The 115,343-nt window shown below is 32.7% G+C and carries 108 protein-coding genes, 1 tRNA gene and 1 pseudogene (2 of these 110 cut by a window edge); 35 read left to right on the forward strand and 75 right to left on the reverse strand.

What is annotated here, in order from left to right; translation table 11 throughout:
• A protein-coding gene (locus E5167_RS10230; RefSeq protein WP_136843730.1) for a hypothetical protein crosses the window boundary here: on the forward strand, positions 1–201 show its 3' end. The gene continues 207 nt to the left of window position 1, outside the view; 201 of the gene's 408 nt are visible here — the last part of the coding sequence; its start codon lies off the left edge, out of view; it ends in the stop codon at positions 199–201.
• A 94-nt stretch (positions 202–295) separates the two neighbouring features.
• Here the strand turns inward: E5167_RS10230 and E5167_RS10235 are convergent, their stop codons facing one another.
• Complete coding sequence (locus tag E5167_RS10235) at positions 296–856, reverse strand: YceI family protein (RefSeq protein WP_136843732.1); 561 nt, start codon at positions 854–856, stop codon at positions 296–298.
• Between the two features lie 376 nt (positions 857–1,232).
• Here E5167_RS10235 and E5167_RS10240 point away from each other — a divergent pair, with 376 nt between their 5' ends.
• Positions 1,233–1,913 carry a HEPN domain-containing protein gene (locus E5167_RS10240; protein ID WP_136843733.1) on the forward strand — a complete coding sequence of 227 codons (681 nt, stop codon included), beginning with the start codon at positions 1,233–1,235 and terminating at the stop codon, positions 1,911–1,913.
• 45 nt (positions 1,914–1,958) lie between these two features.
• Here the strand turns inward: E5167_RS10240 and E5167_RS10245 are convergent, their stop codons facing one another.
• From E5167_RS10245 to rseP, 3 genes are all read right to left on the reverse strand, one after another.
• Positions 1,959–3,149 (reverse strand): site-specific integrase, encoded by a 1,191-nt coding sequence (locus E5167_RS10245; RefSeq protein ID WP_136843735.1) that lies wholly within the window; start codon positions 3,147–3,149, stop codon positions 1,959–1,961.
• Positions 3,150–3,342: 193 nt separating this feature from the next.
• Positions 3,343–3,416, reverse strand: a tRNA-Asn gene (locus E5167_RS10250).
• 72 nt (positions 3,417–3,488) lie between these two features.
• Entirely contained in the window at positions 3,489–4,829 is a 1,341-nt protein-coding gene (gene rseP, locus E5167_RS10255; protein ID WP_136843737.1) for an RIP metalloprotease RseP, read from the reverse strand.
• Between the two features lie 179 nt (positions 4,830–5,008).
• Here rseP and E5167_RS10260 point away from each other — a divergent pair, with 179 nt between their 5' ends.
• From E5167_RS10260 to feoB (E5167_RS10270), 3 genes are read left to right on the forward strand one after another with little or no spacing between them, the layout of a single operon-like run.
• Entirely contained in the window at positions 5,009–5,683 is a 675-nt protein-coding gene (locus E5167_RS10260; RefSeq protein WP_136843739.1) for an SCO family protein, read from the forward strand.
• A 43-nt stretch (positions 5,684–5,726) separates the two neighbouring features.
• Complete coding sequence (locus E5167_RS10265) at positions 5,727–5,960, forward strand: FeoA family protein (protein ID WP_136843741.1); 234 nt, start codon at positions 5,727–5,729, stop codon at positions 5,958–5,960.
• Positions 5,953–8,052 (forward strand): ferrous iron transport protein B, encoded by a 2,100-nt coding sequence (feoB, locus tag E5167_RS10270; RefSeq protein ID WP_136843743.1) that lies wholly within the window; start codon positions 5,953–5,955, stop codon positions 8,050–8,052. The genes E5167_RS10265 and feoB (E5167_RS10270) overlap by 8 nt, the downstream gene beginning before the upstream one ends.
• A gap of 140 nt (positions 8,053–8,192) precedes the next feature.
• On the opposite strand, the pseudogene feoB (E5167_RS10280) reads toward feoB (E5167_RS10270), so the two are convergent.
• From feoB (E5167_RS10280) to E5167_RS10290, 3 genes and pseudogenes are all read right to left on the reverse strand, one after another.
• A pseudogene (gene feoB, locus E5167_RS10280) lies at positions 8,193–10,381 on the reverse strand (ferrous iron transport protein B).
• Positions 10,371–11,405: a metal-dependent transcriptional regulator gene (locus E5167_RS10285; RefSeq protein ID WP_136843747.1), complete on the reverse strand. Its 1,035-nt coding sequence runs from the start codon at positions 11,403–11,405 to the stop codon at positions 10,371–10,373. The pseudogene feoB (E5167_RS10280) and the gene E5167_RS10285 overlap by 11 nt, the downstream one beginning before the upstream one ends.
• Before the next feature lies 1 nt (position 11,406).
• Positions 11,407–12,060: a metal-dependent transcriptional regulator gene (locus E5167_RS10290; protein WP_136843749.1), complete on the reverse strand. Its 654-nt coding sequence runs from the start codon at positions 12,058–12,060 to the stop codon at positions 11,407–11,409.
• A gap of 99 nt (positions 12,061–12,159) precedes the next feature.
• On the opposite strand from E5167_RS10290, the gene E5167_RS10295 reads away from it, so the two are divergent.
• Positions 12,160–14,457 carry a TonB-dependent receptor gene (locus E5167_RS10295; RefSeq protein ID WP_136843752.1) on the forward strand — a complete coding sequence of 766 codons (2,298 nt, stop codon included), beginning with the start codon at positions 12,160–12,162 and terminating at the stop codon, positions 14,455–14,457.
• 135 nt (positions 14,458–14,592) lie between these two features.
• Positions 14,593–14,745 (forward strand): hypothetical protein, encoded by a 153-nt coding sequence (locus tag E5167_RS15415; protein WP_169301415.1) that lies wholly within the window; start codon positions 14,593–14,595, stop codon positions 14,743–14,745.
• 1 nt (position 14,746) lies between these two features.
• Here E5167_RS15415 and E5167_RS10300 read toward each other — a convergent pair whose 3' ends face one another.
• Positions 14,747–15,520 (reverse strand): DnaJ domain-containing protein, encoded by a 774-nt coding sequence (locus E5167_RS10300; protein WP_136843754.1) that lies wholly within the window; start codon positions 15,518–15,520, stop codon positions 14,747–14,749.
• A 117-nt stretch (positions 15,521–15,637) separates the two neighbouring features.
• Here E5167_RS10300 and E5167_RS10305 point away from each other — a divergent pair, with 117 nt between their 5' ends.
• The 4 genes from E5167_RS10305 (at position 15,638) to E5167_RS10320 (ending at position 18,066) form a co-directional block, all read left to right on the forward strand.
• Entirely contained in the window at positions 15,638–16,048 is a 411-nt protein-coding gene (locus E5167_RS10305; protein ID WP_136843756.1) for a BrxA/BrxB family bacilliredoxin, read from the forward strand.
• A gap of 180 nt (positions 16,049–16,228) precedes the next feature.
• Positions 16,229–16,627 carry a hypothetical protein gene (locus E5167_RS10310; protein ID WP_136843758.1) on the forward strand — a complete coding sequence of 133 codons (399 nt, stop codon included), beginning with the start codon at positions 16,229–16,231 and terminating at the stop codon, positions 16,625–16,627.
• Positions 16,628–16,679: 52 nt separating this feature from the next.
• A complete protein-coding gene (locus tag E5167_RS10315) occupies positions 16,680–17,420 on the forward strand; it encodes a lysophospholipid acyltransferase family protein (RefSeq protein ID WP_136843760.1) in 741 nt (246 codons plus the stop codon).
• The gene (locus E5167_RS10320; protein ID WP_136843762.1) at positions 17,410–18,066 is read left to right on the forward strand and encodes an HD domain-containing protein; all 657 of its coding nucleotides are present in this window, start codon (positions 17,410–17,412) and stop codon (positions 18,064–18,066) included. Before E5167_RS10315 ends, E5167_RS10320 begins: the two co-directional genes overlap by 11 nt.
• A 141-nt stretch (positions 18,067–18,207) precedes the next feature.
• Here E5167_RS10320 and E5167_RS10325 read toward each other — a convergent pair whose 3' ends face one another.
• From E5167_RS10325 to E5167_RS10360, 8 genes are all read right to left on the reverse strand, one after another.
• Positions 18,208–18,876, reverse strand: a complete 669-nt coding sequence (locus E5167_RS10325; protein WP_136843764.1) for a hypothetical protein — start codon at positions 18,874–18,876, stop codon at positions 18,208–18,210.
• A gap of 44 nt (positions 18,877–18,920) precedes the next feature.
• Positions 18,921–20,003 carry a PA0069 family radical SAM protein gene (locus E5167_RS10330; RefSeq protein ID WP_136843766.1) on the reverse strand — a complete coding sequence of 361 codons (1,083 nt, stop codon included), beginning with the start codon at positions 20,001–20,003 and terminating at the stop codon, positions 18,921–18,923.
• A gap of 122 nt (positions 20,004–20,125) precedes the next feature.
• Positions 20,126–20,908, reverse strand: a complete 783-nt coding sequence (locus E5167_RS10335; RefSeq protein WP_136843768.1) for an enoyl-CoA hydratase/isomerase family protein — start codon at positions 20,906–20,908, stop codon at positions 20,126–20,128.
• Positions 20,909–20,916: 8 nt separating this feature from the next.
• A complete protein-coding gene (locus E5167_RS10340) occupies positions 20,917–22,365 on the reverse strand; it encodes a sensor histidine kinase (protein ID WP_239021982.1) in 1,449 nt (482 codons plus the stop codon).
• A gap of 40 nt (positions 22,366–22,405) precedes the next feature.
• Positions 22,406–22,954, reverse strand: coding sequence for a CopD family protein (locus tag E5167_RS10345; RefSeq protein WP_136843769.1), 549 nt, complete (start codon positions 22,952–22,954; stop codon positions 22,406–22,408).
• Complete coding sequence (locus E5167_RS10350; protein WP_136843771.1) at positions 22,954–26,043, reverse strand: WD40/YVTN/BNR-like repeat-containing protein; 3,090 nt, start codon at positions 26,041–26,043, stop codon at positions 22,954–22,956. Before E5167_RS10350 ends, E5167_RS10345 begins: the two co-directional genes overlap by 1 nt.
• A gap of 77 nt (positions 26,044–26,120) precedes the next feature.
• Positions 26,121–27,134, reverse strand: a complete 1,014-nt coding sequence (gene hemH, locus E5167_RS10355; protein ID WP_136843773.1) for a ferrochelatase — start codon at positions 27,132–27,134, stop codon at positions 26,121–26,123.
• A gap of 4 nt (positions 27,135–27,138) precedes the next feature.
• Positions 27,139–28,038 carry a helix-turn-helix transcriptional regulator gene (locus E5167_RS10360; RefSeq protein WP_136843775.1) on the reverse strand — a complete coding sequence of 300 codons (900 nt, stop codon included), beginning with the start codon at positions 28,036–28,038 and terminating at the stop codon, positions 27,139–27,141.
• 194 nt (positions 28,039–28,232) lie between these two features.
• On the opposite strand from E5167_RS10360, the gene hemA reads away from it, so the two are divergent.
• From hemA to E5167_RS10420, 12 genes are all read left to right on the forward strand, one after another.
• On the forward strand, positions 28,233–29,495 hold the full coding sequence (gene hemA, locus E5167_RS10365) for a glutamyl-tRNA reductase (protein WP_136843777.1): 1,263 nt from the start codon (positions 28,233–28,235) through the stop codon (positions 29,493–29,495).
• Complete coding sequence (hemC, locus tag E5167_RS10370; protein WP_136843779.1) at positions 29,488–31,071, forward strand: hydroxymethylbilane synthase; 1,584 nt, start codon at positions 29,488–29,490, stop codon at positions 31,069–31,071. Before hemA ends, hemC begins: the two co-directional genes overlap by 8 nt.
• Before the next feature lie 65 nt (positions 31,072–31,136).
• Positions 31,137–32,162, forward strand: coding sequence for a uroporphyrinogen decarboxylase (gene hemE / locus E5167_RS10375; RefSeq protein ID WP_136843781.1), 1,026 nt, complete (start codon positions 31,137–31,139; stop codon positions 32,160–32,162).
• Positions 32,155–32,910, forward strand: coding sequence for an EI24 domain-containing protein (locus tag E5167_RS10380; protein WP_136843783.1), 756 nt, complete (start codon positions 32,155–32,157; stop codon positions 32,908–32,910). Before hemE ends, E5167_RS10380 begins: the two co-directional genes overlap by 8 nt.
• The gene (gene hemF, locus E5167_RS10385; protein WP_136843786.1) at positions 32,900–33,802 is read left to right on the forward strand and encodes an oxygen-dependent coproporphyrinogen oxidase; all 903 of its coding nucleotides are present in this window, start codon (positions 32,900–32,902) and stop codon (positions 33,800–33,802) included. Before E5167_RS10380 ends, hemF begins: the two co-directional genes overlap by 11 nt.
• An 87-nt stretch (positions 33,803–33,889) precedes the next feature.
• A complete protein-coding gene (gene hemB, locus E5167_RS10390; protein ID WP_136843788.1) occupies positions 33,890–34,879 on the forward strand; it encodes a porphobilinogen synthase in 990 nt (329 codons plus the stop codon).
• Between the two features lie 27 nt (positions 34,880–34,906).
• Positions 34,907–36,214: a serine hydrolase domain-containing protein gene (locus E5167_RS10395; protein WP_136843790.1), complete on the forward strand. Its 1,308-nt coding sequence runs from the start codon at positions 34,907–34,909 to the stop codon at positions 36,212–36,214.
• A gap of 26 nt (positions 36,215–36,240) precedes the next feature.
• Positions 36,241–37,359 carry a CNNM domain-containing protein gene (locus tag E5167_RS10400; RefSeq protein WP_136843792.1) on the forward strand — a complete coding sequence of 373 codons (1,119 nt, stop codon included), beginning with the start codon at positions 36,241–36,243 and terminating at the stop codon, positions 37,357–37,359.
• Between the two features lies 1 nt (position 37,360).
• Positions 37,361–37,834, forward strand: a complete 474-nt coding sequence (locus E5167_RS10405; protein ID WP_136844074.1) for a methylated-DNA--[protein]-cysteine S-methyltransferase — start codon at positions 37,361–37,363, stop codon at positions 37,832–37,834.
• 33 nt (positions 37,835–37,867) lie between these two features.
• Positions 37,868–38,581 (forward strand): 3'-5' exonuclease, encoded by a 714-nt coding sequence (locus tag E5167_RS10410; protein WP_136843794.1) that lies wholly within the window; start codon positions 37,868–37,870, stop codon positions 38,579–38,581.
• Positions 38,582–38,642: 61 nt separating this feature from the next.
• Positions 38,643–40,334: an ABC transporter ATP-binding protein gene (locus E5167_RS10415; protein WP_136843796.1), complete on the forward strand. Its 1,692-nt coding sequence runs from the start codon at positions 38,643–38,645 to the stop codon at positions 40,332–40,334.
• A gap of 337 nt (positions 40,335–40,671) precedes the next feature.
• Positions 40,672–42,636 carry an acetoacetate--CoA ligase gene (locus tag E5167_RS10420; protein WP_136843798.1) on the forward strand — a complete coding sequence of 655 codons (1,965 nt, stop codon included), beginning with the start codon at positions 40,672–40,674 and terminating at the stop codon, positions 42,634–42,636.
• Here E5167_RS10420 and E5167_RS10425 read toward each other — a convergent pair.
• The 6 genes from E5167_RS10425 to trhO form a co-directional block, all read right to left on the reverse strand.
• Positions 42,633–44,978 (reverse strand): penicillin-binding protein 1A, encoded by a 2,346-nt coding sequence (locus E5167_RS10425; RefSeq protein WP_136843800.1) that lies wholly within the window; start codon positions 44,976–44,978, stop codon positions 42,633–42,635. The two genes, E5167_RS10420 and E5167_RS10425, sit on opposite strands and share 4 nt — an antisense overlap.
• Positions 44,979–44,981: 3 nt before the next feature.
• Positions 44,982–45,476 (reverse strand): gliding motility lipoprotein GldH, encoded by a 495-nt coding sequence (locus E5167_RS10430; RefSeq protein ID WP_136843802.1) that lies wholly within the window; start codon positions 45,474–45,476, stop codon positions 44,982–44,984.
• Positions 45,466–46,626 (reverse strand): PSP1 domain-containing protein, encoded by a 1,161-nt coding sequence (locus tag E5167_RS10435; RefSeq protein ID WP_136843804.1) that lies wholly within the window; start codon positions 46,624–46,626, stop codon positions 45,466–45,468. The genes E5167_RS10430 and E5167_RS10435 overlap by 11 nt, the downstream gene beginning before the upstream one ends.
• A 115-nt stretch (positions 46,627–46,741) precedes the next feature.
• The gene (locus E5167_RS10440) at positions 46,742–46,972 is read right to left on the reverse strand and encodes a ferredoxin (RefSeq protein ID WP_136843806.1); all 231 of its coding nucleotides are present in this window, start codon (positions 46,970–46,972) and stop codon (positions 46,742–46,744) included.
• Positions 46,972–48,216, reverse strand: coding sequence for a peptidase U32 family protein (locus tag E5167_RS10445; protein WP_211242148.1), 1,245 nt, complete (start codon positions 48,214–48,216; stop codon positions 46,972–46,974). The genes E5167_RS10440 and E5167_RS10445 overlap by 1 nt, the downstream gene beginning before the upstream one ends.
• 9 nt (positions 48,217–48,225) lie before the next feature.
• The gene (gene trhO / locus E5167_RS10450; protein ID WP_136843810.1) at positions 48,226–49,299 is read right to left on the reverse strand and encodes an oxygen-dependent tRNA uridine(34) hydroxylase TrhO; all 1,074 of its coding nucleotides are present in this window, start codon (positions 49,297–49,299) and stop codon (positions 48,226–48,228) included.
• A gap of 312 nt (positions 49,300–49,611) precedes the next feature.
• Between trhO and recA the strand changes: the two genes are divergently transcribed.
• From recA to E5167_RS10470, 4 genes are all read left to right on the forward strand, one after another.
• Positions 49,612–50,616, forward strand: a complete 1,005-nt coding sequence (recA, locus tag E5167_RS10455; RefSeq protein WP_136843812.1) for a recombinase RecA — start codon at positions 49,612–49,614, stop codon at positions 50,614–50,616.
• 97 nt (positions 50,617–50,713) lie between these two features.
• Positions 50,714–51,133, forward strand: a complete 420-nt coding sequence (locus E5167_RS10460) for a hypothetical protein (protein ID WP_136843814.1) — start codon at positions 50,714–50,716, stop codon at positions 51,131–51,133.
• An 18-nt stretch (positions 51,134–51,151) separates the two neighbouring features.
• Complete coding sequence (locus E5167_RS10465) at positions 51,152–51,697, forward strand: RNA polymerase sigma factor (protein WP_136843816.1); 546 nt, start codon at positions 51,152–51,154, stop codon at positions 51,695–51,697.
• Positions 51,694–53,196: a hypothetical protein gene (locus tag E5167_RS10470; RefSeq protein WP_136843818.1), complete on the forward strand. Its 1,503-nt coding sequence runs from the start codon at positions 51,694–51,696 to the stop codon at positions 53,194–53,196. The genes E5167_RS10465 and E5167_RS10470 overlap by 4 nt, the downstream gene beginning before the upstream one ends.
• 72 nt (positions 53,197–53,268) lie before the next feature.
• Here the strand turns inward: E5167_RS10470 and E5167_RS10475 are convergent, their stop codons facing one another.
• On the reverse strand, positions 53,269–54,015 hold the full coding sequence (locus E5167_RS10475; protein ID WP_136843820.1) for a lysophospholipid acyltransferase family protein: 747 nt from the start codon (positions 54,013–54,015) through the stop codon (positions 53,269–53,271).
• A 112-nt stretch (positions 54,016–54,127) separates the two neighbouring features.
• On the opposite strand from E5167_RS10475, the gene trpS reads away from it, so the two are divergent.
• Positions 54,128–55,096, forward strand: a complete 969-nt coding sequence (gene trpS / locus E5167_RS10480) for a tryptophan--tRNA ligase (RefSeq protein WP_136843822.1) — start codon at positions 54,128–54,130, stop codon at positions 55,094–55,096.
• A gap of 372 nt (positions 55,097–55,468) precedes the next feature.
• Here the strand turns inward: trpS and dprA are convergent, their stop codons facing one another.
• Positions 55,469–56,584 carry a DNA-processing protein DprA gene (dprA, locus tag E5167_RS10485; protein WP_136843824.1) on the reverse strand — a complete coding sequence of 372 codons (1,116 nt, stop codon included), beginning with the start codon at positions 56,582–56,584 and terminating at the stop codon, positions 55,469–55,471.
• Positions 56,585–56,686: 102 nt separating this feature from the next.
• On the opposite strand from dprA, the gene E5167_RS10490 reads away from it, so the two are divergent.
• Together E5167_RS10490 and E5167_RS10495 are read left to right on the forward strand one after the other, a co-directional pair.
• A complete protein-coding gene (locus E5167_RS10490; protein ID WP_136843826.1) occupies positions 56,687–57,625 on the forward strand; it encodes an HU domain-containing protein in 939 nt (312 codons plus the stop codon).
• 57 nt (positions 57,626–57,682) lie between these two features.
• Positions 57,683–58,195: an acyl-CoA thioesterase gene (locus E5167_RS10495; protein WP_136843828.1), complete on the forward strand. Its 513-nt coding sequence runs from the start codon at positions 57,683–57,685 to the stop codon at positions 58,193–58,195.
• A gap of 52 nt (positions 58,196–58,247) precedes the next feature.
• Here E5167_RS10495 and E5167_RS10500 read toward each other — a convergent pair whose 3' ends face one another.
• The 18 genes from E5167_RS10500 to E5167_RS10585 form a co-directional block, all read right to left on the reverse strand.
• Positions 58,248–59,483 (reverse strand): murein hydrolase activator EnvC family protein, encoded by a 1,236-nt coding sequence (locus E5167_RS10500; protein ID WP_136843830.1) that lies wholly within the window; start codon positions 59,481–59,483, stop codon positions 58,248–58,250.
• Positions 59,480–60,253, reverse strand: a complete 774-nt coding sequence (locus tag E5167_RS10505) for a DUF4292 domain-containing protein (protein ID WP_136843832.1) — start codon at positions 60,251–60,253, stop codon at positions 59,480–59,482. The genes E5167_RS10500 and E5167_RS10505 overlap by 4 nt, the downstream gene beginning before the upstream one ends.
• Complete coding sequence (locus E5167_RS10510; protein WP_136843834.1) at positions 60,250–61,611, reverse strand: tetratricopeptide repeat protein; 1,362 nt, start codon at positions 61,609–61,611, stop codon at positions 60,250–60,252. Before E5167_RS10510 ends, E5167_RS10505 begins: the two co-directional genes overlap by 4 nt.
• 63 nt (positions 61,612–61,674) lie before the next feature.
• On the reverse strand, positions 61,675–62,109 hold the full coding sequence (gene dut / locus E5167_RS10515; protein WP_136843836.1) for a dUTP diphosphatase: 435 nt from the start codon (positions 62,107–62,109) through the stop codon (positions 61,675–61,677).
• Entirely contained in the window at positions 62,106–63,569 is a 1,464-nt protein-coding gene (locus tag E5167_RS10520; protein ID WP_136843838.1) for an oligosaccharide flippase family protein, read from the reverse strand. Before E5167_RS10520 ends, dut begins: the two co-directional genes overlap by 4 nt.
• Before the next feature lie 53 nt (positions 63,570–63,622).
• A complete protein-coding gene (locus tag E5167_RS10525) occupies positions 63,623–64,126 on the reverse strand; it encodes a hypothetical protein (RefSeq protein WP_169301416.1) in 504 nt (167 codons plus the stop codon).
• Between the two features lie 125 nt (positions 64,127–64,251).
• Complete coding sequence (atpG, locus tag E5167_RS10530) at positions 64,252–65,112, reverse strand: ATP synthase F1 subunit gamma (protein WP_136843842.1); 861 nt, start codon at positions 65,110–65,112, stop codon at positions 64,252–64,254.
• Positions 65,113–65,184: 72 nt separating this feature from the next.
• Complete coding sequence (gene atpA / locus E5167_RS10535) at positions 65,185–66,765, reverse strand: F0F1 ATP synthase subunit alpha (protein WP_136843844.1); 1,581 nt, start codon at positions 66,763–66,765, stop codon at positions 65,185–65,187.
• A gap of 27 nt (positions 66,766–66,792) precedes the next feature.
• Positions 66,793–67,329 (reverse strand): ATP synthase F1 subunit delta, encoded by a 537-nt coding sequence (atpH, locus tag E5167_RS10540; RefSeq protein ID WP_136843846.1) that lies wholly within the window; start codon positions 67,327–67,329, stop codon positions 66,793–66,795.
• Between the two features lie 6 nt (positions 67,330–67,335).
• Entirely contained in the window at positions 67,336–67,836 is a 501-nt protein-coding gene (locus E5167_RS10545) for a F0F1 ATP synthase subunit B (protein WP_136843848.1), read from the reverse strand.
• A gap of 85 nt (positions 67,837–67,921) precedes the next feature.
• Positions 67,922–68,113, reverse strand: coding sequence for an ATP synthase F0 subunit C (gene atpE, locus E5167_RS10550; protein ID WP_076698954.1), 192 nt, complete (start codon positions 68,111–68,113; stop codon positions 67,922–67,924).
• A gap of 34 nt (positions 68,114–68,147) precedes the next feature.
• Positions 68,148–69,239: a F0F1 ATP synthase subunit A gene (atpB, locus tag E5167_RS10555; protein WP_136843851.1), complete on the reverse strand. Its 1,092-nt coding sequence runs from the start codon at positions 69,237–69,239 to the stop codon at positions 68,148–68,150.
• A gap of 104 nt (positions 69,240–69,343) precedes the next feature.
• On the reverse strand, positions 69,344–69,742 hold the full coding sequence (locus tag E5167_RS10560) for a hypothetical protein (RefSeq protein ID WP_136843853.1): 399 nt from the start codon (positions 69,740–69,742) through the stop codon (positions 69,344–69,346).
• Positions 69,739–69,975 (reverse strand): AtpZ/AtpI family protein, encoded by a 237-nt coding sequence (locus E5167_RS10565; protein WP_262709583.1) that lies wholly within the window; start codon positions 69,973–69,975, stop codon positions 69,739–69,741. The genes E5167_RS10560 and E5167_RS10565 overlap by 4 nt, the downstream gene beginning before the upstream one ends.
• On the reverse strand, positions 69,932–70,357 hold the full coding sequence (locus E5167_RS10570) for a bactofilin family protein (protein WP_136843856.1): 426 nt from the start codon (positions 70,355–70,357) through the stop codon (positions 69,932–69,934). Before E5167_RS10570 ends, E5167_RS10565 begins: the two co-directional genes overlap by 44 nt.
• 21 nt (positions 70,358–70,378) lie before the next feature.
• The gene (gene porW / locus E5167_RS10575) at positions 70,379–72,910 is read right to left on the reverse strand and encodes a type IX secretion system periplasmic lipoprotein PorW/SprE (protein WP_136843858.1); all 2,532 of its coding nucleotides are present in this window, start codon (positions 72,908–72,910) and stop codon (positions 70,379–70,381) included.
• 117 nt (positions 72,911–73,027) lie between these two features.
• Positions 73,028–73,723: an ABC transporter ATP-binding protein gene (locus E5167_RS10580; RefSeq protein WP_136843860.1), complete on the reverse strand. Its 696-nt coding sequence runs from the start codon at positions 73,721–73,723 to the stop codon at positions 73,028–73,030.
• 23 nt (positions 73,724–73,746) lie between these two features.
• Complete coding sequence (locus E5167_RS10585) at positions 73,747–75,222, reverse strand: DUF5687 family protein (protein WP_136843862.1); 1,476 nt, start codon at positions 75,220–75,222, stop codon at positions 73,747–73,749.
• 107 nt (positions 75,223–75,329) lie between these two features.
• Between E5167_RS10585 and E5167_RS10590 the strand changes: the two genes are divergently transcribed.
• Positions 75,330–76,385: a ferredoxin--NADP reductase gene (locus tag E5167_RS10590; protein WP_136843864.1), complete on the forward strand. Its 1,056-nt coding sequence runs from the start codon at positions 75,330–75,332 to the stop codon at positions 76,383–76,385.
• Positions 76,386–76,581: 196 nt separating this feature from the next.
• Here the strand turns inward: E5167_RS10590 and E5167_RS10595 are convergent, their stop codons facing one another.
• Positions 76,582–77,616, reverse strand: coding sequence for a glycosyltransferase family 9 protein (locus E5167_RS10595; protein ID WP_239021983.1), 1,035 nt, complete (start codon positions 77,614–77,616; stop codon positions 76,582–76,584).
• A gap of 132 nt (positions 77,617–77,748) precedes the next feature.
• On the reverse strand, positions 77,749–78,357 hold the full coding sequence (locus E5167_RS10600; protein WP_136843866.1) for a DUF4254 domain-containing protein: 609 nt from the start codon (positions 78,355–78,357) through the stop codon (positions 77,749–77,751).
• Positions 78,358–78,427: 70 nt separating this feature from the next.
• On the opposite strand from E5167_RS10600, the gene upp reads away from it, so the two are divergent.
• Positions 78,428–79,084, forward strand: coding sequence for a uracil phosphoribosyltransferase (upp, locus tag E5167_RS10605; protein WP_136843868.1), 657 nt, complete (start codon positions 78,428–78,430; stop codon positions 79,082–79,084).
• Here the strand turns inward: upp and E5167_RS10610 are convergent.
• Positions 79,073–79,999 carry a DUF6427 family protein gene (locus tag E5167_RS10610; protein ID WP_136843870.1) on the reverse strand — a complete coding sequence of 309 codons (927 nt, stop codon included), beginning with the start codon at positions 79,997–79,999 and terminating at the stop codon, positions 79,073–79,075. The genes upp and E5167_RS10610 overlap by 12 nt on opposite strands.
• 44 nt (positions 80,000–80,043) lie before the next feature.
• Between E5167_RS10610 and E5167_RS10615 the strand changes: the two genes are divergently transcribed.
• Positions 80,044–80,271 carry a DUF6341 family protein gene (locus E5167_RS10615; RefSeq protein WP_136843872.1) on the forward strand — a complete coding sequence of 76 codons (228 nt, stop codon included), beginning with the start codon at positions 80,044–80,046 and terminating at the stop codon, positions 80,269–80,271.
• On the opposite strand, the gene purD is transcribed toward E5167_RS10615, so the two are convergent.
• Positions 80,266–81,537, reverse strand: coding sequence for a phosphoribosylamine--glycine ligase (gene purD / locus E5167_RS10620; protein ID WP_136843874.1), 1,272 nt, complete (start codon positions 81,535–81,537; stop codon positions 80,266–80,268). The two genes, E5167_RS10615 and purD, sit on opposite strands and share 6 nt — an antisense overlap.
• Before the next feature lie 111 nt (positions 81,538–81,648).
• Here purD and E5167_RS10625 point away from each other — a divergent pair, with 111 nt between their 5' ends.
• Entirely contained in the window at positions 81,649–82,923 is a 1,275-nt protein-coding gene (locus tag E5167_RS10625) for a phenylacetate--CoA ligase family protein (protein ID WP_239021984.1), read from the forward strand.
• A 115-nt stretch (positions 82,924–83,038) separates the two neighbouring features.
• Here E5167_RS10625 and E5167_RS10630 read toward each other — a convergent pair whose 3' ends face one another.
• The 27 genes from E5167_RS10630 to E5167_RS10760 all read right to left on the reverse strand — a co-directional run bounded on the left by E5167_RS10630 (position 83,039) and on the right by E5167_RS10760 (position 112,894).
• Entirely contained in the window at positions 83,039–83,806 is a 768-nt protein-coding gene (locus tag E5167_RS10630) for a glycosyltransferase family 2 protein (protein ID WP_136843878.1), read from the reverse strand.
• A complete protein-coding gene (locus tag E5167_RS10635; protein ID WP_136843880.1) occupies positions 83,807–85,159 on the reverse strand; it encodes an undecaprenyl-phosphate glucose phosphotransferase in 1,353 nt (450 codons plus the stop codon).
• A 1-nt stretch (position 85,160) separates the two neighbouring features.
• Positions 85,161–86,147 carry a UDP-glucuronic acid decarboxylase family protein gene (locus E5167_RS10640; protein WP_136843882.1) on the reverse strand — a complete coding sequence of 329 codons (987 nt, stop codon included), beginning with the start codon at positions 86,145–86,147 and terminating at the stop codon, positions 85,161–85,163.
• Between the two features lie 67 nt (positions 86,148–86,214).
• Positions 86,215–86,556 carry a four helix bundle protein gene (locus tag E5167_RS10645; protein WP_239021985.1) on the reverse strand — a complete coding sequence of 114 codons (342 nt, stop codon included), beginning with the start codon at positions 86,554–86,556 and terminating at the stop codon, positions 86,215–86,217.
• Positions 86,557–86,655: 99 nt separating this feature from the next.
• Complete coding sequence (locus tag E5167_RS10650) at positions 86,656–87,966, reverse strand: UDP-glucose dehydrogenase family protein (protein ID WP_136843883.1); 1,311 nt, start codon at positions 87,964–87,966, stop codon at positions 86,656–86,658.
• Positions 87,967–88,050: 84 nt separating this feature from the next.
• A complete protein-coding gene (locus tag E5167_RS10655; protein WP_136843886.1) occupies positions 88,051–88,803 on the reverse strand; it encodes a WecB/TagA/CpsF family glycosyltransferase in 753 nt (250 codons plus the stop codon).
• Positions 88,796–89,968 carry a glycoside hydrolase family protein gene (locus tag E5167_RS10660; protein WP_239021986.1) on the reverse strand — a complete coding sequence of 391 codons (1,173 nt, stop codon included), beginning with the start codon at positions 89,966–89,968 and terminating at the stop codon, positions 88,796–88,798. Before E5167_RS10660 ends, E5167_RS10655 begins: the two co-directional genes overlap by 8 nt.
• A complete protein-coding gene (locus E5167_RS10665) occupies positions 89,952–91,181 on the reverse strand; it encodes a hypothetical protein (protein WP_136843890.1) in 1,230 nt (409 codons plus the stop codon). The genes E5167_RS10660 and E5167_RS10665 overlap by 17 nt, the downstream gene beginning before the upstream one ends.
• 37 nt (positions 91,182–91,218) lie before the next feature.
• Positions 91,219–92,619 (reverse strand): hypothetical protein, encoded by a 1,401-nt coding sequence (locus tag E5167_RS10670; protein WP_136843892.1) that lies wholly within the window; start codon positions 92,617–92,619, stop codon positions 91,219–91,221.
• 23 nt (positions 92,620–92,642) lie between these two features.
• On the reverse strand, positions 92,643–94,709 hold the full coding sequence (locus tag E5167_RS10675) for a bi-domain-containing oxidoreductase (protein WP_239021987.1): 2,067 nt from the start codon (positions 94,707–94,709) through the stop codon (positions 92,643–92,645).
• Positions 94,710–95,020: 311 nt separating this feature from the next.
• Positions 95,021–95,497, reverse strand: coding sequence for a hypothetical protein (locus E5167_RS10680; protein ID WP_136843896.1), 477 nt, complete (start codon positions 95,495–95,497; stop codon positions 95,021–95,023).
• A gap of 3 nt (positions 95,498–95,500) precedes the next feature.
• Positions 95,501–96,751: a phenylacetate--CoA ligase family protein gene (locus tag E5167_RS10685; protein WP_136843898.1), complete on the reverse strand. Its 1,251-nt coding sequence runs from the start codon at positions 96,749–96,751 to the stop codon at positions 95,501–95,503.
• 99 nt (positions 96,752–96,850) lie between these two features.
• Positions 96,851–97,894 carry a CapA family protein gene (locus tag E5167_RS10690; protein ID WP_136843900.1) on the reverse strand — a complete coding sequence of 348 codons (1,044 nt, stop codon included), beginning with the start codon at positions 97,892–97,894 and terminating at the stop codon, positions 96,851–96,853.
• The gene (locus E5167_RS10695; protein ID WP_136843902.1) at positions 97,887–98,999 is read right to left on the reverse strand and encodes a glycosyltransferase family 4 protein; all 1,113 of its coding nucleotides are present in this window, start codon (positions 98,997–98,999) and stop codon (positions 97,887–97,889) included. Before E5167_RS10695 ends, E5167_RS10690 begins: the two co-directional genes overlap by 8 nt.
• Entirely contained in the window at positions 98,992–99,846 is an 855-nt protein-coding gene (locus E5167_RS10700; protein WP_136843904.1) for a hypothetical protein, read from the reverse strand. The genes E5167_RS10695 and E5167_RS10700 overlap by 8 nt, the downstream gene beginning before the upstream one ends.
• 431 nt (positions 99,847–100,277) lie before the next feature.
• Positions 100,278–101,594 (reverse strand): hypothetical protein, encoded by a 1,317-nt coding sequence (locus tag E5167_RS10705; RefSeq protein ID WP_136843905.1) that lies wholly within the window; start codon positions 101,592–101,594, stop codon positions 100,278–100,280.
• 5 nt (positions 101,595–101,599) lie between these two features.
• Entirely contained in the window at positions 101,600–102,811 is a 1,212-nt protein-coding gene (gene wecC / locus E5167_RS10710; RefSeq protein WP_136843907.1) for a UDP-N-acetyl-D-mannosamine dehydrogenase, read from the reverse strand.
• A gap of 35 nt (positions 102,812–102,846) precedes the next feature.
• Entirely contained in the window at positions 102,847–103,977 is a 1,131-nt protein-coding gene (gene wecB, locus E5167_RS10715; RefSeq protein WP_136843908.1) for a non-hydrolyzing UDP-N-acetylglucosamine 2-epimerase, read from the reverse strand.
• 40 nt (positions 103,978–104,017) lie between these two features.
• Positions 104,018–104,809, reverse strand: coding sequence for a dTDP-4-dehydrorhamnose reductase (gene rfbD / locus E5167_RS10720; RefSeq protein ID WP_136843910.1), 792 nt, complete (start codon positions 104,807–104,809; stop codon positions 104,018–104,020).
• Positions 104,809–105,351: a dTDP-4-dehydrorhamnose 3,5-epimerase gene (rfbC, locus tag E5167_RS10725; protein ID WP_136843912.1), complete on the reverse strand. Its 543-nt coding sequence runs from the start codon at positions 105,349–105,351 to the stop codon at positions 104,809–104,811. Before rfbC ends, rfbD begins: the two co-directional genes overlap by 1 nt.
• A gap of 1 nt (position 105,352) precedes the next feature.
• Positions 105,353–106,210, reverse strand: coding sequence for a glucose-1-phosphate thymidylyltransferase RfbA (rfbA, locus tag E5167_RS10730; RefSeq protein ID WP_136843913.1), 858 nt, complete (start codon positions 106,208–106,210; stop codon positions 105,353–105,355).
• Positions 106,211–106,290: 80 nt separating this feature from the next.
• On the reverse strand, positions 106,291–106,644 hold the full coding sequence (locus E5167_RS10735; protein WP_136843915.1) for a four helix bundle protein: 354 nt from the start codon (positions 106,642–106,644) through the stop codon (positions 106,291–106,293).
• Positions 106,645–106,695: 51 nt separating this feature from the next.
• Complete coding sequence (gene rfbB, locus E5167_RS10740; RefSeq protein ID WP_136843917.1) at positions 106,696–107,706, reverse strand: dTDP-glucose 4,6-dehydratase; 1,011 nt, start codon at positions 107,704–107,706, stop codon at positions 106,696–106,698.
• Between the two features lies 1 nt (position 107,707).
• On the reverse strand, positions 107,708–108,784 hold the full coding sequence (locus E5167_RS10745; protein WP_136843919.1) for a hypothetical protein: 1,077 nt from the start codon (positions 108,782–108,784) through the stop codon (positions 107,708–107,710).
• 3 nt (positions 108,785–108,787) lie between these two features.
• On the reverse strand, positions 108,788–110,476 hold the full coding sequence (locus E5167_RS10750; RefSeq protein ID WP_136843920.1) for a DUF6909 family protein: 1,689 nt from the start codon (positions 110,474–110,476) through the stop codon (positions 108,788–108,790).
• A gap of 27 nt (positions 110,477–110,503) precedes the next feature.
• Positions 110,504–112,024: a GH3 auxin-responsive promoter family protein gene (locus E5167_RS10755; RefSeq protein WP_239021988.1), complete on the reverse strand. Its 1,521-nt coding sequence runs from the start codon at positions 112,022–112,024 to the stop codon at positions 110,504–110,506.
• Positions 112,025–112,894 (reverse strand): M23 family metallopeptidase, encoded by an 870-nt coding sequence (locus E5167_RS10760; protein ID WP_136843922.1) that lies wholly within the window; start codon positions 112,892–112,894, stop codon positions 112,025–112,027.
• Positions 112,895–113,014: 120 nt separating this feature from the next.
• Here E5167_RS10760 and E5167_RS10765 point away from each other — a divergent pair, with 120 nt between their 5' ends.
• The gene (locus E5167_RS10765) at positions 113,015–113,200 is read left to right on the forward strand and encodes a twin-arginine translocase TatA/TatE family subunit (RefSeq protein WP_136843923.1); all 186 of its coding nucleotides are present in this window, start codon (positions 113,015–113,017) and stop codon (positions 113,198–113,200) included.
• A gap of 70 nt (positions 113,201–113,270) precedes the next feature.
• Here E5167_RS10765 and E5167_RS10770 read toward each other — a convergent pair whose 3' ends face one another.
• Entirely contained in the window at positions 113,271–114,245 is a 975-nt protein-coding gene (locus tag E5167_RS10770) for a DUF4837 family protein (protein WP_136843925.1), read from the reverse strand.
• A gap of 22 nt (positions 114,246–114,267) precedes the next feature.
• Positions 114,268–115,343, reverse strand: partial view of a LysM peptidoglycan-binding domain-containing protein gene (locus tag E5167_RS10775; protein WP_136843926.1) — the 3' portion only. 478 nt of this gene lie beyond the right edge of the window; 1,076 of the gene's 1,554 nt are visible here — the last part of the coding sequence; its start codon lies off the right edge, out of view — the gene reads right to left on this strand; its stop codon occupies positions 114,268–114,270.

Here is a 115,343-nt window from a genome sequence, read left to right on the forward strand (position 1 = left end):
AACTCTTACTCAATTAATCTGCCTGAATTAATTCCCATAGCAAGAAAATTTGGTAATCTAAGACTAAATGCTGTTGTCCTTTATTCTGGGATTGGATATGAGAATTTTGAAATTGAAAAACGTTTATTAAAATTTAAAGGAGAGGTCTTCTTTAATCTAGACCAAGCAATTGATTGGATTACAAAAGAGCTCCAAGTTTAACCCTACTAGGGATTCCAAAGGTGACATATAACAAAAAAGGCTGCAAATACAGCCCATTTTTTATATCCTAATATGAATAAAATAATTAACCTATTTATTGTTGGTTCATTTCCATGTTAATCACTATCTCTACTTCATCACCTAAAGTAGCTGTTTTACCTCCCACTTTAAACAATAATCTGTCTATGGTGCCTGTTATCTTCAACCCTGCTTTAAGCTTTTGATTTCTCCTATTGGTGATAATCCCATTAACCTTACCATCTAAAGTAACACTCCTGGTAACATCCTTAATAGTTAAATCCCCTGTTAGCTTAAAAGTCTTTTCTCCAGTCATTTCTACATTAGTTGTTTTAAACACCATAGTAGGGAACTTCTCAGCTCCAAAATAATCATCACTTCTTAAATGCTTGTCCCTGCCATCATTATCCGTATCAATACTGGCTATTTTAATTTCTACATTAAAATTTGGATTGGAAAATGTATCATCTGCTGTAGCTTCAATATTGAAATCACCAAAGTTTCCAGTAACTTCAGATATCATTAAATGAGTAATATTAAAGCTCACCTTTGAATGTGCCTTATCTGCTTTCCATGTAGATTGAGAAAAAACAATGGAGGAAACTGTAAAAAATAACACAGTAAATAACTTTTTCATAATGTTTGATTTTATTATTAATAGATACAAATTAACCATACTATAAGTTTATATTCTGTTAAGAATATATTAAAGATTACATTTAATGTGCTCAATTAAAAAAATATCAGCCCCTAGAAAGGACTTTGCTCATTTATTCTTTTTCCTTAGATTTTACTGTATATCCCTAAATTTATCCATCTCCTTAACAACCCTACTCTCAACTACTTTACCATAATGATCCTGTGTAGTCTGTAATTTAGAATGACCTAATAGCTTACTCACAATCTCCATTGGTAAATAAGTATACTAATACTGTAAGATTATTATGTAAATTTGAAAGAATCTGTATAATTAGGCTAATAATAGTTTTATTTCATTAAACACAATAATTATTATGGAAAAATCTATTACATGGACGGAAAAGCTTTATAAAGGACATTGGCTAATGGATCTAGGTTATCGTGATTATATTGCTGCTCGTTTTTTACTCAATAATCATTTAATAATTCAAGGACTAACACTTGCTAGTACTTCAGTTGAAAAATATCTGAAAGCAATAATTGTATTTAACCTCAAAGACAATGAAAGATATCATTACCATCTTGATAGATTTGAAGAATTGAAAAATCTTCTATCCAAAGTAGGCAGCGATATAACTGAAGAATTTGATGCAGTTTTCTTAGAAATATTGCAAAATTCATTTAAAATCAGATATTACGACAATATTAAAAAGCCAATCTTTATAGGCTTCTACATAAATCAGCTAATTGGTGAATTAGATTATACTATTGACTTTATGGAAAAACATATTGATAACTCAAAAAATGGAGGGGAATCCATGTCTAGATACTTTGATGCCATTAAAAATAATGATTCACATCTTTATGAAAACAACTTCATCCTGAGCAAAGAGAATAAAAAAGACTTTATGGAAAAACCTGATATTGGATTTTCAATTAATATTCGTATTGGATCAGTAATTCAAGATGAGGGTATAGTAAAAGGTGGAAGTACTAAAAATAAGTATGAAGGTCAAATATCAAAATTCACAGAGTTTACACAGAATTTATTTTGAATAAATAACGGGTAAAAGCGTGTGTAATTCTCTTTTGAAGTAAAACTAGCCACCTCCCTCCAATCTATTCATCGCATTACTAATCTTCTTCTGAACCACTTTACCATAACTATCCTGTGTGATTTTCATATTACTATGACCCAGTAACTCACTTACAATCTCCATTGGAACATCATTATATAATAACACCGTACTTGCAAATGTTCTCCTAGCCATGTGGGTTGTCAATCTTTTGTCTATCCCAACAATGGATGCTATCTCTTTTAAATAAGAATTATAACGTTGGTTGCTTATCCTTGGGAATATAAAATCATCATTGCTATAGTTATTTAGTATTATGAGTGCCTTAGGTAACAATGGTATTGATAAACTTTTAGAGGTTTTCTTCCTCTTCATTTTAATCCAAAGCTTATTATCAAACCCTTTTACAATATGATTGTGTTTCAAATCCATTAACTCATTATAAGGCAATCCTGTATAACAACAAAAAATGAATAGGTCTTTTACAAATTGCAATCTAGTTTGGTTGAACCCATATTCTTCAAGCTTTTTAAGCTCTTCTGGAGATAAAAACACTATTTCCTTCCTTACCGTTTTAGATTTAAAGAGTATAAATGGGTCTTTGTCTAAATAACCTTCAGCTACAGCAACTTTAATAGGTTTTCTAAAACGCTGTATGGACTTATTGATAGTGATTTGAGCTTGTTTCTTCTCTGTTTTAAGGTAATACTCAAAATCATTAAGAAACTGTAACTTCAAGTCTTTAAGTGGATAATCTGAGGTTTTATACTGCCATTTTATAAAGGATTGCACATGGTTTTTTACATAATAGAATTTATTCCATGTAGATTCCACAATATCAATCCCTACAAGCGTTTTAAGCCTCTTTAAGTAACGTTCAAAATATTCAATAGTATTGTGGTCCTTGGCTATTTTCTCGCCTTTATAGGTCTTGTAAATGTCTTCAACTGTAAAGTCATTTTCCTGTACCTGTAATACTAAAAAAGCCTGACTAAGTTTTGTCTTAATCAGGCTCAATTGTGTGTTTATCAACTCTGCATCAGGTTCTGGTGGTTTGACCTCCTGTTGTTTGTTGTTCCAGTTTTTAGGGTTTATGAATAATCCTGTGGAGAATTGTTTTCTATTCTTTGAATATGTAAGCCTACAAGTAACTCCACAGAGCCCTTTTTTATTTGTTTTTGACTTATTAATGGTATATAATATATTAAGTTTCATAATGTAATTTGTGTTAAATAACGATGGGAGTCTTTTTAAAAAAAAGGGAGACCCAATAGGAGTCTTTTTTAAGAAATAACCCAATAGATTTGATTCTTTGAAGTAAAATGCAACTAATGCAATGAATGTAATTAAAATGCTAGGTTAATGCATAAAAAAAGTCCAAACTACAATTGTAATTTGGACTTCACTGCTCCTCCTCTTGGGCTCGAACCAAGGACCCTCTGATTAACAGTCAGATGCTCTAACCAACTGAGCTAAGGAGGACTGTTTTTCCGCTTTTGCGAGCGCAAATATATATTATTTTTTATATACTACAAATATAATATTTAAAAAACTTTAATTAAAAATGGCCTTAAAAATATCGTTTCCATTAGCAAAAAGTACTAAAGCAATTAATATAAAGAACCCTACCATTTGTGCATACTCCATAAACTTATCCCCAGGTTTTCTTCCAGATACCATTTCGTATAATAAAAACATCACATGTCCTCCATCTAGTGCTGGAATTGGCAATAAGTTTAAAACGCCTAACATAATAGACAAAAAGGCTGTAATACTCCAAAAAGATTGCCAGCTCCATGTGTCTGGGAAAATATCAAAAATAGCTTTAAATCCACCAACACCTTTATAAGCGCCAGTACTAGGTGTAAAAATTAGTTTTAGTTGCATCCAATAGGAACTAATTTGATCCTTAAATCTTGTTAGGCCTACGCCTATACTTTCTCCAAAGGTATATTGTTTTTCAACGATATTATAGTATCCTAATTTTTCAATATCACTATAGGTTCCTCCAGAAATGATACCAAGTTTACCATTGCTATCAACTTTTAAACTTCTGGTTATTTTCTTACCATCTCTCAAAAGTTCTGCATTAACTGTTTCACCTTTAAAATCTTCTACTATATTTCCAAGCTGATCAAAATACTTCAGCTCTTTTCCGTTAATTGATACAAATGCATCTCCTTTCTTTAAATCTACATCTTTATTTATTAGCGTATCTACTACTTTTGCAATAATAAAAGGGGTTCTTAACTCAAAAAAACCTCTTTCTTTACTTGAGCTTAATCTCCCTAAAAAGTCTTCTGGTAGTGTAATTTTTTGCTCAACACCATCACGCTCGATAGTAATGACTTGTGCTTCTATAAAATATTTTTTAAGGTCAGAGTAATTAACTATTTTATTATTATTAATAGCTAAAACATTATCACCTGTTTGTAGTCCAAATTCTTTTAACAAAGAATTTTCAACTAAATACCCATCTTTAATGCTATTTGCAGCGATGTCTGACTCACCATAACCATAAGCCATAAAAATGTAAATAATCGCTGCCAAAATAAAGTTAACCGTTACACCACCAAGCATAATAATTAAACGCTGCCAGCTAGGTTTAGAACGAAACTCCCAAGGTTTTGGTTCTTCAGCCATTTGCTCCTTGTCCATACTCTCATCGATCATCCCTGAGATTTTTACATATCCTCCTAATGGCAACCACCCAATTCCGTAAACGGTTTCTCCTATTTTCTTTTTAAATAGCGAGTATTTTATATCAAAAAACAAGTAGAATTTTTCTACTCTAGTTTTAAATAATTTTGCTGGTATAAAATGTCCTAATTCGTGTAAAACAATTAGTAATGAAAGGCTCAATAAAAATTGAGATATCTTAATAACAAACTCCATCTAATCTTTGTCAAAATTTATAAACGCACAAAAGTAAAACTTTAAAGCTACATTATAAAACATAATAGGTTATCATTAACGTTTCTTTATCCTTTTTAGGTATGATTTAATAGCATTTTTTAGTGTTTGTCCGTATTTTTGCATTTTGTAATCACAATTAAACTATAAAGTGATAAAAAATGCTAGAGTTTTTTAAAAAATATAAATTCTTCGGAATAAGTCTTCTAATTTTATCTGTTATCTTTATTTCGATTTTCTATTCCATTTTAAAACCCAAAAAAGTACTTCCTGTATATCAACCAGCACAAGTAAGTACCGAGTTGGTTGACACAACTATTCAATACCAAAAAAAATATCATAAAATAGCTGATTTTAGTTTGGTAAATCAAAATGGTAAAACCATTACACAAGAAGACTATAAGGACAAAATTTATGTAGCCGACTTCTTTTTTACAACGTGCCAAACCATTTGCCCAATTATGACCAAAAACATGCACGAAGTACAAAAAGCATTTATCACAGATGATGAAGTGATGATACTTTCACATACGGTGACTCCTGAAATTGATACTATAGCTCAACTAAAACGTTATGCAAAAGAAAAAAATGTAAACGCATCTAAATGGAACTTGGTTACTGGTGATAAAAAACAAATTTACGAACTTGCTAGAAAATCGTATTTAGCAGTAAAAGACGATGGCGATGGTGGCCCTTTTGATATGATTCATACCGAAAACTTTATGCTTATAGATAAAGAGCGTCAAATACGAGGGTTTTATGATGGTACAGACATGGAAGAAGTGGATCGATTAATTGATGATATAAAAATTTTAAAAGCTTCCTATAAACAATAATCTTTTTATTATTTTTGCTTCTTTAAAATGAATCTAAATAAGGATGCCCTTAACAATTGCTGATTTAAAAAAAGGAGAACGTGCTACTATCATTGATAGTTCTTCAGAAGATATTCCGTTAAAACTTCTAGAAATGGGGTGTTTACCAGGAAATGAAGTGGAGTTATTACAAGTAGCGCCTTTTCATGATCCTATATATCTTAATATTAATGACAGTTATTTAGCGATTAGAAAAGAAACTGCAGCATTGATTTTAATTGATATTATTAATGAGTAAACAAATAAATGTTGCGCTAATTGGAAATCCAAACACAGGAAAAACATCTGTTTTTAATGCGCTTACAGGGTTGAACCAAAAAGTAGGAAACTATCCAGGAATTACAGTCGATAAAAAAGAAGGCATCTGTAAACTATCTCGAGGTGTAAAAGCACACATTTTAGATTTACCAGGAACATATAGCTTAAATGCATCGTCATTAGATGAAAATGTTGTTATTGAATTACTGTTAAACAAGAATGATAAGGACTACCCTGATGTAGCAGTTATTGTAAGTGACGTTGAAAACTTAAAACGAAACCTGCTTCTTTTTACACAAATAAAAGATTTAAAAATTCCTACCATATTAGTCATTAATATGGCTGATAGAATGTCTCGAAAAGGAATTTCTTTAGACATAAAACTACTTGAAAATAAACTTAACACCAAAATAGCTTTAGTCAGTACACGAAAAAACGAAGGTATTGGTGATTTAAAAAATCTAATTGAAAACCATAAACTACTATCAACACAACCTTGTTTAGATACTTCGACAATTGATACCGAATATTTTAACAGCCTAAAACAAGCATTTCCAAATCAAGATCTATATAAGCTATGGGTAGTTATTAGTCAAGACGCTAATTTTGGAAAAATTGACAGAAATGAACTTGATTTTTCGAAATTTAAGACCAAATCTAAAAGCGAACTAAAACGTTTACAGCAAAAAGAAACTATTAAGCGTTACCAATTTATTAATGGCGTTTTAAAAGAAGGGCAAACTATTGATGCTACTAAAGCCACAGGTTTAAGAGCACAATTTGATAGAATTTTAACCCATAAAGTTTGGGGTTATATCATTTTCTTTTTCATTTTACTTACTATTTTCCAAGCCATTTACGATTGGGCAAGTGTCCCAATGGATTTTATAGATAGCTCTTTTGCTTCCTTGGCAGACTGGATAAAAGCGAGCTTTCCAGGTGGAGGAAAACTAACTAATTTAATTGCCGAAGGCGTGGTTGCTGGTATTGGTGGTATTGTAATTTTTATTCCACAAATTGCTTTCTTATTCTTATTCATTTCAGTATTAGAAGAAAGTGGTTATATGAGTCGTGTCGTGTTTTTAATGGATCGTGTTATGCGTCGCTTTGGACTTAGTGGAAAAAGTGTTGTGCCTTTAATTTCTGGTACAGCTTGTGCAATTCCAGCTATTATGGCAACGCGAAATATTGAAAGTTGGAAAGAGCGATTAATCACAATTCTAGTAACACCTTTTACAACTTGTTCTGCAAGACTTCCTGTATATTTAATTATTATTGCTTTGGTAATTCCTGAAGGTCGTTTTTTAGGACTAAGCTATCAAGCTCTGGCTTTAATGTTATTGTATTTAATTGGTTTTGGAATGGCTGTTTTTTCGGCATACATTTTAGATAAGATTTTAAAAACCAATAGAAAAACATTCTTTGTTATCGAAATGCCAAGTTATAAAGTACCATTGTTTAAAAATGTGGCATTAACGGTTCTAGAAAAAACTAAAACCTTTGTGTTTGAGGCTGGTAGAATTATTTTGGCTATTTCTATTGTGCTTTGGATTATGGCATCATATGGTCCAGGAAAAGAGTTCAATAATGCCGAAACTATTGTAGAGCAAACCTATCCAGAATTGCAAGGTGAGCAACTAGAAAATAAAGTTGCTGCTTACAAATTAGAGCACTCTTTTATTGGTATTGTTGGTAAAGCCATTGAGCCTGCAATTCGTCCGCTTGGATACGATTGGAAAATAGGCATTGGTATTGTAACCTCTTTTGCTGCACGTGAAGTTTTTGTAGGCACATTAGCAACTATTTACAGCGTTGGTAGTGCTTTAGATGATGACGATAAAACCATAAAAAACAGAATGGCGAAAGAAGTTCATGACAATGGCGACAAAGTATTTACGTTAGCATCAGGAATTTCATTATTGCTATTCTATGCTTTTGCCATGCAATGTATGAGTACCCTTGCCATTGTAAAAAGAGAAACCAATACTTGGAAATGGCCAATGATTCAATTATTTGGTATGTCTCTTATAGCTTACGTAGTAGCATTAATTGCTTTTCAAATTTTAAACTAATGAATATACTTTTTCAAAATATTTTTATTGCAATTATCGGACTCTTTGCCGTAGTCTTTTTAGTTAAAAAGTTTATTTGGAACCCTAAAAAACAAAACTCTAAGTCTTGTGGAAGTGATAGTTGTGGTTGCTAACAAGTATTAAAAAAGCCTCCAGATTTGCGCCACTAAAAACGTCACGATAAACCCTAAAATTACTGGTAAAATTGAAGCCACAGCTGTCCATTTAGCACTTTTGGTTTCTTTATAAATGGTATAAATAGTGGTGCTGCAAGGATTATGAAGTAAGCTAAAAAGCATTAAATTAATAGCAGTAAGTAATGTCCAACCTCCAGCTCTTAAAACATCTCCAGTTGCACTGATTGAGTCTAATTCAAACATGACTCCTGCGCCTTCTCCTCCAGACATTCCAGTGGCTAAAACTGTAAGCATTAAAATCGTAGGAATTACAATTTCGTTAGCTGGAATAGCTACAATATAAGCTAATAAAATAACACCATTTAATCCCAGTAACCATCCAAAACCATCAAACGAATCAATTAACCATGCTGCTATACTTACATCTCCACTAACATGAATATTACAAATTAACCAAATTACGGCACCAGCTGGCGCTGCAAAAACAATGGCTCTCCATAACACAATTAAAGTTCTATCAATTAAAGAGGTGTAAAGTGTTCTCCAGAAACGAGGTGGTCTGTAAGGCGGCAATTCTAAATTAAACGTTGAAACTTCTCCTTTTAAAACTGTTTTAGATAAGCCCCAAGATGTTAAAAACATAAACGCCATTCCTAAAACTGCAATTCCAATAACCGAAAGTAACGCTGCTACACTTGAAAACGATGAAGGCACTACAGCTCCAATAAAAATAGTCGCAATTAGTATTTGCGTTGGCCAACGACCGTTACAAAGCGAAAAGTTGTTAGTAATGATGGCTATAAGTCGTTCTCTTGGACTATCGATAATTCTAGTGGCTACAATACCTGCGGCATTACAACCAAACCCCATACTCATAGTTAAGGCTTGTTTGCCATGAGCTCCAGATTTTTTAAATAAATTATCTAAATTGAAGGCTACTCGAGGTAAATATCCAAAGTCTTCCAACAATGTAAACATTGGAAAAAAAATAGCCATTGGTGGTAACATGACTGCAATAACCCAAGCGACTGCCAAATACACACCATCAATTAAAAATCCATCGAGCCACCAAGGCATTCCAATATTCGATGCGCCACTTTTTAGAGCTGGATGAATGGTATCTAACAGCAAATTAGCCAACATAGATGACGGATAATTAGCACCTATAATAGTTAACCATAAAACCACTCCTAATATGAGGAACATGATAGGAAATCCAAAGGTTTTACTTGTTACAATTTTATCGATTTTAGAATCTAATCGAAATCTCTTTTTACCTTTTTCAGTCTGTACACTATCCCTAACAATATTGGCAGCATCAGCATAAATACCTTCGGTTAAATTATCATGAAAATCGTCGCCAATTTGCCAACGTAATTCATTTGATAATTCTATAATATGTTCTATATTTTTTTTACTCATTACTATACTAATTCTCCTGTTTTTAAGGCTTCAATTATTTGCGAATCGCCTTCTAGTAATCTAAAAGCTATCCATCTGCTATTAGCTATTCCTGGAAATTCTTTTTCAATTTCTTTACTTAGTTTCTTGACAGCTTTTTCAATATTTGGAGATACATTTTTAATACGATGTGGTTTACATACAATAGTACCATTAGCCACTTCAGAAATAGTTTGAATTAGCTCAGGGATGCCTTCTTTATATCTTGCACTTGTAGCTACAACAGGAATCCCTAAGTCTTTAGCTAATACTCTTTGGTCAATAACAATGCTATTGCGTTTAGCTTCATCCATTAAATTAAGACACAACACAGCTTTGTCTGTTATCTCTAATATTTGAAGCACTAAATTTAAGTTACGCTCTAATCTATTAGCATCAGCAACAATTACGGTTACATCAGGTCTCCCAAAGAGTAAAAAATCTCTTGCCACTTCCTCATCAGTTGATGTGGATAATAACGAGTATGTTCCAGGTAAATCCACAAGTTTATACTTCTGTTCATTATACTGAAAGCCGCCTTCTGCTCTAGTGACTGTTTTTCCAGGCCAATTTCCAGTATGTTGACGCAATCCTGTTAAAGCATTAAACACCGTACTTTTTCCTGTATTTGGATTTCCAGCTAAAGCCACAACAAAGTCAAAATTTTCGGCATGGATTCCTAGTTTTTTTAAACCCTCAGCATTAAAATGTGCACAGGTTTCGCAAGCACTTTTTACAACTTTAGTCTGCATGTTCTGATTTTTTAATAAGAATTTTTGATGCTTGATCTTTACGTAATGCTATAGAAGTCCCTTTTACCAAATAAGCATGTGGTTCGCCTAAAGGATTCAATAAATCTATCTTTATTTTCGAGCCTTTTACAAATCCTAAATCCAATAAGCGTCGTCTGCTTTCACCTCTACTTTCTTTTGAAATTCCAATAATTTCGGCCATTTCATTCTCCTGTAATCCTGATAACCTTGCAATATTTTCTTCAATGACTACTTCCTTTTCTATTGGTAATACTGTAAGGTTTGATGCTACAATTGGTGCTAATACAAATTCTTCGCCTTCAGAATGAAATACAATACGTGTATTATTATTTTCAACCACTTTAAGCAAAGAGCCAATGTGAATGTTTTCGGCTAAAATTTGTTTGTAAATCACTTCTGGTTCGTCTTCGATATGTGTAATTCTAGCAATAGAATTCACAGGCAACCTTGGTAATTCCACACCTTCAATATCTGCGATTTTGCCTGTTTTTGTTGGAATAGGGTCGCCATGAGGATCAAACTTTGGGTTTCCAAGTTGGGAAGCTAATTTGTTAGTCTCATCGTGACTTAACTTGTGCTCCATTCGTTCAGCTCTGTCATGCCATTCATTTTTATGAAATCCTGTTTTATCAGCCAAATAGCGTTCCCACAGACGATGTACTCTTATAATTCGTAATGCGTATTCATGACCTTCTTCTGTAAGTTTTAAAGCATCTTTATCAAAATACACTAGGTCGTTGATCGACATTTTTTTAATCGCTTCAACAATTCTTTTGTTTTTAAAGTTTAAGACTTCAACCAATGTTCTGGTATCTACTTTATTTCCTGAGTTTTCAAAATGATAGAGTTGCTTTAAAATGTCTTCAATAATTACTTTTTCGTTGCTTTTAAAGTTTTTTTGAAGTAACCAAAACCATCCTTTTGTTGGTCTGAATAACAGAAACAGCAGAATGGCTATTCCAAAAAATATGATCAATGCTGATATTGGGTTATAATCGTTCATCCTAAATACTTAAGTATAAATTTTCGGCTACATTTTTTGAAATCGTCATTGTTTTAGATTTGGTTTCAATGGTAAACGATTCATCAAAAGGTTCAAAGTCTATCACTTTAATAGTGTCACCTAGAGCCAATTTATTCTTGTTTAAATATTTTAAAAATGCCTTAGAAGAATCTTTGACACTTGTTAAAATACCTTGATTTCCAGGTTTAATATCTAAAATACTTTTGCTTTTTATTTTGGTATAATTTCCGTACTTGTCAGGAATTGGGTCGCCATGAGGGTCGTGCGTTGGATTGCCAAGAAAATCATCTAATTTATCAATTAGTTTTTCCGATTTAATATGCTCTAATTGTTCGGCTATTTCGTGAACTTCATGCCAAGAAAAATTTAGTTTTTCTACTAAAAAGGTTTCCCACAAACGATGCTTTCTAATCACAGCCTTAGCAGTTAAGCGACCCTCTTCAGTTAAACTAACACCTTGATACTTTATGTAATTAGCCAACTCTTTGTCGGCTAATTTTTTTATCATATCTGTAACTGAAGATGCCTTGGCATCTATTTGCTCTGCAATAGCGTTTGTGCTCACAGCTTCACCGTCTTGTTTACCTAAATGATAAATGGCTTTTAAATAGTTTTCCTCAGATAACGTCGTCATACTAAAATAATTTCTACAAATATACAATATTTACTTTAATTTAAATATATTTTTAGTCTTGTCTAAATATTAATTTATATTTGCATAAAAAATATCAAGATGAAGAAATTTTCAATACTTATTTTATTCCTATGTTCATTTCATTTAAGCAGTCAAACATTTTCTGTTTCAGGTAGTGTTAAAGGAAACAACAACACCTTAGCCTTTGCTAATATTTCAATAAAAGAAATTAACAAAGGCGCTGTGGCTGACGAGAATGGTCGTTTTAAAATTAAAAATATTCCAAATGGGTCTTATGTTATTGAGGCGTCATATACTGGATACGAACCTTATAGTAAGCAAATTGCTATAAATGGCGAAAATATTACCGTAGATTTCAACTTGATAGAAGATGTTCTCTTAGATGAAGTTGTTATTACAGGTACCCGAACGTTTAAGCGCAAAACAAATTCGCCAGTAATTGTAAATATTTTAAACAGTGAAACATTAAACAATGTGCAAGCTTGTAACCTATCTGATGGCTTAAAATTTCAACCAGGATTAAGGGTTGAAACCGATTGCCAGACCTGTAACTATACACAACTACGAATGAATGGTCTTGCAGGCGGTTATTCTCAAATTCTTATTAATGGTCGCCCAATTTTCAGTCCTCTCACAGGATTATATGGTTTAGAACAAATCCCTGTTAATATGATTGACCGTATTGAAACCATTCGTGGTGGTGGCTCTACACTATATGGTTCTAGTGCCATTGGTGGTGTGGTGAATATTATTACTAAAACACCTAAAGACAATAGTTTTGATGTTAACTATACCTATCAATCTATAAAAGGTGATGCCAACGACCATATAATAAATGGAAATGCGACTATAGTTTCAAAATCTAAAAAAAGTGGTATTTCATTATTCGTTAACAAACGTGAACGTGATACTTATGATGCTAATGACGATAATTTTTCAGAATTACCAGAGTTAAAAAACACTTCATTTGGAACTAATTTTTTCTTTCTGCCTTCTGAAAATCAGAAATTAGAAGTTAGCTTAAGTAGTTTACATGAATATAGATATGGTGGCGAAATGGTAGATAAAGCACCTCATTTAGCTTTGCAGTCTGAAGAACGCACACACAACGTGCTCATGGGAAGCTTGGATTATCAAATAAATTTTAATAACGATAACAGCTCTATTATTACTTATTTAGCAGGGCAACAAACAGATAGAGATCACTACACAGGCATATTTCCAGATGAACAAATTGATATAGAAAATCATCTTAGCAACCCACCTTATGGCGCCTCAAAAACGTTGACTTTTCAAGGTGGTGCACAGCTAAATCATCGATTTAATAACTTTTTAAAAGGGAGCAACGTATTTACTTTTGGAAGTGAATATGTTATGGACGATGTATTTGATGAAATTAATACTTACAACTACAAAATAGATCAAACCACAAAAACGTTTGCTACTTTCCTCCAAAGTGACTGGGAGATTACACCTAAGTTAAACTTGCTTTCAGGTGTTCGAGCAGACAAACATAATTTAGTGGATAAGGTTATATTTAGCCCACGCTTTTCGTTGCTTTATAAACCAGAAAGCAATGTGCAGTTTAGAACCACTTGGAGTACAGGTTTTAGAGCACCTCAAGCATTTGACACCGATTTGCATATCGCTTTTGCGGGCGGTGGAATTTCTAGAATTTCCTTGGGTGATGATTTAAAAGAAGAACGTTCTAACAGTTTTAGTGCTTCTATTAATTACGACAAGCCAACCGAACATTATATTTTCGGATTTACTTTAGAAGGTTTTTATACACATTTAAAAGATGCTTTTTATTTAACACCTTTAGGCGAAGATGCATTTGGCGAACGCTTTGAAAAACAAAATGGTGATGGTGCTACAGTAAAAGGATTAACTTTTGAAGTTAGAGCCAATTATAATAAAAAAGTGCAATTAGAAGCTGGTTTTAACATTCAATCAAGCAAGTTTGATTCAGCAGTTGAAAACATAGAAGGCTTACCTGCGTTACGAGATTTTTTACGAACACCTAATGAATATGGTTTTGCGATGCTGAGTTTTACGCCTAACCAAAAGTTTAGTACAACTTTAAATTATGTATATACTGGAACCATGAAAATTGCGCACTTTGCTGGAGCCCCAGAACAAACTACTGATGCCTATACTACCTCTAAAGCTTTTTCAGAATTAGGAATTAAATCTAGTTATAGTTTCGATTTGAAAAATCTTGATACTGGATTAGAAGTTTTTGGTGGTATTAAAAACATATTTAATGCTTATCAAAGTGATTTTGATAGTGGCAAAAATCGAGATAGTAATTATGTTTATGGTTCTGGAAGCCCTAGAACTGTTTTTGTGGGGCTGAGGATTAAATCGCTTTAAAAACCTTCTTTTCTAACTGCTCGTTCTTAGTTTTAATTCTCAAAATAACGTTCAATAATGCAGTTGGTCTAAAATAAGTGACTTAATTGAAAGTTTTCATTTTATTGCAGACTATAATACCCTAAATTTATTTGTATGGAACTATTAGAATATTTAACCGGAAAAGGCGGTTTGATGTTACTTGGCTTAATAGTAATTGTTGCTTTTGTCTATAGAAAATATAAGGAAAAACGCTATTTCAAATATATTGATAAACGAATTCAAGAAAAAAAAGAGAATACGCTTTAAATTAAAACCCTCTTTCCTTTTGTAACTGCTCATAAGCTTCTTGAACTTGTCTGAACTTTGCTTCAGCACCAACTTGATGTTCTTTACCTAAATGAATCACGCGATCAGGATGGTATTTTTTAGCCATTTTTCGGTATGCTTTCTTGATATCATCAACAGAAGCAGACTTTTCAATTTCAAGGATTTTATATGCATTTTCGGTACTGTTAAAGAACATGGCTTTAATACTCTCAAAATCTTTTGAGCTAATGCCTAAATAACCAGAAATAGTATAAATCTGCCTAATTTCACTTTCAGTAACATGTTCATCAGCTTTAGCTATTCCAAATAAAAAATGAAGCAATTGTAAACGTGATGGGTGATCCATCATCTGCCTTATTTGATTACAAACCTGTCGTGTAGAAATGTTCTGCTTACCAATATTCTTAAAAAGCTTAAATGCATAGTTAGCACGCTCCCTACCATACATACTTGTAAATTGTTGACGTACAAAATCCAGTTCGCGTTGATCTTGATAATCATCAGATTTTATAACAATAGAAGCCAATACCAATAAACTTACTTCAAAGTCTCCTGGTTGTGTTTGTGGTCGTTGTCTTGGTCTGTTTTTATGCCTTCTATGACGTCGCCCTGCTTGTCGATCGCCTAATAATGGACTTCCTTTTCCGTTTGCCATAGAATCTACAATGCTTCCTAAAGCCAACCCAATTATAGCGCCTATTGGACCTCCAAACGACCAACCTATCGATGCTCCAATCCACTTTGAAAAACTCATGTAAGTAATAGATTTTAATTATAAGTAAATATACTATTTGTTAGTAGATTGCATGAAGAATTTGTTACACAATTGGTATCTTTGTGCTTTAAATTAATAATTCTTAAAATTAAAAATATGTATCCACCAGAATTAGTAAAACCAATGCGTGAAGACCTAACAAACGTAGGTTTTGAAGAATTACATACAGTTGAAGCAGTTGAAACTGCCATGGCAAAAGAAGGTACAACATTAGTAGTTGTGAATTCGGTTTGTGGTTGTGCTGCTGCTAACGCACGTCCAGGAGCTAGACAAAGTTTACAAAATGCAAAACGCCCTGATCATTTAGTAACGGTTTTTGCAGGTGTTGATAGAGAGGCAACTGATAAGGCTCGTGAATTTATGATTCCGTTTCCTCCAAGTTCACCTTGTATGGCACTGTTTAAAGATGGAGAATTAGTTCATATGTTAGAGCGTCATCATATTGAAGGCCGTCCAGCTGAAATGATTGCGGACAACTTAGTTGATGCGTACAACACACACTGTTAATTACTGTCATTACGAGGAACGAAGTGACGTGGTAATCTTTTTGATTAAAACTCCATTCATGAGATTGCTTCACTATGTTCGCATTGACAAATAAAAAATTAAACCACGAAATTCTCGTGGTTTTTTTGTGTTTCTACGCAACCTTTAAAAAATTAATGCGTCTTAAAATAAACGATTGATATGAAAAGTTTAAAACTAATTTTTATGTTTTTATCTTTTTCTTTCTTTTTTGTAGCTACGCAATGTGGTGAAGACAAGCTTGCTTTAACTTATGAAGAAGAAAGAGCTGAACTAGATAAATATAAAGAAAAAATAGAAGATTTAGCAGCAACGTCTGTTTGCAACGAAAATACCGAATGCTTATTCGTTGGTTTTGGAAGTAAGCCTTGTGGCGGACCTTGGACCTATTTAATATACACAAATTCAATAAATGACACCCAATTACTGCTTTGGGTAAACGATTATAATCAATTAGAACAAAAACTTAACGAAAAGTGGGGAATTATTTCAGATTGTTCTATTGCTTCTCCTCCAGTTGGGTTTGAATGTCTTGATAACACATGTAATCCAATTTTTTAAAGGTATTTTCTTTTGTTTTTCCTACTTTTGAATGCCTTTTTAGCATTAAAAAATGATTAAACTTCTAGCATATCCTTTAACGCTTATCTATGCGTTTTTCTTTTTTCTAACACTCATTGTTTTTCATCCTATACAATGGTTCGCTTATAATGTTCTGGGTTACCAAGCGCATAAACGAGTCGTGATTTGTTTACAGTTTTGGTTAATGCGTTGCTTAAATATTTTAGGAACTCGTTTCTCATTCAGCAATCCTTATAAAATAGATGCAAATCAACCTTTAATTATCGTGGCTAATCACCAAAGTATGTATGATATTTCACCTTTAATGTGGTACATGCGAAAACATCATCCAAAGTTTATAAGTAAAAAGGAATTAGGAAAAGGTATTCCAAGTGTATCCTATAATTTGCGTCATGGAGGTTCTGTGCTAATTGATAGAAAAAAGCCTATTGAGTCCATAAAAGCGATTGAAGACTTTGCAAAACGCGTAGAAAAAAACAATTGGGCTGCTGTTATTTTTCCTGAAGGCACGCGAAGCAGAACAGGTAAACCAAAACCTTTTAAAATAAAAGGGTTAATTACGTTAATGAATCATATGCCAAATGCTTTGGTTGTTCCTGTTTCAATTAATAATTCATGGAAAACATTACGTTATGGTAAATTTCCTATGGGATTAGGAGCACATATAAAATTTAAAGTACATCAACCTATTTCAGTAAATTCTGAAGAGTCTATTGTATTAGCAAAACAAGTTGAACAAACCATTATAAATGACATTGATTATGACGAATAACAACCTCATTGAAGCCACAAAAAATTATGTGAGAGCCACTTTAAAAGATGCTGAAGGTGGTCATGATTGGTTTCACACATTAAGAGTGTTTAATAATTCCTTACTTATCTCTAAAGGAGAAAATGTCAATTCATTAGTTGTAGCATTAGGCGCTTTATTGCATGATATTGCCGATAGTAAATTTCATGATGGTGATGATACTATTGGTCCAAAAATGGCTAGAGAGTTTTTGTTTAAATACAATGTTGATAGTTTGGTTATTGAGCATGTCATTAACATTATTGAAAACATTTCATTCAATAAATCTTTAGAGAAATGTGAAAAATTCACCTCACCAGAGTTAGACGTTGTTCAAGATGCTGACAGGTTAGATGCCATTGGAGCTATTGGTATTGCACGTTGTTTTAATTATGGAGGTTTTAAAAACCGAAAGCTATTTGACCCTTCAATTAAACCAAACATGAATATGACTAAGGAGGAATATAAAAAGTCAACTGCTCCAACCATTAATCATTTTTATGAAAAATTATTGTTGCTTTCCGATAAAATGAATACTAAAACTGGAAAGCGAATTGCCAAACAACGTCATCAATTTATGGAACTATACTTAGACCAATTTTATGCAGAATGGGATGGAAAAAAATAGTACTAGTTCAATCCCATTTTAAACGATTTAGGAGAAGATTATAGGTATAAATGTGATGATTTGATTTAATTGTTAAATTAATTTTAGAGTTACAACCATATAATAATAACAAGTTCTAAAAAAGGGAAAGTTATAGACAAATTATCTGAGAGTATTATAATACTCTACTACCTTGATGAGGTCCTTTTTGTTTTTAATATTTAGTTTGTTTGTTTTAACAAAAGATTTTACCTCTAATAAGTTATTTGAAAAAATACTTAATATGTCTTTTTTATTTTTGGGCATTTCTAAAGCAATATTATTTTCTTTACTGTAAAATAATTTATCTTTTATTCTTTTTAGTCTCGGCGCTTCGTATTCTTTATATCCAGTTTTTGGTTTTGTTTCTTCTACAAAAATTATTTTTTCTTGAAGAAGTAAAACTATCCTCAATCCGTCTTGTAATACTTTTAAAAAAACTAAATTATTATTATTTTTAACTTCAAAAGAAAACACTTTATAAGTAAAATTAGTTTCTTTAAAAGTTATTGATAATCCAATTTTTTTAGGAATAAAATATATTTTATCTCTTATAATTTCCATCTGATCTTGAAAGGCATTATATTTTAAAAACACAGGTTTGTCATAGTTTTCTATATTAGCTAGTAAAAATTCATTTTGAATATAGCTAGTCCCTTCCAATACTTCATCACGCAAATCAAAAGTATCAAAAGTAGTTATATCAGTAGCTCTTGTCTCATATTTAACAGGTTGAGCATAAATAGTTGTTTTAAACAAAATTGTAAACGATAGAAGTAATAAGTTTTTCATAATATGCTTATTTTCATTTTGTTAACAAATATATTAAATATTTATTAACAATTAAACAGCTTCATCTGTCCAAATTTATATTGTTCATGAAGTTCTGTGCTTAATCTTGGCATTCGCTTTCCTTTAAAATACTTATGTCTCGCTAAATTCACCAAATCATTTATTTGTTTTGCTATTTGTCCTTCACCACGCATTCTAACACCAAAGCGACTTTCGTTTAAAGTACCTCCATGGCAGCTTTCAATTTGGTGAAGCACCTTCTCTGCTTTATCAGGCAATGTTTTATGAATCCAATCGGTAAAAATTTCGCCGATAGCACCATTAAGTCTAACGATAGTATGTGCTATTGATAAAGCTCCAGCTTCAGACACAGCTTTGGCTAAAGGTAAAATTTCATGACTGTTTATAGATGGAATTATGGGTGCCAACATGACGTTTACAGGAATTCCATTTTCTGAAAGTATTTTTACAGTTTCCAATCGTTTTTTAGTGGTTGCTGTTCTAGGTTCTAAAATACGTCGTGTCTCTTCAGATAATGAAGTGATAGACATATTGACTCCAACCAGATTGTCTTTTGCTAGTGATTTCAAAATGTTTAAATCACGTAGAATCAAGGCGTTTTTTGTAATAATACCAACAGGATGTTTGTATTTTAAAAAGACTTCCAGACATTGCCTAGTAATTTCAAATTGCTTTTCTGCAGGTTGGTAACAATCGGTGTTTCCTGACAACACAATGGTTTGTGCTTTCCAACTTTTCTTCTTAAGTAATTCTTCTAATAATTTTGGTGCGTCTTTCTTAACCAAAATACGTCTTTCAAAATCTAACCCTGCACTAAAACCCCAAAACTCATGACTGTTTCGTGCATAACAATACACACATCCATGTTCGCAGCCTTGATAAGGGTTCATGGAATACATCATACCAACATCAGGACTTGTGACTTTATTCACGATGGTTTTTGGAAAAACAGGCAGATAAAGGGTTTTATTTTTATCTGGTTGCTCACCTTCTTTACGGCAAAATTCTAGAAAATCGTCACGTTGTTCATGGCTTAATTCGAAGAAACGATTAGGTACATTTAGTTGTGCACCACGTCCCTTTAAGGTGGTTGACTTGGAGTTCATAATAATTAAAATAAAGTGTGAATACTAAGTAAGTAGCACTCTAAATTAATCAATATAATAATTGAAAACTGTTAAAATAATTTTGGATTATTAACAACCTGAAAATTTCTGTTTTTCTACACCTATTTTCCAGGAAAATCAGCTTTTCTCTTCTCTAAAAAAGCCGTGGTCCCTTCTTTAAAATCTTCTGTTCCAAAGCATTTTCCAAATTCATCTATCTCGGCTTGATATCCATCTATGCCATCTGTAAAGCCTGCATTTATAGCTTTAATTCCTGCACTAATGGCTACAGATGAATTACGCATAATTTTTGAGGTCAAACTTTCGCAAAATGACAATAATTCGTCTTGAGTTTTTACATGATTTACTAATCCATAACTTAGCGCTTGGTTTGAATCAATCATACCAGCAGTCATAATCATTTCCATAGCGCGTCCTTTTCCAACTAATTGTGGTAAACGCTGTGTACCACCATAACCCGGAATAACACCTAATGACACTTCAGGCAATCCCATTTTAGCATTGGTACTTGCTACCCTAAAATGACAAGCCATAGCAAGTTCTAATCCTCCTCCAAGAGCAAACCCATTAACAGCAGCAATAATAGGTTTATTAAAATTTTCGATAAAATCGAATAATTGTTTTTGACCTTGAGCTGCTAAATTACTTCCTTCTTCAACACTATAATCGGCAAATTCGCTGATATCAGCTCCAGCAACAAATGCTTTTTCACCACTTCCAGTAATTATGATTACTTTAGATTTTGGATCGTCTTTAATACTCTTTAAAGCCTCATGGAGTTCATTAATTGTAACTCGATTAAGAGCGTTTAATTTGCTGGGTCTATTGATCGTTATGGTAGCTATGCTGTTGTTTGTATTAACTAATATATTTTTAAAAGTCATTTCGATTTTTATTTTGGAAAGCTCACTTTAAAAGTGGTGCCTTTGTTTTCTGTTGATGCAAAAGTAATGTTTCCGTTATAAGTTTCAATAATGTTTTTTATCATTGCTAAGCCTAGTCCCATTCCGCTACTTTTTGTAGTAAATTTAGGCTCGAAAATTTTAGATTTATTTTCATCACTAACACCATTTCCATTATCTTCAACAGTTAAAATGACGTTATTTTCTTCTGAAAATACTTTAACGATAATTTTTGGTGTTTTGGTATTTGGAATTGCTTGAATAGCATTTTTTACAAGATTTGTAACCACTCTAATAAGCTGTGTTCTATCAAAAGTTGCAATAATCTCACTACTTTCAGGAATAAAAGTAATATAGTTTTCAGCAAAAATATCTAATGCTAATTCTACAACCTTTACTACATTTAATTGCTCGCTTTTTTGAGCAGGCATTTTCGCAAAATTGGAAAATGCAGAAGCAATGGAACTCATAGTGTCTATTTGCTGAATAAGTGTTTTACTATACTCTTCTACTTTTTGACTAATATTAGGGTCTTTTGGATCAAATTTTCGCTGAAAACTTTGAACACTTAATCGCATAGGTGTTAATGGGTTTTTAATTTCATGAGCTACCTGTTTTGCCATTTCACGCCATGCTTGTTCACGTTCGCTAGTGGCCAATTTTACTGCACTTTCTTCGAGTTCATCAATCATGCTATTGTAAGATTTAACAAGAGCAGACACTTCAACACTTGCGCCTTTTATTTCAATTTTTTTGTTACGCTTTTCTAATCTTGTTTCATTCATTTTATCACTTATAGTTTTAAGTGAACGTGTTATGTATTGGGATACAAAATAAGCGAATGAAATAGCGACTAAAATCATAAAGAAATAGGCATAGCCTAAACGTACTAAAAACTCTTTAAGTTCATCTTCGTTAAACGAATCATCCTCAAAGTAAGGCACATGTAAAATCCCTAAAGGATTTGCGTTATAATCAGAAAAAAGGATGTAAGATGATTGATAATCGCCACCTATAACTTCGTTTTTTTCTAAATAACGTTTGTTAACACTCAAGCTTAATTCATTCAATATTTCAGGTGATAAGCATCTTGAAATAGAGTCGTTTTCAATACTTGGGACTGAACTTTTTACTAAGACACCTTCTAGGTCGTAAATATTAAAATCTACATTTAAGTTATTGGCAATTTCATAGATTTTATCTTTAAAAATTAAGCTCAATCTTTCGGGTGTGCGTTCATAAGTTGTTTCCCTTAACACATAGTCCATACTTGATAAAATCTGCCTTTCTTTTCGCTCTAATCGTTGTTTGTGGTAATCTTTTCCTTGTTCATTGTATTGAAAAAGTGTTACAGCTGCTATTAAAATAGAAGCCACTACAACCAGCAAAATCATATAGAGAAAAATACGCGAACGTAAGGAAAGTCTTTTAGCTGCCATTCAATAAATTTATGCAAATTATAACAATAATCAAGCCATATTAGGCCTTAGGTTTTTTTTCTCTTATGTGTTTATACCATTTAATTCCCAACATTAGCAATATTGCTAAAGCTACAATTCCAACAACCCCAAAAACCCAATTAAGACTATCTTTAAGTATTACTAAAAATACCACCGAAAAAAGAATGATGGTTGAGCCTTCGTTCCAAATTCTCATAAATTTAGAGGTGTAACGTACCTCATCTTTTTGCAGTTGCTTAAAAATTTGATGTGTTTTAAAGTGATATAAAAACAGTAGTGCCACAAATACTAGTTTTACCAGCATCCACGACTGGTTTAACCATGTTGGAATTAAAATTAATAGCCAAACAGCAAATACCGTAGCTAAAATAGCTGATGGCCACGTAATAATAAACCACAGTCGTTTAGCCATAAGCTTTAACTGTTCCCCTAAAATTTCTTTATTAGGTGATGGTTTGTAAAATGCCTCTATTTGGTAAACAAATAATCTTGGTATGTAAAAAAGCCCTGCAAACCATGTAATTACAAAAATGAGATGCAGAGCTTTTATATAGTTATATAGTTCCATTAATCTTCAACAAAAAGATAGTTCAGTTTTTTAGCATTAAACACATCGTTAAACGCTTTTATTTCCTTATCGACTAAATCGTTAAACTTTACTAATTGAGCATTAATTTTTTGAGTCAACTCATTTTTAACAGCAACAGCTTGATCTGTTGGAGCAAAATCGCCTCTACCAACTAAAGAGTTTAAATATGCTAACTTGTTGTTTAATCTAATTGGGAAGTTTAATGGGTCTTGCCCACTTCTATTTTTAGTTTGATACAATGCTTTTTCTATTTCAGAGAATTGCTCTTTTAACGTTTTAGCCTTTTCTACTAGGTCTTTAACGTTTTCATCTTCTTTGTACTGAGACATAAAAGCATCTAGTTTACCATTGATTTTTCTTATTTTTTTAATCGACTTATGTGTATTATCAAGGGTTTTATTTACATCCTTAATAAACGTAAATTGCTTTTTCATATCATCTAAAGTGCTTTCTGCTCTTGGGTCTGCCAAAATGGTAAATGGCTGATTTTGTACTTCACCATTAACATTTAAGCTCACCTTATAATTTCCTGGAATAGCTCTTGGACCCCTTAAACTCCCAGCCCATAAAATCATTCCTGGAAAACGGTCGGCTCCATCATAAACCATGTTCCAAATAAATTGATTGGTACCTTTTTCAACAGATAATTTGTTCTCTTTGGACTTATTACTAAAGGTTTTAATCGTATCGCCTTTGGTGTCAAAATACGTTAGAGACACCTCTTCTTTTTCGTCATACTTATTCAAATTAAAATATGTAATTACACCACTTGGAAGGTTAGTTCCTGCTGTTCTACTGCCTTTAAAACTGCTTCCTCCCATTCGGTAAGTGTCCTTTGGTTTGAATAAAATATTGGCAGATTTATCGGCATTGTATAATTGATGAATAATCGTTAAATCATCAATCATCCACAAACTTCTACCTTGCGTTGCCACTATTAAACTATTGTCTTTAATCGTTAGGTCTGTAATAGGAACTATTGGTAAGTTTAATTGGAATGGCTTCCAGTTTTTTCCATCGTTAAATGAAATATACATCCCTGTTTCTGTGCCTGCATACAACAACCCTTTTTGTTTTGGATCTTCACGAACTACTCTTGTAAAATGCTCTTCGGCTATACCACTAGTTATTTTTGTCCAAGTTTTTCCATAATTAGTAGTTTTATATAAATATGGTGCAAAATCTCCAGTTTTGTATTTAGTACCTGCAATGTAGCATGTTCCTGGGTCATAGGCACTTGGTTCAACGCTATTAATCATCATCCATTCTGGCATCCCTTTCGGTGTTACGTTGTCCCAGGTTTTTCCACCATCTTTGGTAACATGTACTAAGCCATCATCACTTCCAACCCATAGCAAACCTTCTTGTAACGGAGATTCTTGAGCAGCAAAAATGGTGCAATAGTATTCTACAGCAGTGTTATCTTGCGTAATTGGACCCCCTGAAGATTTTTGCTTTTCAGGATCATTACGCGTTAGGTCTGGACTAATAATCTCCCACGATTGCCCTTCGTTTTCAGAAACATGCACATTTTGAGAGAACGTATATAGTTTGTCTGGATTATGCTTTGAAAAAATTATTGGAAAATTCCATTGGAAACGGTATTTCATACCCTCTGCTCCATGACCCATTGGGTTATCTGGCCAAACATTTATAGCTCTTGATGTGCCTCGTTCGTGATTGACTCTTGTTAGATATCCACCGTAACTTCCTCCATATACGATATCGTCATTTTCTGGATCAACTGCTATATGAGCCGATTCTCCTCCAGCTGTGCTTTCCCAGTCGTCTTCTGTGATAGAACGACCATCGGTTCTATGCTGAATTCTAACTGTAGAATTATCTTGTTGCGCTGCATAAATTCTATAAGGAAAATGATTGTCCGTAGTCACTCTATAAAATTGTGCTGTTGGTTGGTTGTGATAGGTACTCCAAGTTTCACCTCCATCAAAAGTTACTTGAGCACCTCCATCATCTCCAATAATCATTCTATTTGGATCTTCTGGTGCAATCCATAAATCGTGATGATCACCATGTGGCGCACCATGTCTGCTAAATGTTTTTCCGCCATCAACACTTTTATGATAACTAACATTTAAAACATAGACTTTATCTACATCTTTAGTATCTGCATAAATACGTGTATAATACCATGCTCTTTGACGTAGGTTTCTGTCGCTATTAATATAATTCCAGGTTTCTCCTCCATCTTCACTTCTGTACAATCCTCCTTTGTCTTTATTTTCAACAATAGCCCAAACACGCTGATTATTTACAGGAGATACGGTTACTCCAATAATTCCTAGGGTGTCTGTTGGGAATCCTTTGTTTTTAGAAATTTCTGTCCAAGTTTCTCCACTATCAGTACTTTTCCAAAGTGCAGAACCGTCGCCACCAGAGTTTAAACTGTAAGGTGTTCTATTAATACGCCATGTGGATGCATAAATAATTCTAGGGTTTGATGGGTCTATTTGTAAATCGACTACACCAGCATGTTCATTTGAAAATAAAGTTTTACGCCATGTTTTTCCTCCGTCAGTACTTTTATAAACACCGCGTTCTTGAGTCGGCTTATATAGATTACCCATAACTCCTGCATAAACAATATCAGAATTTGTTGGATGTACTGCAATTCTAGGTATATGTCTTGATTTTTCTAACCCTAAAGATGTCCATGTTTTTCCAGCGTCAACGCTTTTCCACATACCATATCCTGATGACACATTTCCTCTTACTGTTTTTTCTCCACCACCTACATAAATTACATTAGGGTCGCTTTTAGATACTGTAATAGCTCCCATACTTCCTCCAAAGTAACCGTCAGATATGTTTTCCCATGTTCTACCTCCATCTAAAGTTTTCCATACACCTCCTCCAGTTGCTCCAAAATAATATAGATTTGGCTGATTAGGCACACCTGTAACAGCAGCACTTCTACCTCCTCTAAAAGGCCCTATAAGTCTGTATTCAAGGGCGTCATACTGATTTTCGTTAATGTTTTGTGCTTGTGTTGGGGAATAATTAAACAACAGCAATATTACTGCTAAAAAAAGCGTTGATGATCTCATTTTTTTATTGGTTTGGTTATTGGAAATAAATGTAAGAATAAAAATTATTCTTTTTAAGTAAGATTAGTTTTTAACAGTTAATTTATCCAATTATTAATCCAATTTGAAAGCAAATCAACAAATTCCTCATCATCATTTAAACAAGGTATTGTTGTAAAATCTTTACCACCAACTTCATGAAATATTTCTTGACCTTCCATAGCAATTTCTTCTAAGGTTTCTAAACAGTCGCTTACAAAAGCTGGTGTTACTATTGCCATATTCTTTATTCCTTCTTTTCCTAGTCGCTCAATAGTTCTGTCGGTATATGGCTGTAACCAAGGATCAAAACCCAGTCTTGATTGAAACGAAGAAGAATAAGAGTTGTCTTCAAGCTGGAGGTGTTTTGCTACTAATCGTGTGACCTCTAGACATTGATGTCTATAACAAAACTCATGTGCTTTTGATGGGGTTATACAACAGCTTCCGTCAATTTTACAATGCGATTTGGTGATATCGCGTTTCTTAATATGCCTTTCTGGGACGCCATGATAAGAGAACAGTAGATGGTCGTAATCTTTCCCTTCAAGGTGTTTTTTAATACTGTTTGAAAGCACTTTTATATAATCTGGTTTATTGTAGAATGCTTTAACAGAGTCTAATTTAACTTGAGGAAAATATTGTTTTTGAATTTCTTCGGCTAATACTAAAATAGTTTCGGTGGTTGCCATGGCAAACTGTGGATATAATGGAAAAAGTAAAATTTCACTCACACCTTTATCAACCAACTCCTGCATACTTTTTTTAATGGTCATACTACCATATCGCATAGCCAAAGCAACAGGGGTTTCAACCTGTTTTTGAATTTTTTCTTGTAACCTTTTAGAAATTACAATAAGCGGCGAGCCTTCTTCCCACCATATTTTTTTATAGGCTGCGGCTGACGCTTTTGGTCGTGTATTTAAAATTATGCCTTTTACTAACAAGTTTCTTGCCCAAAGCGGAACGTCTATAACACGCTCGTCCATTAAAAATTCCCCTAAATACTTCTTTACATCTTTAGGCTCAGGACTATCTGGCGACCCAAGATTTACTAATAATATTCCTTTCATATGTTTATGATGATAATGACATCAAATATTTTTTTGGTGTTGTTCCATACTTCTTTTTAAATGCGGCAATAAAATGACTAGCTGTACTATAGCCTACTTTTAAACCAACTTCATTTACATTATGATTGCCTGTTTCTAATAGTTTACGTGCTACTTCCATTTTATAGTCAAACAAAAAACTAAATACTGAATCACCATAAATTTGCTTAAAACCTTCTTTTAACTTTTTTAAGCTTAATTCAATTTCATCAGCTAACTCTTGTAAGGTTGGTGGCTCAGCCATTCTAGATACAATAATATCTTTGGCCTTTCTAATTTTTATAACATTAGATTCATCCACTAGAAAAGGGCATTGCTCAACGTTAGCGTCTTCACTTCTGTTAAAGTACAAGCTTAATAACTCATAAGCCTTACCTTTAAAATATATGCTCTTGATTGATTGATTTAAATTATAATTAACCAACTGATTTAACACAATTGCTAAAGAAGGTGATATTTTTCCGTCCTTATAGTATTTTTTGTCTTTATTCTCATTATTTAAAAAAGAAATGTAATTGGCTTCTTCTGAAAATAAGCCGTGAAATTTCTTGATTGAGATTAAAATAGAAACCAATGAAGAATTTGGTTCTATATCTAAATGAATGGGTAAACTACGTTGCGGATTATATAAAAGCAAAGAGGTTTGCTCATGAATATTTAAAGTATAATTTCCATTGTTAAATTGAAAATCAGCTTTACCCTTAACACAAAAATGAAACTGAATAAAGCTTGTATCTATTTCACGCTCAACAGTTTCAATTTTATTATTCTCATTTTGGTAAATTAAAACAAAAAAACCGTCTTCTATTTTTGTTTCAACAAAAGTACTTTTAGCGACATTTTTTTTAGTATGTTTTTCTTTCATTTATCTTTCTTATTTAGAATTATTCTAAACAAACCAACATAAAGTCGCTGGTATGACTGCAAAAATATGATAAAAATCATATTATAATAAAAATCGAGTATAAAAAACCATTAACGACACTTTATGTTCTTTTAGCGTTATTTTTTTAATCATAAGCGTTCTATTTTTGCTCTGTACTAATCCTAGTCAGGTTCATGGAGCAATACAATATTTCAAAAAGTAACACTTTTTACGCTATAGGTTTAAGCTATAAAAAGGCTGACGCCAAAATTCGTGGTCATTTTAGTCTTGATGAGAATGGAACGCAAAGACTAATTCAACAAGCTAAACTTGAGGGCATTGAAAGCTTAATAGTTACCTCAACTTGTAACAGAACAGAAATTTATGGATTTGCTCAGCATCCATATCAACTAATAAAATTACTATGTGATAACACTAAAGGCACAGTAGAAGAGTTTCAGGAAGTGGCTTATGTTTATAAAAATAGAGAAGCAATCTCGCATATGTTTCGTGTTGGCTCTGGTTTAGATAGTCAAATATTAGGGGATTTTGAAATTATTAGTCAACTTAAAAAAAGTGCTATACATTCTAAAAAAGAAGGCTTACTTAATGCCTTTTTAGAACGATTAGTTAATGCTGTTATTCAAGCAAGCAAGCGTATAAAAACCGAAACAAATATTTCATCAGGTGCAACCTCAGTATCTTTTGCTTCAGTTCAATATATTTTAAATGAAGTTGACAATGTTTCAGAAAAAAACATTTTACTTTTTGGGACTGGAAAAATAGGCCGAAATACGTGCGAAAATTTGGTAAAACACACCAAAAATGAGCACATAACTTTAATTAATAGAACCAAAACCAAAGCTGAAGCTATTGCTGGGAAATTTAACCTTATAGTAAAAGATTATTCTAATTTACAAGAAGAAATAAATAACTCAGACATTTTAATAGTTGCAACAGGAGCGCAACTACCAACCGTTAATAAAGCTATTCTAGAAAACAAAAAACCTTTGTTAATTTTAGATTTATCAATCCCTAAAAATGTTGATGGTAATGTTACTGACATAGATAATGTGACTTTAGTGCATCTTGATGATTTATCTAAAATAACTGACTCTACTTTAGAAAACAGAAAACTTGATATCCCAAAGGCTGAGCAAATCATTGAAGATGTAAAAACTGAATTTAACCAATGGTTAGAAACACGTAAATTTGCACCAACCATTAAAGCGCTTAAAAACAAGCTAAACGATTTTAAGTTTGCAGAAATTGACTCCCAACGTAAAAAAATTGCTAATTTTGATGAAGCTCAAGCAGAAATTATTAGTAATAATATTATTCAAAAAATAACTAATCACTTCGCTCATCATTTAAAAGATGAAAATTGTACTACTGATGAAAGCTTAGAGCTTATAAAAAAAGTATTTCAATTAGAAGAACCTCTAAAACATGTCTAAAATAATTAGAATTGGTACACGCGATAGTCAACTAGCACTATGGCAAGCCAACGCTGTACAGCAAATGCTGGAAAAATTAGGTCATAAAACCAAAATAGTTCCAGTAAAATCTACAGGCGATTTAGTACAAAACAAACCGCTTTACGAACTCGGCATTACTGGAATTTTTACCCGAACGCTAGATATCGCCATGCTAAATCACGATATAGACATTGCTGTTCATTCCTTAAAAGATGTTCCAACCTTATTACCAAAAGGTATTGTACAAGCAGCAGTTTTAAAACGCGGTAATATTAAAGATCTTTTGGTTTATAAAAATAATGAAGAGTTCTTATCGCAACGAGATGCTATTATAGCTACAGGAAGTTTGCGTCGTCGTGCACAATGGCTTAACAGATATCCAACACATACGCTTACAGATTTAAGAGGTAATGTGAATACGCGTTTACAAAAACTTGAAGATAACACCAATTGGAACGCGGCCATTTTTGCTGCAGCAGGATTAGGAAGACTTGGTATAAAACCTGAAAATACCGTTAATTTAGATTGGATGATTCCTGCGCCAGCACAAGGCACTATTATGGTTACTGCTTTGGACGAAGACGAAGAAATAAAAGAGATCTGTAAAGACCTTAACCACGAAGAAACTGAAATATGCACAAGCATAGAACGAAAGTTTTTAAACCTATTAGAAGGTGGTTGTACGGCTCCTATTGGTGCATTAGCTTTTATTAAAGATGAAGAAGTTCATTTTAAAGGCATTTTGTTAAGTACAGATGGTAGTAAAAAAATTGAGGTAAATCGTGTTGAACGCTTAGATAAACATGATACCATCGCCCAATACTGTGCAGATTACATTATAGAGCGAGGTGGCAAAAGTTTAATGGATACCATTAAGCGCAGTTCAATACCAACTAACATTTATTCTACTAAAAGCTTAACAAAAGACCAAAACTTGTTGTTTAACGAAAAAGTGGTTGCCGAAAGCTCCGATTTTATTAAAATCAGTTTAAATAGAATCAAACCACAGGTAGTTCGTAATCCTATTGAAAACGTTATTATAACTAGTAAAAATAGTGTTGAAGCCTTGTTGCACAATTTTTCGGCTGTAGAATTACAATTCAAAAATATTTACTGTGTTGGTCGTCGTACTAAACGCCTTGTTGAAAAACGCATCGGATTAGTTAAACATACTGAAAAAAATGCTAAAGCCTTAGCCGAATATTTAGTAGAATATATTGATGGTACTGAAGTTACTTACTTTTGTAGCGATTTAAGATTGGATGATTTGCCAACTATTTTATCAGAAAACAATATTACTGTAAATGAAGTTGAAGCATATCAAACAAAATATGATGCCGAAAAGATTAAAGACTCTGTTGAAGGTGTCATGTTTTACAGTCCATCAACGGTTCAAAGTTATTTAAAAGAAAATGAACCTAATACCATTGCTTTTTGCATTGGAACAACCACTGCATCTGAAGCTAAAAAACACTTTAATGATGTGAGGGTTGCCAAAGTACCAACTGTAGAGAGTGTTATTGAGTTGGTTAATGAACATTTTATTTCTGCTTAAGCAGAAATCTTATTAATTAATTAGAAGTTAAATTAAAAAGATTCCCATTTTCATGGGAAATAGTTATGATAAAAAACGATTTATTTTTAAGAGCTTTAAAAGGAGAAACTGTTAATCGTCCTCCTGTTTGGATGATGCGTCAAGCAGGACGCTATTTGCCTGAATTTATGGAAATTAAAGCTAAGTATGATTTCTTTACGCGTTGTCAAACACCAGAATTAGCCAGTGAAATAACCGTGCAACCTATTCGTCGTTATGGTATGGATGCTGCTATTTTATTCAGTGATATTTTAGTGATTCCTCAAGCTATGAATATTGAGGTTGAGATGAAACCAAATTTTGGACCTTACTTACCTCATCCTGTTCGCTCACAAAAAGATGTTGATAATGTTATTGTTCCTGATGTAAAAGAGGCTTTAAGCTATGTTTATGAGGCCATAAAAGCAACCAAAGAAAAATTAAATAATGAAATTCCGTTAATTGGTTTTGCAGGCTCACCTTGGACCATACTTTGTTATTGTGTGCAAGGTCAAGGCAGTAAAAATTTTGATAAAGCCAAAGAATTTTGTTTTACAAACCCTATTGCCGCGCATCAATTACTTCAAAAAATAACCGATACAACTATTGCGTATCTAAAAGAAAAAGTAAAAGCTGGCTGTAATGCTGTTCAGATTTTCGATTCTTGGGGAGGCATGCTATCTCCAACCGATTATCAAGAATTTTCGTGGCAATACATCAATCAAATTATTGAAGCTTTAAAAGATGATGCTCCTGTCATTGCTTTTGGAAAAGGTTGCTGGTTTGCATTAGGTGAGATGGCAAAATCTAATGCATCTGCTTTGGGTGTAGATTGGACGTGCTCACCAAAAAACGCTCGTTATTTAACTGGCGGAAACATTACCTTACAAGGTAATTTTGATCCAACACGCTTATTTTCTCCTCCTAATGAGATCAAAAAAATGGTACACCAAATGATTGATGAGTTTGGAAAAGATAAATACATTGTAAATTTAGGTCATGGTATTTTACCTAATATACCATTAGATAATGCCAAAGCTTTTATTGATGCGGTAAAAGAATATAATGCTTAAAAATATTTTCATAGGAATTAAAGCATATGCTGGAGCCTTTGAGTTAATCTCAAAACTTAAGCTATGGAACTATTTTATAATTCCTATTCTTATAAGTGTTGTAACTGCAATTGCTATTAGTGTATCGGCATATGGTTTTTCAGATAATATTGGTGAATTCATTTCTCAAATTTGGGTTTGGGAATGGGGAAAAGAAACCTTTAAAACCATAAGTGAAGTTTTTGGAGGACTTCTTGTTTTGGTGCTAGGTCTTGTACTCTACAAGCATATTGTTATGGCGTTATCTGCACCTTTTATGAGTCCTGTGTCCGAAAAAATTGAAGCGCATTTATTAGGTGAAAACTCTAATTTAATACATCAACACCGCAATACCTCTTTTCAATCCCAACTATGGCGAGGTATTAGAATTAACGTGCGTAACTTAGCCATGGAATTATGGCTAACTATTATTATTTTAATTATGAGTTTAATTCCAGTAATAGGTTGGTTTACTTCGCTATTGCTATTCTTCATTCAAGCCTATTATGCTGGATTTGGTAATATGGACTATACATTAGAACGCCATTTTAAATATCGAGACAGCATCTCTTTTGTTAGAAAAAATCGAGGCATTGCCATTGGTAATGGCATTGTGTTTATGCTGTTTTTATTAATTCCTGTCATTGGAGTTATTTTGGTGTTACCACTTTCAGTAACAGCTGCATCAACTGAAACCGTAAAATTGTTAAAGGCAAATCATGAAAGATAAATTTTACCAATACATACAAAACCTTCAAGACACCATCACTTCCAAATTAGAGGCTATTGATGGCAAAGCTAAATTTCAAGAAGATATATGGAAACGCCCAGAGGGAGGTGGCGGAAGAACACGCGTCATTGAAAACGGGAATGTTTTTGAAAAAGGAGGTGTTAATATATCTGCCGTTCATGGTGAATTACCAGAAACTATGCGCAACCATTTTGGTGTTACAGACGCTAACTTCTTTGCTTGTGGTTTAAGTTTGGTATTACACCCCAAAAATCCAATGGTACCAACTGTACATGCTAATTGGCGTTATTTTGAAATGTATGATGACCAAGGAAACATTGTAAATTCTTGGTTTGGTGGTGGACAAGATTTAACCCCTTATTATTTATTTCAAGAAGATGCAAAACATTTTCATCAAGTTTGTAAAACAGCGTGTGATAAACATAACCAAGAATTTTATCCAAACTATAAGAAACGTTGCGACGAATACTTCTACAATTCTCACCGAAATGAAGCGCGTGGTATAGGTGGTTTGTTTTTTGATTATTGTAAGGCTTCAGAAGATATGACCATGAAGAATTGGTATGATTTCGTTACCGAAGTTGGTAATAGTTTTCTCGAAGCTTATGTTCCAATCGTTAAAAAACGAAAAAATATATCTTACACTAAGGAGCAACGTAATTGGCAGGAAATACGTCGCGGACGTTATGTAGAATTCAACCTTGTTCATGATAAAGGCACACTGTTTGGACTTAAAACCAATGGCAGAATTGAAAGTATTTTAATGAGCTTACCACCTCATGTACAATGGCAATATAATCATCATCCAGATACTGGAAGTGATGAAGAAAAATTAATTGAAGTATTAAAAAACCCTATTGATTGGGTGTAATTTTGTCATTCTAAGTAGAACGAAGAATCTATTTCAATTAAAGGAGAGGTTCTTCACTACGTTCAGAATGACATTAATATAGAATATATGTATCCACTAAGAAGAAACCGTAGATTAAGAACCAATGAAGCCATTCGTTCTTTGGTTCGTGAAACCATCATCACACCAAACAATTTTTTAGTACCATTATTTGTAGTTGAAGGCAAAGGCATAAAAGAAGAAATTCCATCAATGCCAAATTACTATCGTTATAGTCTAGATTTACTAGAAAAAGAAGTTAAAGCGCTTTGGAATCTAGGATTAAAATCGGTGCTATTATTTGTAAAAGTACCTGATAGTTTAAAAGACAATAAAGGCACTGAAGCGTTAAACCCTAGCGGACTAATGCAACGCGCTATAAAAACTGTTAAGAATACCTGTCCAGACATGTTGGTAATGACGGATGTTGCACTAGATCCTTATTCATCTTACGGTCATGACGGTATTGTTGAAAATGGCGTGATTTTAAATGATGAAACCGCTGATATATTAGGAGAGATGAGTGTGTCTCATGCGCAAGCTGGTGCAAACTTTGTAGCACCTAGCGATATGATGGATGGACGTATTTTAACCATTCGTGAAGCTTTAGAAGATGAAGGTTTTATCGATACTGGTATTATGAGTTACTCTGCTAAATACGCTTCAGCTTTTTATGGGCCCTTTCGAGACGCCTTAGATTCTGCTCCTGTTGATATGGTTAATGTTCCTAAAAATAAAAAATCTTATCAAATGGATTATGCAAATCGTTTTGAAGCGATTCGAGAAACCGAAATGGACATTAACGAAGGTGCAGACATTGTTATGGTAAAACCAGGTATTGCTTATTTAGATATTGTCCGTGAGATTAAAAACGAAGTAGAAGTTCCTGTGGCTGTATATCAAGTGTCTGGTGAATATGCTATGATTAAAGCTGCTGCAGAAAAAGGTTGGCTGGATCATGACGCTGTTATGTTAGAACAAATTACTGCGATTAAAAGAGCTGGAGCTGATATTATAGCTAGTTACTTTGCCAAAGATGTGATAAAATTAATTTCTTAACTTTCAAGAGGATTTATATTCTTGAAAATGTATAAGAAAACACTATTTCTTTTTATTTCGCTGATAGCTGTAAATGTTATTTCAGCACAATTAGTGTACAACACTCCAGAATCTGTTGGGTTAAATGCGATTTATATTGAAACCAATGTAGATTCTATCATGAATGATGCCATCACCCAAAAAGCATTTCCTGGAGCTCAATTGTTGGTGGCAAAACAAGGTAAAATCATTTTTCATAAAACCTATGGCTTTCATACCTATGATAGTATTCAAAAAGTAGCCAAGGACGATGTGTATGACCTAGCTTCAGTTACTAAAATTACGGGGCCTTTACCAGCACTAATGAAACTCTTTGAAGAAGGTAAACTTAACCTAGATGTTCCCTTTAGCTCCTATTGGTCTTCTTGGAAAAAACGTAAGGACAAAAAAGACATAACGCTTCGTGAACTTTTGTCGCATCAGGCGGGAATGAATCCTTACATTGTGTTTTTAAGTGATGTTTTAAGGAATGGCAACCTTAAAAAGCGTTTTATTAAAGAGGAAAATCGGAAGCGTTTTTCAAATAAAGTCTATAATAACCTACATGTGAAAAACAGATTCAAAAGAAAGGTCTTCAGGAAAATAAAACGCTCTAAAGTACGCGACGATAAAACGTATGTATATTCTGGACTAGCTTCGTTAATTTACCCAACACTGATAGAAAATATTACAGGGGAAAATTATGAAAACTACCTCAACAACAACTTTTATAAGCCTTTAGGCTGTGAAGTTCTTGGTTATAATCCAATGACCAAACATTTTAATAATGCTATAGTTCCAACTGAACAGGATTCCCTTTTTAGAAATGATTTTGTAAAAGGTTATGTGCATGATGAGAATGCTGCGCTCTTGGGAGGGGTTTCTGGTAATGCAGGACTGTTTGCCACAGCCTTAGACATGGCTAAATATATGCAAATGCTAGTGCAAAAAGGCACATATAATGGGAAACAGTATTTTAAGCCTTCAACGGTTGAGGAGTTTACAAGTATTCAGTATCCTGAAAACGATAATCGAAGAGGGTTAGGTTTCGATAAGCCACTTATTAGGAACGATACCTTAAACATAAAAGAAGCCTATCCCGCTCCTCAAGTAAGCGCAACAAGTTTTGGGCATTCAGGGTTTACAGGCACCTTTGTTTGGGCAGATCCAGAAAATGAGTTAGTGTTCATCTTTTTGTCCAATCGTGTGTATCCAAGTAGAACTCACCGAAACATTTATAACTTAAATGTTCGTCCTAAATTACAGCAAGTATTTTATACAAGTCCAAATTCCGAAGAAAAAATCATAAATAATTAGTACTTTTAAACCCTTAAAGGCACACTATGAGTTTACTTATTTTTTACGCAATAATCTCAATTTTCTTTTCCTTTTTGTGCTCTATTTTAGAAGCGGTCCTGTTAAGTATCACCCCAACATTTATCAATATAAAAAAACAAGAAAACAAACCGTATGCCGAAAATCTAGAAGCCCTAAAAAAGGATGTTGACAAACCACTTATCGCAATTTTAACACTTAACACGATTGCGCATACCGTTGGTGCTATTTTAGTTGGTGTACAAGCCAAAGTGGCTTATGCAGAATTGTATGGCAATACTACTAGAAAACTATTTGGCATCTCTTTTACTGAAGATATAATGGTTGGTATTGTTTCAACCATCATGACTGTTTTAATTTTAGTAGCCTCTGAGATTATCCCAAAAACCATTGGAGCTACCTATTGGCAACAGTTAGCTCGTTTTACAACAAGTGCTTTAAATATTTTAATTTTTCCGTTAAAATGGACTGGCGTTTTATGGCTATTGCAGCTTACAACAAAACTCATAGGTGGAAAAGGGCATCATGGAAGCGTATTGAGTCGCGAAGATTTTCATGCTATGACAGATATGGCTCATGAAGAAGGTGTTTTTAAGGAATCGGAAAGTAAAGTCATTAAAAACCTATTGAATTTTAAAGACATACATGCAAAAGATGTAATGACACCAAGAACGGTTATGAAAACCGAAACCGAAACCATGACTATTGAGGAATTTTTTAACGAGAATCATAACATACGTTTTTCAAGAATTCCTATATATACTGATACTCCTGATAATATTACTGGATTGGTTTTAAAAGACGATGTGTTTAAAGAAATGGCTTTTGGGAATGGTAATAAAAAACTATCTGATGTTAAACGAAACATCATTATTGTTAACCGAAGTATGGCAATTCCAAAGCTATTTGAAGAATTGGTTGAGAGTAAAAACCATATGGCCTTAGTGGTTGACGAATATGGCTCAGTAAGTGGTTTAGTCACTATGGAAGATGTTATTGAAACACTTCTAGGGCTTGAAATTATGGACGAAAGCGATAATGTGGCCGATTTACAATTATTAGCCAGAAAAAGCTGGGAAGCTAGAGCAAAACGCTTAGGTTTAATTGATGAAAAGCCTAAAGAATAACATGGAGTTTTGCGTAATAAAAACAACCTTAGGCTTTGCTAAATTAGAAGGCGATGAAGAAGGTCTCTCATCACTCACTGTTTTAAACAATGAAACGACAATATCAGACATTGTTCCAGAAGTTTTAGACGATGCTGTTCGTCAATTAGAAGAATATTTTAAAGGTGAACGTACACAATTTAGCTTAATCTTAAACCCTCAAGGCACCGATTTTCAAAAACGTGTCTGGAAGGCATTGCTTGATATTCCTTACGGAAAAACCACCTCATATTTACAATTATCTAAAGATTTAGGCGATGTTAAAGCTATTAGAGCGGTTGCTAGTGCCAATGGTAAAAATCCGCTTTGGATTATTGTACCTTGTCATCGTGTAATAGGTAGCGATGGCAGCTTAACTGGTTATGCTGGAGGTTTACACCGAAAACAATGGTTGTTGGAACATGAAAGCCCTTACAAACAACAATCTTTATTTTAATTCTTATCTTTAGTCTAATCAAATACTTACAATATGATTAGCAAACTTAATTTAGAGAATATTTTGTTTCTGGATATAGAAACGGTTCCTGAAACTCAGCATTTTTCAGATTTAGACGATACCAAACAAGCCCTTTGGGAACTTAAATCGCAATACCAACGAAAAGATGATTATACAGCTGAAGAGTTTTACGAACGTGCAGGTATTTGGGCAGAATTTGGTAAAATTGTTTGCATTTCGGTTGGTTATTTTTCTAACCAAAGTGACATCAGGAACTTTAGGGTGACATCGTTTTATGGCGATGAAATTAAAATTCTGAAAGATTTTAAAAACCTATTAATATCACATTTTAGTCAGTCCAAACATTTATTATGCGCGCACAATGGTAAGGAATTCGACTTCCCTTATATTGCAAGACGTATGATTATTCATAATATAACCTTGCCTTATAAATTAAATCTCTTTGGTAAAAAACCTTGGGAAGTGCCACATTTAGACACTTTAGAATTATGGAAATTTGGCGATTATAAAAATTATACCTCATTAAAACTATTGACTAATGTACTAGGCATTCCATCACCTAAAGATGACATCGATGGCAGTGAAGTTTACAGGGTGTATTACGAAGAAAAGCAAATAGACAGAATCATAACCTACTGCGAAAAAGATACGATTGCGGTAGCACAAATACTTTTAAGATTACGTGGTGATGAATTACTAACCGACGATGAAATAATTCATATTTAAAATTTCTTCACCTATTTAGCTGTTTTCTCTTGCTTAACTAATAAATTTTATACTTTTAGACATGGTTAAAAAACAATTGCTATCTGTTAAAAATCTTGAAATTTCGTTTACCAATAATTCGGTAACCAACAAAGTCATTAAAGGCATTTCGTATAACTTATTTCCAAATGAAATATTAGGAATTGTTGGTGAGTCTGGAAGTGGAAAATCGGTTTCTACTTTAGCAGTTGCAGGATTACTTCCTAAACAAAATTGCACCATAGATAAAGGCGAAATACTATTTGAGGATATAGACCTAACTGCTCTTAACAACAAAAGTTTTGAAACACTTCGTGGCAACGATATTGCCATGATTTTTCAAGAGCCTATGAGTTCTTTAAACCCTTCCATGACCTGTGGGAAACAAGTTATCGAGGTATTATTAAAGCACACTAAACTCACAAAAGGAGAAGCAAAAAATGAAGTATTGGAGCTCTTTACAAATGTAAAACTTTCTAATCCTAATATTGTTTTTAATAAGTATCCTCACGAAATTTCTGGAGGCCAAAAACAACGTGTCATGATTGCATTAGCTATTGCATGCAAACCCAAATTATTGATTGCGGATGAGCCAACAACATCTTTAGATGTAACCGTTCAAAAAGAAATTATCTTATTGCTTAAAGATCTTCAAAAGACATTTGAAATGAGCATTATATTTATTTCTCACGATTTGTCTTTAGTCTCAGAAATAGCAAATCGAGTGTTGGTTATGTATCAAGGTGAGGTTGTTGAACAAGGGTCTTCTAAAGAAGTTTTCAAAAACCCTCAACACATTTACACAAAAGCTTTAATTAACTCCAAACCATCACTAAATGTTAGGTTAAAACAACTTCCTACTATTGATGATTATATGAATAACAATATCTTAGATGCTCTTGTTTCAGATAACGAACGAAAAGAAAAACATAAAGTGCTTTATTCACAACCACCTTTGTTAGAAGTTCAAAATGTGAGTAAGGAATATCTTAGTAAGCACGGTTTTTTTGGAAAGTCATCAGTATTCAAAGCTGTTGACAATGTAAGTTTTAAAGTCTATGAAGGTGAAACTCTAGGTCTTGTTGGCGAGTCTGGTTGCGGAAAATCAACCTTAGGAAATGCTATTTTACAATTGCATACCGTAAGTTCTGGAAATATCTTCTACAAAGGCATTGACATTACAAAGCTTTCAAAAAAAGAATTAAGAATACTAAGAAAAGATATTCAAATTATTTTTCAAGACCCTTATGCCTCTTTAAATCCAAGAATTTCAGTTGGCAATGCTATTATGGAGCCTATGAAAGTTCACGGATTATATAATTCTACAAAAGAACGAAAAGAAAAGACTATAGCGTTATTGGAGCGTGTTGGTTTATCTGCAGACTATTTTAATAGATATCCTCACGAATTTTCAGGTGGCCAACGACAACGCATTGGTATTGCAAGAACCATAGCGTTACAGCCAAAGCTAATTGTTTGTGACGAATCGGTTTCAGCATTAGATATTTCGGTACAGGCGCAAGTACTTAACTTACTAAACGAACTAAAAGATAATTTTGGATTTACTTACATATTTATATCACACGATTTAGCGGTCGTAAAATATATGAGTGACCAATTGCTTGTGATGAATCAAGGTAATATAGAAGAACTAGGAGAAGCAGATAGTATTTATGCCAATCCTAAAAAAGAATATACTAAAACACTTATAGACGCTATTCCAAAAGGATTATAGCATGAACAGCTTTTTTACTAAACGCAAAAGACTCCTAAGGAGTCTTTTTGTGTTTTGAATGTTAGCTAAAATATTTTTAAATCTATAAGTAGGTTCAGGTAGATTTGGCACAACATTCATAAGCTAAATTTATGATAGATTTGGTAATCTATTATATAATATTAGGTTGATTTGGGATTGCTAATATGAAACATTATTTTAAATAAATCAGTTTAAAAACATAATTAATCGATGAAATGCATACAATTTTAACATTTTAAAGATATTTTGCACTCAATGCGATTTTATTTATTAGTTCTATACTATTATCTTTGAGAGTATTCAAATCAGTACATTAATGATGAGCAAAAAACTTTGGGAAGGCAGTAAACAGTTTAAAGAACATAGTCATTTACACGATTATAAGCTATGGTTAGCAACAAGCAAAGGCTTAAAATTTAAAAATTACCAAGAATTATGGCAATGGTCTGTGACTGAAGTTGAAGATTTCTGGGAAAGTATGTGGAATTATTTTAATGTTATATCACACAAACCCTATTCAAAAGTATTGTCGTCTCACCAAATGCCAGATTGTAAATGGTTTGAAGGTGCCACAATTAATTATGCTGAACATTTGTTTAGAAAAGCCAAAGACAACGAAACGGCTATTATTTTTGGAAATGAAGCTGGTATTAATCAAGATATTTCTTGGTTAGAGCTTAAAACTAAAGTAGCTTCTCTTGCAACATATTTTAAATCTATTGGCGTTACAAAAGGCGATCGTGTAGTGGCATTTTTACCTAATATTCCTGAAGCTACCATTGCATTTTTAGCCGTTAACTCTATTGGAGCCATTTGGTCCAGTACCTCTCCAGATTTTGGCTCTGAAAGTGTGGTAGATAGATTTGCACAAATTGAACCCAAAGTACTTATTGCTGTGGATGGTTATCAATACAACGGTAAGCCTTATGATAAATCTAACATTGTAAACGCAATTGTAGATGCATTGCCTACTCTTAAAAAAGTGTTGGTATTGCCTTATCTCAATACAAATGCGCTTGATAATTTTCCTAAGCATTACGAAAATATCAACCATATTTTTAACACGGTTTCTGGTGAATTGACTTTCGAGCCAGTTGCCTTTAATCATCCTATTTGGGTTTTGTATTCCTCAGGAACAACAGGACTACCAAAGGCTATTGTACACTCACATGGAGGCATTCTTTTAGAGCACTTAAAATACATGGCGTTTCACAACGATGTTCATGAAGGCGAGCGCTTTTTTTGGTTTTCCACCACTGGATGGATGATGTGGAATTTTGTACAAGCGGCATTTTTAATGGGAGCCTCAATTGTATTGTACGATGGAAGTCCAACATATCCAAATTTTAATGCTCTTTGGAAATTCTCTGAAGATGTTAAAATAGCCCATTTTGGTACAAGTGCACCATATCTGGTGGCTTGTATGAAAAAAGGATTGATGCCAAAAGCTGAGTTTGATTTATATTCAATTAGATCCATCAGTTCTACAGGAGCACCTTTACCTCCTGAAGCCTTTGATTATGTGTATGCAAATATAAAAGACGATGTTTGGTTGTGTTCTATGGCTGGAGGTACAGATGTGTGCACTGCCTTTGTTGGTGGTGTGCCTGAATATGCTGTACATTCTGGTGAAATTCAATGCAGAGCTTTAGGTGTGTCGTTATATGCTTATGATGATCATGGAAACCCTGTAGAAGACCAATTAGGAGAAATGGTGATTGATAAACCAATGCCTTCAATGCCAATATATTTTTGGAATGACACAGACAATAAACGCTATAAAGCCAGTTATTTTGAGCACTATCCAGGGAAATGGCGACACGGCGACTTTATTAGAATAAACTCAAAAACCAATGGCTTAGTTATTTATGGTCGAAGCGATGCAACATTAAACAGACATGGTATTAGAATTGGTACAAGCGAAATTTACAGAGCAGTCAATAAAATTAAAGCTGTAGAAGATTCACTCATCGTGAATCTTGAATTAGAAGAAGGGAAGCATTACATGCCTCTTTTTGTGAAAATGAAAAATAGTGCCAAACTAACAGATGAAGTAAAATCTCAAATTAATAATCAACTAAAAAAAGAATATTCGCCGAGACACGTTCCTGATGAGATTATTCAAGTTGACGATATCCCTTATACCATTAGTGGTAAAAAAATGGAAGCACCCATTAAAAAAATCCTTTTAGGAATGTCTCTTGAAAAATCTATAAATTTTGACTCAATGAGAAATCCTGAATCGGTTCAGTTTTTTATTGAGTTTGCTACACAGATTTAAAAATCAATCTCCGGGTCGTCATCCAGTTGTCCTTTTTTGGACAACTTTGCGTTTTCTTTATACTCCTCACAATCTAGAATAATAGATAAATCTATTGGTTTTTCAAATTCTTCTTTTGAAACATTTAAAGTTTCATCAGCATAACATTTTTTCATGTATAATCCCCAAATAGGCAATGCCATGGCTGCACCTTGCCCATAGGTAATACTTTCAAAATGCGCTGCACGATCTTCTGCGCCAACCCAAACGCCTGTGACTAAATTAGGAACCATTCCCATAAACCAACCATCACTTTGGTTTTGCGTGGTTCCGGTTTTTCCAGCTATTGGATTATCAAATTCATAAGGGTAGCCTGTAACAATTTTCTTATAGGCACGATCTGTTCCATAGGTGTGTCTTAGCCTAGTTCCAGAACCTCCTTGAGTAACGCCCTCCAATAAATTAACAGTTACATAAGCCACTTCTTCACTTAAAACATCTTTAGTTTCAGGTGTAAATTGAAACAATACCGTTCCGTTTTTATCTTCAATTCTAGTGAGTACTACAGGAGTGGTATAAACACCTTTATTAGCAAATGTAGAATACGCTGCCACCATTTCATACACACTTAAATCTGGTGTCCCAAGTGCTATAGATGGTACAGGTAAAATATCTTGTTCAATACCTAAGCTTTTTGCTAAATCTACTACTGGTTGTGGACCAATTTCGTTCATTAATCTTGCCGTAACTGTATTTACAGAATTCGCTAAGGATTGCTTAAGGTTTAAATACCCTGAATAATCACCATTATCATTCCTTGGTGTCCAAGACTCTGGATTTCCATACTTATTGGCTGGAATGGTGATTTGTGATTTTGGAAAGGTATCACACGGTGACAAACGTAATTGGTCTATGGCAGCAGCATATACAAAAGGCTTAAAAGTAGAACCTATTTGACGCTTTCCTTGTTTTACCATATCGTATTTAAAGTGACGATAGTTCATTCCACCAACCCATGCTCTTACATGTCCTGTTTGCGGTTCCATAGACATCATTCCTGGTCGTAAAAAGTGCTTGTAATAACGCATGGAATCCATTGGTGTCATCACGGTATCAATCTCGGCATATTTTCCATCTTGCCAAGAAAAAATGCTCATTTGGGTAGGTTCATCAAACGACTTATAAATTTCCTCATCAGGTTTTTTAAGGTCATATTTCATATGTCTCCAACGCTCTGATCGTTTAATTGATACTTGCATTAACGTATCTATGGCACCATGAGTAAGATCTAAAAATGGTGCTGTTGGGTTTCGTCTCTTGGTATTTTGATGGAAAAACTCTGCTTGTAACCTTGGCATGTGTTCTTCAACCGCTTCTTCGGCATATTTTTGCATTCTAGAATCGATGGTTGTATAAAACTTTAATCCATCTTTGTAAATGCTGTACTTTGAGCCATCTGGCTTTCTATTGTTAGGGTTATTTACCCACTTTTTAAGTTCCTCCTGTAAATACGCTCTAAAATAGGTGGCTGTACCGTCGTTGTGAGACTGTGGTGTATATTTTAAATCCAACGCTGTTTGCTGTAAAGAGTCTTTTACTTCTTGAGTGATAAAGCCATACTTTTCCATTTGAGCCAACACCACATTACGTCTGTTTCTGGTTCCTTCAGGGTTTCTGTGTGATCTCGGGTTATACAATGATGAATTTTTAAACATCCCAACCAACATAGCCGCTTCTTTTAAATCGAGGTCTTGTGGTTTTTTATCAAAATAAATACTTGCTGCCGAACGAATGCCATCAGCATTATTCCCAAAATCATAGATGTTGAAATATTGGGCTATAATTTCTTCTTTGGTGTATTGGCGCTCTAAACGTGTTGCAATGACCCATTCTTTAATTTTTTGTGTAATTCTTCCTGTAGTGCTTCTAGAGCCCTCACCGTGGAACAATTGTTTTGCTAATTGTTGTGAAATGGTACTCGCTCCTCCACCTCTACCTAGCTTTACTATGGCTCTTAAGGTTCCTCTAGCGTCTATACCTGAGTGCTCTCTAAAACGCGCATCTTCTGTGGCAATTAAAGCATCTACTAAGTGCTTTGGCAACTCATCATAACCAACTGGTGTTCTGTTATCATTTAAATAAAACTTTCCGAGAGTTTCACCATCGGATGAAATGATTTCTCCTGCTAGATTAGTGTTAGGATTTTCTAACTGTGTATGGTCTGGCATTTCACCAAAAACGCCCCAAGCTGCCAATTGAAATATTAAGAAAAAACAAAGTATTCCAGCTCCAAATAATATCCAAAACCAACGAATATATTTTGAAAAATCTCCTGTGTTTTTTGTTTTCTTTTTTGTAGCCATGTATTAATTACTGTTTTGGGGTGTTTCTATTCTAAATCCAATGTCTGTGATGCCTTCAAGGTTTTCAACACCATTAACTTGTCCGTTTTCACGCATAGCGTGTTGAATTTTCACTAAATAATCTCCAAATTCTGAAAACACAACCCCTTCTTTATACCACAGTTTATTCTCTTTAACATCCGAAAATCCTGTGCCTAAAAACTCGCCATTGGGTTTTGCCATTTCATACTCTAGAGTATCTGTTACTTTTTTTCCGTTAGGGAAATTCATTTCAACTATTAAAAACAGATTACTGTATTTATAATTACTTGTGTTTCTAAGGTTTACAAATAAGTTATAAGGTTTTAACGAATCTGGTGGTGTTACATAAAACTCCACTATTGAGTCTTTATGCCATTGATTAGGTACCGATTGATATTCGTCAAACACACGATTAGAATCACAAGCAGTAACTCCAATACACAAGATAATCAACAATCCAAAAACTTTATTTCGCATTATTTTTTGATCTTCTTTTGTTCTTGTTTCTATTATTTCTACGTTTTCTAGAGCGTTTTGGACTATCAAATCGTGTTAAACTATCTTGTCCTACAACGTTTTCAAAATCTGTTTTAGTGTCTTCTACCAAGTCTTGCGCATATTCTTCTAGGCTCGCTACTTTTTTCTTTTTAGAATTAATTTCTATAATTTCTTTAGCCTGAGCAGTTGTAAGTTTATGCCAATTCATCCATTCGCCTTCATAGGCATACCACATATAGCCTTTAAAAATATCTGTTTTTTGACACACACCAACACCTTTTTCTGTTTGCAATTTAATATCGCTTTTAGGGAAACTTTTTAAGGCATCTAAATAGGTGTCTAGTTCATAATTTAAACAGCACTTTAACTTACCGCACTGTCCTGCTAATTTTTGTGGATTTAAGGATAATTGCTGGTAGCGTGCAGAGGAAGTACTTACTGAACGAAAATCGGTTAACCAAGTAGAGCAACACAATTCTCTTCCACAGGAGCCAATACCTCCAAGTCTGGCAGCTTCTTGACGAAAACCAACTTGTTTCATCTCGATTCGAGTTCGGAACTCTTTTGCAAAAACCTTGATAAGTTCTCTAAAATCAACTCGTTCTTCGGCTGTATAATAAAATGTCGCTTTACTTGCATCGCCTTGATATTCGATGTCCGAAATTTTCATCTGTAACTTAAGGTCAATAGCAAATTGGCGCGCCTTAACTTTCATGGCTTCTTCCTTATCTCTAGCGCCTTGCCAAATATCAATATCTCTTTGGGACGCTTTTCTATATATCTTGAAAAATTCTTCAGGAGTTTCACTAATATTTTTACGTTTCATTTGCACGCGAACCAATTCGCCTACAAGCGTTACCATACCAATATCGTGTCCCGCTTGTGCTTGAGTAGCAACAACATCTCCAATGCTTAGCGATAAATTTTCTGTGTTTTTATAATAGTGTTTTCTTCCGTTTTTAAAACGTACTTCAACCCAGTCAAAGGGTTTTTCTCCGTTAGGAAGCGACATGTTAGACAACCAGTCAAAAACAGTTAATTTGTTACAGCTATCAGTTCCGCAAGTTCCATTGTTCTTACATCCTTTAGGCTGACCGTCTTTACCAGTTGAGCAACTGTTACAAGCCATATATTTTTATATATTGAATTCGTTAATAATTAAATTATTACGAATGAATGTTCATAAATCCTTTAATGAGGTAAAGATAAGATTATTATATAGACTTTTAAAAGGCTAAATAAAATTAGATGTCCTTAACAGAAATAATATTTACGGGACATGCTTTTGCTGCCTTTTCGCAATCGTCAAATATAATATGGTCATAAGACTTTAAAGTAAAGAACCCTTTTTTGTCTTTTGCGTGTAAGAGCACTGACTTACCATCTTTTTTAGACATTCTAAATTGATTTGGAGCTAATTCTACACAGTAATTACAACCAATACATTTATTTCGTTGAAGTGTTACTACTACCATTAGGCCTCAACTTTGTTTTCAACAATTTTATATAATTTATCTGAAGGTCTAATTCTAAAATCTAACGGAATTGTAACTGAATCTCCTTTTAATCCTTTATCTAATTTCTCATCATTAACCAACATTTCTTTAACTTCTATTTCTTTTGCACCTGTCGTTGGTCCAGTAATTAAAATAGTATCGCCAATAGTTAAATCGTATGCTTCAATTTTGAATTCTCCAATTTTTGCTTTTGGAAAAAAGTGCATGCCTTTGCCTAAATACAATTTTTTTTGTGTTGCATGAGACCCTGAGCCTTTGCTCCACTCCCCAAGTTTTTGACCTAAATAATAGCCATTCCAAAAACCGCGATTATATACTTTTTCGAGTTCTTGCATCCATAAAATAACCTCATCTTTATTATAAGTGCCTTTCTCTAAACTATCAATAGCCTCTCGATAACACTTAATTACTTTTGCAACATATTCTGGCGCTCTGCCTCTTCCCTCTATTTTTAATACTTTAATGCCTGCATCAGCCACTTGGTCTAAAAAATCGATAGTACATAAATCTTTTGGTGACATGATGTACTCATTATCCAGCTCCATTTCGAATCCAGTTTCTTGGTCAATAACCGTATATTTTTTTCGGCAATTTTGCTTACAAGCACCTCTATTTGCAGAAGAATTATGCGAATGCAAACTCATATAACACTTTCCAGAAACAGCCATACATAATGCACCATGACCAAAAATTTCAATCTCGACTAACTTTCCTGAAGGCCCTTTTATTTGATCTTTTTCTATTTGCTCAGTAATCCTTTTTACTTGTCTCAAACTTAATTCTCTACTTAACACCATAGTATCAGCAAACATCGCATAAAACTTAACTGTTTCTATGTTTGTGATATTTATTTGGGTAGAAATGTGTACTTCCATTCCAGCTTCTCTAGCTGATGCAATAACCGCTTGATCCATAGCTATTACAGCTGTAATATTAGCTTCTTTAGCTTTTTTTATGAGTGTTTTTACGATAGATAAGTCATGATCGTAAATAATGGTGTTTAACGTAAGGTACGTGCGAACATTTTTTTCTTTACAACGTCTAGAAATTTCTTGTAAATCATCCAACGTAAAATTAATAGAAGCTCGAGCTCTCATATTTAGTTGTTCCACTCCAAAATATACCGAGTCTGCACCATTATCTAAAGCCGCTTGTAGCGATTCAAAATTTCCTGCAGGTGCCATTAATTCTATCTTTTGCATCATCACTTCTTACTTTTTATCAACTTTTAAGGTCTCGAAAATATTTCTCAAATCTTTTTTATAAGGTAAGTGGTCTGCTCTTCCTTTTTTAAAAATATCGTTACTGTTTCCTTGTCCTTTACGTAATGCTTTTTGCTCTTCGTAAGGCAAAGCATGTATGTCTTTACAATTATTAGAACAGCAGTTATTCATTTCTTCTTTACATTTATCGCATTGAATGAATAGTAAGTGACATGCATCGTTAGCACAATTGGTGTGCACATCTGCTGGTTCGCCACATTGATGGCAGCACGCAATAATATCGTCACTAATTTTTTCGGCTCTGCGCTCATCAAACACAAAGTTTTTTCCAATAAATTTATTTTCTAATCCTTTATCATTTACTTGACGAGTGTATTCAATAATGCCTCCTTCTAATTGATACACATTCTTAAAGCCTTTATGTTTAAAATAAGCACTTGCTTTTTCGCAACGAATTCCTCCAGTACAATACATTACTAGATTTTTGTCTTCCTTGTGCTCTTTTAAATCATCCTCGATAATATCTAAAGATTCTCTAAAAGTATCTACATCTGGCGTTATCGCATTTTTAAAATGACCTATTTCACTTTCATAGTGATTACGCATATCTACAAGTACTGTATTATCGTCTTCAATTAATTCGTTAAAAGTATCGGCTCCAACATGTATTCCTTTATTAGTTACATCAAACGTATCGTCATTTAAACCATCAGCAACAATTTTATGGCGCACTTTTACTTTAAGTTTTAAAAAAGATAAGTTGTCTTGCTCTATGGCTATATTTAGTCGTATGTCTTTTAAAAAATCTATGTTATCAAGATGTGTTTTAAACTCATTGAATCTATCAGCTGGAAGAGAAAGTTGTGCGTTTATACCCTCGGTAGCCACATAGATTCGTCCTAAAACATCTAATTGGTTCCAAACAATAAATAATTGGTCTCTAAATTCTTGAGGATTTGTAATTTTTGCGTATTGATAGAACGAGAGTGTTAATCGATCTTTTCCTGCTTTTTCGATTAATTCTGCTCTTTCTTTAGCGCTTAAGGTATTGTACAGTTGCATGCTATACTAATTTTAAGGTTAAGAAATATTTTGGCAAATGTACTATTTTTAAAACAAGGCATAAAAAAACACTTTAAAATTTAATTTAAAGTGTCTTCAAAATTTAATAATGGTATATTTATTTTTTATCTTATTTAGATAAAAACTCACTTTACTTCTTAACAAAAAAGAGCTTTAAAGTGTTTTTCATAGCATAAATTTTCCCAGTACTATTTAGTAGATGCAAAAACTTTTAAAAGGTTGCGTTATAAAATTGTTTGATGCTAAAAGATGTATTATTTTAGCATATCATAGAAACGAAAATTAGAAGTAATGAGTAAGGAAAAAGAAGCAAAGTTAAAAGCATTAAAGCTTACATTAGATAAATTAGACAAGGCATACGGAAAAGGAACCGTCATGAAAATGAGTGATCAAGCTGTGGTGGATGTAGATGCTATTTCATCGGGTTCGTTAGGGCTAGATATTGCTTTAGGTGTTGGTGGTTACCCTCGCGGAAGAGTTATTGAAATATATGGTCCTGAATCTTCAGGTAAAACTACACTAACATTACATGCTATTGCTGAAGCACAAAAAGCAGGAGGTATAGCTGCCTTTATTGATGCAGAACATGCTTTTGATAGATTTTATGCCGAAAAATTGGGTGTAGATATTGACAACCTAATTATATCGCAACCAGATCATGGTGAACAAGCCTTAGAGATTGCTGATAATTTAGTGCGCTCAGGAGCTATTGATATTGTAGTTATCGACTCGGTAGCTGCATTGACTCCAAAAAGCGAAATTGAAGGAGAAATGGGTGACTCTAAAATGGGTCTTCATGCAAGATTAATGTCTCAAGCATTACGAAAACTAACTGCTTCAATTAGTAAAACAAATTGCACCATGATATTCATCAACCAATTACGTGAAAAAATTGGTGTTATGTTTGGAAACCCAGAAACAACAACAGGTGGTAATGCATTAAAATTTTATGCTTCTGTACGATTAGATATTCGTCGCTCCACCCAAATAAAAGATAGTGGTGGTAATGTGCTTGGTAACAAAACTCGTGTTAAGGTGGTTAAAAACAAAGTAGCACCTCCTTTTAGAATGGCAGAATTTGATATTATGTATGGCGAAGGTATTTCAAAAATTGGTGAAATTTTAGATATTGCCGTTGAAAACGAAATTGTAAAGAAAAGTGGCTCTTGGTTTAGTTATCAAGACTCAAAACTTGGGCAAGGAAGAGACGCTGTAAAAAATATGCTAAAAGACAATCCGGATTTAATGGATGAACTAGAAGAACAAATTAAAGTCATAATTTCTGAAAATAAGTAATAAAAAAATCCCGCAAAAAGCGGGATTTTTTATGATTTAAGCGCAACCTTTTTAAGCTTCAAACATCTAATAAGTAAATAACTCCAAAACAAATACTATGAAAAAAATAATTTCAGCCATTTTTATTTTTACATTGATATTTTCTTGTAGCCTAGATAATGATATTGATAGAGATGCTGCTTATACAGATATTATCCCTATACAAAGTGCCGAATTCCCAGACTACTTTGAATCTGGACAAACACATACAATTACCTATAATTATTTAAGACCAAGTACATGTCATAGTTTTTACGATTTGTATTATGTTGCAGAAGAAAATACAAGAACCATTGCTGTTGTTGCCTATGTAGAAGTAAGTGACGATTGCGAAGTTCTAACAGATGAAAATGTAGAAAGCTCATTTAATTTTAGAGCCGAAGAACCTATAGGAACTGTATATACTTTTAAGTTTTGGCAAGGAAGAGATAACAGCGGAGAAGATATTTTTGTAACTTATGAGGTAGAAGTGCAATAAGCCTTTAAATTGATATAATTGGGTTTAGAACAGCTCATACAAAAGTGTAAAGACAATGATATTAATGCACAAAGTGATTTATACAAGCTCTATTCGAGCAAATTATTTTCACTTTGTCTAAAATATTCAAAAAACCATGCGGAAGCTGAAGATACTCTGCAAGACGCCTTTTTGACAATTTTTAAAAAAATATCTCAATATAGCGGAAAAGGTTCTTTTGAAGGTTGGCTAAAACGAATTGCTATAAATACTGCGTTACAGCGTTATAGAACACAAGGTGTTTTTGATATTGTTAATGAAAATCAAATAGAAGATGTATATGTGGAGGATGTGGATATAGAAACCGTAGATATAGATTTTTTACTAAATTCAATACAAGAACTTCCAGACAGATACAGGCTGGTATTTAACCTTTATGTATTAGATGGATATTCTCATAAAGAAATTAGTAACATGTTAAAAATTACTACTGGAACTACAAAATCCAATCTTGCAAGAGCAAGAAAAATTTTAAAAGAGAAAGTAGAAAATTATATGGCGACGTTAAATTCGCAATCATTATGAAAAATAATAAAAAGCATATTGATAGGCTTTTCCAAGAAGGACTAAAAAACTTTGAGGCAACACCTAATCACTCTGTTTGGGAAAACGTTTCCGAGCAGTTGCTTAGCAAGAAAAAACAACGTAAAGTAATTCCTTTGTGGATAAAACTTTCAGCTATCGCTGCAGGTTTTCTGTTATTACTTACTTTAGGTAATAATCTTTTTTTTAAAGAGAACGACACAACTCCAAAAACTAATGAAATTATTGTTGATACAGAATCTCAAAGCAAAGAGAATATTAACGATTTAAACAATACTCCAAATTCAAACATTATTCAGCCCCAAAACAATATAAATAGTGAAGATTTAGCCAATGAAGAGGCTAATTATAATAAAGAAGAAGCTAATAACTCATCAAAAGGTATTAATACTAATTCTAAAAATGCACTTATTAACAAAAACGAATCTATTGTTGCTGAAAACAATTCAAAATCAACTTTAAATAACAATAAGCAACTTGATTCATCAGTCAAAAAAGAATTAACAGATGCGTTAACAAAACAAGAAAACAATAATACAATTGCGTCTAATTCTAAAAGCAACAAAGTTGTTGAATCTCAAAAAAACAGTATTGATAAAGAATTATCAAAAACAACAGATATAAATACAACCATTGCGAATACCGAAATTAATAAAGAAGCATTAAATACAATTAAAGAAACCTCTATTGAAGATGCTATAGCTGAAAACAACATAGCTAAAGAAGCAGAAGAAAGTTTAGAGGTAAACGATGAGACTGCTAAACGCTGGAGCGTGGCGCCAAATATTGCACCTGTTTACTTTAACTCATTGGGTTCTGGTTCCTCAATACATTCTGAATTTAACAATAACTCGAAAACAGGAAATATAAATGTAAGTTATGGCGTGTTGGCTAGTTACATTATAAACGATAAAGTTAACTTAAGAGTTGGTCTTAACAATGTAAAACTTGGCTACGATACGCATGATGTAGTTGGCTTAAACAGCACAGGGAGTAATCCTCTTAGATCAATTGCCGTTAAAAATATTGCTGTATCTAAAAGTGTTTCCAATTCTTCTCAATATATAAATGTGGTAGGAATGAGTTTTGCGCAAGTTCCAGAAACACTTTCAAAAGAGTTTAACTCCTCTATTAATCAAGAATTAGGATTTTTAGAAATACCTTTAGAAATTCAATATAAAATAACCAATACAAAATTTGGTGTTAATGCTATTGGAGGCTTTAGCGCCTTATTTTTAAATAGCAATGAAATCTATTCCACATTAGATGGTCAAACTTCTTTAATTGGTAAGGCAACAAATATTAATAATTTGAGTTATAGTGCTAACCTAGGCTTAGGTTTTAACTATAAAGTATCAAATAACATTAATATTAATTTAGAACCAATGTTTAAATATCAATTAAACACTTTTAGAAATACTTCTGGCAACTTTAAGCCATATTTTATAGGTGTTTATTCTGGTTTAAGCTTTAGGTTTTAAGGATTTTTAGTTGGTTAGGTTGGTTATTGTACTTCGTTCTAAGAAGTTTCAATAATTTAAAAGTCACTCTTTTTAGAGTGACTTTTTTTCTGCTTCCAATTCGTTTAAAATAATAGTTCTTGATGTATTATTGAGTTTTTTAGTATCCTCAATCATTAAATGCGCAGTGTCTAAAAATTCATGAATCTTTACACGCAACATTCCAGGACCTCCACTAAAAAGGGTATAAGAAAACCGTTTTTTATTATCGTAAAACGTTATTGGAACAATAGGAATTTTGTGATTAATTGCCAGCCTAAATGCACCATCTTTAAAATCGGCAAGAGTAACATCTTCATCAGGCACCAGTCCTTCAGGAAAAATACAAATACTCAAACCAGATTTTAAACGTTTTTGTGCTCTTAAAAATACAGCTTGCCTGCTTTTGGCACTGCTTCTATCTACTAAAATACAGGTGCGTTTGTAGAAAAACCCAAATAAAGGAAGCTTTGCTAATTCTTTCTTACCAACAAACACAAAAGGATTTTTCTTAATTGTTACCAACATAAGCATGATATCGATCATGGAAGTGTGATTGGCTACAAGCATATAGCTTTTTCCTTTTTGAAGCTTTTGGAGTCTTTTTACTTTCCATCCAAAACCCATTCCTATTAATATAAACTTGGCCCAAATTCGTGCTAACCTAAAAAAGAAAGGATACCATTGCTCTTTAGCTATCGAAATAATAAGTATTGGAAACAAAATGATGATTGGTAAAGTAACCAATATGTAGAACCAAATTCGATATAAAATCCAGAAAGGATATTTTAAAATCTTCATTATAGCCAAAACTAGTTAATTTAATTGAGCTATTCTACCAAAAAAATTACCTTTGCCTTATATTAGTTTTTAAGTTTAATTTAAAAAGATTCCCGTTTTCACGGGAAATACTATGGCTAGAATATTAACAGGTGTACAAAGTACAGGAACGCCTCATTTAGGAAATCTTTTAGGAGCTATTATGCCTGCAATACAAATGAGTAACGATCCAAACAACGAATCATTTCTTTTTATTGCAAACATGCATACCTTAACTCAAATAAAAGATGCAGAAACATTAAGGCACAATACGTATTCTACCGCAGCTACTTGGTTGGCTTTTGGTTTAGATATTGAAAAAACCGTTTTTTATCGTCAAAGCGATGTGCCTCAAGTCACAGAACTGTCTTGGTATTTAAGTTGTTTCTTTCCATATCAGCGTCTCACTTTAGCACATAGTTTTAAAGATAAAGCCGACAGACTAGAAGATGTAAACGCTGGTTTGTTTACGTATCCAATGTTAATGGCTGCTGATATTTTGCTTTATGATGCTGATATAGTCCCTGTGGGAAAAGATCAGTTACAACACTTGGAAATTACGCGTGATGTGGCTTCAAGATTTCATGCCAAAATGGGAGAAACCTTTGTGTTGCCTCAAGCAAAAACGCAAGAGCATACCAAATTAATTCCAGGAACTGATGGTGAAAAAATGAGTAAAAGCCGAAACAACACCATTAACTTATTTTTATCTGATAAAAAGTTACGTAAGCAAATTATGAGCATTGCTACCGATAGTACACCACTTGAAGACCCTAAAGACTGGAGTACTTGCAATTGCTTTGCCATTTACGCATTGATTGCTAACGACCAACAAATAGCTGAGATGAAAACCAACTACGAACAAGGTGGTTATGGTTATGGACATGCTAAACAAGCTTTGTTTGAATTATTAATTGATAAATTCTCGACCGAAAGAGAACGCTACAACTATTATATGAATAACCTCAACGAAATTGATAAGGCCTTGGCTATTGGTGCTGAAAAAGCTAAGGTGATTGCAGATGACGTTTTAAAGAGAGTTAGGACTAAAGTTGGGTACTAATTTAGATATAAATAAATGTCTGTCTTTCATAATATTTTTATTTTAGTTAGTAGGTTCTATATTAAATATTATCCAAAATATAAATATTGGGCAACACATGCCGAAATGTTTCTTACTCTTTTAATAAGTATTAATTTAGTTAGTTTACTATTTTTATTTTCTGTTAGATTAAATTCTGCCTTTCTAATTATAGGTGTCTTAATATTACATTTTTTGATCGGTTTTCTTTTTGACAAATTCGACGATAAAGATTACGTAATAAACTATAAATTAAGAAGGCAAGAAAAAATAATTTCTTATTTTATTATGGTTGCAAGTTTTACTTTCTTTATTTCAACACTTCTTTTTCTTAGCAAGAAAATTGCTTAGTCTTTAAATAACCTCAAACTGTTTCCCAGGCAATGGTCTTACCACGCCCTTAAGTTCCATGTTTAATAATAACGTCGCAACCCTAAAGGTTGGCATATTGCATTTTAAGGCAATCAAATCCAGCAATTCTTTGCCATTGTCTTTTAAAAAATTGTAAATCACTTTTTCATCTGTATCCAACTCCACAAACAATTGTTTTTGCACTGGTTTTTCATCTGCTGAGCCTGTCGAAGCATCAAGTTTCCAATTAAGTATATAAGGTATATCCTCAGGTTTTGAGAGTAAATGAGCACGTTGTAATTTTATTAAATTATTGCAGCCAACACTTTGCGTATCTGTAATACGACCAGGAACTGCAAATACTTCACGATTGTATGAGTTTGCAATATCTGCCGTAACCAAGCTCCCTCCTTTTTCGGCAGACTCCACTACAATGGTTGCTTCACTTAGTCCAGCAATAATCCGGTTTCGCTTTAAAAAGTTATTTCTATCAAATTCATCTGTACTCCAAAAATCTGTAAAAAACCCTCCATGATTTTCAACATCAGCAACATACTTTTTATGAACCTTTGGATAGATTTGATTAAAACCATGAGCCAAACAACCAATGGTTTGTAAGTTATGTTTCATTGCAGCTTTTTGAGCAGTAATATCGGTTCCGTAAGCAAATCCAGATACAATTATAGGATTATAAGGTGCTAAACGCTCAACAATAGCTTCGCAATTAGCAATCCCTTGAGTAGTAATTTTTCGAGCACCTACAATACTGATAATAGGTTGGTTTTTTATGTTTACATGTCCTTTTTGGAATAGAACAATGGGACCGTCCACACAATGTTTTAATCGTTCTGGGTAATTAGTATCCATAAAATAATGGCACACAACCTTATGCTTCTTAATAAACTCTAATTCACTTTCGGCATTTTGTAGCAATACATCTTTATGTAAATCGCTAATTATAAATTTTCCGATACCATCTATTTTTAATAGGTTTTGCTTCTTTTCATTTAAAACTGCTTCAGGAGATCCACAATGTGCAATGAGTTTTTTGGCGGTTATATCGCCTATATTTGGAGCCTTCTGTAAGGCTAAAGCATATAATAGGTTGGTATTAGACATGTATATCATTGAATTACAACCTACAAGAAACTAAAAATTATATTGTTAATAAATACTTGATGGAACTTTTTTACGGATTGAAAAATTTTTAACTTTGTTTCTATGCAATTAGAGACTTATATAAGCGACTTACTATATAGATATGAGTGTGTTATTATCCCAGATTTTGGAGCTTTTTTAACACAACCTGTATCTGCTAAGGTTGATGCTTCCAATAACACATTTTTCCCTCCAAAAAAAGAGCTGTCTTTTAACGAACAACTTAAAAATAATGATGGTTTACTTGCTAAATACATTGCTGATGTTGAAAAGACACCATATGAAGTTGCTGTAAAGAAGATTGCAAAAAAAACAAAATCTCTTAAATCGTATTTAGCACAAGGAGAAACCTTAACGTTTAAAAATATTGGTGATATTACTTTAAACAATGAAGGCAAAATTACCTTTGAGCCTTCTTACCATTTAAATTATTTAACAGATGCTTTTGGGTTAGCTAAATTTGTGTCTCCAGACGTTACCAGAGAAGTTTACAAAGAGCAAGTAGAAGCCATTGAAAAAGCAACTCCTATAGCTATTACTCAAGAAAAGCGTAAGTCTAGAAATTTTTTAAAATATGCAGCTATTGCAGTTGTAGCTTTAACTTTAGGAGGATTTGCTGCATCAAATTACTATCTTAACCAAATTGAGACGCATAACCAATTAGCTCAAGAAGAAGCTACACAACAGTTAGAAAACAAAATTCAAGAAGCTACTTTTATTATTGACAACCCTTTACCAAGCGTTACCTTAAATGTTGACAAACAAAGTGGTAACTTTCATATTGTGGCAGGTGCTTTCCGTATAGAAGAAAACTGTGACAAAAAACTAAAACAACTACATGAACAAGGGTTTAAAGCTAGAAAAATTGGTGCTAATAAATACGGTTTACATCAAGTAGTCTATTCTAGTTACAACACTAGAGCCGAAGCACAACGTGAACTTTATAAAATTAAAAAAACTCACAATCCTGATGCTTGGTTATTAGCTCAAAAACTTAATTAAATTTTACTTCTTTAGTTTTTAAAAGCAGCTTACCTTTGCATTTCAAATAAAATGTACATGGAAGCTAAACATCCTAATGACTCTAAAACAATAATGACCGACTTGGTTTTACCTAGTGAAACCAACCCTTTAAATAATTTATTTGGAGGTGAATTATTAGCAAGAATGGATCGTGCTGCAAGTATTGCTGCAAGACGTCATTCCAGAAGAATTGTAGTGACTGCTTCTGTTAATCATGTTGCATTTAAGCATCCTGTTCCATTGGGAAGTGTTGTAACAGTTGAAGCAAAAGTTTCAAGAGCATTTAAATCGTCCATGGAAGTGTATTTAGATGTTTGGATAGACGATAGAGAATCTGGCGAATGCACCAAAGCTAATGAAGCTATTTATACCTTTGTGGCTGTGGATGAAACTGGTCGTCCTGTAAAAATTCCTAAAATTATTCCTGAAACAGACGAAGAGCAAATTCGTTATGATGGTGCTCTAAGACGTAAACAATTAAGTTTAGTTATTGCAGGAAAAATGAAGCCAGACGAAGCTACTGAGCTTAAGGCTTTGTTTTTTGATTAAAACTATATTCTAATAGAAAATTCTGAATCAAGTTAAGAATAGCAAAAAGCGACTACATCTTATAAATCCAATGTGCTGGATCTTGAGTCTTAGTGTCTTTATATATTACAAAACTTAAAACAGCTTCTCCAGAGGCTTTGTTGGTTCTAACCTCACCAATGTCTTGTTTTGTAATAACTCTATCTCCTTTTTTAACATAGATTTTTGAGAGGTTCTTATAAATAGTGAAATAATTTCCATGCTTTATCATTACCACATTATTTCCGTTCTTCTGAGTCATTATTTCACTAACTATTCCATTAAAAACAGCTCTAACCTTTTCCCCTTTATTAGTAAGAATTCTAACACCATTACTTCTAATTGGCAGTGTCCTCCTGTCAATTGGAGAACGTTGTATGCCATATCGTAACTTAACTAATCCTTCGTTAACAGGCCAAGGTAACTTGCCTTTATTTGACGTGAAATTTGCAGCAAGTGTTTTCTCCTCAGGTGTAAGAGCAAAAGTGTTAGAAGCAGATGATTTTCCTGCTTTTTTATTAGATGCTGCCATTGCTGCTCTAATTATTTTTTCTATTTCTCTATCTATTTTCTCAACTTCTTGTTGTTTTGCTCTAATTTGAGATCTATGTAAGCTAATATTTTTGCTTACTGATGCCATTAACTCTTTATATTGCTTAAGCTCTTTGTCAAGTTCTCTTTTTGCAATTCTGTTGGCTTCAATTAACTTTTGCTTTTCTTGCTTTTGTGCTTGTAAACTTTTATTTAATTCTTGAAGCTTTATCGTTTGCTGCTTTATTTCTTCTCCTTGCTTTTTTTGATAATTAGCATATTGTTTAATATACTGCAATCGTTTATAAGCTTGCTGAAAGTTATTAGAACTTAATAAAAACATGATTTTACTCTCTTCAGATCTGCCTTTATAGGACTTTACAATCATGGCTGCATACTCATCTTTTAAAACCTGTAAACGGTTTCTAAGGTTTGTAATTTCTTTTTGATTGTTATTAATTTCTCTCGTTAAATTATTGGCTTGCTGGTTGGTAATTCTAATTAAATTTTGACGTACAGAAATTTTATAGTTGATATTGTCGAGATTAGAAAGAATAGATTTTTGCTCTTTTTTACCTTGAGACATGAGTCGTTCAAACTGATTTATTTGACTCAATAATTCACGACGTTGTGCTTCTAATTGTTGTTGCTTTTTGCTTTGAGCTTGAATAAAAGCACTACAAGAAAATAGAATAAAAAAGGCAATTACTTTATATGAAGCAGGTTTAAGCTTTATCATCTAACAACAATTTCATCAAACCCTGAAGGGATTCTAAAAGGGAATCTTAAATCGGTATTTAATGATACGTATTTAAACTCCATATTGATTTTGGTTTCAAAGTTACCTTCCACAGCTATAATGTTTACATTTTTTGGTAATACTTGTTTGTTTACTTCTTGATAATCTTTATAATCTATCTGCAACATTCGTTTATTTGAACTTTGTGCTATTTGTTGCGAATCCATTTTAAAATGCGATGGGTTTAGCAGCAAAAATATCTCAAGTAATTCACTTTGTTTTTTTGGTTGAAGCAAGTACGATTTGTCAAAAACATCTGCTTCATAGCTATGAATACTTAAATCAAAGAGTGTTTCTCCAAGTAATAAGCTTTGCACTTTATAAAAATCTAGCTCTGTTCCTAATAAATCACTCAAAATAGAAAAATCACCATCAAAATAAGTATTGTCCAGTTTATTATAAAAGCTCACTTTTGTTGGTGTTATTTTAGCTCGAACAATTCCTAAAGTTGCACTTAACCAAATGGTCTTGTCTTTCTCCATTCTAAGGTTAATGGTGTGTGTCTGTTCTGCATCACCTTGTTGATACTCTACTTTAACACGCGACTGTAGCGTTTTAAAATTAGCAAAAGACTTGGTATGCTCTTTTATTAATTGCCTTGAGGATAGTTTTTTGTCTAACTCTCCACTGGAAGTCACATGTCTTGTTGACTTACATCCAAAACTTACTAAAAGTAAGGCCGTTAATACTATGTAGGTTAATTTTTTCATTGTTGTTTTGTAATACTTTCTGCTTTCTTAGAAAACGCGTTAGCTTTGGTTATATTATTAATCATTCTATAAGCTGTACTTAGCTGTTTATAGAAATCTATTTCCATTTGGTCGTTATCAATAACATAATCAACACCTATTTCAAGCGTCTCTATTGCATCTTTAGGACGATTTAAATGATTAAATGCTACACCATTTGCTAAATAAATTATTGGTTGAGATGGAAAGACGTCTAGGGCTTTGGCTGCCAAATTAACTACTTTTTGGTGTTGTTTACTGTCTATATACAGTAAAATCACATTTTTTACGACCTCAAAATTTTCTGAATTTTTATTCAAAGCCATTTCGTAATGCTTTAAAGCCAATTCTTTATTTCCTTGTTGCAAATAATACTGTGCCAATTCTATATTAGATTTTCCATTGCTATCTCCTGAAACCATTGTTGTGACTTCTAATAAGTCGTTCTCATACTGGGGATTACTCTTTACAAAAGCAACAAAATCATTTAAAACTTTAGTTTTAGCATCAGGTTTAATTTTTGCACTTGTAAGCACTATCTTCATTGAATTTATAGCCTCTTTAGGATTGTTGTCATCTAAATAAAACTTATATAACGCTAAATGTACTGTATGAGAATTGGGTTTTTTATTTAAAAGCTCCTTTGCGGTATCAAATGCTTTTTCTTTATCGCCTAACTCACTGTACCTATAAATTAGTCTTAAGTAAAGCGCCTCGTTATTTGGGTTATTTGCCACACGCTCCTCTAAGTTTTCTATGCGTTCTTTATCACCTCCTGTGGCATTATAAATTTGATTACGCATAAAATCTCGCCTTTGTGAAACACCGTATTCTTTATCAAGTTCATCCAGGGTTTTTAAAGCTGCTTTATATTTTTTGTTTTTTATGTAAAGAGATACTAAGTCTTCTTTATAATCAGGATGAAACTTAACTAATTGCTTTACTGTTTTAAGAGCTTTATCGTAATCGTCCATTTGATAATAGACATCGTATAGTGCGTCTAAAAACCATTCGTTTTCAGGTGCTTTTTTAATGGCATTTTTTAAAGCACCTTCAGCAGCTCCAAAGTTTTTAAGTTGTGTGTAATTTTTTCCTAATTCAAAATAGATTACTGCCTTGGAATCGTCAAGCTCCAAGCATTTTTTCAATGACTCAATGGCTCTATTATAGTTTTCAATACCCTTTTGTTTTAAGGCTTCATAGAAGTGTTCCTGAAAGGTATCTTCAAAATTTCCTAAGTCATCTTCAACTGTTTTATTGAAATCGACTTGGGCAAATAAAGTTTGAGGAATAAAAATAATTCCGAGAATCAATAATAGTATTTGGGTTTTCAACGTCATTGTATCTGCCTCTAAATTACGTATTTTACAAGCTATTAGGGCTTATTTAAGCTGTTTTTAACATTATTTGGTTCCTGTGCTACCAAAGCCTCCTTCGCCTCTTTTGGTCTCGGAAAGCGCTTGTACTTCTTCCCAATCTGCACGTTCGTGTTTTGCAATAACTAATTGCGCAATGCGTTCACCATTTTGTATTACAAAGTCTTCATTAGATAAGTTTACAAGAATCACGCCAATTTCGCCTCTATAATCTGCATCAATAGTTCCAGGAGCATTTAATACCGTTATTCCTTTTTTTGCTGCGAGGCCACTTCGTGGACGTACTTGTGCTTCAATACCAATTGGTAGTTCAATAAAAAGTCCTGTCCCTACTATGCTTCGTTCTAAAGGTTTTAGAATCCTAGATTCTGATAGGTTTGCACGCAAATCCATACCTGCTGAGGCAATGGTTTCGTAATGTGGTAAAGCGTGATTGGATTTGTTAATTATTTTTATAATCATACTCTTCGTAATAATTGTTTAATTTCTTTTTCTTCTAAAGCGTAAGTGACTCCCAAAAATACTAATAACAAAGGTATTCCTACTAAATAGTTTTCTCTAAAATAATAGAAAGAAATCACTGAAAACAAGATAGATACAAATAAATATAACCCTATTTTTTTTAGATTATAAGGTATTGGGTAATATTTTCTACCAAAGTAATAAGATAATAGCATCATAACACTATAAGCAACTAAAGTAGCAATTGCAGAGGCTTTATAACTATACTCTTTTATAAAAAATATGTTGATAGCTAGGGTAATTATAGCTCCAAAAACTGAAATGTATGCGCCAAATTTTGTTCTGTCTGTTATTTTATACCAAACAGATAAATTATGGTAAATACCTAAACAAAAATTAGCCAGCAAGATTATTGGCACAATCCACATAGCTTCCCAATAGGCCTCGCCTCTTACTATATATACTTTTAGTACATCTGCAAATACCACCACACTCAATAAAATTACAGAACCAAATGCCACAAAAAGTTCCAAGATTTTGGCATAATTTTTTTGTGGGTTCTTGCTATTTGAATGACTAAAAAAGTATGGCTCAATACCTAATCTATAAGCTGTTGCGAATAAGGTCATAAACACAGCTATTTTATAACATGCTGAGTACATACCAATATCTGTTTCGGCAACATCTGCTGGAAGTATTTCTTTTAATAGTATTCTATCAAATGTTTCGTTTATTGAGAAAGCTACACCTGCAATAAGCACAGGAAACGCATAACGAAACATGGTTTTCCATAATTGCGAATTAAACACATATTTAATCTTACTGTAAAAAGGCAACATTAACGCCAAGGTTACGGCACTTGCAATAAGATTGGCTATGAAAATATAACTGATCTCAAAATCTGGCTTATAAATACTATCAAAAATTGAAGCTTGAGAGGCCAAATCTTTTAAGGTTAGTAAAAAGAACAAATTCAATCCTAAGTTAATTGCAACATTTAGAATTTTAATAATTGCATAGCGTTTAGGTTTTTCATTGGCTCTTAACCATGCAAATGGAATAATTACCAAGGCGTCTAGTAATAAAATCCAAATAACAAGGTTGATGTATTTTACATCAATATTAATGAATGAAGCTATCTGGTTTTGAAAAACTAATGCAAAGGCGAAAAAGCCTAAAGAAGAAATAATTATAGAAATTGCCGAAGTCCCAACTACTTGATTTTTATCTTCTTCTTTATTGAAAAATCTAAAAAACGCGGTTTCCATACCATAGGCTAAAACCACATTAAATATTACAAAATAAGAAAAAATGACTGATACTTCTCCGTATTCGGCTACTGAGGTTAATACACCTTCAGTTGTGTACAATGGAACCAACAAAAAGCTAAGCATCCTTGGTAAAACGGTTGCTAATCCATAAATAAATGTTTGCTTAAAGAGTTTTTGAAATGCGCTCAAAAGTTGGGTTTTAACGTAGCTAAATGTACGTTATTAGTAAACGTTTTGCAACATTAGTTATTATTTGATGCTGGAGACATTGGAACGTCTATTGAGTGTATTTCTCTTACATTAGTCAATTTATAATACTTTGTTTTTCCATTAACTTTATAGCTGATTACACACTCATTATGCTTTAATTCAAACGGAATTTTTATGGGTTTTTGTGGGATTTTATTTCCATACTCCGCTTTAGAGTCACTACTCATAACAATATCTCGAGAGTAGTTAGGAGGAGATTGAAAGCTTCCTATATATTGCGTTTCATTATTAGGATTTATTTTAAGCTTTGTCACTTTTCCTCTAAAGAAAACACTATCTGGTTGGAATTCTAAATCTTTTATTTCAATAAAAATATCTAATCCTGAAGGACCTTCAGCAACACCAGAAACCCATTGTTTACAGTAAACATCCCCAAAAGTTGTTGGTGCTTCCTTTTGAAATTTTTGTGCACTAGAGCATTGAGAAAAACTAGACATAATAACCGTAAGTGATACTAGTTTAAAGATGTGCTTCATCATTTTCATTATCAAAATATTTATTATAAAGATACTAAAACAATAACTGCGCCATAAAAAAGCCTCACTTTAAGTGAGGCTTTATATTATTATATAGATTCTTCGCTTACGCTTAGAATAACATTTTAGTTATTTAAAGCTTCAGCACCACCAACAATCTCTAGAATTTCATTGGTAATAGCCGCTTGACGCGCTTTATTATAAGTTAACTTTAATTGGTCTCTTAATTCCGTTGCATTATCTGTTGCTTTATGCATAGCAGTCATACGAGCACCATGTTCGCTAGCAAAACTATCTCTAATAGATTTGTACAACTGCGTTTTTAATGACTTAGGTATTAAAGTTTCTACAATCTCTACTTTTGAAGGCTCAAAAATGTAGTCTTGATTGTTGTTTGAGCTTCCTTCTATTGGTACAATTGGTAAAAACTGCTCTGTCATTACAATTTGTGTTGCAGCATTTTTAAACTTGTTATAAACGATTTCTATTTTATCGTACTCGCCTTCAACAAACTTATCCATTAACATTTGTGCAATGTTCGCTACATTATCGAAGGTTAAATCGTCAAATACATCACTGTTATTAGCAATTACTTTATTTGTCTTCTTAAACGCATCGTTAGCTTTCTTTCCAATTGCAACAAAAGATACTTCTTGATTAGTGTACTTCTCAGTAGCTAACTTACTTACTTCTTTTATAATGTTTGAATTGAATGCACCACACAATCCTCTGTTAGACGTTATAGCTACGATAAGAACTTTATTTACCTCTCGTTGTGTAGCGTATTTACTCCCAGAATCTGCATCTAAAGTTCCACTAAGGTTTTGTAAAAGCTCAGTTAACTTATTAGCATAAGGACGCATTGCAGTAATTGCATCTTGTGCTTTCTTTAACTTTGCAGCCGATACCATTTTCATGGCACTAGTAATCTGCATCGTTGAAGACACCGATGAAATTCTGTTACGTATTTCTTTTAAGTTTGCCATATATGTTAGTGTTTAGTAATGAGTAATTAGTAGTGAGACAATCTTATCTCACTACTCAATACTAAATTCTATTTATGCTTTATACTTTGCTGATAAGTCTTTAGCTACATTTGATAATGTATCTGTTACCTCATCAGTTAATTTTCCTGATTTTAAAGTATTTAGAACATCTGCGTGTTTTGCTCTTAAGAACTCTAAATAATCTCTTTCAAATTCTTTTACTTTCTCTACAGGAACGTCTCTTAATAAGTTTTTAGATCCTGCATAAATAATAGCAATTTGATCTTCAACTGTAAACGGATCGTTTTGAGCTTGCTTTAAGATCTCCACGTTACGTTTTCCTTTTTCAATAACGTTTAATGTTGCCGCATCAAGGTCTGAACCAAATTTAGCGAATGCTTCCAATTCACGGAATTGCGCTTGATCCAGCTTTAAAGTACCTGCTACCTTTTTCATCGACTTAATCTGAGCATTACCACCAACACGAGATACAGAAATACCTACGTTAATAGCTGGACGCACACCAGAGTTAAATAAATCTGACTCTAAGAAAATCTGCCCATCAGTAATCGAAATTACGTTAGTTGGAATATATGCTGATACATCACCTGCTTGCGTTTCAATAATTGGTAATGCCGTTAAAGAACCTCCACCTTTTACCATTGGTTTTAAAGAATCTGGAAGGTCGTTCATTTCTTTAGCAATCGCATCATCATTAATTACTTTTGCAGAACGCTCTAATAAACGCGAGTGTAAGTAGAACACGTCTCCAGGATACGCCTCACGTCCTGGTGGACGACGTAATAATAATGAGATCTCACGATAAGCAACCGCTTGCTTAGATAAATCATCATAGATAATTAAAGCTGGACGACCAGTATCTCTGAAATACTCTCCAATAGAAGCTCCAGCGAAAGGTGCATAAACCTGCATTGCTGCAGGATCTGATGCGTTTGCAGCTACAATAGTTGTATAAGCAAGTGCTCCTTTTTCTTCTAATACTTTAGCAATGTTTGCTACAGTAGATGCTTTTTGCCCTACTGCAACATATATACAATATACAGGCTCACCTGCATCGTAAAATTCTTTTTGATTTAAGATGGTGTCAATACAAACGGTTGTTTTTCCAGTTTGTCTGTCTCCAATAACAAGTTCACGTTGTCCACGACCTACAGGAATCATTGCATCGATAGACTTAATACCTGTTTGTAATGGCTCAGTTACTGGCTCACGGTAAATAACACCAGGTGCTTTTCGCTCTAGTGGCATTTGGTATGTATCTCCAGAGATAGGTCCTTTACCATCGATAGGTGCTCCTAAGGTATCAACAACACGACCAACAATACCTTCACCTACATTAATAGATGCGATACGACCAGTACGTTTAACTGTAGAACCTTCAGCAACTGCTTTAGAGTGTCCTAATAATACAATACCTACGTTATCTTCTTCAAGGTTAAGTACAATTCCTTCTAAACCTCCATCAAATTCTACTAGCTCACCATACTGAGCGTTTGAAAGTCCATATGCACGTACAATACCATCACCAACAGTTAATACTGTTCCTACTTCATCTAAAGATGCTGTAGCCTCAAATCCTGCTAGTTGTTGTTTTAAGATTGCTGATACTTCAGCTGGTTTTACTTCTGCCATCTTATTATTTGTTTAGATAAAAATATCTTAGTTTAATGTAAATTCTCTTTTTAACTTATTTAATTTGTTAGAAACGCTAGCGTCATATTGCTTGTCTCCAACACGCAAAATGAAACCACCTAAAATGCTTTCATCTACTGTATTTTCTAACTCTACTGCTTTACTAGTAAGCTCTTTTACTTTTGCAAGAACTTTTAGTTCTAAATCGTCGGTCATAGGAATTGCAGTTGTTACTTCTGCTATTTGTTTTCCGTTTAACTCATCAAACAATTGATTATATTTTGATGCAACATCACCTAAAATGTCTATTCTTTTGTTAGACATTAATAAAGTGAATACTTCTGAGCTAATACTATTTATATTTGGGAAAATTTGAGTCAATGCTATTTTCTTTGCTTCCGATTTAACGATCGCGTTTTTTAGCATCTGACTTAATTCTAAATTATCTTCAATAGTAGCTGCAATTAACTTCATGTCGTTATTTACAGCGTCTGCTGCTTGTTGGTCACTAGCTAAACTAAGTATTGCTTTTGCGTAACGTATTGCTGCTCTTGTTCCTGCCATCTAACTCTAGTTTAAAGTTGCTTCACCTAACATAGACTCTACTAGCTTTACTTGCTTGTCTTTATTAGATAATTCGTCACGAACTACCTTTTCTGCAATCTCAATTGATAAATTAGCTACTTGCGACTTTAATTCGGTAATAGCAGCTTTCTTTTCTGTTTCAATAGATGCTTGCGCTTGTGCTATTAGCTTTCCTGCTTCTTCTCTAGCCTCTTCTTTAGCATCGTCAATCATTTTATTTTTGATGTCACGAGCTTCTTTAAGCATCGCTTCACGTTCTGCTCTTGCTTCCTTTATAAGCTTTTCGTTATCAGCCTGAAGATTTTGCATTTCTAATTTTGCTTTTTCAGCAGAATCTAATGCTCTTTTAATACCTTCTTCTCTATCGTTTACTGAATCTAAAATTGGTTTCCAAGCAAATTTCTTTAATAAGAAAACTAATGCTATAAATAAAACAGCTTGCCAAAAAAACAATCCTAACGAAAACTCTTCAAGTAACTTTTCCATAATTATAAGTTATAATAAAATAATTTCTGTTTAATTTAAAAGAACAGCTATAACCAACCGCTATAGCTGTTTCTTCTTTGTGTTGTTAAACTGCAAATAATGCAGCAAATCCAATACCTTCAATTAAAGCGGCTGCAATAAGCATCGCTGTTTGAATTTTTCCTGTAGCTTCTGGTTGACGCGCAATTGCTTCCATAGCTGAACCACCAATCTTACCGATTCCGATTCCTGCTCCAATTACTACTAAACCTGCTCCTACGATAGCTGGAATTTCCATATTTATATATATTAAAAATTAAACATTCAATTTATTAATGTGCTTCATGGTCATGCTCTTCTACTGCCGAACCAAAATATAAGGCCGATAGCATTGTAAAGATATATGCTTGAAGTGCTGCTACCAATAACTCAAGGATTCCGATAACGAAAGCAAGAGCAAATGATAGTGGTGTCCCAATCCAGTTTTTGAATATAAACATCATTCCTATTAAACTCATCATTACGATATGACCCGCTGTAATGTTTGCATACAAACGAATCATTAATGAGAAAGGTTTAATAAACGTACCTAACAACTCAATTGGTGCTAATATAATTTTCATTGGAACTGGAACTCCTGGCATCCAGAAGATATGTTTCCAATAATCTTTTTTTGCTGTAAATGTTGTGATTAAATAGGTGATGATTGCTAAACAAAAGGTAACGGCAATGTTATTCGTTACGTTCATACCTATTGGTGTTAATCCAAATAAGTTTACAATCCACACAAAAAAGAATACAGTTAATAAATAACTCATATATCTTTTGTAATTTTTTTCTCCAATGTTTGGTCGTGCTATATCATCACGAATATATAGTACTATTGGCTCTAATAAGCGCCCCATACCTTTTGGCAAGTTTCTATTTTTTTGATACGCAGATGCCATTTTTTTAAACATAAAGAACATAATTAAAAACACCATCATAATCATGGTTACATTCTTTGTGATTGAAAAATCTAAAGGCTTTTCGTTAGTAGCGTGGTGATCTGCATCTTCAATAATTTCACCATTTAACCCATCTACTTTGTATATTTTAGAGTGGTGTACTTTGTAATAATTACCACCTACTTCAGCTACCGCTTCACCGTGATGAAACTTAGATGATGAAAACACTTTTAAGCCATTATCCCAAATTATTACAGGTAATGGAAACCCAAAGTATTTATGTTCTCCAGAATCTGTTGTCCACGAGAATAACGTAAAATCGTAAGAGTCCTGTAAGTGGTGTTGAATATATTCCTTTATTTCGGTTTCTTTATCAGTTCCTGATTCACTGCTTGAACCTCCTTCAGCTCCATATGAGACAAAAGTTATTAAAAGTAATAATAGTGTAATTGGTTTTAAAGATATTTTTCTTCGCATATCACTCTATATAATAGTGGCTTAAAAATCGCTGCAAAGGTATGTTTTTATCTCAAAAACAAAAACAATTTTTCACTTTATTTTTATGATTGAATTTAATGATTTTAGGATGCTGGTGAATCTAATTTATTTAGAAATTTAGAAAGTGTGATGGTTTCTAAAATTAAAGATAAACCATAAGGTAAAAAAAAGGCAAAAAACTCTAATGTTTCGACATCTCCATCAAGATTATAGTAAGGATAAAAAACAAAAAAAAAAACAAAAAACTTTAAGGCACTTCCTGCCATAAATAAAAACCCTAATTGGCTTTTATATTTTTCTTTTAATAAATATAGTACTGTTACTATAACAATTGCTAAAGTTGCATTTATAGCATAAGATAAGATAATTTTATTGTCTAATAATGGAAGGCTCAAGTAGTTAAGTAAAAAGAGGTGTAACGCAAAAACACTTCCTAAAACTAAAACTGTAAGAATAACAAAACGAACTATGGTATTATTCATTTAGAATTAAATCGGTTAAGTTGCTGAACGACTGCATACAAAGATACTGCTACGCCTAACAAGGTGCCAATTATGACAAATAATTTATTGCCATCATTGTATTCAGAATCCAGCCATTTCCCTAAAAAAACAAACAAGTAAATTGTAACTCCCATCTGGATAGCAATTCCTGTAAGTACTATTGCGTTTTTAAGCTGATTTTTCGGTTTCTGATCCTGGTTTTCGTTGTTCACCCTTATTAAGTTCTTTTACAGCGCCTTTCATATTACAAACTGCATTAAATGTTGCTCCAGGTTCTACGGCAAGTTTGCCAATTTCTACCTCGCCTTCAATAAATGCTGAAGATTTTAAAGACAACACGCCTGATAATTTCATTTTTCCAGAAAATCGTCCTTCAAAGTCGGCATTTGTACCTTCTAAAGTTCCATTAATAATTCCTGATTTACCTACCACCACTTTCCCTGGTGTTTTTAAAGTGCCTTGTATAGCACCATCTATTCTAAAGCCTCCTTCGCTAACAATATCGCCAACAATTGTAGTGCCTTGTGCTATTCTGTTTTGTTGTGTGGAAGATTCAACAACATCTCCTCTTCCTCTTTTACCATCTGAAAACATAATTTTAGCTATTAATCGTTTCTATAAAGATTTTAAATATTCGTCTAGGTTTTTATGAATTTGAACTATTTGATAGTTTTGAGATGAAATACCAAAATACTCTCTGTTGATATTTTGCTTTTTCTCCTTTAATAATTCTCCAAATCCATTAGCAGCTTGAATGCTTCTTAAACCATGTACCACTACTAAGATAGTGTTTTCATTATACATGTCTTTTGAAGTGCTTAATTCGAAGTATTCAATTTTACTGACAGCTTCGTTTAATTTTTTAATAAACTCATCAATTTCTTCATTTTCAGCATCTGTAAATTGATAGATTGCTTTAAAGTGTTTAGAGCCTTCGTTGCTTTGAAATTCGCTTTTAGACAAAAGTGGCATGACATTTTCTAGCATGTCTTGAGCTTTTGCTCCCTCTGGACTGTTTGGATAGTTTAAAGCAATATAGTTTATAGATTCATTGTAGCTTTCAAACCCATAAAGTCGTGCTTTAGACACTGCTTTTAAAAATTCGAATTTAGGTACTATTTTTTCGCCTTCGAACCTTGAAATATAAGTGTCGCATTGTTCAATTACATTCGCATAGTCTTGATCTTTAAATTTTTTGTAAAGTGTTTCATAAATATACTCCGGACTGTTTTCGTCCTCACCCAAATCTGCATTAGGGTTCATTAAAATGGCTGCATATCTAGAATCTGGGTAGTTTGTAATGATGTCGTTTTTTGCTATTTCTGCCTCTCCATTCTCTCCTAATAACTCATAAATTTTGTATAAATTATACTTTGAAGGGAGTATTAAACGCTCCTCTGGATTGCTTTTTAGAAGTCCTAGAAGTTTATCTTTAGCTAAATGGTATTCTTTGAATTTTTCTTTATAAATCAACCCTAATTGGTAATAAGCAAAATTCCTGTCCTTCATCAAGCTGTCAATGGCTTTTTGTTCAACTGGTATTTTTGAAATATAAAATTCCGGTGAAAACAGTTCACTATCTTTTGTAGAAGTTAACTCACTTGCATTTACATTTTGGTTTGTGCTTACGCCTCCTTTATTAGACCATCGCCAATTATCTTGAAGCTGACGTTCTCCCCAGTTTTGTAAAAATTCGTTTTTACCATAAGCAACCGTTACTGGATTGTAAAAATAGAAAGTTGATGTCTTTTCAAGACCTCTTGAGTTTATATTTGTATTTTTATTTTTTGATGTTTGCTCTGCAATGAGTTTAGCTGTTTCAGCTTCTTCCTTTAAAGCTTCGGCTTTTTCTTTTAGTTTGTTGGTATAGTCAGTAAAATATGTTACTCTTTCCTCATTAGACATATTTACTAAACTCAAAATACTATCATTTCTTACAGCAACATCCTCATAAAAAATAACATCATCCAAATTGTCCCGTTTACGCTTAATTTCCCTGAATAATTTAGTGTTTTGCTTTAAATTAAGCATGGTGCTATCGTAATACGCTCCAGCATTTTTGTATTCCGTCTTATCAAAACTCATATTTCCTAAGTTTTGATAGCTCATAGCATTTAACATGTTATCTCTAGAACCTGTTCGAAGTGATTTATTGTAATATGATGCCGCTATGGTATCCGATTCATTGGTTTTGTGATATTCGGCAATTTGATAGTAAATCTTATCCAAGAATGGTCTATTCTCCCTATTTTCTTCTAGGTCTGTCAATAGCTCAAGAAACTCCATCTTATTACCACTGTTATAATCGAAATTCTTTGCTTTTTCGATTTGTGCACTAATCATGTAAATTCTAGGCGTTTTTCTGTTCAGTTCAATCACCTTCTCAAATGCCATATTAGCACTGTCTGGTTTTTGTAGTGCATTGTACAATTGTCCTTGAATAAACTTATAACGACCACGTTCGTCGTTACTTTTTGTGGCATTGGAAGCTATTTCTAATTGTGTGATAGCACTATCTAGCGATTTTGTGTTGATGTACGCTTGAGCCAACATAGAGCTTGCATCGGCTAGATCTTGACCTTTTAATTCTTCTTGAAACAATAAGCGTTTTAAATTGGTTATTGCTAATTCATCATTTTCAAGGCGTAAGTTAGTTTTTTCCCTCCAAATTTTGGCTTGATTGATCTTATCGCTTGCTGGATATTTATAAAGAATATAATTGAAGGCTTCCATTGATGGTACAAAACGCTGATCGAAATAACGTGCCTTTCCTAAAAGTAAATAAGCCTCATCAATTTGAGGGTTTTTCTCCTTCCCTTTAATATTCATTCCATGCTTTTGAATAGCCTTTATGGCTTTTTCTTCAGCTTTAGCAAAGTTATTGTTTGTAGATTGACCGGGAAGTGTCACCTCATCAGTAACCGTCATGCGCTCTATTGGTAAAATCTCCCAATAGTTATCTTGGTAATTGTTGTTTAAGTCTTCTCGACCTTGCTCTAGAACATTGTAACCGTTGTATAGCGTATTGTATTCTGTTGCAACAGCGTGAAAGTTTCTACTAACGAAATTGTCTTTTTTGCGCGAACATCCTGCAATGACAATAGCAGAAAGTAGAAGTATAGATTTGGATTTAAAAGATGTCTTCAACGTTGGTATGTTTAGTAAATGAATAACTAAATGCCGTGCATAATATTATGCAAAAACGTAAAAATAATCATCTTTTTTCTTTTAAACTGCAAAAATAGTCGTCTTTTAGCCTAAATACTAGTTTGTAAAGTGTGCTTCTAGCTCTTTTAGGGTCGCTTCACTAGTGGCTAAATCTTTTACTATTTCGCCTTTTTCTAATACAACAATGCGTTCGCAAACATCGGTTACGTGCATTAAATCGTGGCTAGACACCAAAACAGTAACACCTTGCTTTTTTGCTAAATCTTTTATGATTTGTTTTAGCCTTATTTGAGTAGTAGGGTCTAAGTTAGCAAATGGCTCATCAAGTATAATAACCTCAGGGTTTCCAATAAGTGCGGCTACAATACCTGCTTTTTTTTGGTTTCCTTTACTTAAATCTCTAAGATATTTTTTCTTCCCTAAAATTTCATCATGAAAAAAATCTTCAAACTGTGCTAACAAAGCATCTACGTCAGATTTGTTTTGACCACGTAATTCCCCAATAAAATAGAAGTATTCTTCGGCTGTTAAATACCCAATTAAGAAACTTTCATCTATAAAAGATGATGTAAAGGGTTTCCACGCTTCACTTTCATTAACTAGAATGTCCTTACTTTTAATATAGCCTGTTGTTGGCTGAATTAAATCTAGGAGCAAGCTAAAAAATGTTGTTTTTCCTGCACCATTATTACCTACAAGTCCAAAACTTTGTCCTTTAGGTATGTCTAAGTTTTCAAGGTGAAGTACTTGTACGCCATTATATGACTTTGATAAATTGTTAACTGTTATCATTATTGTTTTTGTTTTTTATTGGCTTATTTTTTCTCTGAAAACGCAGCTACGGTTTTATACTTTCCTTTTTGATAAATATTTTCAATTTTATTTAAAAAGAAATTTTTAAATACTATTCCTAATGCACCAGTTAAGGCCAAGGCTATTAGTCCTGCATTAAAACTTATAAAATGATAAGGAATAAAAAATATTAAAATTGGTAATAGCATTTTAGGTAATGCAATTAATAATTGGGTGGGATTAAATCCGTTAGTATTACTAAATGCTTTTGCTTTAGTATTTAATTCAATTGGCACTCTATTTAAAGCACCTCCAAAAAGGGTGATAAACGTATTTAACCCTATGTTAAATAATGCTCCTGCTGCAATCATTAAATAAATATCCCATCCAAAATAGATGTAAGGTGTGCTTAAGATAAATGAAACAGCTACCGCAACCACCATTAAATACCATTTAGACTCTAAATATTGTCTGTATGGAATATTTTGACTCATTAACATCTTATAATACTCACTATCCCAAGATGGCACTAACTGACCAAAACTCAATAAAAATCCACCAGTAATGAACATTGCTGCAAAAGCTAAAATGTAGGGCATTTTTTCTATATATACGCTTTGTGTGAAAAAAAACAATCCATAAAACAGGAAAAAGAACGACATCATTACCACCTGTTTAGGTCTTGCGTTTCGTGTTATCATTTTTATATCGTTTTTTAAGAATGGTGCAAGATTACCAAAGCGATTCATCCAGCTTAAATCAGTTGCGTGTACTTCTTTTGTCTTTTTAGAAATGGCGCCATCTAGGTAGAACCCTTTTCTAATAAAATCGAAATTAACTTTATACAATCCTATCATTATCAAGAAAGGAATAATTGCTAAATATGGCTGATTGTATAACCCATTAAATAGCACTCCAACTGGTTCAGTAATGTCAAAAATGTTAAAATATCTCAACACAACAATTATGATTACTAAGGATGCAATTCCATAAAATACTGTATTGCTTTTGTTGATTAAAAAATTTAAGAAATTAATAGACATGTTAATGCACATTATTGCAAAAAACCATAAAACAACATTCACCACAGGGTATCCCTGAAATAATAATACAATTGAAAAAGGAAGGAATATAAGCAGTGAAATAAAATTAAAAAACGAAAGTATTGTTTTTCCCAACAAATAATGAATAACAGAGTTTCGTGTTATAGGAATTATCATTAAGGGTTTAATATTCATGACAGGAAGTTGCTGCATAAAATACCGTATCATTAGTTCAAACAATATCCAATAGATTAAAAAATTGTTTACCATAACTATTGGGTCTATATCTGGAAATGTTTTTTCAAGCGCAAAAAACATAACGCCTCCCATAAAAATTGCTATTCCTCCAAAATATAACACTGCAAGGAAAAGTAAAATTTTAATAGCAAGTCCTTTTTGAAAATATGAAGCGCGTTTAAACTGTTTCCACTCTAAACTTAAAAAATGTTTAATCATGTTTGGGTTGTGTTTAATCTATTTGTTGTAATTGTAGTCAATTTGTTACAGTCTAAATTAAAAATTAACTAATTACTTCACTATTTTTGCCAAAAAATATTTTTCAAATGTCACAATTCTATACGCTTACTATAAAAGAAATCATAAAGGAAACCGATAAAGCGGTTACTATAAATTTTGAAGTCCCTAATAACTTAAAAGATACTTTTGCCTTTAAAGCTGGGCAATACATTACGTTAAAAACATCTATAAACGGCAACGAGATAAGGAGAGATTATTCACTATGTGTGTCACCAAAAAGCAACGATTTAAAAGTGGCTGTAAAAGAGGTTGACAACGGAACTTTCTCAGTTTATGCAAATAATCAAGTAAAGGTTGGCGACTCATTAGAAGTTGCACCACCCAAAGGTCGTTTTGTTTTTGAGCCTAATGACAAAAAAACTAAAAACATAGCTCTTTTTGCAGCTGGTAGTGGTATTACGCCAATATTAAGCATTATAAAGTGTGCTTTGGAAGAAGAAGTACATAGTAAAGTTATTTTGGTTTATGGCAACAAAACCACCAAGGACACCATGTTCTTAAATGAATTATTGGAACTTCAACATCAGTACAAAGACCGTTTTTCCATTCAGTTCGTATTTAGTCAAGCTGATGAAGATGATGCAATTTTTGGACGTATAGAAAAAAGTACTGTCAACTATGTTATGAAGAATAAGCATAAGCACATTTCTGTAGATGCTTATTATCTTTGTGGTCCTGAAGGTATGATTCACGCCGTAAAAGATGTACTAAATGAGCATGATATTCCAGAAGATATTATTCATTATGAATTATTTAAAGCAGCTAAAGCCAGTGAAGCTATTTCTGAGACACTTTCTGAAGGCAATACACATATTACGGTAATTGTTGATGATGAAGAGACAGCTTTTGAAATGTCTCAAAAAAGAAACATACTAGAAGCTGCTTTAGATGAAGATCTAGATGTGCCATACTCTTGTCAAGGTGGTATTTGCAGTAGCTGTATTGCGAGAGTTAAAGAAGGTGAAGCCACTATGCGCCAAAACAATATTTTAACTGATAGTGAATTAGCTGAGGGACTTGTCTTAACATGTCAAGCACACCCAACTACTTCTAAAATTGTAGTTGATTATGATGATGTTTAAACGCATTGTTTTGGTTGTTCAACCAACTAATTTACGTTTAAGCATATAAAATATGTATTTCATCGAATTGAGTGCAAATTTTCTCACACAAAGTTTTTAGGTGAATTAAAAACAAATACCTTAGCTATAGATTTAAGCGTTAATCTTTTTTTAGGATTATCTATGTCTATTTAAAAACGTTTAATCTAGCCTCACTTTATGTGAGGCTTTTTTGTAGCATAGATGTTGCTTTAGAAATTATTTGTTGAGGTGATATCGAATTTATAGCATCTTCGTACCCTTCAGGAAAGGTTTTGCCATAAATAGACGTTGGTATTAAAGGAAATTTATCTCTGTTTGCCAATAATGCATTTTCAGGGTTTTGATTAAAAGGGTAAAAACCAGCATAAGGGTGTGTCACACCCCAAAGTGTTATAACCTCAACCCCAAACATTGCTGCAATATGTGCATTTCCAGAATCCATGGAAATCATCAGGTCTAAATTTGAAATAACATCCAACTCTTCATCTAACGATAGTTTTCCTGCAAGATTAATTATATTTATGTTCGAATTGGCAATTGTTTCTAAAGCCTTAATTTCATTTTTGCCTCCTCCAAACAATAAAATAGAGTTTGTTTTACTAAGTGATGTGATTACCTCTTGCATAAGTGACAAGGAATATGTTTTGCTTTTAAAGGCAGCAAAAGGCGCAATACCAATCCAGGGTTTGTTTTTATTTCCTGTAACTTCTTTAAGTTTATCCGTTATGTCTGCTGCTTCTGAAAACACAGGTGTGCTTAAATCTAAAGGATATCCCAACTTGTCAAAAACTTCAGCATATCGTTGGTGTGTAGTTGTAAGTTGTTTAAATAGTTTTCCTTTTATAAGTGCTTTTTTTTCTGCTCTTCCTTTGTCTATTTGAATACACTTTTTATTAATTAGAAAAAGTTTAAGCATTTTACTTCTAAGTACATTATGCAAGTCTGCAATGGCGTCAAACTTTAGTTTTTTTAGTTCTTTTGATAATTTATAAAGACCTAAAATTCCTTTATGCTTTCCTTTTACATCTACTGCATGCACAGACACATTCTCTATATCTCTAAAAAAGGGTGCGAAAAAGCTCTTGGTAAGTACTGTAAGCCTAACACTTGGATATTGCTTAGTGAATTGACGTAATATGGGAACTGTCATAGCGACATCTCCCATTGCTGATAAGCGAATAACAAGTATGTGTTTTGGTAAATCTTGCATTAAAATAATCTAAAATAGACTTCGTCATTGAGAGCTGTTAGACTGAGCTTGTCGAAGTTAAAGTGAAGCAATCTGTCTATATATTTATGAGATTACTTTGTGGTTCGTGCCTCTCTCCTTGTAATGACACATTTATTTATTTCCACGAAGTACAGGGTTAAGCTCATCATCGTTATACATTTTCATTTGCTTATACACCTTCATGTATTTATCGCCATTGGAAATATCTTTTAGCAAATCATCAATAGCTGTCGATAAATCCACACGTTGTTCAAGTAAAACATCCAGCTTTTTTTGACATGCACTTTTATGTTCATCAGATGCATCATCTCTAACAGTTTCAAGGTGCATATGGTAAATCTTTAAAGCTAATATAGATAGTCTGTCAATAGCCCAAGCTGGACTTTCTGAGTTAATCTTAGCATTTGGTTTTACTGTTACATCTTTATACTTATCTAAAAAATAGCTGTCAATATATTCAACCGTATCTGTTCTATCTTGATTAGAAGCATCAATCATTCGCTTTAGCTTTAAAGCTGCTTCTGGTTCAATATTTGGATCCCTAATAATGTCTTCGTAAGCCCATTGCACAGTATCAATCCAACATTTTCTGTATAATAAATGTGCTATTACATCATCATTTTTATCATACTTATTAGTAAATGGTTGGTCAACAGTATTTTTAACTTTATACGTTTTTATAACCTCTTTAAAAATTGCATTTGCTTTATCTGAAAACATAACTTTGTAATTATAATGAGTGCAAATATACTTCTATTTAATTAACTTTACTCAACCATAATTCTTCAAAATGTATATCCATAATCTTTCTTTAGACAACTCCGTTTTAAACAATTTTATATTTGAAATTAGAGATATTTCTGTTCAAAATGACAAAATGCGTTTTAGGCGAAATATTGAGCGCATTGGTGAAATTTTAAGCTATGAAATGAGTAAGACGTTGCTTTTTAATTCAGTAAATGCAAAAACACCTTTAGGAAGCTCGACCCTAAATAAAATTTCTGACGACATTGTAATTTGCTCTGTGTTGCGAGCAGGCTTACCACTACATAATGGTGTTTTAAATTATTTTGACAGTGCTGAAAATGCCTTTATATCAGCTTACAGGCATCACTTAAACGATAAAGATTTTGAAATAGTTGTAGAGTATATTGCAAGCCCTAAATTAGATGGCAAAACACTTTTGTTAGTTGACCCAATGTTAGCAACAGGAAAGTCGTTAGCGTTAACTTACGAAGCACTGCTTTCGCACGGAACTCCAAAAAACGTGCATATTTTGAGTGTTATTGGTGCTGATGCTGGTGTAAACTATATTAAAAATTGTTTTCCTGAAAACACCCATTTATGGATTGCAACCGTTGATAAAAAACTAAACGATAAAGGGTATATTGTTCCTGGTTTAGGAGATGCTGGCGACTTAGCTTATGGTACTAAATTAAGAAATTAATACAGCAGCTAAAGGCGCTAAAAGTAACATCCATAAATAAGCCTCAGATAACCACGGTTTTTTTACAGACTCAATATAATTTGTCATTATAATAGCTAAGGGTGCAAATAGAAAAATAAACTCGCTTCCGTTTTTATTTGGAGATATTACAATAATCACAACGCCTGTAAGTAATGCTATTAATATTAACACAAAAGCTGGTCTAAAAGCTCTTGACTTATCAGGCAGTTTTTTGATGTAAAAGAATAAAGCCCAAAGCCCTAGTGACAGTATAATTGACAGTACAACAATTAAACTACTTCTGTCATAGTTTGAAAAATTAAAGCTAACCGAATCTAGATATTTGTTTAAATCATAATAAATATCGTTTGTAATGATATTATAACTTACAATTATTAATGCAAGAGCTATAATTGCAATAAAAGGAACCATCCAATTATTTAATTTTGTTATTGAAAACAAAATAAGTGCAGAAAATACAAGGATTAGAAACAAAATGGACCAGAAGTAAAATAGTGAAGCTAAAGCAATCCAAAAAGCAGCATCAAATAGTTTTTTCTTAATATTTAAGTTTGATTTTAAGCTTATAATTCGTCTTATAGCAAATAAGACAAACACATTAGAAACAATAATATTTCCGTGCTGTAATGTTTCGGGAATACAAGCTAAAAACAAGCTGAACAACAGTATTTTAAAACTGTTCTTTTTTGTTAGGTTATTCTTATTTACAACAAAAGATAATACAAAAATAGACAAAAGCGTTACGCCATATAATATTACTTCTTTAAGTATTTGAGTAATACTAACACCTTCATTATAATACCCTAATCTCACCATTAAAAATAGTCCAAAAACAAAAACAGACACAAGGACTAAATGAATTGGTTTAGAAGTGCTAAAAAATCTTGTAATCATTTAAAGAGTTCGTATATTTGCCATGTAAATATAATACTATTACAATGAAAGACTTTTTTTACGCTATACAAGATTTATTTGTAGATGTTTTATTTGCACCACTAGATGCTTTAAGAATTCTAGAGCTTGACAATTGGTGGGCTGCTAATATTATATCTTGGATTTTTATCATTATTGGTATGGCTGCATTTACATATTGGATGCTACAACTTAAAGGGTTTAATGATAGAAATGAAGAAGATAAAAGCATCACTTCGCACTCTTATCTATAAATCGAACCCAATATCTTTACGATAATACATCTTATCAAAATGTAGTTTTTCTATGCTTTGGTAAGATTTTTTTATGGCCTCTTTATAGGTTGTTCCATAACTAGTAATAGCCATAACGCGACCTCCTGAAGTTACTATGCTACCATTATCTATTTTTGCGCCAGCGTGAAAAGGTATGGAATCTTCAATATTTTCTACACCTGTAATTACTTTTCCTTTTTCATAGGCTTCTGGATAACCTCCAGATACTAACATGACTGTAGTGGCTGCACGTTCATCTATGTCTATATCTACTTTGTTTAATGTTTGATTTGAGATAGCTTGAAAAATTTCAACTAAATCGGTTTTAAGCCTCGGCAATACCACTTCTGTCTCAGGATCTCCCATTCGTACATTGTATTCAATCACTTTGGGATCATCACCAACTTTTATCAACCCAATAAACACAAAGCCTTTATATGGTAAATTGTCTTTTTGTAATCCTAGAATGGTCGGTTTAACAATGTGTTCTTCTATTTTGTTTAAAAATTCTGGTGTAGCAAAAGGTACTGGAGACACTGCTCCCATACCACCAGTATTTAAGCCCGTATCACCTTCCCCTATGCGTTTGTAATCTTTTGCTGTAGGTAATATTTTATAGTTTTTCCCATCTGTTAACACAAAACAACTTAACTCAATACCATCCAAAAACTCTTCAATGACCACTTTAGAACTTGCTGCGCCAAACTTAGCATCTACCAACATGTGTTTTAATTCTGTTTTAGCGTCTTCCAGATCTTCTAAAATCAACACCCCTTTTCCTGCCGCTAATCCATCTGCTTTTAAAACATAAGGAGGGTTTAAGGTTTCTAAAAACGCATAACCTTCTTCCACATTTGAAGCATTAAAACTTTGGTAAGCAGCTGTTGGGATATTGTGACGCTGCATAAACTCTTTGGCAAATTCTTTACTGCCTTCTAATTCAGCGGCTGCTTTTTCTGGTCCAATAACTGCAACATGTTTTAGCTCGTTATCATTTTTAAAGAAGTCTTGAATCCCTTGCACTAAAGGGTCTTCTGGTCCAACAACAACCATATCAATGCTTTTTTCCATTACTAGCGATTTTATAGCCTCAAAATCGGTTACACCTATATTGACATTGGTAGCTATTTGAGCTGTTCCTGAATTTCCAGGAGCAACATAAAGTGATTTACATAAAGGACTTTGGGCAATTTTCCAAGCAAACGTATGCTCTCTTCCGCCTGAACCAAGAATTAAAATAGTCATGTTTTTTTGTTGTTTGCGCAAAAATAAAACTAATGCCTCGAATACACGAATATTTTTTATTTACTTTACAAAAATATCTCAATCATTTTGAATGTATTCAATCTTTCCTTAATGCTTCAAGGCTTTCCAATAAAGAAGGCTAATGCCGAGTTGAGAATGATTCAGCATAAGAATGATGATGACTTTAAAGCGTATGTTCTACAAAAAAAACAAGAGATTCTGTTATACCATTTAGAGCATAATTCGTTTTACAAATCCTTTGCAAAAAATATACATATTAATAATTGGAATACCGTTCCTGTTATGACAAAGCGTGATTTACAGCAACCATTACATAAAAGACTTTCAAAGGGTTATACTGTAAACAATGTCTATATTAACAAAACATCTGGTTCTTCTGGTGATCCTTTTATGTTTGCTAAAGACAAATTTTGCCACGCAATGACTTGGGCTATATTTAAAGAATGGTATGGATGGTACGCTATATTTAATGCAAAACAAGCGCGTTTTTACGGAATACCTTTAAACAAAAAAGGGTATTACAAAGAGCGATTAAAAGATTATATATCTAATCGTTATCGATTTAATGTGTTTGATTTGTCTGAAAAGGCCTTTGATCTATGGATTAGAAAATTTTCTAAAACTAGGTTTGAATTTATTACTGGTTATACTTCGGTTATTGTTGCCTTTGCTAAGTATTTAATAAAAAATGAAATTATTCTTTTAGAGGTCTGTTCCACATTAAAAGCATGTTTACCAACCTCTGAAATGCTTTCGGATGATGATAAACTATTACTGGAAAAAGCATTTAACATTCCCATAGTTAACGAATATGGTTCTGCTGAATTTGGACTAATTGCACTTGAAAAAAACCAACAATGGGTATTAAACAACTTGAATCTTTATGTTGAAATTTTAGATGATGATGGACATGTTTTACCTTATGGAGAAGAGGGACGCATTGTCATTACGGATTTATTCAATAAAGCGCATCCTTTTATTAGATATGATATTGGAGACATAGGCAGCATAGAGCACATTGACTCTAAGCTAACGGTATTGAAAACACTTGTTGGAAGAAAAGAGGATTATGTAACACTACCTAGCGGAAAAACAGCACCTGGACTATCATTTTACTACGTTACAAAATCTGTAATGCAAGATGATGGATTAATTCAGGAAATTAAAGTGATACAGCACACACTAAATACGTTTGAAATTCAGTATGTTGCTGATTACGAATTAAATGAAAATCAGAAAACAACAATTAAAAATGCCTCTGAAACATACTTAGAACCTGGAATTGAAATTCTCTTTACTAAAAAAAACAGTTTACAACGTACTAAAAAAGGTAAACTGAAGCAGTTTACGTCGCATATTAATTAGGTTATATAATGCAAAAACAATTTGTCAACATGAATGTTGTTTCTTTTTTTATGAAACACTTCTCGATACAAAATTCATTCTGAATTTCACTCGAAGTGACAAATAAATAGTTAAACTAAGTGGGTTTTATTCTTTTTGTTTGCTTTGATTTTACAAAGAAGTATTCATAGAAAAACAACACTAAATACTTTACTGATTTAAAAAAACCAAATCCTAATTCTTTATTATACATATTAAAATTATGTGTTACCAATGCAAATTTATTAGAGGACACAGACCCTTTTCTAACTCTATAATAGGCCAAAGATTCCTTAATGCCTATGGCTTTACCTCCTTTTTTTATGGCATTGAGCCACATCACCCAATCCTGTCGCTTTTTTATCCCTGGCATATATATCTTTCCCAGCCTTTCAGCATTATAAAGGCCTGTTAAATTACCTATGTAGTTGCATTTCAACTGTTTTCTGTAAGACAGTTTAGGTAAAGCCTCTACAATTTTATTTAAAGGCTTACCTTCTTCATTAATAAGTTCATAGGATGAAAAACAGATAGCTTTGGCTTTAGACCTCATGTACTCTAGTTGTTTTTCTAACTTATGGGGTTTCCAAATATCATCAGAGTCTAAAAAAGCTATGTAATTACCCTTGGCTGCTTTAATGGCTGTGTTTCTTGCTGCCCCAGCACCAAGGTTTTGAGTTTGCTTTATGAGTTTTATCCGATTGTCTTTTTTGGAAAACTCTGAAATGATGTTATAGGAATTGTCAGTAGAAGCATCATCAACGATAATGAGTTCCCAGTCTTGATATGTTTGATTGATTACAGATGTTATAGAAGCTGCAATATATGGTTCTGAATTGTATGATGGCATTATAATTGAAACCATCTAGTAAGCTTTTTCTTCTCCTTTTAAAGCATTTATAAAGGTTTGTAGTATTATTTTCAAGTCAAGGAATATAGACCAGTTTTCGATATAAAAAATATCAAACTTTACTCTTCCAATAATATCTTTATCGGTTTCAACTTCACCTCTATAACCACTAACTTGCGCCAAACCAGTAATACCAGGTTTTACAAAATGACGCACCATAAATTTATCGATGCGTTGTGCGTACATATCTGTATGGCTTACCATGTGTGGTCTTGGACCTACTACAGACATATCTCCAAATAATACATTATAAAATTGAGGTAGCTCATCAATGCTTGTTTTTCGTATGAACTTTCCAACTTTTGTTACTCGATGGTCTCCTTTGGTCGCTTGATGTAAATGTGCATTTTTATTAGGAGTCATTGATCTAAATTTATAACACGCAAACTCTTTATAGTTAAACCCATTTCTTGTTTGCTTAAAAAACACTGGTCCTTTAGATTCTAGTTTTATAATAATTGCTAGAATAGGTGTTAACCAAGATAAAATAAAAACTATAATTGCAGAGGCAAAAATGATATCGAATAACCTTTTAATAAATGTATTTATTGGTTCTTGAAGAGGGATGGTTCTTATAGATAAGATTGGGATATAATCGTAATATTCATACTTCAATTTCTTGGTAAAGATATCTTTGTTATCAGGAATAAACTTCACCTCTCTCAAATTATTGTCTGCAAAATCTACTAGATCATTTATTTGCTTATTCGACAATTGTGATGCTGAAAAATATATCTCATCTATATTATTATCAATTATATAATTAAAACACTTGGTTAAATCATTGTCATTTTTTTCAACCTCAAATTGCTTTATAAAACTATAACCAAATTCTGGTCTGTATTTAAAAATATCTATTAGCTGTCTTACCTTTTCATTGTCACCAATCACAATCACATTTCTTCTATTACCTCCTAATTTTGATCGATATTTTTTCAGTAAAAAGAATGATGAAATCTTAAATAATAATAGTAATAAAAAAACAGCCATTAAATACTGTCCTAGAGCTAAACGACTAATATTGGGTTGCTTAAAAAAGCCTATAAATGCATAGGCCATTAATGCATATAAAATAATTTGCCTAAAGAGGATTATAAATAATTGCACAACCTTAGTATGTCTGCGCACATTATAATAGTGATTCTTAAAAGAAATGACAGCCCAGGATAAAGAAATATAGGCTAGAAAAACATAAATATCTGTAATATTAATTGCAAAAAAAGGAAGGATGCTAATAATAATTAACAAGTCTGCCAAGAAAAATAATGGTGTGATTAAATTTGAATATCGTCGTTGTTTATAGGCCACATTATTTTTTTATATGGTTGGTAAAATCTTTATGCTCTCTTTTATAAAGTTTTTCTTTAGATAAACTTTTAAAATATTCGAACGTTCTTTTCATGCCTTCACTTCTTCCAATTTGAGGCTCCCAGTCTAAGACCTTTTTTGCCAAGCTAATATCTGGTTGTCGCTGTAACGGGTCGTCTATAGGCAATTCCTTAAAAACGATCTTCTGATTTGTTCCTGTAAGTTTAATAATTTCTTTAGTAAACTCCAAGATAGTAATTTCATCAGGATTTCCAATATTAACGGGGTACACATAATCACTAAACAGTAACCTATAAATCCCTTCAACTTGGTCGTCAACATAACAAAACGATCGCGTTTGCAAGCCATCCCCAAAAACGGTTAAATCCTCACCACGTAATGCTTGTCCCATAAAAGCAGGAATCACGCGTCCGTCGTTTAATCGCATCCTTGGACCATAGGTGTTAAAAATTCGTACAATTCTGGTTTCCAATCCATGAAATCTATGGTAAGCCATGGTAATGGATTCTTGAAAACGTTTGGCTTCATCATACACGCCTCTTGGACCTATGGTGCTAACATTTCCGTAATACTCTTCAGATTGCGGATGTACTAATGGGTCACCATATACCTCAGATGTTGAAGCAATTAAAATCCGCGCTTGTTTGGCTTTAGCCAACCCTAATAAATTATGAGTTCCTAAAGATCCTACTTTAAGTGTTTGAATGGGTATTTTTAAGTAATCAATAGGGCTTGCTGGAGAGGCAAAATGCAAGATGTAATCCAAGTCGCCTTCTATAGCAATAAACTCGGTAACATCATGTTCAATAAACTTAAAATTTGGGTGCTTAGAAAGATGGGAAATATTAGAAACGTCACCCGTAATAAAGTTATCCATGCCAATGACGAAAAACCCTTCATTGACAAATCGGTCGCACAAATGCGATCCTAAAAATCCTGCAGCTCCTGTTATTAAAACTCTTTTCAATGGTTAAATGGTTGAATGACGGAATGACATAATGATGGAATGATGGAATGCCGAAAGCATTAAGGGTCTATTTGTTACCATACGCTGAGCTTTTTGCTTTAGATACTATTTTTATTATCTCATTTGCTTCTGCTAAAAGTCTTTCAAATTCATTTGTTTGACTGGACAAAGCCGTGTCTTTTATGACCTCTAACCAAAATTCTGATTCATCAGCCTCTTCTACGACAATGCATATTTTACTAAAAAATTCTCTTTTAGATCTTGCTCTACATGCCGCACGATAATTTGCGCCAGTTGATGTAGCCGATTTAACCAATTGATACGTGATAACTGATGATGCCTTGTTAGGTTTTAATGAATCACAAAAACATATAATATCCACAGAAAACTTCTTGGTTCTTTGTTTCATGCTCTCAACAAACATTTCTCTTTCTGTCATTTGATTATTTACATCACTCATTAACTCACTATATCATTGGTCATTATATCATTCAATCATTATCTAGCATTATTTGGTCGTCTTTCGCCCTATCGAGTAATACGTAAATCCTTCGTTTTGCATATCTTCTACTTCAAATAAATTTCTTCCATCGAAGATTACAGGTGCCTTTAAAAGCGTTTTTAACTTGTTGAAATCCGGGGTTCTAAAAATGCTCCATTCGGTACATATGATCAAGGCATCTGCGTTATTAGCTGCGTCGTATTTGTTTAATGCATAGGTTAGCTGCTCACCAAACTTACGCTTTACATTTGGCATGGCTTCAGGGTCGAACACCTGTATGTTAGCCCCTTTTTGTAATAGGTCTTCAATAATGTATAATGCTGGTGCCTCTCTAATATCGTCGGTTTCTGGCTTAAATGCCAATCCCCAAACAGCAAACGTTTCACCCTTAATATCGCCATTAAAATGTGATTCGATTCTTGGAATGAGTATCTTTTTTTGAACATCGTTTACCTTTATCACTGCATTTAAAATATCAAAGTGATGCCCAACGTCTATACCAGATTTATGTAATGCCTTTACGTCTTTAGGGAAACAAGAACCTCCATAACCAATACCTGGAAATAAGAAACGTTTGCCAATACGCGAATCGGTTCCCATACCCATACGTACTTTATCGACATTGGCACCAACTTTTTCGCAAAAATTGGCAATCTCGTTCATAAACGTAATCTTGGTCGCTAAAAATGAATTGGCTGCATACTTCGTGAGTTCAGCACTGCGCTCATCCATCACGATGATTGGATTCCCCGAACGTACAAAGGGTTTGTACAGCTTTTTCATCAAGTTAATTGCCTTCTCCGATTCTGACCCAATTACGATACGTTCTGGCTTTAAAAAATCATCCACAGCAAAGCCTTCTCTTAAAAATTCTGGATTTGACACTACATCAAAATCAACATTGGTTTCACTAGAAATGACCTCAGTAACTTTATCGGCTGTTCCTACAGGCACTGTGCTCTTGTCAACAATCACTTTATACGATTGTATTTTTTGTCCAATCTCTTTAGCGACACCTAATACGTATGATAGATCGGCCGAACCGTCTTCATCTTCAGGTGTTGGTAATGCTAAAAAGATAATATCACCATGCTCCAACCCTTCCTCTAAACTCGTAGAAAACGTTAAGCGGCCTGCTTTAATATTTCTTTCAAACAGCACATCCAAATGAGGCTCGTAAATAGGCACCTCTCCCTGTTGCATTTGCTGTACTTTGTCTTCATTGATGTCTATACAAAGTACTTCGTTGCCTGTTTCTGCCAAACAGGTTCCTGTCACTAAGCCTACATATCCTGTGCCAATAACTGCTATTTTCATTCTCAATTTTTTACATGACAAAAATAGAAAAGTACGACAAGAAATAAGACTTTAATAGTAAAAATATGACTAACTGTACTACTTTTAAACCTTTTTACTATTCTTGAAAAGCTTTTCTTTTAGAACTAAAACAATAAACTTAGAGTTCCCTATTAAATAACGCTTCCACATACGCTTGGGTTCTTGAATAAATCGATAAAACCATTCCAGTCCAGATTTTTGCATCCATAATGGTGCACGCTTCACTTTACCCGCAACAACATCAAAACTACCTCCTACACCCATAATAAAATTAACATTTCCCAAAATACTCTTGTTCTCGTATAGGAAGTTTTCTTTGGTAGGAGAACTAATGGCAACAAATAATATATTCGCGCCACTATTGGCTATTTGTTTTGCAATGTCTTTTTCTTCTTCTCTTTTAAAATACCCATTTCTATATCCAGCAATGATCTTAGAAGAATATTGTTCGGAATAAATTTCTACTACTTTTTTAACCACCTCTTCTTTAGCTCCGAAAAAAAATATTTTATGCCTTTGTTTATGCGCAAACCTTACCAAATTAACCATCAAATCAATCCCTGCTACACGTTCTTTTAATGGTTTGCCTAAAAATTTTGATGCCCAAACTACAGCCTGCCCATCTGCATTTATTACATCGCTTTCATTAACACTTTGCCTAAGTTGCGTATCGTTTTGAAGCGCTACAATTTTCCCTGCGTTAACAACTACGTGATGTATTTGTTCGTTTTTAGCAATAGCCTCCTGAATAACTTCTAAAGTGTCATTCATTGCAAGATTATCAATGGTAGTATTTAAAATAGAAATTCTATTCATTTTCTTGTTTAAACTCTAAAAAATAATAACTAAACGCATAAAACATCCAGGATTGGGCCCACCTAATATACGGTATTTTTGAGGTGATACTCTTCTTTTTTTGATAGTAAAAATATCCTTTTGAATCCTGCATATTACTGATGGTCCAATTAAGTACTCTATCTACTAGATTTTTATGCTCTTTTAACTTGTTCAACTTAGCTAAGGTGACAACCAATTGAGCAGGTGCATGAATATCAATAGGAAAGGTTTTATTGTTATAGTATTTTGACACACCCTCTTCTGTAAAAAAATTATTTAAATAATAATTTAAGCCTTTATTTATATTAGGCTGAAAGGTGTTGTCTCCAGATATTTTCTGATAGGTATAGATACATTCAAGATTATATCCTGTGTGAAAATTATCTATCCATTGATGAAATGACAGAGTTCCATATGCCCAAGAACCATCTTCTGATTGCTTTTTACAAACATAGGATACAATTTTTCTGGCTTCAGCCAGTAACTGCTCGTCTTTGTTGTATTGATATACCAAGCAAAGTAATTTGGCTCCCAAAAGACCTGCGTTAAATACTTGAGTGGTATCTAAAGGAGAGTATGAGAGTGTATAATTTTTTTCATCATCAAAAGATTTATTTAAGTCTTTTAATACAAAATCACAACTACTGATGGCCGCCTGAAGTAGCGCTTCATTTTTTGTAATATCATATGCCATTAATAACGCTTCAGAAATAAACGACGTTGCTACTACTGTTGGTGTGTACTTAGGCTGAAAAAAAGCTCTCGCTTGCCAATCAAAATTATAACCCCAGCATGCACCTGAATATCCTTGGGTTTGAAGTTTTAAAATCTCATGAGAAAGAAATTTAATTTTATCTAAATAGGCTTCTTTTTGTTCCTTCTTGTATAAATTACAGTAGCCTATTAAAAAAAGCCCAAGTCCTTTAGGGTTATAATCCTTTTTTATTCCAAAAATTGGTCTAAAATTAATGGCGTTTCTCTTAAATAGCTGTATCCAAACCAATCTAAAGAACCTGGATTTACCAAGAGGGGTTTTTTGAATCATCCAGCTATTAAGGCTATCGTACGGATCCCAGCCTTTAAAATCTTCATTTACGCAGTAATCTTTTAGTAGAGTAAAACTTTTTTTAAATCTTTCTTTCAATATTTGTTTCCTTTATACTTTCAAAATAAAAAAACGAACTAAACAAAATAATTAGGACAGTAAAATAAGCGCTAAATATAATGCCGCTACTAGAAAGGGACAAAATAATTAAAATAACCACTAAAAACTTAACTACTGGATTACTTATTTTAAAATTAAATATATATTTCACATATAAAAAGACATAAATCAAAGGACCAAATACACCAAAAAATAAATATGAATCTATGATTGCTAATTCTGGTCTAATTTTATGAAAAAAACCGCCACCAAAAACATAGTTCAAAAATCCCCAATTATTATTAATAAATGTGTCAATATATTTCATTAATAAATCATTTCTAAGAGAAGTAATTGCTGATAAAAGTCCTTTTTCGTAATAAATAGATATAAGTACATTAAACACCCCTTGAAGTGATAGGAGTATGTTTTTTTTAAAAACATATAACACAATCAATATTAAACTTGCCCCAATCCAAAAATATTTGTTTCTGTATTGCTTAAAATGAAAAAAATGAAAAATGCCAAGTAAAACTAAAAAAAAATAAATTCTTTTTGTTCCAACTAGAAGTGATATTAAAGCAGCTAATATTAAACCTAAAGCAAACTTTCTTTGTTTAGAATTAATATATTTGAAATAATAATATATAATAATAAAAATAAAAAGATAACTTGAATATGTACTTCTATCAAAAAGCCCCATATACCCAAACCTTAGGCCAGAATAAGTTTTAAAAAATTTAATATCTAAACAATACCCAACAATAATGGCTAAGCTATTCACCCAAAAAATATATTGAATAACAATAAGAGACTTTTTTATTGCATCCTCATTTATTGAAAAAAAAGGTATTAGGAATAATGGTAAAAAACAAGCTTTAACAAAATAATCAAAATTAGCAATTAGATTAGTTTTAATGTCAATATTCAAAAGAAAAATATTACTCAACAAAAAAGTAAGAGATAATATTATTAGACAATATATCAATGCTTTTGCATATTTTTTCTTATATGATCTATAATAAATTATGAAAGTTATTATTGCAATTAGTCCAATTACTTTTGAATAACGCGTATAAAGTAGGAATTCAAAATTGAATATTTGAGCAATTTTTTTTGCTACATCGCCTAAAAAAAATAACAAAATAATTCCTACCAATAAAATTAATAATGGTTGAGGCTTTTTGGATGTTTTATTAATTAATCTTACCATTTACTACTTGCACTAAATAATTATTCAAACATAATCTCTAATTGTATTGCTTAATAGTAGTCTTTGAATAATTAAGAAAAAATATAAAAAAAATAAAAAAGGAGATTCCCATTTGTCTAACAAGCACTGACTCTGTAAAACAGAACAATAGCAATGTTATAATAACACTCATTTTTAAAGTATCCTTTTGCAGAATACTATTCAAAAATATTTTAACAATCCAAAAAACATAAACAACAATAGATAAAACTCCTGAACCTAGCCAAAAACGAAAATATTGATTATGTTCATTAAACTGAATTTTTCTAAATCCTATTTCTCTATAAACCTTAACTAAATTATCTTGAACATCGCCTATCCCTACACCAAATAGAAAATTATCCTTTAATATCCTTATAGATGCATAATTATTTACTAATCTAGCAGTATAATTAGATAGCTTAAAAGAGTATAGCTCAACAGGTATTAAGACTAAAGCTATAACAGTAATACCTAATATAGAAAACAATGATATTACAACCCATTTTATCAACTTAAAACTATAAAAGGTAAAAATTATTTGCCCACATAGCATAGAGAAAATCATCCCTCCAATAATTATTAAATTGTATTTTAAATTATTAAACATATATATAAACTCCAAATGTGGTTGTATTTTCCATACAAATAAATAAAATACAATGAATGACCAAAAAGTGTTTTCTTTTAAAAGTTTTAGTCTATTTTCATTTGTTTGATAACCATTATTCTGAATAACAAAATTTATTGAAAAAATAAATAATCCAGATATAGCTATTACCAAAGGAGTTAGCAATATAAAAGTTACTAAGAACAAAAGCATAATGGGTTTTCTTATTTTATTTGAAAACAACTCTTTTCTATTTTTTAAAATTATAATCGAAAATAAAATATAGGCAGCAAAATAGATTGAGTGATCTACAATATTCTTACTAACCAAGTCATGATAAGTAATTCTATTCAAAAAATATTTTAAGTAGTTCTCCTTAACGTGTATTTTTTTATAACTACCTTCGATAGCTTCATAAATTATATAAGAATAACTATAAAGTATCGTTACAACACATCCCAAAACAAATAATTTAAATATGATGTTTTTCTGTTCATTATTTATATCTATCGTCTTAAATAAAACAAAAGGAAATAATAATAATGGCAGACTTCTTATTAAGTATTTTGTTCCAGCCTCGAAATCTGAGGAGTAAAATAACGAAACTCCATTCAATAAAAAAACAATGGGTAGAGACAAAACAACTAAGTTATTTTTATTTGCTACCCAAAGTCTTCCAATAGATTGATAATCTAATAGTGTTAATACTGTCATTAATATTAACATTGGAGTGGTGAGATTGTTTAAACTTGGTAAGAAAAAAGCATATAAACAAAGTGAATAAAAGTAAATTTTATTTACTCTGCTCATAAAAAACGGTTTTTTTTCCAAAATTAAACTTCTTGAGGTAGGCCTGTTATTAAACTATCAATAATTTTATACGTGGTTAAGGTAGTTAATCGTATAGATTCAAAGCTAATTGGAGACTGACTGCCTGTATTTAATGCTCCTATAAACGCTGTTACTTCTTGCTTATGCCCTTTAGATGTAGACTTTAGTTTTGTAACTTTATTATTCATGTGTAGCTCTCCTGATCTAAAATCATGAATTCTACCTATAATACCACCTCCAAACACTTCAATTAATTCTTTAGGTAAGGATTTATCTCCATTAGCTAAGTAAATTAAATTTCCAACCGACCCGTTTTTAAATTTTACAACAACAGATATATTATCGTCGGTCATCATTTTTTCATTAGCCGTACTAATACTTTCGGCAAATACCTTTGTTGGCTCAGAGTTTGTATAATACTGCATCAAATCAATAAAATGACACATTTCCCCAATAATTCTTCCTCCACCTATATCGGGGTTTTGCGTCCAATGCTCTTTAGGAATAAATCCCGCATTAACCCTAATATTCACAAAAATTGGTTCAGATAACCCTTCAAATGCTTTTTTAATTTCGGTAGATACTTGAGCAAACCGTCTATTAAAACCAACCATTAATTTTCCCTGAGAACTTGAATACACTTCTTCAATCCCTTTTAATTCATTTAGGTTCATTGCTAAAGGCTTTTCCACAAACACATTCTTATTGTTTAGCAAAGCATCTTTAACATAGGTCGCATGAGAATTATGTGGCGTTGCAACAAATACGGTGTTGATTTTTTGATTGTCTAAAATATCTTTTGCAGATGATGATGAGTTGTTAAACTGGAATTTTTCAGCAACATTTTTAGAAGTAATCCCTTTAGAGGTTACCACTGTATCCAACGAGGCTCCAGCAAATTTTACATTTGGGATCAAATAGCTTTGCGCAAAACTTCCAGCCCCAATAAAGCCAACATTAATATTATCAACGGGGCCGTTGTTCAACTTGAAGTTTGATTGGTATCTCTCCTCATCTTCTCTGGGATACTTTAGCAAAATTCCTATGGAAGGCTCCTGAACTTTCCCCAAAACAATGTCGTATGCCTTATCTGCTTCCTCTATATCAAAAATATGTGAGGTCAAGGGTTTTAAGTTAATGCTTCCGTTGGAGATGAGCTTTAAAAAAGCCTCCATATTTCGTTGCTCAGTCCACCTTACATACGCATAAGGATAGTCGTTACCATTCTCTTCATAATTCACATCATAACGTCCTGGTCCATAAGAACATGATAATTTTAACTCCAGCTCTTTTCTGTAAAAATGAGGGTCTCTTGGCACATCCATTTTCACGGCACCCACAACAATTACTTTCCCTTTCTTACGTGATATTTCAGCAGATAGTTCTATTGGATCGTTTGAAGGTGCTGCCGCTGTAATAATAACACTGTCAAAACCATGACCATTGGTGAAATTTTCAATGGTTGCCAATAAGTTAGTATTACCACGCAACATGGCTTCATCTGCCGAAATATCTTTAGCTAAGTTTACAAGTCTTTCTGACAGGTCAATTCCAAATACATTGCAACCATTTGCTTTTAATAGCTGACATGTTATTTGCCCTAACAACCCTAACCCTATCACGCAAACATTATCTCCTAAGGTTGGATCGCATTGCCTTATGCCTTGTAATGCAATAGCGCCTAAAGTAGTGTAACTGGCATCTTCAAAAGATACGTTGTCTGGTATTTTAGCTACTAAGTTTTGAGGAATAGAGACTAACTCAGAATGTGATGCAAAATCCTGCCCAGCACAAGCCACTCTGTCTCCGGATTTAAACACCCCATTGGTATCCATTGAGGCCTTAACAATACCTGCGGTACTGTAACCTAGCGCTTTTAAGGAATCTAGTTTGGTCTTAACCTTGTTCAACGTGGCTTTTAAGCCTTCTTTTTTTACATTCTGGAGTACTTGTGCTACCAGATCTGGACGTTGTTTTGCTTTCCCCAGTAAATTTGCTTTCCCTACTTTTACAGTCCCTCTTTCGGTTCCTGCGCTAATAAGTGAGAACTTATTGTCTACGAGTACCATACCACTTGTTAAAGAGGGTAGCGGAACATCGTCGACATAGAGGTCTCCTGTCTTAAAATTTTGTATAACCTGTTTCATTTGCAATTATCAAAGAGAAATCTCTATTTTTTTTTTAATATTACAATTAATTCTTTCTGTATAATAAAATTCTTAATTTTTATAGTTATTCTATTCTTAAGGAAAAAGGTTATTACAAAGACACTCTAATTTTTCGGAGAAAGAAATAGTTGAATGATTATCTTTAACGCTCTTTTTCTTTTCTTTACAATAAAAGGTTTTAAAAATTTAACCTTAAAATAAATATAATAAACTTAATAAAAATTTTGTTCGTGCAATACCTTTTGCCAAATTCGACCACTCTCATTGAATTGACCAGTTAATATACTAAAAATAGGTTCTTTAGGTAATTCTCTGAAGGCAATTGCAAAATCTTTATATTCACTATTATTTTTGCTTTTCAACTCTTGGTCTTTATAATTGAAATCCAAATTTATTTTTTCTCCTGTCATTAAAGTAACATGCAAAAAATATCTTGTACTTGTATCTATATCGGTTGGGTTTTCTTTTATATAAAATATCTTATCCATATTAACTAGTAGCTTAGCCCCATTAGGAGCTTCTACCTCCCAAAAGTTGTCTAATCCTTGTTTTATTGCTTTAATATTTTCGTCAATAACTTCCTCCTTTAGTGTGTTTATGTCCTTTATATCATCTTCTTTTCCTTCTTTGTTGAACTTGCAAGAGCCTAATAAAATAAGTAGTGTATAAATTAAAAATTGTTTTTTCATTTTTTAAATTTTAGTTTTTTGAATTAAAAATATATGTTTTCCCCTTTTTGTTTTTGGAATTTCTTTAACAAATTGTAATTCTATTTCAATTTTATCTTTTACTGAATCTTTTAGCTTTCCAATAAACTTATTTCTGTCAAAATCCATTGGGCTTTTACTAACTATTCTAATCAAAAGTTTTCCTAGTTGAACCTGTTCTAATTGAATTTCTTCTATTAAAGCAAATTCATCAAAATGTTGCCCAAAAATAAACGCAGTTAAAGATACTTTAGTATTATCATTTAAAAAAATATAATCTTGGACTCTGCCATAAATTTTAGTCAAACTTTTACCTTTAAACCCACATTGGCATTCACTGGTAGTGGAATATTCAGCTTCATCACCAGTATCATATCTAATTAAAGGCATTATAGAATTATCAAACCCTGTTGCAATTATTCTCCCCTTTTTTTCTGGTTCATCAATTACATTGTTCAGTGCGTCTACCAATTCTAAATATCCATAAAAAGGATATATATGAAACTCATCTGAAAACGGACAATTACCTGCATGTACCAAACGTTCTGAATGACCATACCAATGTGAGATTTTGCTATTAAAATACGTTTCAATCCTTTTTTTATCTTGAAGTATTAAACTCTCTGACCCTAAAAAAACACATTTGATATTTAATTTAAGATTCATAGAGCAATCATTAACATAATCCATAAATGAAATTAATGCTGATGGATAAGCATGAATAAAATGAGGTTCGAATTTATTGATAACTTTGATTACCTCGTGGATATTTGAAGAATTGATTAGGTAACATGATATAGCTAATCTGTTTTCGATAGCTTGAAATTCATAAAGTTTGTTACCAGCAAGAGATTCGCCTCTAATCATAAGGATTTTATTGCCTTCATTGAAACCAAATTGATTCCAGTACCAATCAAAATGTGCTTTCTCTTTAGGTCGAGAGACTCCTTTTTCTAAATAGAATTCAAACGGAGTACCACTTGTCCCACCGGTATTTGCCTTAATAAAATTAGAACTATCAGAATTCACAAAAGCATTAAAATCATTTCTAATTGTTTCCTTGGTTATAATTGGAAAGTCGCGTATTGATTTATATTTAATATTTTTGTAGTAAGGAATTTTTTTTTCTGCTAACTCCAATTGTTTTCTTAATAAATCATTAAAATTTTTGTAATCCGAATTAATTCTGCTTAAATAAGAAAAATAGAATTTACCATATTTTATTTGTTTTGGCAATAAGCTATATAATTTACCAATACCATTTTTAACTGGGTATGGTAGCTCTTTATAAAACTTTAGTAACTTATATAATTTATCCTCTAAGCTCACTTACTTTTATTTAATTAGCTTCTTAATATGACTAAATTTAATATATTTAAAATAATGAATAATCGTTTTAATTGGTGAGTCTTTAAATCTATGAACAAAAGATTTTACTTCTCTTATAAGTAGTTGTTCTCTTACCCTTTTCGAGTAACTACCCACTTGATTAATATTTTTATTGATTTTATTTAAATATTCCTCAACTTCAGTTTTATCTATCTCTTTTGGAATATGACTATTTTTGCAATACTTATAAATAAAAGATTCGAATTCTATTATGCTTTTTGAGTTGAACTTTAAATTAAGGCATATGGAATAATTTCTACTTTCACCTTGTAATATGCTATATCCAACTTCTTTTTCAGGTACATAAACAAAGCTTCCTAAACTATAAGCGATTAGACCATTGTTATAATTCTCAATACCTTGTATGATATGTGGATGATGGCCTATTACAGCAGTTGCTCCACAGTCTATAAACGCTCTAGCATTGGTAACATCTTTAGGGTCTGGCACATCTACTAACTCTGTTCCCCAATGTGGAAACACGATAACATGGTTGTGTGTTTGTTTTAAACGTTCTATTTCATCTATAATCTCATTAACCTGATAAGAATCAGGCCCTACCTTTTGATCCTGATTTCTATTCCAACGTCCTTGTTTTACAAAGGCTATTACAGCAAAGGAAACTCCCTTAATTGTGATTGTTAAAAGGTTAAAGTTTTTTTTTCCAAAACCAAAATGATCAATTTTTTTTTGATTTAGTACCGACATTACGTCCTTGCAACCAGCAGCACCATAATCCATACAATGGTTATTGGCTAAAGAAAATGCATCAAACTTATTTAACTGTAACTCTTTTAAAAAATTATAGCTTGTTCTATAATTGCCAGAAACATCAAAAAAATGTTTTTCTCGATTATTAGGAATGGTGAATTCGAAATTGCCAATATTGTAGTCGCTTTGTGGGAGATTCACTTCTTTAAATGGATCAATCCCCTTTTCTTCGAAAATTTTAAAAAGTGCTATGTCACCAACAAAGTTAATACTAACCATTTGCTATACTTTTTAAAACTGAAAGCATATTTTGCTCATATGCTTCCGTTGTATAATATTTATTAAACTTTTCTCTGGAATTTTTAGAAAATTCTTGAATCTTCTTTTCATCTAATAATAATTCCTTTAGTTTATTGTTTAACTGTTCTTGGTTTTTTCTTTCTACAACATATCCATTTTTACCATCATCAATTATTTCACTAATAGCTCCTTCATTAGTAGATATAACAGGCAAGCCATGTTTAAGTGCTTCTAATAAGACCAATGGGAAACAATCATTATATGTAGGAAAAACGAAAATTTTTGAATTTTCTAAAACTTCTTCTTTTTCATCATCATACTTAGGCCCCAAATAGGTTACTTCTTTATCTAAATTTAATTCGATAATTTTATCTTTTATATCTTGTTCAGATATTAACGTAGTCTCTCTACCTACAACATTAGCGGCAAAAGAGATATTGCTGTCTTTTAGATGTTTACAAGCTAATAAAAACATAATAACCCCTTTGTTTTCAGCTAGGTTAGAAAGAAACAAAAGTTTTTTTGTGTTACCATTACTCTTTTTTTTATTTAAGTGTTTCAACTTGTTAATACCGTTAGGAATTACAAATGACTTTACTTTATTATTAACCAGCACAATATCTTTTTTTAAAATTTCAGATAAATGAATTACATAAGTGTTTTTAAAAACCAATTTATAAATTGTTTTTGTAATTTTAGAATTCTTTGTTTTCTTATAAATTCCTTTTCCATGTAAATGATATACAATTTTAGTTTTAGATAATTTTAATAACATTACTATCAAAACATCTCTATAAAAAGAATTGCCTGTTGGTGTTAAGGTAAAATAAACCATATTTGGTTTAAATTTAATAAGTGCTCTAAAAATATTTTTATAAATTCTTAAAAACGATAAGACTTTCTTAAAAGAGAATTTTCCTATACGCTTAATTTCCTTGGTGTAATTTAGTGAGACCACTTTAGTATCAAACATTTTTACTATCTCAACACTACTTAAGGTGATTTCGTTCATCATTGAAACGCCATGTACTGGAGGTGGTAACTGGACCAGAAAAAGTATTTTAGTTTTTTTAGTACTATTCATTTATGGTTGTATTTTGCAAATGCTTTTTAATATCTAAAAATATGAACAGTTCAAAAAATACTATTACAGAAAAATATTCAAACCAATAGTCTAATAAAAAATAGGCAAAGATTAACAAAAAAATCACTCTCCCATATGATAAATGCTTATAATATTTTAATGGAATAGACAGGTAAATTAGAAACAATAGAATTCCTATCAGACCATACTCTCCAACAATTTTATTATAAAATGAGAATGGTTGGTTTGAAGTTCCGTCCTTATATGGAATAGATAGGATTTTAGAGTTCCAAAGTTGAAAGTGATTACCCTCAAAATCTGGAGAAAGGTATGTTAATTTTTGTGGAAACCATCCTACATATTCACCTCCTGTAATAAAGGAGGTTCTAGAAGAAAATTTTCCGCCACCCGAACCATAAATAAAATTTCTTGAGCTTGAAACCCAATGATCAAGGGTTTGATCAAAGGACACTAATTTTCTTGGAGGGTCAGTTTTACTACTAATTTTATCATTTAATATTTTTTGAACATATTTAACATTTTTAGGTGAAATTAAAATGAACAATAATAATATTAGTAAAAGCACCCCTAATACTTTAAGTTTTCTATTAATAGAGAGGTTAAAAAAAACATAGGCTAAAACTACCCCAGTAAATAGTAGTAGTCCGCTCATATAGAAAGTAAGTAAAGTGATAAAAATAGCCAGCACAAAATATTTATATTCCTTTCTATAGATAAAAAAAATAGAATAAAAAGACATTACCACCATGTTAACCGAAGAGTTTCTGAAAAGCCCTTTCACATTATCTCCAGCAGACATATTTGAAAATGGGAAAAATGTTTTCATTTCGATACACATAAAAACAACTTGAAGAACAACTAAAAAAAAGTTTACCTTAAAAAATATTTTTAATATCCGCTCTAATTTTATGTTATTGATGTCAAAAACACCCTTAACAACTATATTAGATGCCTGTAAGGCCAAAAACCACATAAAAGAAATTAGTAAGGTGTTTATAGCATAATTTAACCCATAATCCGTTCTCCACAAAAAAAGCAACTGTATTATAGATATAGTAGTTAATGAAATATAAAAAACCCATCTGTTTACAAACTTAATTTTTTTACTTATAAGTAAAAAATAAAGAGAAAAGCAAAATAGGGTGATTAGCTGAATTATTGTTGAAAATCCTGAAGCACAGATTAAAAACAAAAGAAAAAAAAATTCTTTTAAATTTATGCTTAATGGTATTTGAAACAATTTTTCTTTCATACTTTCTATAAAAATTGTTTTTTATGTCTTATCATAAAATATATACCATAAAGCACAAAGCATATGGTGTTTAATAGCAATGAAACCTGGGTCTCAAAATTAAAATAAATTAAAGCGAATATAATAAATAATAATCCCAACTCCATTAAAAACCATAATCGTTCATAAGTAAAAATATCTCCTTTCGAAAAAAAGAAAAATAATAAATTTAATATTGTTTCACCGAAAAGAATCGCCCCGATAATTCCATAGAAATAAAAACTTGTTTTTGATACTATCAATAAGAAAATAAGGGCTCCTATTAATGCATATAAATATGAATTAATATAACCTTTATCACGTTTAAGTAAAAGCATTCTTGGGCTTACACTAATAGAAATAGAAGAAATTAACATAGTAAATCCAATCATTGTAAACAAATGCTTTGAAGATATATAATCATCAGTAAACAAAAAAGTTATAATTTCATTAGGATAAAAAAATGTAATTGAGAAAAATATAAATCCTAAAACAAACCCCATTTTATCAATTAAAAATGCTTTTTTTTCATCCACTAAATCCTTATAAAAAGCTTGGAAAATTACCCTTTGAATTCCCTTTACCAAAACATAAATCTTAAGTACCACAAATGCATTTGCAATGATAGTTTCTTCATATAAAGGTTTAGCAAGGGTTAAAATACCCAATTTTAGTGTTGTTATAGCAATATCAGTAAACCCAATTTTTATCCTTTTTAAATAAGATTTAATAAATCCTAACCTCGGTTTTAGCAACATCAAAACGTTAAGAATCTTATTTGAAAAAAAACCAATAATTAACCACGAAACTATAGTTGCTATAATATAGATTTTAAAACTAAATACTCTAGTAAGTCCCAGAATTATTAAAACAACAGCGGGAATGCCCACTTTTATTAAAGATAAAAATGATGCCTGAACAGAAAAGCCTCTTCCGTATAATGCATAATCCACATTTAAAGCCAGGAAAGGTGCTAAAAAAAAAATGAAGTAATACGTGTCATTGGTAAACATATATAGAAATAACCCTAAGGACACTAAGAACAAACTCATTGAAAGTCTGTTCTTTTGAGTAAGTATTAATACCTTCCTCCAATTGTCTTTAATAGCAATATCTCTAGTAGCAACTTGCTGTAAACCAAAGGACATAATTGATAGCATTAATGCTATAGCTGATTCAATTTCTGCAATTTTTGAAACAAAAATTTTATCTGCATTCATTTTAACAATAAAAGAAACTCCATAAAAAGAAAGTAGATGAGCTAATCCAGTAAAAAGACCAATAACTAGAATTTTCTTAATCATAAGACTTACTTATTTACTCCACAAAAATCCAGTACCACTTTATCATCACCAATATTTAAACCTTTAAACTCATCATGCGCTACTAAAAAAGCAATAATATCGGCTTTCTCAACAGCTGTTTTATAATCTGTTAGTTTAAAGACTTTATGTGAGTTTATATTAGGTTCAACAATATAGTATTCTTCATTATTGGCGTTTTGCAATACTTTTTGAGCAATGTATTTGGCAGGTGATTCTCTTAAATCGTCAATATTTGGTTTAAACGCTAATCCCATTAAAGCAATACTTGGTTTGCGTCCATGCTTCAGTTCAAATTCCAACTTCGCTGTTTGTACTTTTTCGGCACACCAAAACGATTTGTAATTATTAATCTCTCTGGCTTTCCCAATAATTTGTGACTCCATTGGGTAATCAGATACTATAAAATAGGGGTCAACTGCTATGCAATGTCCTCCTACACCACAACCTGGTTGTAAAATATTGACTCTTGGATGCTTATTTGCTAGCGCGATAAGTTCCCATACGTTAATATCGGCTTTATCACATATTAAAGACAATTCATTTGCAAAAGCTATTTGCACATCTCTGGACGAATTTTCTACCAGCTTACACATCTCTGCAGTACGTGCATTGGTCTTGTGCAACTCGCCTTTTATAAACTGGCTATAAAAGGCTACTGCTGTCTCAGTTGATCGTTCATCTACACCTCCTATCACACGATCGTTATGTACCAGTTCGTACATCACATTGCCTGGAAGTACACGCTCAGGGCAATAAGCTATATGCAATTTTCCTGTTAACTCAGGTCTTTCTGCATACATTAATTCCATCATCTTTTCTGTAGTGCCCACAGGCGAGGTTGATTCTATGATATATAGATCGCCCTCCTTTAAAAGTGGCAATATGGCTCTTGTGGCAGATTCCACAAATGAAATATCTGGTTCATTTTTGGCCTTAAAAGGCGTTGGTACCACAATTAAATAGGTGCTTCCCTGTACTGGCTTGGTAGATGCTTTTAAGTATCCTTCTCTAACAGCATTTGCAACAGCGGTATCCAGATCGGGCTCTACAATGTGAATTTGTCCTTTATTTATGATTTCTACTACATTTGGATTAATATCTACACCATGTACATAGGTTTCGTTTTGAGCAATTAAAGCAGCAGTAGGTAATCCTATGTAGCCTAAACCTATCATTACAACTTCTGGGTTATTCATATATAAGAAATTATTCTTTGTTAAGTTAAGAATTATTAAAGACTCTTAATAAAATTTACGATACGCTCACACGCTTTTCCATCACCATACGGATTGTGAAGCTGGCTCATTTCTAAATATGCCTTCTCATTATTTAGAAGTCTATTTGCCTCGTCAACAATTTTTTGTTTATCTGTCCCAACTAGACGAACCGTTCCAGCGTCTACCGCTTCAGGTCGTTCTGTGGTGTCTCTCATCACTAACACTGGCTTTCCTAAACTGGGTGCTTCTTCTTGTACGCCTCCGCTATCGGTAATAATAATGTGTGATTTTTCCATTAACCATACAAATGATGGATATGATAAAGGTGATATCAACTTGATGTTTGTAATATCGCTTAAAAGTTCATATACTGGTTTTTGAACGTTAGGGTTTAAATGAACAGGATATACAATTTGGTATTCGGGATGTTGCAATGCAATTTCTTTGAGTGCTTTGCAAATATTTACGAATCCTTGTCCGTGATTTTCGCGTCTATGACCTGTGACCAATATGGTTCTTTTAGAAGCATCTAATAGTTCTGTTAATAGATCAATCTCTTTATCTTTAAAACCTGCTTCATTTACTTTATTTACACTGAACAACAGTGCATCTATCACCGTATTTCCTGTAACCAGAATATTTTTAGAGGGTTTATTTTCGGCTATTAAATTGTCCCTTGAGGTCACTGTTGGGGCAAAATGTATGTCAGACACCACTCCAGTGACTGTTCTGTTCATTTCTTCTGGAAAAGGTGACTGCATATTAAACGTACGTAAGCCTGCTTCAACATGACAAATTTTGGCACCAGAATAAAATCCTGCAATACTGGTTGCCATAGTCGTTGTGGTGTCACCATGCACAAAGACATACTCTGGGTTAAAAGTCTCCAGAACCAGTTTAAGACCTGTAATAATATCTGCTGTTAATCCATATAAGTTTTGATTAGGCTTCATTACGTCTAAATCAAAATCTGGGGCAATCTCAAAAAACGTTAAGACCTGATCTAACATTTCTCTATGCTGTGCAGTAATACAGACTTTTGTCTCGAAATGATCAGGGTATTTTTGAAGTTCTTTGACTAAAGGTGCCATTTTGATGGCTTCTGGTCGTGTACCAAATACAATGAGCATTCTTTTTTTTTCCATTCCAATAATTTTGGGGTTTAGATTTCTTTTGAAAAATCTTTTAGCTTGAACTCAAAAGCATTGAATTTTTAGGCCGCTTAGCAAAAGTAAGATATTTCTTTGCTTTAACAAGTCTTATTTTATTTTCTAAGCCATTCTCTTTTAAAATTTGTTTTGCAAAATCGAACCAAGTCATGGCTTTTCTGTCGCAAAAATGCTTGATGCCAAAGTCGCTTGATTGCTCATAAATAAGCTTATAAATATATTTAGATAAGTTAACTGTATTAGTGGGACAGCCTATTTGAGCGTCGGTAATATATAGTTCCTTTTCAGTCTTAATCTTATCTAAAATAGTTCTGTAAAAATTGTGTCCAAATTCTTTTGAGTACAACCAAGACGTTCTAATAATAAAATATTGTTTTAAAATTTCTTGAATGTATTGCTCACCTAACAATTTTGACTTTCCATATTCGTTAATAGGGTTAGGTAAATCGTTCTCTGTATAAGGTGATTCCTTTTCACCATCAAATACATAGTCTGTTGATATATGAATTAAAATGGTGTTTGTTTTATTACACGTTTCTGCTAAACTTTTTACAGCTTCAGCATTTACTTCATAAGCTATCTCTGGTGCTTTTTCGGCTTGTTCTACATTGGTATATGCAGCACAGTTTAAGCAATAATTAAACTTATTATTTGAAAAATAGTTTTGAACTTGTTGAGTATCTGTAATATCCAATTCTTTTTTTGTGACAAAAGTAAATTTGATATTGTCTTTATTATTCTTGTAAAGTTTTTCAAGCGTTTTTCCTAATTGCCCATTGGCGCCAGTAACTAAAACCTTTATACTCATTATAATAGACTTTCAAGCGTTGGAAGTTGTTTGTCTTTCTCGGATAATACTATCTTATCTAAAGGAAATTTCCAATCTATATCCAATGAAGCATCGTTAAATAACAGTCCCGACTCATGATTTTTACTATAATAATTATCACACTTATAATTAAATATTGTGTTGTCTTCTAACACTAAAAACCCATGTGCAAACCCTCTAGGAATAAATAATTGTTTATGATTAATGCTGTCTAAAATAATGGAAAAGTGTTTTCCAAATGTTTCAGAGTGAGGTCTAATATCCACACACACATCTAATACACTACCTTTAACCACACGTACTAACTTTGCTTGTACAGAGTCGCCAGTTTGGAAATGCAATCCTCTTAGAACTCCTCTGTTTGACACTGAATGGTTGTCTTGTACAAAATTTACGGTTTTACCAATAGTCTTATTAAAGTTTTCCTTGCTGTAGCTTTCAAAAAACAAACCACGTGTATCATGGTAAATGTTAGGAGTTAATATAAAACACCCTTTTAAATATGTTTCTTCTACATGCATATTACACTAATTGCTGAAGGTATTTACCATAACCACTTTTTAATAACGGTTGGGCTAGTTTAAGTAACTGCTCTTTAGTAATAAAACCTTTTTTAAAGGCTGTTTCTTCAATACACCCTATTTTTAAACCTTGACGTTCTTCAATCACCTGAACAAATTGTGAGGCTTGCATTAAAGAATTGAAAGTGCCTGTGTCTAACCAAGCGGTGCCTTTATCAAGAATTTCAACGCTGAGGGTTCCTTTTTCTAAGTATGCTTTGTTAACATCAGTAATTTCCAGTTCGCCTCGTTCACTTGGTTGAATGCTTTTTGCTATATCAACAACTGTATTATCGTAAAAATAGATGCCTGGAACTGCATAGTTAGATTTAGGCTGTTGTGGTTTTTCCTCGATGGAAATAGCTTTGTTGTTCTCGTCAAACTCAACCACACCATAACGCTGAGGGTCTTGCACATGATAAGCATAAATCACACCTCCATTAGGATTATTATTGGCTTGCAACAATTGAGATAATCCGGAGCCATAAAAAATATTATCACCTAAAATTAACGCTACTTTATCATTACCAATAAACGATTCGCCTATTAAAAAGGCTTCGGCCAAACCGTTAGGGTTTTCTTGCGTGGCATATTCAAAACAGCATCCATAATCACTACCGTTGCCAAGTAATTCTTGGAATTTTGATACATCGTTGGGGGTTGATATAATGAGAACTTCATTAATTCCAGCAGACATTAATGTGCTTAGAGGATAATAGATCATGGGTTTGTCATACACAGGCATGAGCTGTTTGCTCACTACTTTAGTAAGTGGATATAATCTAGTTCCTGAGCCTCCTGCAAGTATAATGCCTTTCATAATTATGGTTATACAGTTAAAAGATAAATAGTTATATGGTTAAAGAGTTATACGGTTAAAGGGTTATAAAGTTATATGGTTTAATGTAAGCTTTTTATGAGGTTAGATAACATTTTTCGTATGAAATAGATACGTTGGGTAATTGTGTCTGCTTCATTCAAATATTTTAACCTGTAGGCTATTTCCAATTGTGTTTCAACTTCTGAGAGAGAGCCTAAAGCAATATACAAAAACCGGATAAATTCTTTGTTTCCTCTGCGTCCTGCTCCTTCGGCTATATTGGAAGGAATTGAAACGGATGCTCTTCTTAACTGCGAGGTAAGACCATAGACTTCTTTTGATGGGAAACTTTCAGAAATTTCATAAATCACCACCACAAAATTCATAGCTTCTTGCCATACTTTTAAATCTTTATGTGATGTTATTTCATTCATTAACAAAAAATATAACTTCTTAACTGTATAACCTCCTAACCTTGAAACCGTTTAACCGTCTGAGTACTTATCTATATACCATTCAACCGTTTTTAAAATGCCTGTTTCAAAATTTTCTGAGGCTTTCCAGCCTAGTTCTTTCTCAATTTTTGAAGCATCAATGGCGTACCTGAAATCATGTCCTGGTCTGTCTTTTACAAAGGTAATTTGTTCTTTATAGGACGCCCTTTTTGGTAATACCTCATCTAATATATCACAAATGGTATGAGCAATATACAGATTGTTACGCTCATTATTACCGCCAATATTATAAACTTCTCCAGTTTTTCCTTTTTGAAATACCAGATCGATCCCCACACAATGGTCTAATACATACAACCAATCCCGAACATTCTGACCATCTCCATAAATAGGAATGTGTTCTCCTTTAAGTGCTTTTCTGATAATGGTTGGAATTAGTTTCTCATCATGTTGCTTTGGACCATAATTATTAGAACAATTCGTGGTGACCACATTTAATCCATAGGTATGGAAATAACTCCTCACGATAAAATCAGAAGAAGCTTTAGAGGCACTATATGGACTGTTAGGTGCGTAAGGTGTCTCCTCGGTAAACAAGCCAGTAGCGCCTAAAGTTCCGAACACCTCATCGGTTGAAATATGGTGAAAACGACAGTTTTCATATCCTCTTTTCATATCAAAAGGAGCGTTCATCCAATGATTTTTGGCAACATCTATTAAATTAAACGTACCAATAACATTGGTTTCTATAAAGGCATCAGGCTTATCGATGGAATTATCGACATGAGATTCTGCTGCAAAATGAATAACGCCTTTGAAGTTGTACTTTTTAAATAGTTTTTCAATTAAGTTTCTATCGCAAATATCGCCTTTTACAAAAGTGTAACACGCATTATGTTCCACCTCCTTTAAATTAGAAAGCTCACCAGCATAGGTAAGCTTATCCAGATTAACAATATGTATATGTTTGTGTTCTGCTAAAAAATACGGAATAAAATTAGAGCCAATAAACCCTGCGCCTCCTGTAACTAAAATGGTCATTTTATTGTACTTTATCTTTATAGCGTTCCAAGAATTTAAGGAATTCTAAGAGTAGCAATACTAAATATAATGCTAATACAATTTTAATTGTCAAAGAAATTGTCCAAGATGTTTCAAGTCCAAAAAGTTTTGAGGCATTGCTTATTGTTCCTTTATCATTCTGTATGGAAACCACTTCTAGTATTTCTGAAGCATTTTCTTTTTCTCTATTGATTTCTACTAGTTCTCTCCCTAGTTCAATATCGTTTTTATATAACTCAAATTCCTTAGTAACACTTTTATCATCTGCTCCTTCAAAAGTAATACTAGTTGTACCTCCTGCAACTTTTTCTGCTGATTTTTCCAACACTTCTCTATATACTTTTTGTAGGCTATCTGATTTTCTAAGTGATTCATTGATTATTTCTTCTCTTCTATTAAGCTCATTTAAGTCTTTTTTCTGTTCGTTCTTAAAAAACTCATTGGATGAAACATTGGTTACTATTTGTTTAAGTATTTTCTTAAAATTATTTTTCTCTTTTGAAAGCAATGTTATCTTTTGAAAACTATGTTCAAATTCATTAGAATTTGATATAAAGTCCTTAAACGTAACTGTTTGAGCTATTACAGAGTCTAGACCTTCGGTATATTCATTAAACAGTTCCATTTTTTGGTTTTCACTTAAAACAGATTCTAATTCAAACTCTTGAAGCATATTGGCTTCATGAGGCTCTATTTGTAATAATTGACTTATCGAAATAGAATCTTTTTCAGCAAGCAATGAATTATAATGCTCAATAGTATTATAAAGGTGTTGCCCTGTATTATAATTTTGTTTAACTACAATCGTAGACTTATAAACTGGAACTTCAGTTTTTTGCTTAACAATACCTAGAACCACACCAATAACTCCAGCAACAACTAATTTTAAAACATGTTTTTTAGTAAAAAATACTACCCATACAAATGCTAAAAAAAACGCATTAAAAATACTGCCTATAAATCTAAAAAAACGTTCAAAGGCATTGCCTATGAGTTTGAATAATTGCCCTAAATCTATCTCTTCGGATGGTTGTTGTTCTGGTAGATTTTTACTCATGTTCTAAGAATTAAATATTTGTTCTAAAATTGTTCGTGTTATTAAATACGTGGGTCTTACACCACTGGTTCCTAGGCCTCCTGAAGCTAATGTGCTTCCGGTCTCTAAAGGGTTGTCACTTGCATAATACGCATACCTTACTTTAACATCAGGAGTGATACTTTTGCGTATTCTGGCTGCTGATTGAATGGCTTTCTGATAATGTGCGCCTTCCATTTCAAGACCAATAACATCCCAAGTTGAATCATGGAAAAACTTCAAAATTTCTTTATTTTGAAGTGATGTTCCTAATACTGTTACCATAGCACCTTCGTACACATCAACACCTTGACCCTCTAGATCTTTTTTAGATAACTCATTTGTAAAAGGATAATTGTCTGCAGTACCCTCAAAAATATGAGCAGACGGAATCATAATATCGCCTTTTCCTCCTTCTAAAATACCTGCTTTCCCCATAATGGACACAGACTTTATATTCATTAGTGTTTTATCTCCATTGTTTTCATAGGGCTTTAAAAACTCGTCAATGGTTTCAAAAGCTTGCTCTCCAAACGCATAATCCATTACGAATATAATAGGTTTTTCTGATTTAGAATTCCCTTTTTCAATTTTTAAATCTAGAGCCTCTATGTTAATTTTTTCAGTATCAAAAATTTGAACATCAATATTGGTTCCTGAAGTGTCCTTAATATAAATCATTCCAGATTTTAAGGCTTCCTGGTTTACTTTGCCTCTTAGAGGTTCATTATTACTCTGACTTAGAGCTTCATAAATTTGAAAAACATCCTTTTTAGATTTCGCTGTTTGTAGTGCTTTTGGCGCATGAAGTGTGTTCATAACACTGTGCAGGTTAGCGCTAATAATATGTATTGGACGCTCTAATAAACTCTTGTTTTTAAGAACCTCTTTAATATTATTAGCCCATATTTCGCCATGGATATGATGTCCTAAACGTTCACGTAACACTGGACTAAATGTAACTGTTCTTCTGGTGTGGTTTACTACTTCTTCAATAGCTAATTTACCCAACCAATACACTATTTGTAATAAGCGTTCGGGTTGTGACTTTGTGGCAAATAATGGATAAGCATGGGTTAGCTCTTCAAATGTTCTACCTAAAATATTGGCTGTATGGGTAATGGCAATTTCACGCTCTTTTTGAGTTAGCTTTTTAGTTGATAATACTGCTTTTTCTAATTTAACCCAATCTCGAATAGTATCGCCATTTTCATTAATTATGACGCGTTTACTAATCTTGTGTGATTCAATAAATAAAAAGGTTAAGTGCGTTAAAATATCATATATTTCTGAGCGTCCTCTGGTAATTTCAATATTCATTTGCTCCTCATCTATACGGTAACAATTACGTCGTCTTTTTGGCGGAATTATTGCTTCAAAATGTGAATTTCCATAACCTTCATCGCTTGTTAAGTTAATAAACCTACATTCTTCAATGCCTCTAGGAAGTCTATCTATTACATATAACAAACCATTTAACTCTGCTTTTTCTTCAGCAATAGAGCCATAAATTTCTGGTCTTAAAAGTAACAAGGCTTCTCTTAAAGTTTCACCAGAAACTCCCATGGGTTTATAAAACCCACGATTAAATAAATGTCGCATGGTTATATACATTCGTTCTATAGCGCTAGAACTTTCTTGTGCTCGTGTTCGTCCTTGATGTTTTTTACTCATATAGTTTGTTTAACCTACAAAGATACACTAAATAACGAAATTACTATTATGTAGCGTATCTGCAATCTTTCTGTCGTTAGATAATCTAGGCATTTTATTTTGACCTCCCAATTTACCTACCAATTTCATGTAGCCTTTAAAACCTCCTTTTTTAACAGGAGTAATTTTTAAGGGTTGAAGTACCTTCCCTTGAATTAAGTCTTTATAATAACTATTTTGGTTTTGAAGTGAATTGTCAATATGTTTCGCTAACATATCTAGATTTTCAATCTCGTTTTCAAACTCGATGAACCATTCGTGATACGGCAACCCTTCTGAAGGATTAATTTGTGGTGCTACCGTAAATTCTGAAACTAAAACACTGCTATCGTTATTAGTGGCTTCTTGAATGGCTTGCTCTACTTCTTTGGCTATAACATGTTCTCCAAAGGCAGAAATATAATGCTTTATTCGTCCTGACACAATCACTCTATAGGGTTTTAAAGAGGTGAACTGTACTGTATCTCCAATATTATAAGCCCAAAGACCTGCATTGGTTGAAATAATCATGACATAATTAACTCCTAATTCAACATCTTTTAGTGTGATGCGTTTTGGGTTATCATCAAAAAACTTCTCTGCTTTTACAAATTCGTAAAAAATCCCAGAGTTTAACTGCAATAACATGCCTTTTTTATTTTGCTTGTCTTGAAATGCAAAAAAGCCTTCGCTTGCTGGATACAACTCAATGCTGTCAACTTTTCTACCAATTAGATTTTCAAATTTTGCTCTATAAGGCTCATAATTAACACCTCCAAAAATGAACAAATTGAAGTTTTTAAAAATATCTCCTATTTTTTTGTTGGTTCTTTGTTGAAGTCGTTCAAAATACATTTGCACCCAAGAAGGAATACCGCTTATAATGCTCATATCTTCATTTATAGTCTCATCTACAATAGCTTCAACTTTCGTTTCCCAATCTTCAATGCAATTGGTTTCCCAACTAGGCATTCTGTTTTTTTGAAGGTATTTAGGCACGTAGTGTGCTACAATCCCTGAAAGCCTACCTAATTTTATTCCGTTCTTCTCTTCAAGAATGGGACTCCCTTGTAGAAAAATCATTTTACCATTTACAAAACTGGTGTTTCCTGTTTCGGCAACATACATTAAAATGGCATTTCTAGCAGCTTCAGTATGCGAAGGCATGCTTTCTTTGGTAATAGGAATGTATTTAGACCCAGATGTTGTTCCTGAGGTTTTTGCAAAGTAAATAGGTTTGCCTTTCCAGAGTACATTTTCTTCTCCTTGCACCACTCTATCAACATACGGTCGTAAGGCTTCATAATCTCTAATTGGAACTCTTTTTACAAAATCTTCATACGAATTAATACTAATAAAATCATGGTCTTGCCCAAATACTGTAGAAGTGGCTGATGATATTAGCTTTTCAAAAACTTTTTGTTGTGTTGCTAATGGATTGCTAGCCCATTTATTAACTCTTTTTTGAATTTGCCTTGCAAATGGTTTTGCTAACAGCGCCTTAAGAGATGTTATTTTTCCTATATTCATTTATTCAAAATCTATAAAAGTAGTTGGGTCTATTGGGTAACCATCTGTCCAGAGTTCAAAATGCAAATGTGGCCCTGTAGTAAGCTCACCTGCATCGCCAGAGATGGCTATTACTTCGCCTGCTTTTACCAGATCGCCTTGTTCTTTGGTTAAAGACGCATTATGCTTATAAGCCGAAATAAGTCCGTTTCCGTGATCTATAATTACCACATAACCTGTTTGTGTGGTCCATTCGGCTAAAACTACTGTGCCATCATCAGCGGCTTTAACTGGAGTTCCTTTGGCAACCACAATATCGACTGCGTAGTGTTTTTCCTCAGCATTGTATCCTTCACTTATAGTTCCTGTTACTGGAGGAAACAGCACAAAATTAACTTTAGAGGTAGCAGATTCAAAAAGATTGTATTTATCTTCTTTGTTCACTTTTTCTCTAAGTAATGAGTCTTCTCTTGAAGGATTTAAGTTATATTCAATCGCTTCCTGTTCTGCGGCTTTAATAATGGAATCTTTGTTAAACTCTATTGTAGCAACATCGCCTTTTAAAACACGCTTAATCGATTCAAAATACTGTTCGTTCATTTTAATGACCTGCTGTAAAGAGTCTGTTTTAAAATTAAGGCTGGTTGCTTCTTTTTTTAAGGCTGTAGATGAATATCCAGGAATATATTCTCTTAAAGGTGTAAAAGCAATTAAAACCGTTGTTAATGTTATTAAAATTATGGCAGACAACGACATCATAACAAATACATTTAACCTAGTTAACTTTATTGCAAAACGTTCTTCGAAAGTGTCTTCGTTTAGTATCACCAAACGATACTTATGCAGAAGTTTTTTGGCTAATTTTTTTTGTTTGTTCTTCTTATTTGACATCGTTTTGCTAAATTAATTAAAATTATATGTACATTCTCTTTTACGATATGCTAAAGTTTGCTTTTAAACGCATTTTTTAAAGTTTAATTATTAACTTTGTTGTATTAAACAAAAAAGCAGATGAGTTTATTTATGTTACCCTTGGCTATTGGAGCTCCACAAATTATATTAATTGTAGTAGTGGTTTTACTATTATTTGGTGGGAAGAAAATTCCAGAACTTATGAGAGGTCTTGGAAGTGGTATTAAAGAGTTTAAAGACGCTAGTAAAGAAGACGAAAAAGAGAAGGAGTCTTCAAAAGAATAAGCACGTTACTATAACACATACAAAAGCCAACATGAAAATGTTGGCTTTTTTTATATATAATATGAGCTTCTTATTTAACTTTTAATGATCGTATGATTGCTTCTAGCTCAAAAATGTAATCGCGTTTAGAGGTAGATGGTGCAAATACAAACCCTTCTAATACAATTAAACGGTTATTAACCTGATCTTTTATTGCGTAATTAATAAATGGTCCAGCCATAAAAGCATCTTTTACTTCCCATGTGCTCTTGGTTTCAAAAGTTGGCTTGTTATCAATCATGGTTTGATTTAGAAATGGTGTGTAAGCCTCTTCGGTAATCATATAAGAGCCATCTAATGGTCCAGGAATATGTACTTTGCCAATAGAGTCACGCATTTTAATTATATCATTAATAGCGTTTTCTCCTTCAGATATAGCGGCCAGAGGCATTTCATAAATTATCAGGTTGGCATCTCCATTTTTAATGTCTCGACGTAGCCAAAAGAATTTTCCGTCTTGCTTTGCTACTCTATACGCTGATGGAAACTCTATTGATATACCAAGTGTTTCCTCAATACTTTTGTCTTTGTGTAATGATTTTTTTGTTAAGCGTTGCCTTTGCTTTATCTCTGTTTGTTTGAAAGCTGAAATAATGTCTTTCGCATTTTCATTAATTTCTCCAATAATTTCTTTGGCTGAATTTCCAGAAATCACCACAACGGTTTGTGGTTTTGCATAAACGTCTTTTAATATTTTAGTGTCGGCAGGTTTGTCTCTTTCTATTTTTAGAATGGTTCTGTTTTTTGTTGCAAAGTCCGAAAATACTATAGGTGGCATTTGTCGTATTGTAAATAATGGCTCTTGTTGAGGAAGCCCAACAACTTCGGCTGCAAAAACCTCTCTTACCTCATCTCCAATTCTACTTGCCCAAAAATCATTGTCTATAACTACAGACAAGCTATTAATATTTCCTGATGACGAAGACACAATTCGTTTGCTTTTAGATTCATCGCCGCATGATGTAAAAAGCACTAAACTTAACATTATTAATAATAGTTTTTTCATTTGTTGGTGTTATTTTATTAAATTATTTCTTGCTTACTACAAGAACCGTTCCTACTTTTAATTTTGAACCATTTATATTGTTCCAGCTTTTAATATTATCTACCGATACTCCAGGAAATTTTTGGGCAATACTCCAAAGAGAGTCACCTCCTTTAACTTTATACGTTTTTGCATTAGAATTTGTAGCGCTTTTTGCACTAGAAGTACTTTTACTTGAATTTTGAAAAGCAGGTTTACGCGGATAGATTGTTAGTCTCTGACCAATACGTAAGTTGTTACTTCTTAAACCATTCCATTGCTTAATCTGACTTACTCTTACGCCATATATTCGGGCTATCTTTCCTAAATAATCACCTGATTTTACGCGGTATCTAATACGTGAATTGGTATCAAAAAATTGCGGCAATGGTTTTTCTCTTTTATCAAACTCTTCTTTAGCAAAAGCGTAAATGGCTTTTTCGTTAGCTACAAAAGGCCCAACATATTTTCTTGGTAAACGCAGTACATAATCTTCATCTTTAATAAACGGAATGATATCCAATTTATAGGATGGGTTTAAAAACTGAAGCATTTCTATTGGAATGCTTGTGAGTTCGGCAACCTGATCTAAGGTAATCATTTGTTTTACCTTAATGGTGTCGGTTTCTATATATGTTATTTCTGGCTTTTGAGGCTGAAACCCATGCTCATCGGCATATTCAAAAATATACATGGTTGCTAAAAATGCAGGTAAATAGCCTGCTGTTTCACGTGGTAAATTGGGTCTGATATTCCAATAGTTTTGATAACCACCTGAACGTCTAATAGCTTTGGTGACATTACCTGGCCCAGAATTGTAGGCTGCCAAAGCTAAATCCCAATCACCAAATATTTTATATAAACTAGCTAAGTATTTTGCCGCGGCCTCGGTTGACATGATTGGGTCACTACGTTCATCAACATAACTACTTACGTCTAATCCGAATTGTTTTCCTGTGGCGAACATAAATTGCCATAAACCTGTGGCACCAACTCTAGATTTAGCTCTAGGTTTTAGTGCAGATTCTACAATTGCTAAATACTTTACTTCTAAAGGGATGTCGTAATTATCCAGTTCTT

The organism is Pontimicrobium aquaticum (assembly GCF_005047595.1).
GTDB lineage: Bacteria > Bacteroidota > Bacteroidia > Flavobacteriales > Flavobacteriaceae > Pontimicrobium > Pontimicrobium aquaticum.

Excerpts from the sequence above, each read along its gene's own strand:
- E5167_RS10235 (WP_136843732.1), bottom strand. The coding sequence starts at position 856 with ATGAAAAAGTTATTTACTGTGTTATTTTTTACAGTTTCCTCCATTGTT.
- E5167_RS10240 (WP_136843733.1), top strand. The coding sequence starts at position 1,233 with ATGGAAAAATCTATTACATGGACGGAAAAGCTTTATAAAGGACATTGG.
- E5167_RS10245 (WP_136843735.1), bottom strand. The coding sequence starts at position 3,149 with ATGAAACTTAATATATTATATACCATTAATAAGTCAAAAACAAATAAA.
- rseP (WP_136843737.1), bottom strand. The coding sequence starts at position 4,829 with ATGGAGTTTGTTATTAAGATATCTCAATTTTTATTGAGCCTTTCATTA.
- E5167_RS10260 (WP_136843739.1), top strand. The coding sequence starts at position 5,009 with ATGCTAGAGTTTTTTAAAAAATATAAATTCTTCGGAATAAGTCTTCTA.
- E5167_RS10265 (WP_136843741.1), top strand. The coding sequence starts at position 5,727 with ATGCCCTTAACAATTGCTGATTTAAAAAAAGGAGAACGTGCTACTATC.
- feoB (WP_136843743.1), top strand. The coding sequence starts at position 5,953 with ATGAGTAAACAAATAAATGTTGCGCTAATTGGAAATCCAAACACAGGA.
- E5167_RS10285 (WP_136843747.1), bottom strand. The coding sequence starts at position 11,405 with ATGAACGATTATAACCCAATATCAGCATTGATCATATTTTTTGGAATA.
- E5167_RS10290 (WP_136843749.1), bottom strand. The coding sequence starts at position 12,060 with ATGACGACGTTATCTGAGGAAAACTATTTAAAAGCCATTTATCATTTA.
- E5167_RS10295 (WP_136843752.1), top strand. The coding sequence starts at position 12,160 with ATGAAGAAATTTTCAATACTTATTTTATTCCTATGTTCATTTCATTTA.
- E5167_RS15415 (WP_169301415.1), top strand. The coding sequence starts at position 14,593 with ATGGAACTATTAGAATATTTAACCGGAAAAGGCGGTTTGATGTTACTT.
- E5167_RS10300 (WP_136843754.1), bottom strand. The coding sequence starts at position 15,520 with ATGAGTTTTTCAAAGTGGATTGGAGCATCGATAGGTTGGTCGTTTGGA.
- E5167_RS10305 (WP_136843756.1), top strand. The coding sequence starts at position 15,638 with ATGTATCCACCAGAATTAGTAAAACCAATGCGTGAAGACCTAACAAAC.
- E5167_RS10310 (WP_136843758.1), top strand. The coding sequence starts at position 16,229 with ATGAAAAGTTTAAAACTAATTTTTATGTTTTTATCTTTTTCTTTCTTT.
- E5167_RS10315 (WP_136843760.1), top strand. The coding sequence starts at position 16,680 with ATGATTAAACTTCTAGCATATCCTTTAACGCTTATCTATGCGTTTTTC.
- E5167_RS10320 (WP_136843762.1), top strand. The coding sequence starts at position 17,410 with ATGACGAATAACAACCTCATTGAAGCCACAAAAAATTATGTGAGAGCC.
- E5167_RS10325 (WP_136843764.1), bottom strand. The coding sequence starts at position 18,876 with ATGAAAAACTTATTACTTCTATCGTTTACAATTTTGTTTAAAACAACT.
- E5167_RS10330 (WP_136843766.1), bottom strand. The coding sequence starts at position 20,003 with ATGAACTCCAAGTCAACCACCTTAAAGGGACGTGGTGCACAACTAAAT.
- E5167_RS10335 (WP_136843768.1), bottom strand. The coding sequence starts at position 20,908 with ATGACTTTTAAAAATATATTAGTTAATACAAACAACAGCATAGCTACC.
- E5167_RS10340 (WP_239021982.1), bottom strand. The coding sequence starts at position 22,365 with ATGGCAGCTAAAAGACTTTCCTTACGTTCGCGTATTTTTCTCTATATG.
- E5167_RS10345 (WP_136843769.1), bottom strand. The coding sequence starts at position 22,954 with ATGGAACTATATAACTATATAAAAGCTCTGCATCTCATTTTTGTAATT.
- E5167_RS10350 (WP_136843771.1), bottom strand. The coding sequence starts at position 26,043 with ATGAGATCATCAACGCTTTTTTTAGCAGTAATATTGCTGTTGTTTAAT.
- hemH (WP_136843773.1), bottom strand. The coding sequence starts at position 27,134 with ATGAAAGGAATATTATTAGTAAATCTTGGGTCGCCAGATAGTCCTGAG.
- E5167_RS10360 (WP_136843775.1), bottom strand. The coding sequence starts at position 28,038 with ATGAAAGAAAAACATACTAAAAAAAATGTCGCTAAAAGTACTTTTGTT.
- hemA (WP_136843777.1), top strand. The coding sequence starts at position 28,233 with ATGGAGCAATACAATATTTCAAAAAGTAACACTTTTTACGCTATAGGT.
- hemC (WP_136843779.1), top strand. The coding sequence starts at position 29,488 with ATGTCTAAAATAATTAGAATTGGTACACGCGATAGTCAACTAGCACTA.
- hemE (WP_136843781.1), top strand. The coding sequence starts at position 31,137 with ATGATAAAAAACGATTTATTTTTAAGAGCTTTAAAAGGAGAAACTGTT.
- E5167_RS10380 (WP_136843783.1), top strand. The coding sequence starts at position 32,155 with ATGCTTAAAAATATTTTCATAGGAATTAAAGCATATGCTGGAGCCTTT.
- hemF (WP_136843786.1), top strand. The coding sequence starts at position 32,900 with ATGAAAGATAAATTTTACCAATACATACAAAACCTTCAAGACACCATC.
- hemB (WP_136843788.1), top strand. The coding sequence starts at position 33,890 with ATGTATCCACTAAGAAGAAACCGTAGATTAAGAACCAATGAAGCCATT.
- E5167_RS10395 (WP_136843790.1), top strand. The coding sequence starts at position 34,907 with ATGTATAAGAAAACACTATTTCTTTTTATTTCGCTGATAGCTGTAAAT.
- E5167_RS10400 (WP_136843792.1), top strand. The coding sequence starts at position 36,241 with ATGAGTTTACTTATTTTTTACGCAATAATCTCAATTTTCTTTTCCTTT.
- E5167_RS10405 (WP_136844074.1), top strand. The coding sequence starts at position 37,361 with ATGGAGTTTTGCGTAATAAAAACAACCTTAGGCTTTGCTAAATTAGAA.
- E5167_RS10410 (WP_136843794.1), top strand. The coding sequence starts at position 37,868 with ATGATTAGCAAACTTAATTTAGAGAATATTTTGTTTCTGGATATAGAA.
- E5167_RS10415 (WP_136843796.1), top strand. The coding sequence starts at position 38,643 with ATGGTTAAAAAACAATTGCTATCTGTTAAAAATCTTGAAATTTCGTTT.
- E5167_RS10420 (WP_136843798.1), top strand. The coding sequence starts at position 40,672 with ATGATGAGCAAAAAACTTTGGGAAGGCAGTAAACAGTTTAAAGAACAT.
- E5167_RS10425 (WP_136843800.1), bottom strand. The coding sequence starts at position 44,978 with ATGGCTACAAAAAAGAAAACAAAAAACACAGGAGATTTTTCAAAATAT.
- E5167_RS10430 (WP_136843802.1), bottom strand. The coding sequence starts at position 45,476 with ATGCGAAATAAAGTTTTTGGATTGTTGATTATCTTGTGTATTGGAGTT.
- E5167_RS10435 (WP_136843804.1), bottom strand. The coding sequence starts at position 46,626 with ATGGCTTGTAACAGTTGCTCAACTGGTAAAGACGGTCAGCCTAAAGGA.
- E5167_RS10440 (WP_136843806.1), bottom strand. The coding sequence starts at position 46,972 with ATGGTAGTAGTAACACTTCAACGAAATAAATGTATTGGTTGTAATTAC.
- E5167_RS10445 (WP_211242148.1), bottom strand. The coding sequence starts at position 48,216 with ATGCAAAAGATAGAATTAATGGCACCTGCAGGAAATTTTGAATCGCTA.
- trhO (WP_136843810.1), bottom strand. The coding sequence starts at position 49,299 with ATGCAACTGTACAATACCTTAAGCGCTAAAGAAAGAGCAGAATTAATC.
- recA (WP_136843812.1), top strand. The coding sequence starts at position 49,612 with ATGAGTAAGGAAAAAGAAGCAAAGTTAAAAGCATTAAAGCTTACATTA.
- E5167_RS10460 (WP_136843814.1), top strand. The coding sequence starts at position 50,714 with ATGAAAAAAATAATTTCAGCCATTTTTATTTTTACATTGATATTTTCT.
- E5167_RS10470 (WP_136843818.1), top strand. The coding sequence starts at position 51,694 with ATGAAAAATAATAAAAAGCATATTGATAGGCTTTTCCAAGAAGGACTA.
- E5167_RS10475 (WP_136843820.1), bottom strand. The coding sequence starts at position 54,015 with ATGAAGATTTTAAAATATCCTTTCTGGATTTTATATCGAATTTGGTTC.
- trpS (WP_136843822.1), top strand. The coding sequence starts at position 54,128 with ATGGCTAGAATATTAACAGGTGTACAAAGTACAGGAACGCCTCATTTA.
- dprA (WP_136843824.1), bottom strand. The coding sequence starts at position 56,584 with ATGTCTAATACCAACCTATTATATGCTTTAGCCTTACAGAAGGCTCCA.
- E5167_RS10490 (WP_136843826.1), top strand. The coding sequence starts at position 56,687 with ATGCAATTAGAGACTTATATAAGCGACTTACTATATAGATATGAGTGT.
- E5167_RS10495 (WP_136843828.1), top strand. The coding sequence starts at position 57,683 with ATGGAAGCTAAACATCCTAATGACTCTAAAACAATAATGACCGACTTG.
- E5167_RS10500 (WP_136843830.1), bottom strand. The coding sequence starts at position 59,483 with ATGATAAAGCTTAAACCTGCTTCATATAAAGTAATTGCCTTTTTTATT.
- E5167_RS10505 (WP_136843832.1), bottom strand. The coding sequence starts at position 60,253 with ATGAAAAAATTAACCTACATAGTATTAACGGCCTTACTTTTAGTAAGT.
- E5167_RS10510 (WP_136843834.1), bottom strand. The coding sequence starts at position 61,611 with ATGACGTTGAAAACCCAAATACTATTATTGATTCTCGGAATTATTTTT.
- dut (WP_136843836.1), bottom strand. The coding sequence starts at position 62,109 with ATGATTATAAAAATAATTAACAAATCCAATCACGCTTTACCACATTAC.
- E5167_RS10525 (WP_169301416.1), bottom strand. The coding sequence starts at position 64,126 with ATGAAGCACATCTTTAAACTAGTATCACTTACGGTTATTATGTCTAGT.
- atpG (WP_136843842.1), bottom strand. The coding sequence starts at position 65,112 with ATGGCAAACTTAAAAGAAATACGTAACAGAATTTCATCGGTGTCTTCA.
- atpA (WP_136843844.1), bottom strand. The coding sequence starts at position 66,765 with ATGGCAGAAGTAAAACCAGCTGAAGTATCAGCAATCTTAAAACAACAA.
- atpH (WP_136843846.1), bottom strand. The coding sequence starts at position 67,329 with ATGGCAGGAACAAGAGCAGCAATACGTTACGCAAAAGCAATACTTAGT.
- E5167_RS10545 (WP_136843848.1), bottom strand. The coding sequence starts at position 67,836 with ATGGAAAAGTTACTTGAAGAGTTTTCGTTAGGATTGTTTTTTTGGCAA.
- atpE (WP_076698954.1), bottom strand. The coding sequence starts at position 68,113 with ATGGAAATTCCAGCTATCGTAGGAGCAGGTTTAGTAGTAATTGGAGCA.
- atpB (WP_136843851.1), bottom strand. The coding sequence starts at position 69,239 with ATGCGAAGAAAAATATCTTTAAAACCAATTACACTATTATTACTTTTA.
- E5167_RS10560 (WP_136843853.1), bottom strand. The coding sequence starts at position 69,742 with ATGAATAATACCATAGTTCGTTTTGTTATTCTTACAGTTTTAGTTTTA.
- E5167_RS10570 (WP_136843856.1), bottom strand. The coding sequence starts at position 70,357 with ATGTTTTCAGATGGTAAAAGAGGAAGAGGAGATGTTGTTGAATCTTCC.
- E5167_RS10580 (WP_136843860.1), bottom strand. The coding sequence starts at position 73,723 with ATGATAACAGTTAACAATTTATCAAAGTCATATAATGGCGTACAAGTA.
- E5167_RS10585 (WP_136843862.1), bottom strand. The coding sequence starts at position 75,222 with ATGATTAAACATTTTTTAAGTTTAGAGTGGAAACAGTTTAAACGCGCT.
- E5167_RS10590 (WP_136843864.1), top strand. The coding sequence starts at position 75,330 with ATGTCACAATTCTATACGCTTACTATAAAAGAAATCATAAAGGAAACC.
- E5167_RS10595 (WP_239021983.1), bottom strand. The coding sequence starts at position 77,616 with ATGCAAGATTTACCAAAACACATACTTGTTATTCGCTTATCAGCAATG.
- E5167_RS10600 (WP_136843866.1), bottom strand. The coding sequence starts at position 78,357 with ATGTTTTCAGATAAAGCAAATGCAATTTTTAAAGAGGTTATAAAAACG.
- upp (WP_136843868.1), top strand. The coding sequence starts at position 78,428 with ATGTATATCCATAATCTTTCTTTAGACAACTCCGTTTTAAACAATTTT.
- E5167_RS10610 (WP_136843870.1), bottom strand. The coding sequence starts at position 79,999 with ATGATTACAAGATTTTTTAGCACTTCTAAACCAATTCATTTAGTCCTT.
- E5167_RS10615 (WP_136843872.1), top strand. The coding sequence starts at position 80,044 with ATGAAAGACTTTTTTTACGCTATACAAGATTTATTTGTAGATGTTTTA.
- purD (WP_136843874.1), bottom strand. The coding sequence starts at position 81,537 with ATGACTATTTTAATTCTTGGTTCAGGCGGAAGAGAGCATACGTTTGCT.
- E5167_RS10625 (WP_239021984.1), top strand. The coding sequence starts at position 81,649 with ATGCTTCAAGGCTTTCCAATAAAGAAGGCTAATGCCGAGTTGAGAATG.
- E5167_RS10630 (WP_136843878.1), bottom strand. The coding sequence starts at position 83,806 with ATGGTTTCAATTATAATGCCATCATACAATTCAGAACCATATATTGCA.
- E5167_RS10645 (WP_239021985.1), bottom strand. The coding sequence starts at position 86,556 with ATGAAACAAAGAACCAAGAAGTTTTCTGTGGATATTATATGTTTTTGT.
- E5167_RS10650 (WP_136843883.1), bottom strand. The coding sequence starts at position 87,966 with ATGAAAATAGCAGTTATTGGCACAGGATATGTAGGCTTAGTGACAGGA.
- E5167_RS10655 (WP_136843886.1), bottom strand. The coding sequence starts at position 88,803 with ATGAATAGAATTTCTATTTTAAATACTACCATTGATAATCTTGCAATG.
- E5167_RS10665 (WP_136843890.1), bottom strand. The coding sequence starts at position 91,181 with ATGGTAAGATTAATTAATAAAACATCCAAAAAGCCTCAACCATTATTA.
- E5167_RS10670 (WP_136843892.1), bottom strand. The coding sequence starts at position 92,619 with ATGAGCAGAGTAAATAAAATTTACTTTTATTCACTTTGTTTATATGCT.
- E5167_RS10675 (WP_239021987.1), bottom strand. The coding sequence starts at position 94,709 with ATGGTACTCGTAGACAATAAGTTCTCACTTATTAGCGCAGGAACCGAA.
- E5167_RS10680 (WP_136843896.1), bottom strand. The coding sequence starts at position 95,497 with ATGAAAAAACAATTTTTAATTTATACACTACTTATTTTATTAGGCTCT.
- E5167_RS10690 (WP_136843900.1), bottom strand. The coding sequence starts at position 97,894 with ATGGTTAGTATTAACTTTGTTGGTGACATAGCACTTTTTAAAATTTTC.
- E5167_RS10695 (WP_136843902.1), bottom strand. The coding sequence starts at position 98,999 with ATGAATAGTACTAAAAAAACTAAAATACTTTTTCTGGTCCAGTTACCA.
- E5167_RS10700 (WP_136843904.1), bottom strand. The coding sequence starts at position 99,846 with ATGAAAACATTTTTCCCATTTTCAAATATGTCTGCTGGAGATAATGTG.
- E5167_RS10705 (WP_136843905.1), bottom strand. The coding sequence starts at position 101,594 with ATGATTAAGAAAATTCTAGTTATTGGTCTTTTTACTGGATTAGCTCAT.
- wecC (WP_136843907.1), bottom strand. The coding sequence starts at position 102,811 with ATGAATAACCCAGAAGTTGTAATGATAGGTTTAGGCTACATAGGATTA.
- wecB (WP_136843908.1), bottom strand. The coding sequence starts at position 103,977 with ATGGAAAAAAAAAGAATGCTCATTGTATTTGGTACACGACCAGAAGCC.
- rfbD (WP_136843910.1), bottom strand. The coding sequence starts at position 104,809 with ATGAGTATAAAGGTTTTAGTTACTGGCGCCAATGGGCAATTAGGAAAA.
- rfbC (WP_136843912.1), bottom strand. The coding sequence starts at position 105,351 with ATGCATGTAGAAGAAACATATTTAAAAGGGTGTTTTATATTAACTCCT.
- rfbA (WP_136843913.1), bottom strand. The coding sequence starts at position 106,210 with ATGAAAGGCATTATACTTGCAGGAGGCTCAGGAACTAGATTATATCCA.
- E5167_RS10735 (WP_136843915.1), bottom strand. The coding sequence starts at position 106,644 with ATGAATGAAATAACATCACATAAAGATTTAAAAGTATGGCAAGAAGCT.
- rfbB (WP_136843917.1), bottom strand. The coding sequence starts at position 107,706 with ATGACCATTTTAGTTACAGGAGGCGCAGGGTTTATTGGCTCTAATTTT.
- E5167_RS10745 (WP_136843919.1), bottom strand. The coding sequence starts at position 108,784 with ATGAGTAAAAATCTACCAGAACAACAACCATCCGAAGAGATAGATTTA.
- E5167_RS10750 (WP_136843920.1), bottom strand. The coding sequence starts at position 110,476 with ATGAGTAAAAAACATCAAGGACGAACACGAGCACAAGAAAGTTCTAGC.
- E5167_RS10755 (WP_239021988.1), bottom strand. The coding sequence starts at position 112,024 with ATGAATATAGGAAAAATAACATCTCTTAAGGCGCTGTTAGCAAAACCA.
- E5167_RS10760 (WP_136843922.1), bottom strand. The coding sequence starts at position 112,894 with ATGTCAAATAAGAAGAACAAACAAAAAAAATTAGCCAAAAAACTTCTG.
- E5167_RS10765 (WP_136843923.1), top strand. The coding sequence starts at position 113,015 with ATGAGTTTATTTATGTTACCCTTGGCTATTGGAGCTCCACAAATTATA.
- E5167_RS10770 (WP_136843925.1), bottom strand. The coding sequence starts at position 114,245 with ATGAAAAAACTATTATTAATAATGTTAAGTTTAGTGCTTTTTACATCA.